The organism is Leptolyngbya sp. FACHB-321 (genome assembly GCF_014695975.1).
Lineage (GTDB): Bacteria > Cyanobacteriota > Cyanobacteriia > Leptolyngbyales > Leptolyngbyaceae > Stenomitos.
This window is the reverse complement of the sequence record NZ_JACJPI010000014.1, coordinates 1-101,787: the sequence shown is the minus strand read 5'-3', so window position 1 is coordinate 101,787 and position 101,787 is coordinate 1. Positions and strand designations below refer to the sequence as shown.

Here is a 101,787-nt window from a genome sequence, read left to right as displayed (position 1 = left end):
GAAGCGAATTTTCAATTGGCTGTCTGGAATTCCTCATGCAACAACTCGGATCTCTCAGTACGCCAAGCTCATGGCTCAGCCTACAAGTTAAGCAATGTTTCGCCAGCAGTATCAGTTTTGGTGATCTGGGTTCTGCAACAGCTTGGAAACCTAGCCTTTTCGTAATTCAGGATCAGCGGCTACACCCTTTTTCACCAAAAGCTGAAAAGAGCCCATATTTTTTGCTCATTCACATTATGCTCTTGGGAATGGCACTGATCTGGTTCGGCCTGAGGTCAAGCATGTCCAGGTTAGTCAGTTGCGCCAGACTCTCAGGAATAACACTGATCTGGTTCTGATTGAGGTAAAGCTTCGTCAAGTTGGTCAGTTGCGCCAGACTCTCGAGAAGGGCGGACAGTTGATTACCCCACAGAGAAAGCTTTCTGAGCTTAGTCAAGTGCGTGATGGACGGCACCACCGTCGCCAATTGAGTCTGAGCCAAGTGCAAGCTTTCTAAGGTTGAAAGGCGTGTGACGCAGTCCGCTATTTTGGTCAAGGGGTTCCCTGAAAGGGTCAATTCCGTTATATTGACCAACTGCGACAACTCTTCTGGCAGCACTGTAAGTCCGATGCCAAGCCACTGCTCTTGCTTCTGATCCCACTTCCCTAAGATCAACCGCTTGAGTTGCTTCAATTGACCAATCTCTGGCGGCAATGCCGTCAACTCCCAGCCCGACAAATCCAGCACTTCCCACTGCTCCTCTGCTGCCTGGTCCATCAGTTGGTGTAGGGATTGGCGATCCACGTGGTACCTCTCAGCAATAGATAACTACATCTTGGCTGCAAAGAAGCGCCTTGAGTCGTCCGTAGTCCAACGAAGCCACACCGATGCCTTCGCTCGTTTCAGCCTTCCCACAGCTTTTGAACTGGAACCAACTTTAAACCTGAAAGTGCTTCTGGAATTGGTCACGCTGTTTAACAGCTCGATTCAATCAACGTCAGAAACAGAGCAACTAATAACTTGACTCAAACCCTTGCTGAGGCTCGGTCCGTTGCAGAACCCGCAACTAACCAGATTCCACAAGATACCTAGTAGCAGTGAACAATTACTCTGCTCCTCACGCTTGCGTCACTGCTGCTGTGCATCAAGATGGAGTAAAAGCAGCAAAATCACAGTCTAAAAGCTAAGCCAAGAAGAACTTTCAGGCGATGTGGTACTTAATTGCCAGGAACGGTGTCATACCCCTATATTTAGCAGCCTTATGAGGGTGAAATTTATAATCCGCTCATAGCATCCCCAAGTCTGAAGAACAAACTGAACGATTTATTGCTGACAAACTGATTTATAGCGGCGCCATTAGCATTGCGGTATCGAAGCAGAGAACTTGGGCACTCTCAGTCAGGTGAGTTGATCAGTCCGTTCCATGCCGAAAGCTTACAGCCAAGATTTACGAGAAAAAGCCATTGCTGCGATTGAGCGTGGTGTGCCAAAGAGCAAGGTAATCACGATGTTGAACATCAGCCGCGATAGCTTTGACCGTTGGCTCAAACGCCGCTCAGAGACTGGTAGTGTTGCAGCCGTTCAAGGCTACCAACGTGGACACAGCCATCGCATTGTTGATTGGGAGGGGTTTCGTGCCTTTGTCAAACGGCACGGCGATAAGACCCAAGCGGAACTGGCAGAGTTGTGGTCTGAGGCAGTGAGCGCCCGCACCATCTCACGAGCCTTAGTGAAGATTGGGTTCACGCGCAAAAAAAGACTTACGGCTACCGTGAACGCGATCAAGTGAAACGAGGAGAATTTCTCGAACAGCTTGCAGAGATTGAGTCGGCGCGCCGCGTCTATGTGGATGAAGCCGGGATGGATCAACGCGATGATTACGGTTACGGTTGGTGTGAGGCAGGTCAACGATTTGAAGCAATCAAATCCGGGCGACGCGGTGGGCGCATCAACATGATTGCAGCATACTGTGAGCGACAATTACATGCCCCATTCACCGTCGAAGGCTCGTGTAATCGCACCGTCTTTGAAACTTGGCTCGAAACCTGCCTCGTGCCGCAACTTCAGCCGAACCAAGTCGTGATTCTCGATAACGCCACTTTTCATCACGGGGGACGAGTTGCTGAGATGATTAAAGCGGCAAGCTGCCACCTCCTCTATCTGCCGCCCTATTCTCCAGACTTCAATCGCATTGAACAGTGCTGGGCATGGCTCAAAAGTCGCATTCGCAAGCGTTTAGTCAAAGCTCCCTCGCTGCAGAATGCAATGGAAGCGGTACTCAAAGATGCAGCAGCTTGAACTCAATAGGATCCTTGCCGCTACCTTAAAGACGACCGCTATAGCTTCGGTCGTGAAGCGTCATAACAAAGCAATGGAGCCGACTACCGAAAGGATACTTGTTAAAATGTTCTGATTTACCTGCGGCGGCTCATCTCAACCGTTATGCGTCAATCGCCTCACATTGATGTGGGTGAAAGATGCAAGTCAGAGTGCTTGTTGATGAACTGAGCATAAAATTGACATTTAAGCTGATATGCATTCTCTTGAAGGTTAAGGCAGTAAACTAGAGCGTCTTCAGTCGAAATGAGTCTCTTTAGATGAATCGCCAGTTCTTGAGCATGGGTCAAGCCACCCAAAATGCTTTCTTGTCCAATGTCTGAATTTCTGCTGTCATGGATCATATGGAAATAGTAGAACTCCGATCTAATTTTGTGTGGTAATTGTCCGTTGGATAGGCGTTCAGACATTCGTTGCCAGAGACAGGAATACTCAACTGAGACCAGCACCTCTGCCCAAAAACGAAGAAAGGCAACCAACCCCACCTGGCAATGCTTTTCTCCCAGACAACTGATCAGTCGCTGATAGCTCTCATTTCTAACCTTTTGAGTGGTAGGTGTTTCCGATGTGATTAAGATCATTTCAGAAGTCGCACCGAGATTGAGCAGATCCTGGAAAAGTAACTCTCGATGAGAAGGTAGGGGCATCCCTTTCGTATTGCGTGGAAATTCCTCACTCAGAATCCCTCTAACTGTCCGTTTGATCGGCTCATCAGTCAGAGCATCAATCACAAATTCGTAAAAGTTGACGATCGAAAGTGACAGAAAGCGTCGCTGGATAAGAATCGCAAGCACATCTTGCCAAGCGATCGCATCAATCTGGTTAAACAATGGATGAGATCTAAACTTCGTAATTAAGGAAAGCTCATAATCGTTGAGGGTTTCAATCATAATCTTTAACTCGTGAATAAGATTTTCAGATCATTTCTCCAATTTTGATTTGGATCTGGGTGAAAGCGACGAGCGACTTGCCACATCAACTCAAAGTCCTTTTGTAAGGTTTGCGTGATCAGTTGATTGGCAGAGTTTAGCGTTAACTCTAACTGGAATGTATTAATAGCAAGCGATCCGTGTAGAAAAGGTGCTGCCAACATATAACGACCAGCTCGATAAATTGCGAGAGAAGGAAGCGTATCATAGAGCTTAATCTCAATAAAGTTAGAAGTGTCTGAAACTCTGATGATTTTTTCTAACGTTTCCAGATTGGCAATCACACAATCTTGAATATTAATCTCATCCCCGATGGTGCTATTGGCATACCTTCTCAAAACCTCTTCTCGCAGCTTTGCTGCTTCAGAATAAGGCCAAGCTAGTAATATTCTGACCTGAACACTATTTTGGAGGCATCGAATGAGATGCTCAAAATAGTCATTCAAATTGGGCGCAAAGGTTTGAAGGATATCTACTTGCTTATGTTCTGAATTGTCCGAATCGATCAAATTATCAATGGCTTTTCCAAAGCCATCTCTAGGAAAATTTGGATAAATGTAATTCAAACCGATCTCCGAAAAGAATATATCGTTATGCTGGTATTGAAGATACTGTTCAGTTAAACGTTTATGGAGTTGTGGGAGTTTATGCCCTTTGCCCACAATTTGAAATTTTTTATAGATATTTTTCAGCCTTTGGGTGAAAGCTTCTTCTTCAATTGTCGAATACAACTTAATATACGCTTCTAGCAGTTCACTTTTAGTTGGACATTGAGCTTCTTGAAGACATATCACAACTTCAGCTTCAAGAGCGGTCAATCCGTACTCTAGACGATTGGAAAGTGTTTCCAAAAAAGAATCCCAACTCATAAGCAGTCACTACTTAGCAAGGGAAAAAACGACAACAGCATTCTGTAGCTCCCTTACACCTAATTACACTTCACTACAGTTTCCTAATATTGACGCATCTATAAAGGCAGTCAATGATGATTATACCATTTAGAACCTTCAGTGCCTACACGAGCACGCTTCCACTGGATTACTCATCTCGAATTGCTGTAACCCCTCGCTAGTGAAGAAAAATAACTATGATGGCAACTGATACCGTTCTTATCGATCGTTATCAAATTGAAGAATTATTGAGTCAAAAAGCTGGACGACGAACTTTTTTAGCGAAAGATCTCCAATCTCAAGTGCCAGTCATCATTAAACTGCTGCGATTTGGAGATGGCTTTGAGTGGGACGATCTAAAATTATTCGAGCGCGAAGCCGCCACACTTAAAAATCTCGATCATCCTGAAATCCCTAAATACCTTGACTACTTTGAGGTTAATGAAATCGATACTCCTGGTTTTGCTTTGGTACAATCTTATATCGAAGCACCTTCACTCGCAACTCTTATCACTAGAGGGCACAAATTTTCTGAGGCTGAAATTATCGAACTAGCTGATCGCTTGTTAGATCTCCTGACCTATCTTCACCAGCAACACCCCCCTGTAATTCATCGAGATATTAAGCCTAGTAATATTCTGCTTAGAAATCGCTCTGGCAATAGTATTGGTGATGTCTATCTCGTTGATTTTGGGTCAGTGCAAACGGTTACAAAAAAAGAAGAAGGAACCATTACGATCGTTGGCAGCTATGGCTATATGCCTCTTGAACAATTTGGCGGACAAACGACAACCGCCTCAGATTTATATAGTTTGGGGATGACGTTAATTTATCTACTTACGGGCATGCATCCCGCAGAGTTACCCCAAGTAGATGGACGGGTGAAAATTAATGCCGAAATTAGCAAGCGGTTCGAGCGATGGCTAGAAAAAATGGTCCATTCCCATCTTGACAAACGATTCGATAGTGCCAAAGCGGCGCAAGTTGCGCTGAAATATGAAGATGGCAGCTATGGGAATTTCGATCGATTAAAACCTGCCCATACTCAAATTCGTCTATACCGCGATCGAAATCGATTACAAATCACCTGGCATCAAGCAGATGAAGATTATTCCTCTTTCCTGGTGATTTTGGGAGTGTTATTTTGTTTGTTGATTATGACTTGCATCCCATCACTTTGGCTTGTGTGGTTTTTCTTTTTTCTATCTTCTCTGGCAGGAGCCGTAAGTAAGTTAACTGTTTTTCTCCGAAAAACAAATTATTGGCCCAAAACAAAATATCATCTAATTATTGATAATCGCAACATTTACAAATTGAAAGATCACAAACAGGGGCGCGAGTCTCTCAAATTATCAGTGGATCTGCGAGCGCAAATCGAAATCTTGGCGTACAATCCTGGCTATACATTCAACGAATGTTTAGATACAAAGGGCAACCTTGTTCAAGGTAGTGCTATTACCATCCCACCAAAATTGTATTTATATTGCGGAAATTTTGAGTATTCTTTTCCTGAATTTTCCCAGGCAGAATTATGGTGGTTGGGCCAGGAATTAAGTGACTTTCTCAATCTCGAACTCCAAGTCATTTATCCCACTCCTAAAGTACCTCCCGCACCCTCTTGTGGAGGTGGTTGCTGATGAATGAAGCAGAAGCCGAACTCTACGCTAAACTTCGTGAATTTAAGCTAGATGATCCCATTGCTCCCTATCCCATGTCGGCTAAATTAGCATGGGAATATCATTGGAGTGAAATTTATACCTTGCGAGCGATGTACGAATATAAAAAGTACATTTTCTTAGCCGCGATTGCTGAAGGCATGGTATCGCCATCGAGTGTGATCGATTGCGTCTGGCACTATCATTTACTCTATACCTGTTCCTATTGGGAAGAGTTGTGCGGCAAGATTTTGAAAAAATCGCTCCATCATTATCCTGGCGATAGCGGAACCAGTCAACGATATGATTACACGATCGAACTCTATCAAAGTTATTTTGGATCGCCGCCAGCCGATATTTGGGATTTTCCCCCTTTCCATAGCAACCATCTCGATCGACACCAACGTTATTGGCAAATTCCCAATCCGATTTATTGGGTGAAAAAATATCTCTCTTTATCTCTCTTTCACCATTCAAGCGAAAGAAAAGAAGAGATCAAACGGTGAATTGCAACGCCGCCCTTATATAGCAATGAAGAAATTTTGGTCACCAAGGCTGGAAGGCTTGCTACTGAGAACTTCTAGCAATCACTCGGATTTAGCACTTAACAGTCTGAACTTTCCCATTTTCGACTGTTTCTAAGACAGCCGAGGTTGTAAAAGCTTAATTTTGCATTGTTTTAGTCTTTTTATTGCGACTAGACCGAACACGGTAAATGGGACAGTTGATCCTTCGCGACCTTTTTTCTCGGTTGCTATACAAAGGCGCACATTAAAAAATTCAACGATTTTTCTATCAAAGGGTAGATGCGGCTATCTTAGGGATGTCGCTTCTCTTCCAGCTAATCTTCTGTGGGCTCGGCTGCATGTTTCATTTTGCTAATTTGCCCTACTGGATTTTTCTAGGAATAGGCGTTCTATTATTTCTGCTGGTAATCGTGTCCGGTGGTGGCGATGACGACCTGGATCTGGATGCCGATTCAGATATGGACAATCCGCTTGATCTCGATACTGACTCAGATGCAGACTTTAGTGTCTCTCAATTAATGGCATGGCTGGGTTTTGGTCGAGCGCCTTTGATTCTGCTGCTGGCAACTGACCTCAGCCTATGGGGAGTGTTTGGCTGGATGTTGAATGTGCTGGTCTGGAGCACAATCGGGCAGTTTCCTGGATCGCTGCTGGCTGGCGTAATTCTGGTTGTCTCATTGGGAGTTGCCCTATTCTGCGGCAGCCTTGTGGCGCGACCTGTAGGCAAGGTGTTTGCCTCGTTTGGTGAAGATACTAGCCGCGATCGATTAATTGGCTGCATTGGCAGCGTAGGTTCTGCCGTGATTCCATCCGCTCAAGATGGTCGAATTGGGCAGGTCGATGTCTTAGACTCTGCCCGTAATCGAGTCACGATCAACGCTCAAATGCCGGAGTGGGCAACCGTGATGCCCCGATTTGGCGATCAGGTTTTAGTCATTGATCGTTCTGCTCATACCTACCTAGTTGTGCTCAAAGATAGCCTCGACCAGGACCAGTGGATGGATACATCTCGTAAACAAGACTTACATTAAGGAAGAATTTATGCTGTTCTGGTTGACGTTCATTCAATCCCTACCGACTGTTTCTATTCCCCACGATTCATCGTTTCTGCCACTACCGGCTCAATCAAAGAACCAGGAGCTTCAGATAGGCACTGAGCAACCTGTAGCGCTGTCGCCCCTATCAGTGACGCCACCTGTGCTCGGGCAATTAGGTCCTGGCTTATTGTTCTTTCCCGGTTTGATTGGTGGGTTAGTACTGCTGCTGTTGCTTAGCGTCTGGGCATACACTCGGGTCTACGTGATTACCCCAACCAACGAAGCATTCGTACGAACGGGTGGCGTCTTTGCCAAGCGCAAAACGGTGATTCTTAATGGTGGCTGTGTCATTCTGCCGGGGTTTCATGAGCTAACCCGTGTACCACTGCGAGAAATTTCCATTGATGTGGAGCGGACAGGTAAACTTGCTGTGCGGACGCAGGACTATCTACGGGCAGATATGCGGGTAACATTCTATGTCTGCATCAATGCTTCTGAAGAGGATGTCTTAACGGCTGCGGCTCGTTTGTCACAAAATAAACGCATCACCCCAGAAGACATTAAAAATGCTCTAGAAAAACGGGCAGACGATGCGATTCGGGCGGCAGCGAAAACTAAGAGTCTGGCAGAGATTGATTCTGACAAACTGGGATTCGCTCAAGAAGTTTTGAATCTGGTGCAACAAGACCTCGGTAAAGTGGGGTTAACTCTCAATAACATTGCCATTTCCGAAATTCAAGAAAGTGATACTTACGACGAAAACAATTTCTTTGATGCTCAGGGTGTACGTCTGCGAACCGAAACCATCCAGAAATCGATCCAACAAAAACGCGAGGTAGAGCTGTCTACCCGAGTGACAATCGAGCAAAAAGAATTGGATGCTGAGAAGCGATCGCTGCAAATTGAGCAAGAAAAAGAAAGCGCTCAACTAGAGCAACAGTTTCAGGTGGAAGCGCTCAAAGCGCAACGAGAGCGAGAAATTCAGGAAGCAAAAGAGCGGGAAACAGCGACTATTCAACGCAACAAAATCTTGCAGGCAAAGTCTGTTGAAGAAGAAGAAATCCGCAGACAGCTATCAGTGCAGCAGAGCCAGATTAGCGCTGACATTGCTTTGGAGGAGCGCAGTAAGCAGTTGAAGGTGACGAAAGCCTTACAGCAACAGGAAGCTGAAGTGGCAGAGATTACCCGTCAGCAAATGGTAGAATCTAGCCGTCTGCAAGCCCAGGTGCAAATTGCTGAGTCCGATCGACTAGCAAAACTGGCGCAGGAAGATGTATTGATCGCCGTTGCCAATAAGAAGAGGGAAAGCTTTGTTGCTGAAGCCCAACGAGCCAAAGCCGAAGCGGGCGTCACCACTGCTACCAAAATTGAAGAGGCAGAACGCTCCCAACGACTGGCTGTGATTGCGGCTGAAAAAGATGCCCAGGAAAAACGAGTCATCGAGCAAAACGTGGTCGAAATTGATGTGTTTCGCCGTAGACGGCAGGCAGAAATCGCTCAACAGGCGGCTGAACTGGAAGCTGAAGCCATTCGCACCCTGGCAGATGCAAACCGGGACAAAGCCCTGGCAGAAGCCGATGGCATCCGGGCACAAATGGAAGCTAAAAACGTGATCAGTGATGCTAACTTAACAGCCCAGATCATCACCAATCTCTTTCCCCAGGTTGCTGATCGCCTACCCGAAATGCTGCAAGCACTGGCTCCACAACCTGGAGTGTTGGGAGATGCTCGTATCTACGCTTTCCCTGGAGCCAATGGCAGTAACGGTAATGGCGCAACGGATATCAACAAACTCTTGCTCTCCACCAGTGGTTTATCCCTGATTAATACCCTGATGGATGAAGGCAAGCTAGGTTCGATCGCCACTCAAATCAGTCAATTATTGCGGAGCAATGGCAATAGCAACACTAGTGTTAAACCTTCCGCCGAAATTCACTCAGAACCATCCAGTGAGATTAGTGTCATTCTAGAGGATGGGAAATAAGTTCAACCCATTTCTACAGGAGACATGATGGATCAACGAGAAGTAACCGATCGTGAGGGCATTACCTGGACCTGTATTCAAGCCTTAAGCGGAATCTCGGATGAGGCGGCACAGGTTAAGGGAGAGGAGGATTGCTATTGGGTGGTCTGTACTCCCAGTGGTGGTGCCCAATCGGTGCGGGTAAAGCTACAGGGCGATTGGCAGACAACCGAATCGGATGAGGCCTTGCTGGATGAAATTGCCGCTGCTCAAGAAACTTGATGCAAACTGGTATGGCAAACGGCGATTGCTTCTAGCTAGAACTCCACACAGGAATGTGTTTAAGTGAACGCATTACACTTTATATCTTGGGTGGAGCGTTAGTTGTAGCGACCTCAAGCCGATATAAGAAGAACTAGGGCAGTACAGGCGGCACTATAGGAAGCTACTAACAGTCAGTCCAGTCGCTCTAAAGCTGGTTGCCCCCGCCCTCCAACTGCTCAATAAGTGTTGCCGTTTGCTCCCAATCCAGGTCATCTGCCATGAGTTCACCATCTGCTTCGCGTCGCAGAGCATAACTTTGAGAGCCATATTTGTAGAGTCGAAAGCCCAAAGCCTCAGTGCGATTGCTCCAGTCAAAGAAATCATCAAAGAGCTTCCGTGGTTGCCTCTGTTCCAGCGGCTCTGCTGGTTCTTCCTGATCTTGTCGATCTTGCAGTGAGGGCAGTACCTCTAAGACACCCTGACAGCGGAAATTCCCATCTCCAGCCGTTCGGCGAGCGCTCAGAAGTCCAGCACCCACCCTTCCAAGCCTCTGCCAAAGCACTCAAAGTGTGACGCTGTAGCGCGATCACACGGACGTTAATCAGGGTCATGTTCGCCTCTAGGCTGACATGAAGCCATCATACTTTGAAACTTTGTGCCTCTGCGGCTTGTCTGCCACCGTTCACTATAGGGTCTGAAGTTACTGATCGCGCAACGTAGAAAAAGAAGCCCTCAACATGATTAAAGGCTTTTATACGCGGGGGTACAGAACCCATTAGCCTTGCTCAGTCTACATGAGAGCAGCAAAAAGAACAAGCGTACTAAAGCGCTTTTGCACATCGGGCAGGCTATGTGATCGGGAAGCTGACTCTGCGTTGAGTGGCTTGCAGCTCAAGACTTGACCACAGAAGAAGGGAAGCGGCACTCAATTGAGCGATCGATCGCTGTGCTCTCAATAGATCGCTGGTGCTGCCATGCCAGAGTCAAAAACGCTTCAGGTGCTAGTGCCCTCTGATCTAGGCGGTGTTTCAGCCGATAGGTCTAGGGGAGCTGGGGGTTGCATGACTGATGTTGAAGGGGTCTCTGTTTGTAGGAGTTGCAGTTTTTTTGCCACCAGGTAGGGGTGATTGAAGGGTTGTTGTCATGAGATGCAATTAGAGCTAATCTGAAGCCCGAAACAACGCAAATTCGTTAACTAATAGAGGTAGATGTGGACTACGTCAGAATCTAAATGACGTTCTTTTCGCGGTACGAGTAAATATCTTCCCAGACTTTTTCAATCTGTTGCTTCACAGCCGTGTCTGCCCTCGCACCAAACCGTCTCAAGTTGCAGTGCCGATACCGAGGGCGATGATCCGGCGTGGTGTGATGTCAAAGAGTGCAGGATCTTTACCGGCACCAACGAACGACAGCAGCACTTCACTAACAAAAGCGATTTCAGCGTGATCTAAATTGTCGTAATCGGCTTTAGCCTCCAGAGCCGCATTAGAGAGTAGAAGACTGAGACCGAAGACAAGTAGCTTTTGCATGGCGAAGCGCTGCTAATAATCAACTGCGTCCTGACTGCAGGGTTGGCTCAGTGCGACCGCAATAACTTGCCTTGCTGAGCAACGAAACCCCGTATTGGGGCCTAGCTTAACCTGAGTTCGGGATAAGGATGGGGACAAGAAAGGGGCAAACCCGATAGGCTGAAAATGCTCAAATCTCACGCCTGGTTTGCCCTCATGTTTAGTCTAGAAGAACTCTTTTGCTCCGTTGATGATTTTTGCCGAGCCTTTAAGCCGCAGTGGAAGCAACAACTTTTGGGCTTCGGACTGAAGCAACGGAATCGACCTTGGAGCTTGAGTCTGAGCGAAATCATGACGGTCTTGATTGGGTTTCATCAGTCGTGTTACCGCCACTTCAAAACTTATTACCAAACGAGAGTACAGCGTGAGTGGGCGGTGGCATTTCCTGCATTAGTAAGTTACCAACGCTTCATCAACTGGGTTCCAAGTACCTTAGTGCCGCTGTGCGCCTACTTGCGCTCGTGTTTCGGTCAGTGTAGCGGCATTAGCTTTATGGACTCGACCTCACTCAAAGTCTGTCACAACCGCCGTATTCGGTAGCACAAGGTGTTTGAGCACTTAGCCACACGTGGCAAGACCTCGGTTGATTGGTTCTTTGGCTTCAAGTTGCATCTGGTCGTGATTGACCGAGGCGAACTGCGTAACGTGATCCTGACTTCGGGTAACATCGACGACCGCACACCTGTGCTGAAATTGTTGCAGCAGTTGTTTGGTAAAGTGTTCGCCGACAAGGGCTATGTCTCACAAAAGCTGACACAACAACTGCTGCAAACCGCAGGCATCCAGCTGATTACCAAACTCAAACGCAACATGAAACAGCACTTGCTGCCGCTGGGTGATCGTCTCCTGTTACGCAAGCGTGCCATTATCGAAACCATCATCGACCAGTTGAAGAACATCTCGCAAATTAAGCATTTGTGTCATCGTTCGCCAGTCAATTGCTTTGTCAATATCTTAGGCGGCTTGATTGCCTACTGCCATCAGCCAAAGAAGTCGTCTATCGCCCTTGACCTGGTTACAAGGCTTGCACAGTAACCGTTCTGTTCGATAGCACCAGCGCGAGTGTGGCGAGGAGACTCAGGGAGAGGATTTGCTCTGCATGGTTTTTGCCTGGGTTGCTGAAGGGGTTTGTGTTGCCGTCTTTAGGGCTTACAGACATCCTCAACCGCCAAGCTAAATTGACAGTGGAAGTAAGCTAGAAATTGAGGTCTGGTTGGCTGAGAACTTTCTTAGGAAGCGTGATTCTAGCTGAAGAGCCTTGAGTTTGGGCAGGCAGCAAATCCATCTGTATAGATTCAGCAACAAACGTCCATCATCTAAAGCATGAAGCCGTCGGTTTCCTATTCCTAAAAAGACGAATGGATTAACCATTAAGAGGCTCCATGAATGAACTGAAACTGGCACTGCTCTGCACACAGTAGCGATCGCGTCCTTCATCTTTAGCGCGGTAAAGTGCTGCATCGGATGCCGTGAAGAAAAGTTCAGAATTAAATTGTGGACGAGGAACCATCGTTGCTACCCCCAAACTTAAGGTGACGTACTCTGCGATGTTTGAACTGCTGTGAGCAATGTTTAAGGCTCTAATGTTGGTGCAAATTGCCTCGGCGATAATAGCAGCACCGACCTCATCCGTATTGGGTAGAATGACTGCAAATTCTTCGCCTCCATAACGGGCAGCGAGATCACTAGAACGTTTCACACTGCTACTAATGGCTTTTGCCACCGACATTAAGCAACGATCGCCTGCTTGATGTCCATAGGTATCGTTATAGTGCTTGAAGAAATCCACATCGCATAGAATGAGCGAGAGCGGCTGTTTCTCTCTTGCCATGCGTCGCCATTCTTGAGCAAAGTGTGCATCAAAGCAACGCCGATTTGCCAGACCTGTTAAGCTGTCTGTGTTTGCTAAGCGTTGTAAGGCAAGATTCGCTTCTTGTAATTGCTGCTGTAGCAACGCTTGTTGCTGTTGCAGTTGCGCTTGGGCAATCAGGCGGCGAACCCGTTGATTGAGAACCGCCCAGTGAATTGGTTTGGTGACATAATCTACGGCACCGGACTCAAACGCTCGCTCGACCGATTCTTCGGACTCTAATGCTGTAATCATTAAGACCGGAGCTGGATAAACCTGCTCAGTCGTCGGCAGGGTCTGTAGTTTTGTACAACAAGTAAAGCCATCCATCACAGGCATTAAGGCATCTAACAAGACCAGGTCTGGGTTTAGTTGCACATAAAGGTCTAAACACTCTGCTCCATTCGTTGCTTCGGCAACTTGATAACCCAGTTGCTTCATGGCACGCTTGAGCTGAAGCCGCATCAGTGGCTCATCATCGACAATTAGCACCAGCGGCATAGCCATTTCAGAATGATTGGTTTCTAGCATTGATATTGTTGACGCTCTACAACTAACGCTGCCTGCACTCGGTCAGACTCGACTTCGATTTTGGCAAGATACGTTTCTGCCTCTGCTGGAATTTGTGCGTTAGTCAAGTGTTCTAATGCTTGACAAAGTTGGGAAAGCAAGCTTGCTCCAACAGAAGCACTGGAGGCTTTGAGAGTGTGAGCAGCACGGTGCAGGGTTGCCGCATCTTCTTGAACTAGCGCCACTCGCATTGCCTGCAACTGTTTTGGAGTATGGTCGCAGTAACAATCAATCACCTCTAGCACAAATTCAGCTGCATCAGCCCCTGCCATTTCTTGTAAGTCTTGCAGCGCCTTTGGGTTGAGAACTGAGGACAAAACCTCTACTGTTGTTTCGTGTTTTTGAGCGTTTGAGGATTGTCGATCGATCGATCGACACTGATTTAAGGCTTGCACCAATTCAGCGCCGCGGATTGGTTTGGAGATGTAATCATCCATGCCAGCTTCTAGACACAGTTGGCGATCGCCCTGCATGGCGTTTGCAGTCATGGCAATAATGCGAGGACGCAGGTGAGCGGGGAGGCGATCGCAGATATAACGAGTTGCGGTTAAGCCATCCATTTCGGGCATTTGCACATCCATTAGTACTACATCATAGGGCTGCCGCTGTAAGGCATCCAGTACTTCTAGCCCATTGCTTGCCACATCAGCTCGGTAGCCCATTTGCTGCAAAAACATCAACGCGAGCTTTTGGTTTACCGGATGATCTTCAGCCAGGAGAATGTTCAAGGGCAAACGGTCTGCTAATCGCTCAATGTAAACGGTTGAATGATGAATGGGTTTACGACTGACTGGCTGACCACCAACAATATTGGTCAGCACATTGTAAAGCTGCGATTGCTTCACAGGTTTGTGCAGATAAGCCACAAACTTAGACTGAATTAGTTCAGGCAGGTCTCTTCCAAAGGGTGTGAGCGCGATCAATGCTGGTTTCTGACCGCTACATTGCTCACTAATGGTTGTTAGCAGCGTTTGGCTGTCGGCATCAGGCATCAGAGCCTCTAGAATTACAAAGTCAAAACACACTTCTTGAGCGAGCCAACTGAGTGCGGTTTGGCTAGAGCCAGTTGCTTGCACCACCATGCCCCAAGACTGCGCTTGCTGCACCAGGAGTTGTTGATTGGTCACATTATCTTCAACCACGAGTAACCGCTTGCCCACTAGTTGAGGCTGCGGATCAGCAAAACTGTCTGAAGTGCCCACGACCGACTGAGCGACGATCGTAAACGAAAAGGTTGAACCCACTCCAACCTGACTCTCGACCTGGATGCTGCCGCCCATCATTTCACTCAAGCGCTTACTGATGGCTAACCCCAGCCCTGTACCCCCATATTGGCGAGTGGTGGAGGCATCTACCTGGCTAAAGGACTTAAACAGGCGGTGCAGTCGATCGTTAGGAATGCCAATCCCGGTGTCCTTGATCGCAAATTGCAATTCATACTCAGACGGAGTGGCTTGAGTATCCGCCGTTTGCCGTTGCTCAGCGTCGACTGAAACGGTCACTTCTCCGACTTGGGTAAACTTGATGGCATTGCTGAGCAGATTTAGCAGAATTTGACTGAGGCGGGCAGCATCACCGACGATCGTCGTTGGCACCGATGGGTCAACAAGATAAGCTAACTCCACTCCTTTGTCGGCTACCTGGGTACTCAATAGATCGAGCGATCGTTCCACACAAGCCCGCAAGTTAAAGGGCTGTTGTTCTAAACTAAGTTTGCCAGACTCAATCTTGGAGAAGTCTAGGATGTCGTTAATGAGTGCGAGCAGGGCTTCTCCACTGCTGCGAATGGTTTGAGCAAAATCGTGCTGCTGAGAAGACAGAGGCGTGTTGAACAGCAGACTGGTCATGCCAATCACCCCATTGAGCGGTGTGCGGATTTCGTGACTCATCATTGCCAGAAATTCACTTTTCGCTTGAGTGGCTTTGTCAGCCTCTCGCTTGGCTTGCTCCAGGGCAAAGTTTTTCAGCGTCAACTCTTCTCGCTGTTGCGTTTCCTGGTCTAGTAGCTGTGCCTGCGCCAAGGCAATGCCCATTTGGGCGGCAACAGACTCTAGAAGCTCAATTTCAGCGTCAGTCCATTGGCGGAAGCGATCGCACTGGTGTAGCCCAATCACCCCATTCGTTTCTCCCTGGTAGGAAGTTCGCACTGCCAGCATCGATTTGAGTTGAATCTGGTGACAAATCGGTACGGCTGCCTCAAGCAATGGATCGGCAAAGACGTTGGCAGAGGCGATCGCGCTATCTTGAGCGATCAGGCGTTGAGCATGGGCATTACCAGCAATCGGAATGTTGATTCCCATTACGGATGAACATTCAGGGGTTAAATATTCAGCAACTAAAGGCTTTTTGGGCACTGGAGCAGCAATATAAGTGTGAATCAGGCAACGGTTGACACCAAACGCTTTACCAATTTGAATCGCAGCTGTTTGGAAGATTTGCTCAGTATCTAAACTCTGACGAATCTCATTCGTAATATGCTTGAGCAGTGCTGCCCGCTCTAGCTGACGCTGCAACGCCTTGGTTGCTTGTTGACGCTCTAGTTCTCCCCCTACCCATTGCGTCATCAGTTTTAAAATCTGCTGATCGACAGGTTTGAAGGGTTGTTGAGCTGGTTTATGGCTGCAAAAACACAGCACTCCATATAGCTCACCTGATAACTTAATCTTCATACCGATATAGCTTTCCATACCAAAGGCAGCATAGCCTGGATGTTGGCACCACTCCGATTGAGTCGCGTTTTCAATGCAGACCGGATCATCAGATTTCAGTGTTTCCAGGCAGTAGGTCTGCTGAGTATTAAAGACATCGCCTGCTTTAGCAGATTGATCAGGAGTTTGGACACTTATAACTTCGTAGCGATCGCCTTGAGTATGAGCGAGAAAACCGAAATCGAGATTGAAATGCTGACACCCCATTGCCAATAAGCGCTGGAACCGCTCCTCAAAACTCAGCTCATAGGCAGCGGTAATCTCATAAAGTGCCCGAATCGCAGCTTCGCTCTCTTGTAACTCGACCTCACTTTGCTTACGATTCGTAATGTCATGCATCACGACAACTGCGCCTAGCTTGTGCCCTTGAGAGTCTAAAATCGCTTGTCCACTTCCCAGTAACATCCGGGCTTGCCCTTGCTGAGGCACAATTTTCATCTCGACATCTTGAACAGACCCTTCCTGCCAGGCTCGAAATAGCGGAATCTCTTCCATCCTCATCAGGGTCTTGCCGTCCCCATGATAGAGGTTGTAGTGCTGTGCCCATTGCTCAGCCGGAAGCGGTTGTTCGGGTAAGCCATGCCACTCGCGGGTCGCTCGATTAAACAGGGTCAGGGTGCCTGCCGCATCACACGCCACGATGCCAGCTTCAATCGTATTAAGTATGACCTGCAAAAATTCCTGTTCTTGTTGCAGGGTGGATTCAACGCGCTGGCGGTCACGCATCTCCTGTTCTAGTGCTGAGTTAGTCGCGATCGCGTGACGGGTTGTTTGTCTTGCCCGGTTTGCCAAATGTACCGCCAAGGCGAGCAGCCAAGACAGCGTCAAACTACCTACCAAGGTGATCGTGGGTAGGGGCGATCGCATCTGGTTAAACAGAGCCGCCGTGGGCGAGACCTGGATGCGCCAGTTCAAACCATGCAATTCAACCCTGCTCTCCTTCTGCCACTGCTTGTGATGCAGGGGATGGGAGCCGTGTCGAGTATAAATTTGCTCTGCTCCATCAAAAATGGCAACTTCATAGCCATTCGTATCCTTATCTGACAGAATGCTATCAATCAGTGCTTGAGTTCGGTAGGTGGCAACGATAAAGCCATCAAATCGCTGCTTGGTAAAAATAGGAACATAGACTTGAAATCCCTTTCCCCCTTGCACCAGATCAATAGCATGGCTGACGGTGACCCTGCGCTGTTGATAAGCCACATCAAGTGCGGTTTTGCGTCGTTGCTCAAAGTCCAGCTCAAGGTTCAGCGCTGCTTCATTTCCTTGTAGCGGTACAAGCCAGCGGACGTGGTGAGACGGATCAACCCAAGCGATCGCCTGATAGCTCTTAAAGTCCCTGACATTGAGTAAGGCATTAAACTCCCACTCTTCCTGGGACGGTTTGCCTTGGTATTTCCACTGCTCAGCGATGCGAGCCACTGCCTGAATTTGTGGCTGGATCTTTTCCGTAATTTCTAGCTCTAAATTTCCTGCCTCAACAGCTAAAGCCTGCTGAATCTGAGCCTGTTCTTGCTGCACTAAACCATGCCAGAGCAATATGCTGGCAGCGGATGTACTCACTCCTAGTAGGAGTGGCAGAGTACGAAGTAGCGGGACGGCTCTCTTTTGAATTGCCAGGAAGGAAATCAGCATACGGGGGGTACCGCTTCATCTCAGACTCATTCTTCCCAAGAATCACAATTCGTTATCTTGAAAGAAGGCGTCCCCGTAGCTTTTGAACCAAAACCAATGTGAGGGACTTCAAGCAAAACAACGCATCGGTTTTGCTTCAGTACCTTTTTGCCCGTACTACAAAACTGGGCTACTTTGGGACGGTGACAGCACGCGACAACGTGCTCAAGACCGGCTGCGCCCGTAGGTTCTCATAGCTAGAACCCGTATGCTGCATAGCTAGAACCCGTATGCTAACGTCGTACTGATGCGGAAGCAAGGGACGAGCCTCAACAAGAGATTGAGAACGGTAATGAGTGGCTTTGTTTCTGACTTCGATTAAGCTGAGAGACCTTGCAACATTCTCAACCAGCCCTGGACAAGTGTTTACTGTTCGCGCCTTTTCTAACAGTCTGCGCCTTCGATCAGGTATTATTTCTGCTCGAAGACTTTCTTGGCTACGGAAATTGCGGTCACCGCGTTGGGCCAGCCCGCGTAAAATGCCAAGTGGGTAATAGTCTCAATCAACTCCTCCTGCATGACGCCGTTTTGCCGTGCGAGGGCGAGGTGAGAACGAAGCTGGTTGGGGTGGTTCAAGACAATCAGCGCGCCGACGGTCGCCAAGCTGCGATCGCGCTTTGATAGCTCAGGACGTTTCCAGACATCACCAAAGAGCACGTTGTCAGTTAGCTCGACCACCTTGGGAGCAATATCGCCGATCGCTCTTTGGGCTGCTGTCGGTTGTGCTCTTTGGGCTGCTGTTGGCTGCACACTGCTTATGGCACGTGCTGATGGATTCACCCCCACTGCACGGACTGGCGCACTGTACCGCGCGTCGCTGACCTGTTCCATCCAGTCCACAGGCTTGCCATTGAGTACTTCTTGAATGGCAATGTGCGTCATTAGCGTGTTTGGCGAGGCTCCGTGCCAGTGCTTTACACCTGGCGGAATCCGGACGATATCTCCCTGTCGGATTTCCTTGATCGATCCGCCCCACTGCTGTGCGCGACCTGTGCCCGCTGTGACGATTAGGATCTGCCCCAGTGGATGGGTGTGCCATGCCGAGCGAGCACCGGACTCAAACGTGGTTCAACCTCATGCGGACCATAAGCCTCGGCTGCATCGTAAAAGGTGACGCCCTGGTCGAAGGCTGTCCGAATGAGGTTGAACATCTCCGACCAGGTGGGGATAGTCTGTTGATAGGTACGGCTCATGTTTTGAACGCCAAGTCCGACAGCAGAGACTTCCAGGGTGCCGAGTCTGCGGCGATTGCTCACCATCGGTTGTGTTGTCTGAGCACTGACACTACTGCGCGGAAACATCGTTGTCGCGGCGATCGCTAGTCCTGCCAGGATAAACTCGCGGCGGTCAAATCCAAAACCACCGTTCCTTCCCTTTCGATTAAGCGGTGCGTTGTTCCTACAGAATTTCCTTTCAATGAGTTTTCGTTTTGCATAGAGAAGATTGTTTTCATCGTTTAGAAATGGGAATTAAATTAAGTTGGATATTTAGTAGGGGCGGGTTATGCCGTTAAATCCATTGCAAGGTGCAGATTGGTCTGCTAAACCCTCCCCTACAGATTGCAGATTTATTCAATCCACAATCCTTCACACCCCGTCATCGGCTCCAGCTTTTTGGGGTATCTCGCCCCTTGCACCGTAATTTTGGCTCCGCGCTATCAATGTCACGTAGATCATCAGGTGCAAGTTCAACGGAGATAGCCCCAATGTTTTTCTCCAGTTATTCAGCTTTCAGAGATGCCATATCAATCACAAAGCGGTATTTCACATCGGACTTAAGCAGTTGATCGTACGCTTCGTTGACTTTTTGGATAGGGATGACTTCCACATCAGCAGTGATGTTATGTTCACCGCAAAAGTCGAGCATCTCCTGAGTTTCGGCAATGCCACCGATGCTTGAGCCAGAGAGACTGCGGCGACCCATGAGCAGGCTAAATGCGGCAACCTCCAGGGGCTTTTCGGGTGCACCGACCAGGGTAATGTTGCCATCCAGGCTGAGCAAGTTGAGATAGGCGTTAATATCATGTTTGGCAGAGACGGTGTCGAGGATGAAATCGAAGCTACCAGCGTGCTTTTGCATCTCGTCATCATTGCGAGAGACAACGACCTCATCGGCACCCAAGCGCAGCGCGTCTTCCGTCTTGCCGAGGGACGTAGTAAAGACAACAACGTGTGCTCCCATTGCATGAGCAAGCTTCACGCCCATGTGACCCAACCCACCAAGACCAACTACGCCTACTTTCTTACCCGCTGTGACGCCCCAGTGACGGAGTGGCGAGTAGGTTGTAATTCCAGCACAAAGGAGCGGCGCAACTCCAGCTAACTCAAGGTTTTGGGGAACGCGCAGGACGAAGCGTTGATCGACGACGATGCTATCTGAGTAGCCACCGTAGGTAACCGGAGCAGTCTGGTGTTTGTCTGGGGAGTTGTAGGTGAAGATCACAGTTTGGCAAAACTGCTCAAGACCTGCTTGGCAACGGGGACAGACCCCATCGGAATCGACCATGCAGCCGACTCCCACTAGATCGCCGGACTTGAACTTAGTGACTGCCAAACCAACCTCAGTGACCCGTCCCACAATCTCATGACCGGGCACAATCGGGTAGGTTGTAGACATGAATTCGCTCCACTCATCACGCACCGAATGGAGGTCCGAATGGCAGATGCCGCAGAAGAGGATTTCGATCTGCACGTCGTGTTCGGTTGGATTGCGCCGTACGATCGTGTCGGATGCCAGTGGCGATGTTGCACTGGTAGCGGAGTAAGCTTTAGCGTTGTACATGAATGCTCCTATTGATTTACGTTGGATGTCTGGTACGGTTCGTCACTGTTTTTTTTCATCCAGTCCACGATGCTATCGCCCAGCCTTTTGGCAGTAGGCTGTGTTTGATAGCTATTTTCTAAATTCCTTTACTTGATGCCATGCCAATTGCTGACCCAATCGTAGAGATTGAGCACTAATCGTTTCCTCTATTAGTAGGAATGGAAATTGTGAAGCATCAAGGCTAACCTTGCTGCCTTTTGGGTTGTCAGGGGACAAACCCCTTACTTAATAAAACCTAAGTTGTCGCTTGAATAAAAATCCAGACGCTTGCAAGCAGCTAGAATCACGTTTCATTGCGTTAACCATTGCCAGACCCGTCGATCGCCTACGGAAAGACTTTAACCGACCGCTGCGGATTGAAGACATTGCACGAGAACTGGGCATGAGTGTACCGGGCTTTCATCACCACTTCAAATTAGTTACTGCCATGAGTCCATTGCAGTTTCAGAAGCAGCTGCGGCTCCAGGAGGCTCGCCGTCTGATGCTGGGGCAAAACCTGGATGCAACCAGTGCAGCTTATCAAGTGGGATACGATGATGCCTCGCACTTCAACCGGGAGTACAAGCGGCATTTTGGTGCACCACCGATGCGCGATGTGGAACGCTGAGAGCAACTGCCCAACTGGGACCAACATAGCTTTTCTTAGACCAAAAACTGAGTATTGCGATCGCCCTCTCCTTGTCCTTCTCTGTTACATCAATGTAACGCTATAGCAAAGCAGCAACAGCTTGAGCGCAGACTAGAACGAAAGACCTAGAGCTAAACAAGCCTTACCTTTCATCGCACTGACCTTGTAAAACTGAGGTTCCACCGTTTTTGTAATCACCCATATGTTCTGACCAAAGGGTGGGCGATCGATAGTGCAACTGCCCTTAAGTACAAGCCAATAGTTCCCACTGTCCTTGTAGTTAGCAGATGAGGTGATTTTGATGAACTCGGAATTCATGCCGCCCTTAGGATTGAGGAGAAGGCTATAGACCGAGACACCCGATTTCACTGGCTTTACAGCCAGATCTTTCAGACCAAGCGTGGTCAATTGGCTGAGATCCGCTTCGGTTTTCTGCTGAGCGAAGATGGCACTTCTACCTGATAGCAGCTTAGATCAAGTGGCTCGATAGCAAGCCGTGCTTCTGACCAAAAGATTTGTTGGGAAAGGGTTTCAAACTACAAGTCAACCCTTTGGGATTCGTCTTAAAGCAAGATTTAGCTCGAGACTAAAGTGTGGATGACAAGGGCGCGATTTAACGTGTGATAACTTGTTTGCGTTACGCTCTGACTGATAGATGACTGTATTAGCAGTCTTCAAAGAGTTTGAACATTGTTTTGTAGCAAATCTGTCCTGTTAATGGTTCGGTTAACTACACTGATCAACTGTCTTACCCAAAGATTACTTGGAAGGGGCTGAAGGAGACAACGTTCTCAAAGCCCCTTATGAATCTCGTTTAGTTGCGGGGTTGCAAACAGTTACCTTGTTGCATTGAGAGGTTTCCTGCTGCACGCTGCTTTTTCGCAAGATTGTTCATCTGGTGAACCTGTTGAGCACGATCGCGCCCACGGACGCGCCCACCTTTATTCGAGCGGCTTGGCTTCGCGTTTGATGCACCGAATGACTGAGAGCCAAATTGTGGTTGCACATTTGAGCTTTGCATTTGGCATGGTAAATAGCGCCCTTGCTCCGTTTGTTGCCCATCTAGCTGCGGCTGGTTGTATGGCTGTGTATTGCCTTGCTCGATTTGTTGCCCTGTACTCTGCGATGTCTGTTGTTGCTGTGGTTTTCCTTTTGCTATGGCAGTTGTTGACATACCGATAAGACAAAGAAGTGTTAGACCTAGGTAAAGTGTGCGTTGCATAATGCCCTCTTCAGTTTGCTTCTTGCCTTGCTACCAGGTCTTGCAGCCGTATAAGCCGTCAACAGATACAGTGTGATCAAACGGTAGCCAGTCGCAATTAATACCAAGTATGCCCATAAGGCTAGCGACTCCTATCCATTTAGATCACACCAGCTGATCCTGTTTTGAACTAAAGCAAATGAGAACGTTATCAAGTCTTTGGGGCTGAAAAGGCTTGAGGGTCTGAATGAGTACTTGTTCGCTACAGGTGTAAGACAACATGATTCCTGGTGCGTTAACTCTAGTGCGCTAAGTCGGCACAAACAGGTTCTTGGGGACAGCAGCGTGGCAACCTTGGCGGATGTCTACAACCTGCGTCACACCAAAGTCAACGCCAACGGAAATCATGGAGTACGCTTCATCGGCACTCATCTTGCGTTTGGTTGTGAGAAAGTCCAGCATTTGGTCAGCGGCTTGACGCATTGCTTTGTTTAAATCCTGGTTGAAGCCGTGGGTAATCCAATGCGAATCGGTTTCTAGGATGGGATTGGTGATGGGGAAATCTTTGAGCACAAAGATTTGGATGTAGGAGTTCATGGAGGCTTCGATCGCCGTTCCCGCTAATTCTGCATCACCCTGTGCCATGTGGCTATCACCCACAAAGAAGTTCGCGCCTTTGTTGAAGACAGGGTAATACATCGTTGCGCCTGCCCCAATGCGCCAGTTGTCGATATTGCCGCCAAAGGGACCGGGTGGAATGCTGTTGATGCGTCCACTTTCCTGGGGTGCCACGCCCATGACACCAAAGTGGGGGCGCAGCGGAATCGACACCTTCATCTTGATTTTTTCCCGTGCTGCCGCGTTGGGAGGCGTGATGAAACCAGGCGTGTCGTACTTGGGTCGACCTTTGAAGTCGTAAGCAAAGGCAGGATATGCCAGCGCGGCTTCCATATCAATTTTGTAAATGGTGATGCGCTCTTTTTTGAACGTATCGTATAGATAGCCCCAGTTTGCTGCAATGTTGCTGCCGTAGGGCAGTCGCGGTTCGGTCTTAAGAATCCGTACCATGAGAGTATCGCCGGGTTCTGCACCGTTGACTGCGATCGGTCCCGTCATGATATGCACACCAGGACCACGATCGGTCACTTTGTCGTAAACCGCCTTCACACCTGCATCCATCAGCAAATCGGGAGCATCGCCCGCATGGTGTGTCAGCGCTTCAATGTACACAATGTCACCCGGATTCACTGTGAGAACGGGCGGTTGCGTTTTGTCAAAGTAGCCCCAAAAGCACGTCTCTGGTGTTGCTTTCAGGACGTGAATGTTTTTGGCATCCCGAATCATATCGGCAGCCATGAGAGTTTCGTTTTTTGCCTCGGCTTTGTCACCCCGCAAAAAGCTGACCGCAAAGTTTGACCCTAGTGCGGCGGCGGCTCCAGCAGATGCCAAAAACGCCCGTCGGGATTGCTGCGAAAGGTAGGTGGGATGTTTCTTTAAGAATTCTGCTTCTGTCGCATCAGCAAGTGATTTTTTATCCTTAGTGTCGCTAATAACATTAGGGTCGTGGTGATGCTCGCTATGCCCATGATTAGTATGATCGTGCTCGTGATGATGCTGTGCCATTGATTGCCTACCCTATGCCATTTTGCGGTGACAGGCAAAATCCTAATGATTGCTCAGACGCTCAATTGTGTAATTTGTCACATCGTTACGTTACTTAACAGAAATTTGACGGCTAGAACCAACGTTAGTGTTACTTGATCGCTCGCGCCACAATAGTGGATTCCGCTAACAGTTTGATCGAAACTAAAATTTAGGCAATCAATGGAATGTTGAGCAACGGTTTCCACTGAGCGAAGAACAATACTATCACCAGCCGTTTCAAGCTTTGAGAAGCTAGGCTTAACTTAGAGCCTACCCCTGTGCTCTAGCTTCTACTTTCTACTTCTGTCGCTAACCATGCCCGTAGCACTTCGGCGATCGTCCATGCCTGGGCAATACAGCCTTGGGGCTTCATAGGTGCGTCGCCATCAAAAATTTCACTCAAGCTGCCAACGCCATGAATCGAGAACTGATTTGCCATTGGTTCTAGAAAGGCGCGGGCTTTCGCTGGTTCACCATAAACCCGCAAATGTGCCAGGACAAAGGAACCCATCAACCAGCCCCAAACCGTACCCTGGTGATAGGCTCCGTCGCGCTGAAGCTGATCACCCCCATAGGTGCCCTGATACTGCGGATGATTGGGATCGAGCGATCGTAGCCCGTGTGAAGTCAGCAGCGTGCGTCCACAAACATCCACAACACTCTTCTGCTGCATGATCGTCAACGGGCTTTCGGGTAGTGAGACAGCAAAAAGCTGGTTGGGACGGAGGGATGCATCATCTCCATCAGGACCATCAAGGACATCGTAACAATACCCTAGTTCGGGATGCCAGAAGCGCGAAAAGCGTGCCAGCACTCGATCTGCCATTGCTTCGTATTCCTGGTGGGGTTTGCCGACGATGCGGGCAAGTTTGGCGATCGTCCGTAGCGCGTTGTACCACAAAGCATTGACTTCAATCGGCTTGCCAATACGGGGCGTTACCACCCAATCATCCACTTTGGCATCCATCCAGGTAAGCTGCATCCCTGTTTCACCGGCATAGAGTAACCCATCGGCAGAATCAAGATGGATATTGTAGCGAGTGCCGCGACAGTGCCAATCCACAATGTCTGCTAGCACAGGAAAGAGTTCTTGCACCAGATCTTCATCTTCGGTGACGCCATAGTAGGCGCGGACGGCTTCAAAAAACCAGAGCGTTGCGTCTACGGTGTTATATTCGGGCTGCTCGCCAGCATCGGGGAAGCGGTTGGGAATCATGCCCTGATTCACATGACGGGCATAGGTTCGCAGGATGGAACGGGCAACGTCAGGACGACCCGTTGCAAGGGTGAGTCCTGGCAGGCTGATCATCGTGTCGCGTCCCCAATCGCTGAACCAGGGGTAGCCTGCAATGATGGTTTTGCCGTGCGGTTCTTCTGGGGTCGATCGCTGCACAATAAACTGATCGGCAGCTAGCACTAAGCGGTTGGCAAAGGCGGGAATGTCTTTGGTGTCAACGGGTCGGTTACTGTGCCATAGCCCCAATAGCTTTTGCTCGTAAGCGCGACGCACTCTGAGTGCTGTTTCGCCGTCTCGCTCCGGTTTGCGCTCGGTGCTAGCAATGAGTGTGAGTGTTTCGCCCGGTTGTAGAGTCGCTTGAAAGGTGGCTGCATGGAGATGGTCGTCGCGATCGTTCAAGCCTCGATCGCGCTCGGCTGACAGGTCAAAGCCGTAGTACCAATCATGAGCAGCTGTTACTTCTGCCCGATCGCTGGTGAGATAAAGCTGTGTTGCCTCTGGATACGCAGACACATAGACTCCGTTTTCGGCTGGTACGATCGTCATCCGCCAGCCATTACCCTGTGTGTTGCTGTGATAGTCGCGATAATTCACCATCGCTTTGAGGGTTAGGGTCAACGGTTGGGTCGAGCGCACTAGTTGATAATGCACATAGGTTGTATTTGCGCCGGGGTGCATCCAGATCCGCTTTTGCAGCAACGCATCGGCACAAGCATAGTGCCAGGTAGGAATGCTCGCATCCAGTACAAACTGCTCAAGATGGCGATAACCATGGGGACCAATAGTGCCATCTGCCCATTGATTGGTATGCAACGGATAAAAGCGATCGCCATACAGCGCCGTATCATCTAGCTTTGCCAGCATCAGCGTCCGTCCTAGCGGTGGCTTCAGAGCCGCGACCAGTAGCCCGTGATAGCGTCGGGTTAACAGCCCGGCGATCGTTCCTGACGCATAGCCGCCCGTGCCGTTTGTGACAAGCCACTCCCGCATTGCTGCCTGGTCGAGGTCACCACAAACTTCGCGCCCGAACTTAATCCCCATGAAAACGCCTCTTCGTTCAAGTCTCCATCGCCCATTCTGCCTTATGCGTTCCCCTTTGCGGGGCTGTAGAAAAGTTTAAGTCCCAGTGTGGCAGCGATCGACATGAACGTTTAATACGGCTGAGTAAAGGGTACAGTAGGGCTTATTCAAGTTTGAGAGCCTTAGACATGACGAGAATCCCTTTGAGAGAGTATTTCGTTCTGGCTGGTTTAGCATTTGCGTTAGCCTTCTGCATACATTTTCTTCAGGCAACGCCAGCCCTTTCTGCAACTGAACTAGCTGCGCCTATGACCGCAACCGTGGCTGCGCCTGAACTGACCCGTCAGCCAGAAGCGCTCGTCAAGCTTGGTCCTGAAGCGATCGCCACCGCACCTCAGGCACCTCAGTTAGTCCCAGCAATTCTGGGCGGCAAACCTGTCCACGTGCTGTACAACACTCGCGGTGATGTTATTCTTGTGCGCTGCTACCCCACCTATCAACCATCTCTAACGGTGAAGCCGATGGGCGGACAGCCAAACCAGAGGGAAGGAACACTGACTTGTAAGGCGAATGAGACGATGTAAGGAAGGCAAAAGGCTGAAGGCTAAAGGTTAAAGGCTGAAGGCTAAATTTACGCAAAACTCAAAATGCTCTCTGGTGCTTAACCCATTTCTGTCTCCATGTTCTGTACCCGTTCTGACATGAATCGGTCACAATTCACTGCATAATGATTGCTCAGTTCTTTTATCCAACCGAGGCAGTCATGGGTCGCGCCAAAAAAGTTGTACTGGCATACTCAGGCGGAGTTGATACTTCCGTCTGCATTCCCTACCTGATGCACGAATGGGGAGTCGAAGAAGTTATTACGCTCGCGGCTGACTTGGGGCAGGGCGATGAGCTAGAACCCGTCCGTGAGAAGGCACTGAAGTCTGGTGCCAGCGTTTCTTTGGTCGTTGATGCGACCGAAAATTTTGTGAAAGATTATGCGTTTCCTGCCATTCAGGCAAATGCGCTGTACGAAAATCAGTATCCACTTTCGACGGCACTGGCGCGACCGCTCATTGCGAAGTTGCTAGTCGATGCGGCAGCAGAATATGGTGCTGATGCCGTCGCGCACGGTTGTACTGGGAAGGGGAATGACCAGGTGCGCTTTGATGTGGCGATCGCTGCCCTCAACCCAGACATTAAAGTGCTGACTCCGGCACGGGAATGGGGCATGAGCCGTGAACAGACGATCGCCTATGGTGAACGCTTTGGCGTTGAATCACCAGTGAAAAAATCGTCGCCTTACAGTATTGATAAAAACTTGCTGGGTCGTGCGATCGAAGCTGGACCGCTCGAAGATCCCTGGACGGAGCCACCAGAGGACGTTTACACGATGACAGCAGCGCTTGCTGATGCGCCCGATCAGCCCGAATATGTCGAAATTGGTTTTGAGCAAGGCTTTCCCGTTAGTTTAAATGGCAAACCTGTTGATCCAGTGGCGCTTGTGACCCAGCTTAACGAGATTGTCGGTGCTCACAGCGTCGGGCGCATCGACATGATCGAAAACCGTCTGGTCGGCATCAAGTCGCGGGAAGTGTACGAAACACCGGCACTAACGGTCTTGATACAGGCGCATCGGGATTTAGAAAGCCTTACTTTGACTCCTGACCTGATCCACTACAAGCGTGGCATCGAAGATACCTACTCCAAGCTGGTTTACAACGGTTTGTGGTATAGTCCGCTGCGCGATTCGCTGGATGCTTTCGTCAAGAAGAGCCAGGAACGGGTGACAGGCGTTGTACGAGTCAAGCTATTTAAGGGGCACTCGATCGTCGTTGGGCGCAAATCTACTTACTCCATCTACAGCCCTGGTTTGGCAACCTACGGCGCAGAAGATACGTTTGATCATCGAGCGGCTGAGGGCTTTATCTATGTTTGGGGCTTGCCAACTCGCGTCTGGTCGCAGACAGGAAGACGATAGGTAATTAGCAGTCAGGCTCAATGTAACGGGGCAGTTGCACTTGAAACGTTGAGCCGACGCCAAGTTCACTTTCAACAGTAATGGTGCCGTTCATCTTACGAACAATGAGGTCAGAGATGGCTAACCCTAGCCCTGTGCCGGAGAACTTTTTGGCAAGCGTTTGATCAATCTGGTGAAACGCTTCAAAAATCTTGTCTAGATGCGCTTCAGGAATGCCAACGCCCGTATCTTGCACAGTGATAACGATCGCGTCTGCCCCTGCTTCAGTGACAGTGACGCGCACGCTACCCGCTTCGGTAAATTTGATGGCGTTAGAGATCAAGTTCACTAACACCTGTCGTAAGCGGTTGCTATCAGTCGTCACTAGCGGGTTTTGGAGGTCTAGCTGTACGTCTAGCATCAATCGTTTTTGGTCAACGAGCGATCGCAATTCTTCGACCGTTGCGGTTACTAGCTGTTTCAAATTAACGACTTCTAGCGCTAGCTCCAACCGCCCTGCTTCAATTTTAGACAGATCCAAAATGTCGTTAATGAGCGCCAGCAAATTTCTACCGTTGCTAAGAATACGATCGATCATGTCTCGCTGCTGGGGTACGAGGTGCTGACGCAGCAGCAGTTGAGAGAAGCCAATTACCGCATTCATTGGAGTTCGCAGCTCATGCGACATGGTTGCGACAAACTGCGATTTGAGCTTGGCAGTTTCTTGCAAGCGTACATTTTGGGATTGAATGTGCTGGCGCTGTTTCTCTAGCTCCTGGTTTTGTTCGCCCAGAATGCGGTTTTGGACTTCTAAGCGGTCTTCTCGCTCTTCCAGTGCGTTAATGAGCTGGGCATTTGTGAGGGCGATCGCGGCTTGTTCGCCAAACGCCCCTAGCAGATGTAGATTATCCATGTTAAACGCCGCTGAGTGAGTCCAGTTGCCGATCGCCAATACGCCTAACCTACCTGCTCGTGCAGACTCGATCGCGACAATGCAAAGAGAGCGCGGCAGTGGGGGCAAGGCAGCCGGAGCGATCACAACGGGAGCATCATCAGTGCCCTGCATCTCTGGATCGTCCGCTGCTTGAATGAGGCGTGAACCACCTGTGAGAAAGATCTCGCCCAGCAGCCCTTCACCTGGCGCAAACGCTTCTTCAAGCTGGAAGCGATCGGTCGCCGTTCCAGTAGAAGCGGTCAGTTCCAGCAGTCCAGTATAGGGATTTTGCAGCACGATCAAGCCAAAGGCTGCGTTAGGAATCGCATCACAGATCGCATCAACCATGACCTGCAAGAGTTCAGGTAGATTGGTCAAGCGCTGGTTGAGCAGATCAGTCAACTGTTGGAGGGTTCGCAGTTGCTGCTGGTGCTGACCCAGAATAATGAGTGCATCCCGCAGGTTTTGCTCTGCTTCCTGAGTGGATTGGTAAAGCTGTGCATTGTCGATCGCCAACACTGCTCGCTGCGCCAGATCGGCTGCCAGTTGGCGATCAGTGTCAGTATAGCTGCGCCCAGACGAGCGAGACAGGCACAATGTTAAGGCACCGAGCTTACGGTCATGCACAATCAGGGGTAAGGTCATCAACGAGCCGATATCGAGGGCGCGCAGAAACTCAAGATGCTCCTCATTGTCGGCGATCGACTCAAGCCATGCATCCGTCACCTCTGGCAGAAACACGGTCTGCCCAGTGCTCAAACTCTGTACAACTGGGTGCTGCTTCTGTTTAGTTGTAGGCGTGTGGCAGTGGGCGCGCTGCATCCACCCTTGCTTGTCGGGGTCTACGTGCTGCCAGGTCAAAAGCTCAAACGTGTCTTGCCCGGTCAGGATGTCAAAAAAGCAGCAATCTGCCAACACGGGCACGGCGAGCTGAGCAATGTTATGCAGAATAGTTTGATAGTCAAGCGAAGCCCCCAGTACCGAGCTAGCATCTGCTAGAAAGCGCTGCATTGCTTCTGCCTGCTTGAGTGCGGTGATGTCTAAAAAAGCACCAACGCAGCCTCTCGGCTGATTCTGCTCGTCAAAGAGAGGTGTTGTATAGCTGATGGCATGGATGACCCTACCATCGTCTCTAAGAATGTCAACCTCAGCATCCAGCACTGAACGTCCTGAAGTAGCGGCTGCTTGCATCGGAAGGGCATCCGCCGTGAGCTCTTGTCCCTGACGCAGCAGTCTGTAAGGGGGATCGCCGTCTGCCTGAACGGTCAAAGAAGCGTTTGCATCAGGGGCAATGCCCAGCATCTCAGCATAGGTAGGGTTGACGCGAATCGTTTGGCATTCTGAATCTTCTGCAATCGCAATGCCGATCGGGATCACGTCAAAAAGGGTTTGCAGTTCCGCCACACGCCGCTCCAAATCGCGGTTTAGCTTGACGACCTCATCTTCTGCCTGCTTTCGAGCCGTAATATCGCTCACGATGCCCGACATCCGAAAAAGTGTATTCTGCCCATCGAATTGGGCTTTGCCCCGTGACGTGCAATAGCGGTAGTCACCAGAAGCGTGTCGCAGCCGAAATTCGACATCAAACACCGTACCGTGCTTCAGATGAGCTGTGAGTGCCTTTAAGACACGTACCTGGTCATCAGGATGAATAAGGTGGTAAAACGCATCATAGGCAGTGCTCATCTCCTCACGTGGAATACCAACAATTTCGAGGAGGCGATCGTTACAAAAAACTTCGTTGCGGCAGATATACCAGTCCCAAATGCCATCATGCGAACCTTCTACCACCAGTCGATAGCGCTCTTCACTGATGCGTAGCTGTTGCATTGCTTCTGCCGCTTGCAGTTCGGCTCGATGAATGCGTACGGCATTAGACAAGCTACGCACTAAGGCTTCAGGTACTAGCCTACTTTTCGACAAGTAATCAGCCGCACCCGCCTTCATCAACTCAACTGCAACCTGATCATCCCCCTGCTCAGTGAGAACAACAAGCGGCACTGTGAGGCTTAACTGCTGCATTTGTTGTAGTAGCCACAGCCCATTACCATCTGGCAGGTTGTAGTCTAGCAGCACTGCATCAAACGCTTGTTCTTGCAGAAGCGCGATCGCGCTTCGACAGGTTTCAGTTTCAGTTATCTCTACTACTGCTTTTGCATAGGTAAACGCTTGACGCACTGCTAGTCGCGCCGTAGCGTTACCGTCCACTAACAGAATTCTCAAGGGTTCTTGCATCACTCGTAACCAACCACTAGATCTCAGGAAGCAGCGGCAATCCTGCTTTTACTCCTAATTGCTAGTCCTCCGTTTAAAGGCGCTAATCCTTAAGTACGATTTATGCACTTAGCTACACCTGTTAGTACATTCATCATTAAAGAATGTCCCGCTTTTGTCCTCAATCTATCGACAGGTTAACAGCGCTTTTCAAGGCGTAGCTAGGCTTAGGCAGCTCTAAGGTCGTCATCCTTAAGGTATGAAGCATGGGGATCGTGTCCCGCTTTTCAACCTCAAAGGGTAACTACAGACGTAGCTTTAAGGCTGGCTGCAAAGCGCTTTACAGCAGTAACTCTGACTTCAGATAGATGTATCAGTATTATCTGCCTGCAATTCTCTAAACAGCTAAAAAACAACCCTGATAAACTAATGGTGCGGCTTAAGCGACGAAGGCAGTATAGGAACGCTACGCTGCACAGCAGTCGGCGATTGCCTTTCGATAGTAGGTGCAATAATTGAACAGAATGCTTGCTTTTGCGTGCTTTTTGAGCAGTTAGCCATTTGCTTTTGCGTCGCTATTCTATATGGTGAAATGCCAGAACAACTAGCTAAGATTGGTATATCAGAGCGGGCTTGTTGTCTGCAAGCAAATGATCTACAAACCAACCATTTAGGATTATGATGCAGTCACTAATCCCTTACCCCGCTATTTTTTGGAATTGAGGCAACTGAAGTATGGAAAACATTCGGATCACCCTCATCGAAGATCATGATCTGACACGAGTTGGTATGCGTACAGCGCTACAGCAGCGGGGGTTTAATGTCATTGGCGAAGCAGCGAATGCAACAGACGGGCTAAAACTTTTAGAATCAACTGCACCTGATGTCGCGATCGTGGATATTGGCTTGCCTGACATGGATGGGATTGAGCTGACCCGTCGCTTTAAGCAAACGCAGACAGATTCTGAAGGCGCGGCGATCACAGAAACCAAAGTCCTAATTTTAACTTTGCAGGATAATGAAGAGGTTGTTTTGGCAGCGTTTGGGGCTGGAGCAGACTCTTACTGTATGAAAGACGTGAGTCTGGATAGTCTTGCCGAAGCGCTGCGAGTAACTCATGGCGGTAACTCATGGATTGATCCCGCGATTGCTCGGGTTGTTCTTCATCAGGCGGGTCAAAATGCGCCTAATGGTGAATCGCCGGAGGCAAAAACGGTGGCGATTAATGCCGCTGCCCCAGAGTATAACCAGATCATTGAGGCGTATCCTTTAACCGAGCGCGAACTCGAAGTACTGCAATTGATTGTGGATGGATGCAGCAATGCCTCGATCGCTGAAAAGCTCTACATTACTGTCGGCACTGTCAAAACCCACGTTCGCAACATTCTCAACAAGCTTTGTGCAGACGATCGCACACAAGCAGCAGTACGGGCACTGCGATCAGGCTTAGTGGGGTAAGACTAAAGGCTGAAGGCTAAAAGGATAAAGGCTGAACAACAGTCAATTAGGCTGATTGATCCCCCTCAATTTCCCTTGTAAAGAGGGAAGTTACAGGGGGATCTCGCTTTTTAGCGTCTAAACAATTAGTGAGCCAGGTAAACAGCACGATCGCTTCCCTAAGGAGATTTCTGAGAAAGTACCGCTTGTAGGGGCAGGTTTTGCCAGAATCCATGCTAACAGGCGATTACGTTGGTATCAAACCTGCCCCCTACGGATATTTTGTTTGCTAGAAATCTCCTAAGCACTCAGACATACAGTAGAACGAATTATTTAGCTAGCGATCGCTTTATCTAGCTAAAAAATATTTTTTCGGTTGCTTTAGGCATGACTAAAGCATTACTAGCAATCAAAACGTCAACTAACTGCAAGGGCAAGCTGCAAAATCCTCCTTAAGACGAAGGGAAGGTGTTGTGAAGCGCCTTAGAGTTGAGTTGAGATTTGTTAAGCGATGCCTTGTGAAATGCTCTCGAAATCGCTATCAGATCCTCCATAGCAATAAGAGCTTGCACGAAACTTTAATGTTTGCGATCCCCCATACGTTTGTGGCAAAGCAGCTAAGTCTGTTTGTCTAAACGATTTCTAAAATTGTCCCTGCTAGGACGATACAACTAGAGAATTAGCTACTCTATTGCTGTGAAAAGCGATCGTCCTAATTTAATCCAAAAGTTGAAACAATTACAGGAGAAAAGCAATGTCTAAAGTTAACCCGATTCAATTGCAGAAGCATCTTAAGGGGATGGATTATCCCGCTAGTAAGCAAGACTTACTCGATCATGCCAAAAAAGAAGGTGCTGACGAAAACATCCTCTCAACTTTAGAACAATTAGCTGATGAAGAGTTTGAAACTCCAGCAGATGTTAGTAAAGCCGTTGGCAATATTGAGTAAAGCTATCTCTATGCTGCATTGATCTAGGCATTGATCTAGCATCTTTCAGTTTTGTACTTTATCACCTGCAAGGCTTTATTTATTGGCAATTTTACGCTGAAACAGATTGCTTTAAAAGCGTCGCAATCATATCAACAATGATCCAGGGATCTAGGAGTTTAACTAATCATGAATAGCACATCAACCCGACCGCTAGCAGTTGTAACAGGTGCCTCTAGTGGCATTGGTTATGAACTTGCCAAACAGTTTGCTAAAAACGGCTTTGACCTTGTGGTCACAGCAACCGGATCTAGTATCAATGAGGCGGCTCAAGCATTTGAGACGTTAGGCGCTCATGTGAAACCTGTACAAGCTGATTTGGCAACCTATGAGGGGGTTGAAACCCTCTACAATCAGGTTCAAGCGACTGGGCGACCTGTAGAGGCGATCGCGATTAACGCTGGAGTGGGTGTTGGCGGCAAATTTATCGAAACTGACCTGCAAGAAGAGTTGAACCTCATCAACCTGAATGTGGTATCAACAGTGCATCTGGCGAAGCGAGTTGTGAAGGATATGGTCGCTCGCGGTAATGGCAAGGTTCTTTTTACCTCGTCGATCGCAGCGCTGATGCCCGGACCATTTGAAGCCGTATACGCTGCTTCTAAGGCCTTTACGCACTGGTTTGCTGAAGGACTCCGCAATGAATTAAAAGACACAGGCGTTACCGTCACGTCGCTGATGCCGGGACCAACGGATACCAACTTCTTCCACCGGGCAGACATGGATGAAACCAGAGTTGGTGCAGGTAAGAAAGATGATCCGGCTGTCGTTGCAAGACAAGGGTTTGAAGCGTTGATGCAAGGCAAGGATAGCCTTGTTGCAGGTTCGCTAAAGACGCAAATTCAGGGCAATATCAGTAAAGTCTTGCCAGATACCACTAATGCCGAGTTGCATCGCCAATTGACTGAACCAGGAGCAGCAAATAAGTCTAAGTAAGGTGCGCTTCAAGTGAGTCGAGGCTACAGCCTTACAGTCAGAAGCGTCTATACGCTATGTGGCTAATGCTCTAGTTCGTGTCCGTAAGCGCTGCTAGCGATCGATAAAGGTGTTTTCTATAAAATGCCCTTACCGATCGCTCTTTGATGAAGACCACTTTAGGTAGAGCGGGTTAAACCCCCTACCTAGGGGCTTTGCCCTTAGATTTTCTTCTCCCTAAGACTTAGAGCTACCGACTGGAGCCGGATGACGTTTTTGATGCCAGCTCCAGGCATGAGAAAGCAACGTGTGTAGATCAGCGTATTGCGGATTCCACCCCAGAATGCTGCGAGCGCGATCAGCGCTACCAACTAGTGCTGGCGGATCGCCTGGACGACGCTCGTGTTCGATCGCTTTAATTTCTCGTCCAGTTACCTGACGCGCTGTCTCAATCACTTCGCGTACCGAAAAGCCATTGCCATTACCCAGGTTAAAGATAGTGGTATCACCACCATCTAGTAGGTATGACAGCCCCAGCACATGAGCCTGCGCCAGATCAGTGACATGGATATAGTCACGGACGCAAGTGCCATCAGGAGTAGGGTAATCGGTGCCAAAAATGGCGATCGAATCGCGTAGCCCCAGCGCTGTCTGCAAAACCAACGGAATCAGATGCGTTTCAGGATTATGGTCTTCGCCTAAGCGTCCTTCCGGATCAGCACCGGCTGCATTGAAGTAGCGAAAGCTAACCGATTTAAAGTCATAGGCATGAGAAAAATCAGCAAGCACCCGCTCTACCATGAGCTTAGTTGCACCATAGGGATTGATCGGATTTTGAGGATGGTGTTCAGGTATGGGAATGATCTCTGGTACACCGTAGGTTGCACAGGTCGAGGAAAAGACAAAGTGCTTTACTGAGGCTGCTAGCATTGCCTCTAGTAAGGTCAAGGTGCCCACAAAATTGTTTTGGTAGTATTTTGCGGGATCAGTGACCGATTCACCAACGTAGGCATACGCCGCAAAGTGCATCACAGCGCTGACGTTATGGGTAGCGAAGAGCTTATCTAATAGGGGACGATCGTTCGTGTCTCCCTGGATTAGCTCAACCTTTAATACTTTTTCGGCAATGTCTTGATGCCCATACACCAAGTTATCTAACACAATGACGTGATAGCCCGCCTGCTGAAGCGCCAGGACGGCATGGGAGCCAATGTAGCCTGCACCGCCAGTTACCAGGATGGTTGCTTGACTCTGTGACATATCAAATAGCCTGCTGTGTAATTTTCATTCTATCCAACCTGGTTTAGTCTAATCCAGGTTTTATAAGAACCCTGTAAAGTCCACAGATGTCAGGCAACAGCAGCATGAGGCGATGGTCTAGTTTTGGCATTTGGTTTGAGTTTTCTACGAGCAGCAGTTAGCGGTCAGCGGTCAGCAGTCAGCGTTTAGTCTTGCGTCTCGTAGCCAAACCCTTTACTCCACCATTACCCAACGCCCACTTTGATTTGACTCGTGTGCCAAATCCATGAGTCGCTGCGAATACAGACCTTCTTGTAACGAGGGGGCGATCGCTCTGCCCTCGTCGATCCCCTGCACCCAGCGATCAATAATTCGTACAAAGGGCGCAATCCGACCATCCTGAAACGTTTCGGGAAACTCCAGCCGTTTGGGAATTTCTAGCTCCTGCAATGGTTCGCCCTGCTGGCTGCCCCAGAGCTTAAAGCCGTGAACGTAGTCCTTCTGGTTGCTGCTGCCAAGAACAAGCGTACCGTGATCGCCATACACCTCTACCCAATGCCCCCGTCCTTGATAGGTGGCTGCACTCAGGCACAGTTGGCAGGGCGTGCCATCCGCTAGTTCCAGCAGTATTGTGCAGACATCATCCGCATCAACGGTTTTCAGTTGACCGTTTTCGGGATCGGGGCGCTCTGGCACAGAGACACTTAGACGAGCGCAAAGCTGTTTGACATTACCGAACAACCAGGCAATGTAATCAAAGGCATGAGAGCCGATCGCGCCCAACGCACCTCCGCCCTGCTCTTTTTGTGCATACCAGTTCCAGGGGCGGGAGGCATCGGCACGGCTCGACACTAACCAGTCCACTTTAATCAGCCGTGGCTTGCCGACGTAGCCTTCTGCCAGCAGTTCTGCCAACCGCAGCCAGGTAGGAATGCAACGAAACTCAAAATTAAGGTTGGCGACCGCGCCATTTGCCGCTGCCAATTGCTGCAACTCCAGTGCTTCTCTAGCGGATAACGTTGTTGGTTTTTCGAGTAATAGGTGTTTGCCTGCCTTCAGGACAATTTTTGCCTGTTCATAGTGCAGAAAGGGTGGTGTAGAGAGGCTTACACCTTGCACCAAAGGAAGTGCCACAATCGCTTCGATCGTCTCACAGGCAGATGGAATCTGGTACTGCTGGGCAATCGCTTCTGCTTTCGCTCGATCGCGGTGATAGACCGCTACAATTTGCGTCCGAGGGTGCGCCTGAAAGCCTGGAATATGTACTTTTTGCCCAAAACCTGTACCGACGATCGCGATGCCAATAGTGGACTGAGTAGAAGAAACCATAGCAATTGAAGATTGAATTTTAGATAGCGGAGTTTAAAGACTCAGGGTAACAGGGAGTGGGAAGACGGGCAAAGGATGAGGGCTGAAGGCAAGACTCAAAACTTACCTCACTCCTAACGCTTCAGTCTTACAACTCAAAAGCTTCCCTGGCGCTAATTCCATGTGATGGGAAGAAATCTAGAGGCAAACACTTTGCTGCATGGTAGAGCGGCGTGTCAGGAGCAGCAGCACAGTGTTGAACCGGACACACTATGTACGTTCTTTTCAGATTCATACAACAACTTAACTTTGGGATGACGCGAGCAATTTTTCGTGATAACGTATCGTTGAATTGATCTGTCTGTGACTGAAGCAGATAGCCTTTTGCTAGATGTGCCATGTCAATCTAGGATGCCACCTCTAGAGGCTCAGCTTACGGTTGAAAGGGCAATCAATGCTTGATTGGAGTTGCCATAAGGCAATGTGTTTGCTCTGCATCCGTTCGGCAGTTCGTTCACACAATCATGTTCTAGAGAGATTAAAAAGTAATGACTCAGATAGTTCTTGGTGAAAACGAAGGCATTGATTCTGCGTTACGGCGCTTTAAGCGTCAGGTCTCTAAAGCAGGAATCTTGGCTGACCTACGCTCTCATCGGCACTTTGAAACCCCAATCGAGAAGAAAAAGCGCAAAGCGATCGTGGCTCAACGCAAACGCCGCTACAGTTAAATCGCTGCTAGTTTTTCCTGCTTGCAAATCTCATTGCTGTAGAAAAGCTACATAGCTTATGGCTAAGGTCTGGGCGGCTTCAGCTTGCGATCATCCTCTCAATAAGGAGCGTGATTTAAATTACCTGTCAACCTTATAAGTATGTAGGGGCACTAGCCTTCAGCATGACACTGCTAGGCAACGTCGCTTCTTGCACGCGATCATCCAGCTTTACTTTAAAAAACTGAGAGCAGCCGATGCTTGATCGACTGCTCTCACGGTTAAGAAAACGGTTTGCTCAGCTTAAACCTGACTAACCACCAAACTTCTCTTGAACTTTCTCAATAATATTCTTCACATCTTTTTCGACCGACGGTGTTCCTGCGGCATTAGAAGGTCGTTTCATTTCATCGAGACCCGCTTTACCCTGTACCTCGTTGATACCACCACCTTTTGTTTTTGCTTGCGTTTCGCCTAGGTTGGGGGGGTGATCAGTAGCGATCGCATCCCGTGACTCCTGCTCGTATTCCTTAGCAGCTTGGTTGGCTTCGGGATTAGGCTCGTTTTTTGCTGGCACAGCGAAAGCTGGAGCAACAGAAGAAAACAGCATGACAGCACAGAGACAAAGCATTACAAGGAAACGTAGCGGACGTAACGCGGTTAAAACATCTTTCATAGCAGGCTCCTCCAAGCTATAGCAATTAGAAATCATCGAAACGGTTGTTGAAGTAAGCACAACAAACCCTACCCCATATACTCAGATTCATATCCCTGTTCACATCTACACGCCGATGGATTTGCGCCCTGATCTGTGTTAAGGTTTCTCTCTCTCAAGGAGGAGTAATAGCTGGTCGCAGTTGTGGCTTTAGCGGCTCTAATTTTGAAGACAATCAAGCTCTCTTCTTTGCAGTAAAACAAACTATTGAACGGTCTTAGCAAGCTACCCTATAAGCTTAATAAGTAGGCATAGCAAGCTTATGGCTACTCTCTAGCGCTACCAAGCTAGTGATTTCTCTACCTTCCCAAGCTGTCCTAACAAAGAGCAAATAACACTTACTGAATCAGCCCATGCTCTAGCGCATAGCGTACTAATTCTGTACGGCTACTGGTGCCTGTTTTATTGAACAAACGGCTAACGTATTTTTCAACGTTGCGGACGCTAGTTTCAAGGCGACGAGCAATCTCTTTGTTCATCAGACCGTCTACTACTAGATTAAGGACGCTTTGTTCTCTAGGGGTGAAATCAATCTGGACCGTGTTTGGCAATTGAGCGATCGAGCCTCCCTTCGTCAGAAGCCGTTTGATTTCTTCAATTTCTCGAATTACGTCATCAATATTACGCGGTTCGTCTTCTCCGGCAGCGCGTACCGCGTCACGTTTTTGCAGCAAATTAGTGACGATCGCTACCAGTTCATCGGGGTCGAACGGTTTCGATAAATATGCATCTGCACCAGCGTTGTAGCCCTGAATGCGATCGGAGGTCATCCCTCTGGCAGTGAGAAACACCACTGGCAACGTTTTGAACTTAGGATCCTCGCGTAACTGTTTGAGAAACTGATAGCCATCAACCTGCGGCATCATGATATCCGTAATAACCAGATCAGGCAGCGATTGTCGCGCTAGTAGCAACCCATCCCCCGCATTGCTGGCAGCCGCAACGGTAAAGCCACTGTCCTCCAGATACGCCTGCACGGCTTCACGCAAACCTGGTTCATCATCCACTAACAAGAGTTGACCTGGCATGAAGACCGCACGCTCCTATAGACTTTGGCAACAATTCTCATTGTAGCGATCGGCGTTACGATTCGATGCCGCTTCCAGCCTTCGATCGCTGAAGATTACCTGAAGCCTGCTTGCGGCTTTAAGCCATCGAAAGCTTAGTACTCACGCCACTCCTTGCCGCCTCGGTCAGCCTTTGGTGCTTAAAGTCTACGCCGCTGAATTGTTCATAGGCGCTGAGGCTACGGTGGGTTCCTAGCCCATAGCGATCGAAGTCAAGAGTGTTAGTTTCCATGCCCAATAACTGTCGCAGTCGCTGATGAGCAAGCTGGTCTTGCTGCCACCAGTGTTGGTGATCGTCCCAATGTCGAGGTTTACCAGGGCGTATATATTCGTGATAGCAGACGATTTGGTTGGGGTGGTAAATATCCCACCCATGAGTCCAGGCTCTTACCGTCAAGTTAGTTTCTTCACCCTGAAAGTACAGCAGTGGATCGTAAGGAAGCTCGCACAGCAATTGCGATCGTGCAAACCAGAAACCTGCTGCCATAAACAGACCTAACTGCGGTGTTGTGAAGTATTCCAGGCTGGTGCCACTGACCAAGCTTAAAAGACCCTGCTCTGTAAAATGAGAGGCAGCTAGCGTTGTAGGTGCACCAGGATGAAGGATATCCGGCGGCGTATAGGCGGGCGGATAGGCAGTTAGCAAGGGCTTTGGGCTGGGACAATTTGCTAGCATTCGCAGGAGCAACTCATCCCAACCTGGCACAAACCGCATATGGCTATCGATTTGCAGCGTGTAAGGCTCGCCTTCCCAGAGCAACTGGGTTTTTGATCGCGCCCAGCATACCCCACGACTGCGATCAGCATCAATCAAAAGCAGCCGACAGCAATGTAAAGACTCAATTGGTAATGGATCGTTGCCCGCTTTGCCCTGCCAGACAATGCCAAACGACAGATTTTGTGGCGCTGCGGCTTTCTGAATGGCATCTTGCACCGTTGCCACAAGTTCAGGGTCGCGGTAGCTGGCAATTTGGACAAAGATTTGAGACACGACAGGGGCTAAGTTTTGAGTTGCGAGCAGATGTCTTAAAAGTCTAGCGGTTGTGTAGTGATACAAGAAAGAGGCGTTGATGGATCTGTCAAGAACAACAAGCATCAACAAGGAACGCCACGGCGCGATCATCAACGAGTAGCATGATGGATAATGAGCGATCGACGCTTTTAGAAAGAAGCCGTTCTACTCACAATGTCTCAGAGCCTCGATATCTGCCGCTACAATCGTCTCCAAATTGCGTGTAATCTTCTCAATGTCCCAATGCCACCAAGCAATTTCAAGTAGCGATCGGATCACCTGATCATCAAAACGCTGACGGATACATTTAGCTGGGTTGCCTCCAAAAATTGTATAAGGTGGCACATCACTCACCACGACTGATTTTGCTGCAACGATCGCTCCGTCTCCCACTTGCACCCCTGGCATAATCACTGTTTCATACCCTAACCAAACATCATTGCCAATGACTGTGTTGCCCTTATACGGTAGTGCTTCAGGCTGAGGGGTAGCTTTTTCCCAGCCATTACCAAAAATCTGAAACGGATAGGTTGAGAATCCATCTAACTTATGATTCGCACCATTCATGATAAACGTTACGCCTCTTGCCAACGCGCAAAACTTCCCAATAATGAGCTGATCACCAATAAAGGGAAAGTGGTAAAGAACGTTACGTTCAAAGTCTTCTGAGTCTTCCGGATCGTCATAATAGGTGTAATCGCCAATAATGATATTAGGCTTTGACACAGTGTTTTTAATGAAGCAGATTTGCGGAAACCCCTTCATTGGATGCTTATCTTTTGGATCGGCTCCGTACAAAATAACCTCCTGCGTTTAGAAATATCCTACTTTTGCATCCTAGCCAAACATCAAAGCAACGGCTTTATCTTGTAAACCAAGCAGCATAGAGGCAGAGGGTAGCTTTCAGGTAGCCCGCAAGTTGCTAACTTGAGTTGAGACGCTAACAAGGAAAATGAGGGAAGTTTTGTAGCTGTTACCTCTCAGTTACACTTACTGTTGGCTCTAAAAGTAGACATTAATTATTTAACTTCCCATTGCAGTTCCTTGGCAATGAATACTTTACTCAAGCAACTCTTTTTGTCTTTAATTTCATTGCCCTTTCGCTTGCTAGTGTAGGGGCGATCGACACACAGTGAATCGCCTCTAGCCAACATTCAAGTCAGTGATACGGTCGGATCTAGACGCTTACTAGCGGCACCAATGTCAGCTAGCCCAACAGCATCCACATCGATTAAAAAGCATTAGAAACTAGAAAAAGATCGCTTAGAACTAGCCGCTCACAGACGTTTTTTGGTGTTTCTCTATAGTTCGCTTGTCGTGAGCTTCGCCCGTAACGCTGGCTGACGATTGTCCCCTCTACCAACTAGACTGATCAAAAGGAGAGTAAGCGCAGGCGGTTGCGGGCTGTTGCAAGAGCCTTGTGTGCTTGACGACAGCCCGAGGAAAGTCCGGGCTTCCGAAAGACCAAACTTGCTGGGTAACGCCCAGTGCGAGCGATCGTGAGGATAGTGCCACAGAAACATACCGCCGATTGAAGGGCTGAAGGCTATAGGTTGCTTCTGCGAAGCAGCAGGATAAAAGCTAAATCACGTTTTTATCCTTCATACCTTAGCCTTTAGACTTTCAAGGTAAGGGTGCAAAGGTGCGGTAAGAGCGCACCAGCAGCATTGAGAGGTGCTGGCTCGGTAAACCCCGGTTGGAAGCAAGGCTGCGGAACACTGGTTGGTCTTTTCCCAGTTCCATGCAGAGGTAGGAGCGATCCTATTTTTGCCCGTCCGCTTGAGGTACCTGGTAACAGGTATCCCAGATAGATAACTGCCCTCCTGGGTGCTATGCATTTGGGAGAACAGAACCCGGCTTATGTCTTGCTCTCCTTCTTCCCAACCCTTTTTTCTGTGAAAGGTCTAGTCAGCTAGTTTCATTAAACTTTACTGATTTAGCGGATGAATGTATAGATTCAGCAAAGCAACGTCGGTACGCTGTACGACATTTTGAACCTGCACTAGGATGAGGGCATCGGCAAGTAGTGTTGCCGAATGTTGTTGGTCAATGCGCTACTTAGAGGGGCACACTGGGTAACAGCATGATAGGGTTCACGTAGCGCGTTCGCAGGGTAAAGGTGTGATTAACCAGACCTCCCAGGTTCTAATGACAGATAAACTAGACACTGCATTGAATGTGCATCAACTGTTAGCAGTAAGTGAGCACAAGCGGAGCGGCTTAATTATCTGCAAAGCTCATCATGCCGAATTCGCTGGTCCTGGTGCAGCGGTAGGAACGTTGGTCGAGCAAGCTTGCGTGAGTGTGATTGCGATCGGTGCTCCCGAAATTGTTTCAGTCGTGACGCATCAGCAGCGTCAAACTGCCTACAGCCGCAGAATTCAATGGATGCGCTGGTTACAAAAGATTACAGATCAGCCGGATGCGATCGAAAGAGCTGAGAAACTGTTTGCTAGCTTTGAAGAATTCTTTGGTGCCCAAGCGCTGAACGGACTGCCAGATGAGGTGCTGGCACTACTGATTGGTGTTCTGCCGATGACGATCGCGGCAGTACGCTCGCAACGCCCCACAACCGACGCGATCAACGCAACAGATCTACCACCAGCCTATGCGTCAGTTAACTTCAATTCCCTCTTGATGAACTTTAATCCGCGATCATCCCGTACTGTTGCAAACCAACACGGGTCTTCCACGAACTGCACCAAAGTCTTTAAAGCCCTCTATCATTCGCCTTCTGGCATTAAAAGTTCATCTACCTTTCTTTAACGGGTCGGTCAGCGATCAGTCGATGATCAACTGTAGGTGACAGGAGAGGCTTGATCACTGATTACTAAAGAGACCTGATAAACTGGCAGGCATGACACTCCAGTATCCCCATCGCCAGAAGCAATTACAAACTCTGGTGCGAAAGCTAGGTCTGCCTGGGCAATCGTCACTTCAGTGGACTTTGCTCGATCTGGCGCTGACACATCCCTCTATTTCAGCGACCGCAAATTATGAGCAGCTTGAGTTCGTTGGTGATGCCGTGGTGCGTTTGGCAACGGCTGTTTTTTTGCTGGAAACTTATCCTCAACTGCCAGTCGGAGAGTTTGCAGCCATTCGCTCGATACTGGTGAGCGATCGCATTTTGGCACAGCTAGCGGATTACTACGGGCTAGAGCCATATTTACTTGTGTCCGAAAGCGCCTTGAAAGATAAGCTTGGTCGAGAATCACGCTTGGCAGATGCGTTTGAGGCAGTGCTAGCGGCTTTGTATTTGAGCACGCACACCCTAGACCTGGTACGCCCCTGTCTAGATCATTACTTCCGACAGTTGGTTACAGAGATTCTCAGCGATCCGGCTCGCCAAAATTACAAAGCGGCACTGCAAGAATGGAGCCAGGGACATTATAAACTCTTGCCAGAGTATCGTGTGGTGCAAGGCGAACAGGCTGAGGATAATTCCCAGCGCTTTAAAGCTGAAGTCTGGGTACGAGGTGAGTGCCTGGGAGAAGGGAGTGGTCGATCTATTAAAGCGGCAGAGCAAGCCGCCGCTCAAGCTGCGTTTGCGGTAGTAAGTGATCGCAGTTCCCAACAGTGACTAGCAGTCTAACCTGTGGTGGCACAACATAACGACCGCAGCTTACTTAGCTGATCGAAGAAACAGAGTGATCGGGAACATCAGGATGTAACACTGAATTTGCCGCATCCCGTGTTGTCTCTCGACTGTGGGTGCCAGGGCCCGAGCGATCGCCCCCACTGCTGGTCTCTACCGGAGTAGGTTCTCGGGATGGTAGCCAGATCCGAAACGTACTGCCTTTACCGATCGTGGATTGAAACGAAACAGTGCCGCCGTGCAGTTCAGCAAACCGTTTCGTTAGCGCTAAGCCCAAACCCGTACCTTCGTGTCGGCGCGTTAATGACGAATCAACCTGCTGAAAGGGACGGAATAAAAGATGCCAGCGTTCAGGGGGAATGCCAATCCCTGAATCGATAACCTCCAGACAGAGGTAAGGCGTACTGGCGTTTACCGGGCTGTGATCAGGTCGAGCATCTTGCTCTAGCTGATGCCCATAGCCAATGCGGCTGCTCAACTTGACCTGCCCGCCCTCTGGCGTAAACTTTACTGCATTTGACAGGAGATTAATCACCATCTGACGTACCCGTAGCTGATCAAGTACGACATGACTGAGGTGCTTATCGACATCAATGATCAGCGACAGACGTTTCTTCTCTGCCGCTGGCTGCACCATTTTGAGGCATTCCCGACATAGATCCTGAATCACAACGGGTTGCAGACTAAGTTCAAGCTGCCCTGCTTCAATTTTGGCAATGTTAAGCAGATCATCAATGATCTTGAGCAGATGCCTGGCTGACTGATCGGCTTGCTGCAAAAGCTCCATTTCTTCTTCGCGACTGTCACAACAGTCGTCTTTTACCAGACCAATGCAGCCAAAAATAGCATTTAGCGGCGTTCTTAGCTCATGAGATGTGGTTGCCAAAAATTCGCTCTTCATCTGGTTTGCCGCTTGGGCTTCTTGCCAGGCAGCTTCCAGTTCTTCTGCCCGCTCTTCCAGGCGCTCAACCATGTTGTCGAGTGCTTCGGCAAGCTGATTGATTTCTTTAATCTTGAAGTTTTTCGGTGCCTGATCAGACGGTCGTCGCTGGTAGATATGGAATGCATAATTGACGAGTTTCTCCATCGGTCGTGCCAGTTCACGAGCAATATAGAGCGTTGCCAACAAATTTGCGCCCACCAGTCCGATCGTGAGGACGAGAAGCACTTGCTTAAGGTCTTCTAGCCCAGAGAGAGCATTATTCAGTGGGGCGACAGCAAGCACAACCCAGGTGCGATTTTCACTGGCGTTAAAGGAAATTTCAGTGCGGTTGGAGCCTGCTAACCATTTGCCGCTGCTGTCCTCAAAGAAGAGCGGGTTGATGGGGTCTTCTTTGCCCGCGAGCGTACTGTTCACAATATCTTGCAACCGTGTAGCATCCGCTTCTTGCCGAATATTGCGACCAATGCGATCGTCCTTAGGGTGAGCCAGAATTGTGCCGTCTTCGTCAATCACAACCGTGTAGCCAGACAGCGAGCCGGGCTGGCTAGTTTCTTGACGATGTACCGCCCACTGGATGCTTAACGCATAACGTAACCGTCCTAAGGAATCGTAGACGGGCGCGCTAAACACAAGGTCAAGCTGTCGTAGCGGCGTTGATTGTTTAGCGACCTTTGTATGGTTAACCGGCGCAATGCGAACACTAGACAGGGGGGGCAGAACCTGACTTTGCGTTGACCAGAGGTTATCAAGTACCTGGCTGATGGCACGATTGCCGCAGGTGCTACCGTCAATTTGACCCGTTTGAACATTGATAAGCTGCACACATTGAACCCCTTTTGGTAGCCAGCGATTCATCCGTGCGACAAATTCTTGTGCTTCTTGCGGTCGATCGATTTGGGTCGAAAACGCTTCGCTGGCAGTAACAAGATTCGATCGCATCACTTCGACCAAATCGCGAATGTTTTCTCCCTTGCGAACCGCGCTCTCAGTCAAATTTTGGCGAGCGGTCGCTAACAAACCGCTACGAACTTTATTGTAAGTAACCAGTTCACCGGTCAGCAAAACGGGGATACTCAACAGCAGAATGCGCGACAGGAGGAGACGACGAAAAGAAGACTGACCTGGTTTAGCCATAGGACGTTTAGACGGAAGTGCAATACCCAACAGCCACCACGATCAACTCCAAAAGATATTGCCCTTACATACCCCATCCGTATGCGCGACGATCGCCAATGCTACAGCTAAACTGCTCTTAAGGAAGGACTAACCACAATTATTACAACGGTTGCGCCGATTATTCCAGTTGGAAGCAGATTTAAACATCAAAGTTGCGGGTAACCGTGAGCAAGAAACCCGCCCTACAACCACTGTGATTCTAGCGATGAGTGCGGATGGCAAAATTGCTGATGCTAGCCGTACCGCTGCACGCTTTGGCTCCGCTCAAGATAAGGCTCATTTAGAACGGCAGGTGGCGTTAGTTGATGGTGTTTTGTTAGGGGCAGGCACCTTAAGAGCGTATGGCACAACACTGCGAGTAGTGCGACCTGAGCTGTTAGAGCAACGCCAGCAGCAGGGCAAGCCGCTACAGCCTGTACAGATTGTTTGTTCGCGATCGGCAGCGCTTGATCCTCAACTGCCGTTTTTTCGTCAACCTGTGCCTCGTTGGTTGCTCACCACCCCAGCAGGGGCACGACTATGGCAAGAAAGCGAAGCCTTTGAGCGCCTTCTAGTAACAGAAACCCCGATCGAAACCATTGATTGGCAGGCAGCCTTTGGACAATTGTGGGGATCAGGACTGAAAACCCTTGCAGTGTTGGGTGGTGGAGCCTTAGTCGCGTCCTTGCTAGAGGCAAATCTGCTCGATGAACTGTGGCTGACAGTCTGCCCTTTGCTCTTGGGTGGAGTCGCTGCGCCTACACCTGTAGACGGTAAAGGGATAATGGCAGCGTTAGCACCCCGTCTACAGCTTCTAGAGGTAAAAACAATTGACGATGAAGTGTTTCTACACTATCGCGTGAAGAAAGTTTAAGCTGATTTAGCGCTCAGCCGTCAGCTTTTACCTTTTGCCTTCTGCCCTCTGCCTTCTGCCTTCCCACTCTCCTCTGCCAATGTATTACGCTATATGAAGTCCTTCAAGCCCTTGTATGGTGGAATCACTGAAGCCTCGCTACTCGATCGCCTGGATCAACAGCCTTGACGATGTGCCTCAAGCGGCATGGGATGCTCTCGCGCTGCCCCTGCAAACGCCGTTCTTTGAGTGGGAGTGGCTGCATAATATGGAAACATCTGGCAGCACCACGGCTGAGGCAGGCTGGTTGCCCAACCACTTAACCATCTGGCGAGACCGCAACTTGATTGCCGTTGCACCGTTGTATGTGAAAGGACACAGCTATGGTGAATTTGTGTTTGATCACCAGTGGGCAGATGTAGCAAGTCGTTTGGGCATTGAGTATTATCCCAAGCTGCTGGGGATGTCTCCCTTTACGCCTGCGGAAGGCTATCGCTTTTTGATTGCACCGGGAGAGGATGAAGACGAACTGACGGGGCTTATGGTCAATGCGATCGACCAGTTTTGCGTTCGCAACAATATTTCCGGCTGCAATTTTCTGTATGCTGACCCAGAATGGCGATCGACGATGGAACGACACGGCTTTCTTAGCTGGCTGCACCACAGCTTTATCTGGCAGAATCAGGACTACCAATCCTTTGACGATTACTTGGGCGCGTTTAATGCGAACCAACGCCGCAACATTAAGCGAGAACGCAAAGCCGTCGAAAAAGCAGGGCTGACGATTCGCACACTGACGGGCGATGACATTCCACCAACTCTCTTCCCGTTGATGTACAGCTTTTACAGCGATACCTGCGACAAGTTTGGCTGGTGGGGTAGTAAATACCTGACCCCTACTTTTTTTGAGCAACTCTATCCCAACTACCGCGATCGCGTGGTGTTTGTTGCCGCTTATGAAGACAAGAGCCCACAGCCGATCGGGATGTCCTTCTGCCTCACGAAGGGCACTAAGCTCTACGGTCGCTACTGGGGATCATTTCAGGATATTGACTGCCTCCACTTTGACGCTTGCTACTACACACCGATCGAGTGGGCGATTGCAAACGGTATTAAAACCTTTGATCCGGGTGCGGGTGGACGGCATAAAAAACGACGCGGCTTTCCAGCAACTTCTAATCACTCGCTGCATCGCTTTTATAATCCCCGCTTGATGCAACTGTTTCGTTCTTACATTGGTCAGGTGAATGACATGGAACAGCGCGAAATGGACGCTATCAACCAGGGATTGCCCTTTAAACAAGAGGATGCAGCACTGAACTGCGAGTAGAGCGATTTTAAGGAAGGATGACAATGTCACTACTTGCTGCGATCGTCCTTGCTGGCGGGCAGAGCAAGCGCATGGGGCAGGATAAAGCGCTGGTTGCGATCCAGGGCGTGCCCTTACTCCAGCGAGTGTGTGATATTGCATTGCAATGCACACCGATCGTCTATGTCATTACCTTTCGCCCAGAACGGTATCGAGCGATCGTGCCACCGGCCTGCCATCTAATCCAGGAATATTCGCTACCAGGCGAAAACACGCCGCATGGACCGTTGATCGGCTTTGCTCAAGCGCTAGAGACGCTACAACCAGAAGCGAAGACAGAATGGGTGCTGCTGCTAGCGTGCGATTTACCCTACTTGTCGGGTGAACAACTGCAACAGTGGGCTAACGCTTTAGAACACGTAGGAGACTCAGTCGCCCTTCTTCCTCGTTCAACAAAAGGCTGGGAGCCTCTCTGTGGCTTCTACCGGACGAGCTGTTTAGCAAGTTTACGAGCGGCGATCGAGCGCGGCGATCGTTCCTTTCAGTCCTGGCTTGCCCAGGAATTTGTCCAAGAACTGCCACTTCATGATGCTCAAATGCTATTTAACTGCAACACGCCGCAAGACTTGGAGCAAGTGAGGAGAGAGGGGTGAGTGGCAAGCAGGGGGAGCAGAGGGGGCAGGAGGAATCTCAACTCGACGCACTGGTATAGAAGCGGAGTGCAAACCGCCAGAAGGCAGCAGAAGCAAAGAGTAGTGCGATCGCTAGTAGTCCTGCTGCCAGAGTCCAGCCGATTTCGCCACGACCAAGGATGACTTCTGCTGGAACGGTGGTCAGGAAAGCAACGGGAACAACAAACGTAAAGAAAAAACGGTAGGCAGTGGGATATGCCACCATCGGGTAGCGCCCCGCTTCTAGTAAACCCCGTAACACTTCCGTCACGTTATAGATTTTGACGAACCAAATGCTCATTGCGCCCAGAATGAACCAGAGGCTGTAGAGAGTCAGAAAACCAAAGGCGATCGGCACCAGGCTGAGCAAATAATAACTCGCTTGTAGTCCCAATTTTGACCCCGCATAACCGACAACAGCAAGCCCAAACACCAGATCCGGCACGCCCCACGGCGAGAGTGTATGCGTTGAAAGCCAGAACTGTGAGCTAATTGGCTTCAGCAGCACAAAATCGAGCGTACCCTGCTGAATATGGCGCACAATGCGGTTTAAATTGGGTGCCAGAAAGGTACTAGAAAACCCTTGGAGGATGGTAAAGATGCCCAGCACCACCAGTGCTTGCTCCCAACTCCAGTTCTGAAAGGAATAACCTGTGCGGTAAAACAAAAACAGCCCAAAGAGGCTTCCTGCCAGCCCACCTAAACTACTAAGTGCTGCCAACAAAAAGTTCAGCCGATACTCCAACTCAGCCGCGATCGCCGTTGCCCAAAACAACTGCAAGACCTTCCAATAGCGTTTCATGCGTTTTGCTTCACTGCTCCTGCTCAGACTAACAAACATTGGACAACGGCAACTGATTCGCTCGTATAGCAAAAGGCTAAAGGATTAAGTAAAACCCTTACTAGAAGCAGAACTAGGAACCCCAATCTGTCCTAGCTCTCTTCAACTGCTATAAGCTAAACAGCAGACTCCATCCTCAAAGCCCATCGTCGCTCCATAGTCTGCGTCATAAGCGCTCGCTCTCAGATAAAGGAAAAGCTAGCAATTATGTTTGGCTGCCTATCAACTTAATTACTTTTGTCTTCGTTGAGTGATCTAAGGCATAACGCTAGCCTTCAGATTGACCAACAATACTGCAAGCCCCGAAACTCGCTCAGCTACAATACTGTTTGTGCATAAGCTTGGTTTACTTGTGAGCGCAGGATCAATCGCCTGATAGCATGAGCGTTTGCTTTGAGTGCGTGCGTTAATGCCATGCTAGTAGCTGCGCGGTCTGTGTTATAAGTTTGTGTCGTCTTTCTGGGACAACGTTGCGCTATCCACCGTTTTTTCCTCTGCCTCGTTTTGATGGGAAAGCGCCCTTGCTAGCTGTGCTGGTGGTGCCATTTGTGTTGCAGGTTATAGCAGCAGTGGGGCTGACTGGCTATCTTTCTTACTGCAATGGGCAGCAGGTGATTAGTAATCTTGCTGGGCAGTTAGCCTCAGGGGTTGGCGATCGCGTTGAGCAACGTCTATCGCAGCACCTGCAAACGCCTGCGGAAGTGACTCGTAACAACGCGGCAATTATGCAGTTTGAGCTTTTGGATGTGAACGATCGCCCCATCCTTGAACGCTACTTCAAGCATCAGCTAAAAATCTTTGCTGATGTAAATTCAGTGGCACTGGTAGATGCGCGCAACAATTTTCTGGCAGTGGTGAAGCGAAGTGGTGACTTAATTGCGCTTCCCGCCTCAAAGACAGCCAGTCATGACGAGCTGAACCGCCCCTCAATCGAAAGTGCTGAAACATTCCTATTACCGGGACTTGGCAGCTTTAATGATCTTGAACGTCAGGCTACAGAGTCCTGGTTTCTGGCAGCAAAGTCGGCGAAAAAACCACTTTGGCGCTTGTCAGTTCGGCTGACAGCAGCAGAGGAACCAAGTCTGACAGCTATGCATTTACAGCCGCTTTATGATCGCGCTAATCGCTTTCAGGGCGTTTTGGCAGCGTCGGCTTCGCTATCAGACTTGAGTCGTGCGCTCCAGCACCTAAAAATTGCTGAAACCGATCGAGTGTTTATCGTTGAGTCAAATGGCTTGATGGTGGCAAACTCGGATGACAACCAACCCTTCCGTCGCTTCTTGCGTGAGAAAAAACGCTCGGAGTTAACGCCAGTCGACGTATTGCCAGCCACAGTAGCGCCACCTTCAGTCGTTGCGTATCGGCGGCTCAATGCTGTCAGCAGCCATGACTTTTTGACCCAGCAGGCGGCTTCATCGGTTGTTGAGCGCTTCAAGTCGTTCGATCGCATTCAGAGCCGCCAGCAGTTTCGTCTTGACGTCGATCGCCAGCGTTATTTTGTATATGTCGAACCGATAGGACGTGACCAAAACCTTAACTGGCTAGCAGTTGTAGTTCTGTCGGAAGCCGACTTTGCAGAGGCAATCAGCGCTAATAATCGCCTCACACTTTGGCTTTGCATCGGCACCTTAATCACTGCAACCCTCCTGGGCTGGTTAACCTCTTCCTGGATTGCTCGACCCATTTTGCGGCTGAGTCGAGCCAGCCGCGAACTGGCACTGGGAGAATGGCACTACCCCGTAGAGGATGACAGTAGGGTTGCCGAATTAGAGGTATTGGTACACTCGTTTAACCAAATGGCGGTGCATCTGCAAAAATCGCTTGACCAGGTGAAGATTGCACTGCAAGAGTCAGAAGCAAAGTTTACGAAAGTCTTTCGTGCTAGTCCCGATGCCATTACCATTGCCTTGCTATTCGCCCGTCGCTACATTGATGTCAATGACCGTTTTTTGGAGTTTACTGGCTATACCCGTGAGGAAGTGATCGGACAAAGCGCGGTCAGCTTAAACTTGCCAGCCAACCCAGCACAGGTCGATCGCTTTGAGCAACTGCTGCGTACTCACCATCGTGTTCGTGATGTCGAGATTGACTATCGCAACAAGCAGGGGCAATTAAGAACGGTATTGGTATCTTCCGACATCATTGAGTTAGAAGGACAGACGTGCCTTCTAAGCATTTATCGAGACATTACCGAACGCAAACAGGCAGAAGCCGCACTCTTTGAAAGCGAACAGCGTTTTCGGAGTGCGTTTGATACAACGGCTGTTGCAATGAGCCTTGCCGCTCCAGACGGACGCTTTTTACAGGTGAATGCGTCATTTTGTAAAATGCTTGGCTATTCTGAGGCAGAACTACTGACATTAACCTTTCAGGAAATCACCGATCCTGACGATCTCGACGCAACAATGGCATCTGTCCAGAGACTCCTGGCTGGCGAAATTTCTTACCACCATCTTAAAAAGCGCTACCTGCACAAGGATGGACGCAGAATCTGGTGTCTTCTGAGTGTGTCACTGGTACGTGGTAGAAAGCAGCAACCGCTCTATCTGGTGGCTCAAATGCAAGTGATGACCTATCCCTACTATTAGACAGCATTAAATAACCGCAAACACTCCGATGCAGCGCTGTTAAAAAGCTCTTTCCCCAAAAGGTACTCAAGTTTGCTCACGCTGGGTGGGTCTGAGGTTGCGTTGCGGTTTTATGATGGAGAAGACAGCGTTACCCAATGCGCGACGTGTTTGTGCAGCGATCGTCGGCGTAACGATTGAACTATTGTGCCTGGAGTTAAATTGCTACCTATGAATGTCATGGAGTTTTTTCAACTGAGTACAGGACGCTGGCAATCGCAGCGCACCACCCATCACCTTGCCTTTAAACGTGCTGAGGCAGGTGGCTCTGAGATTCAAGTTGAGGCGCTTGCCGCTGATCATCCTAAAATTGTTGAGATCTGCCAACTTCATGAGGTTGACCCTAAGCGAGCGATCGGCGGTGCCTTTGTCTCCTGGCATGGAGCGATGGGTTGGGATAAAGATGATGAAAACCATGAAGGGACTACCGTTTTTGCCCTGATTCCAGATACTGAACAACCCCAACAGGGCACATTGTTGCGCGAACGGGGCTACGCCGAAATTGTCCCCGTGGCTGGGCAGTACCACATGGATGATGAAGATGCGTTAGTGCTGACGACCGAGTATGAAACGATGAGTTCGATCGAGCGCTTCTGGTTTCCCAGCCCCAATCTCAGGATGAGAACCAGCACAGTGAAACGCTTTGGTGGTTTTGCTACAGCAACCTTCTGTACTGAATCCCGCCTTCAAGATGCGCCAGAGGGTGCCGCTAGCCAAGAAAACGCTAACTCATCTAATCTACCGACCGACACCCTTAAGACTGCCGCGCAACCCGCCAAATACGTTTCCTTTTTCGGTTGGTAAGGGTTGATGGCTTCACTGATCATGACAACCAGCCGTGATCCCTTTACTCGTGGGCTGGATTACTTGTATGGCGTTCGTAGTCTTGCGCTGAAGCCTGAGATGGTCGATCGGGTGCATGATATGGAGCACCGTGATCGCATCTGCACCTGGATCAGTGAACATATTGAAGCGGTCAATGCTCAGCTTAATGTCTGCCTTGAGGCTTGCCACGCTTGCTTTCACTCCTGGGAGCAGCCATTGGTTCAAATTTTTGCGGCACCCCTGGCTCAAGCCTTTGGACTGGATGCACTCTGTAATTTACAGACCACGCCCATCTCAATTCTGATTGATGTGGGGCGGGTCATGCCGGAAGACTGGCTGCTAGTTGTGGCTCACGAATATGCCCATGCTCATGCAGGCACTCCCGGACATCATCCGCAATTTGCTCGATCGCTGGCTCATCTCTGTCTGGGTTTGGCAATCGCCCTTCCACCCTATCAGGCTGGAAGGGAAGACAGTCTGCGCTTTTATCCAAGCTATCTGCCAACCAAAGACCCGCTAGCGTTTTGGCAAGGAGGCGGTGAAATTGGCGATCGAGTGTGAGAAAATCACAGAATGATGTCCGACAAGGCAGTAGTCGGAGGTCGATCGCAGGTCCTTGAGTCATCGTTTTGTTAAAACGATCAACTAGGTGATCAACTGGCAGCACGCGGTAGAGCGAAAAGCGTTCAAGCCTTACACCACGCCAGTTTAAGTTATGTAATGTTTATCAGACTAAAGCGAATAATGCTGACCACCGCCCTATATGATTGAGGATGTCTTTGTAAGATTTCGTAAGAAAAAGGGAGATTTACAGGCGTGACAATTCCTCTTTTAGAATATTCCCCCGTTAGCCAAAATCAGCGCGTGGCAAGCTACGAGGTTCCTGGAGAAGAGCAGCCCAGGATCTTCTCTACAGATAACCTGCTTTCTTCTACAGATTTAGATGCGTTGATTGAAGCTGCATACCGTCAGCTTTTTTTCCATGCGTTTGCTGTCGATCGTGAGAGCGCTTTAGAATCGCAACTCCGCAACGGTAATATTTCCGTTCGCGATTTTGTTCGCGGTTTGCTGCTTTCCGATACCTATCGACGCAGTTTCTATGAACTTAACAACAATTACCGCTTTGTTGAGCAAACTGTGCAACGGGTTCTCGGTCGTGATGTCTATGGTGATAAGGAAAAGATTGCCTGGTCGATCGTGGTAGCAACCAAAGGTATCGTCGGCTTTGTAGACGAGCTTCTTAATAGTGAAGAGTACCTTTCAGCCTTTGGGTACGATACGCTTCCCTATCAGCGTCGTCGTGTCTTGCCCAGTCGCACTGAGGGTGAACGACCCTTCAATATCAAGTCTCCTCGCTATGATGCCTACCATCGCGCTAAACTTGGTTTCCCACAAATCATCTGGCAAACAACGGTTCGCAGCTATGTCCCTCAAGACAAAAAGCCCAAAGCCGGCAGCCCAGCACTGTTCCTTGACATGGCACGGGGTATCAATCCAAAAGGCAACCCGCCGCAGCAAATTTCATCCAGCAATATCGACATCGAGAAAGCAGTGCCTTATCGTCGTCGATAAACACTGAATTATCGTCTGATCAGTACTAAAAAGAGTGTGAGCCATCCCTAATCTGACATGGCACACGCTCTTTTTTATTTGCTTTAACCCTACTAAATGGCTAAGTAGGCGATGAGGGTTTAACTAAGCACTACTGAGAGACTGGGTTTTGACTGCAATCAACCCGCCGATACACAGAACTGAGAGCATTTCGACTTCGCGTTCAACTGAGCGCCCTTCAGCTTGAGCGCTCAGGTCGAAAGCTTACGCCGAAGTCTCAATGCATCTTATAAAAATTACGCCTAGCTAATATAAGTAGCTAGCCTGCCTCAAATTGGCTTGTGGTAGCAGTAGGTTCTGCACGAAACCCTAGTTCTAAGAGTGCTTTACGGATTTTGGCTTTAGAAGGGCGAACGATCGGTGCTGTTAAGTCTAATTCTCTAGCTGTCTCGAACAGTTCTCGCATCAATAAATCCAGGGAGATATCCGCTGCATCCTCTGGGAGAGGCTCAATTCTGCCTTCGTACGCCAGGGTGTACAGCTCTAAATGATGTTTTCCCATCACTCTAGCCAATTTTCTCAAAGTTTCAGGCGTGGGACAGGTGCCCTTAAAGCAAGCCCCTCGCAAACGCGGTTGCGGAATACCAGACAGTTCCGCCAGACGGTTCATGCTGATCCCCTGCTCTTCCAGATATTGAAGAATGGCTTGCCCTAAGGGTGAACAGTCTTCTGCTTTGATTTGCAACCGTGCTGGCATTGGTTTGTCGTCAGTAAGCTGATGCTAACTTGGAGTGAGAATTTTTTAAGTGAAGAGAACGCTTCAACCTCAGACACATTGTAGTGCCTGAAAGAACGGAAGTCGAATCGATGAGGAATGCCTACATCTTCACCACGCAAAAACTTTATAGAAGACCAATTCTGTCGCCATCAGTAGTTGGTTGAATGCCCTTCCCCCTGGAGTGATCGTCTCTACTGCAACGAGAAAGGTGCTGAGTGGATGACGATCGCGCAACTGAATCACGTATTGTGGATGCTCTGGACATGATTGAATAGCATCATGAAATCTCGACATTACCTGCTTTTGGTAGGGATCATCCTTCTGGGAGCCATACTGCGCTTCTGGAATCTGGATCTAAAACCTGTCTGGTTAGATGAGGTGATTACGGCTCTGTTTAGTTTGGGACGCAACTATTATGAGGTGCCTCTAAACGAAGCGTTTTCGCTATCAGTATTAGAACGAGTGTTTACGCTGAATCCAGAGACAAGCTGCGCTCAAATTGCTCAAACGATCTCTAGCCAATCGGTGCATCCACCGCTATTTTTTTGCTGGATGCATGACTGGCTACGGTGGACGCAGACGCTGCCACTGTCATGGGTCTGGAAGCTGCGAGCTTTACCGGCGTTGATTGGAGTAGTGTCGATCGCCGCTGTTTATCAACTCAACCGCATTGCCTTTTCGCCCGCAGCAGGGTTAACAGGGGCAATGGTTATGGCTGTTTCTCCGTTCGCGGTGTACCTGTCGCAAGAAGCCCGCCACTACACCTTACCCATGCTGCTAGTCATTCTGGCGCTTTTGGGGCTGTATCAGATGCAGACTGACTTGTATCACCGTCGTATTCGCCTTGGTGTTTGGGTCGGCTGGATGGTTGTCAACAGCATCGGCTTCTACGTCCACTATTTCTTTTTGCTGGCGTTTGTTGCTCAGGTTGCAACCCTGCTCATTAATATTCTGACCTTTAAAGCGCTTCCCACGCTTCATCGCTCCCCGGATGCCCCACACACCACAGCTCGTACGCTCTATCTCCATCCACGTCGTGCGTTCCTTGCTGTGGCGCTTGCCGCGACGGGCATCTGTCTCACCTATCTACCCTGGTTGCCAACCTTTCTCAGCCACATCAGTCGTCCTGAAACCAACTGGATGAAGCCCTTTGAGCCAGATTGGATGGACACGATCGCACCGCTCTATCAGTTACCCATCGGCTGGATTTTGATGGCGATCGCGCTCCCGGTGGAAAAGCAACCCGGTTGGCTAGCTACCTTGATGGTGGTATTGATGGTGCTGTTTAGTGTCTGGCTATTATGGCAAGTGTCGGGACGCTTCGCACAACTCTGGAGTACCCCCGACACACATCTGGCAACGCGATTGCTGGCTGTCTTCGTCCTGTGTGTATTGCTGGAATTTTTGGCGATCGTCTACATTCTCGGCAAAGATATTACGTCGGTGCCACGTTATAACTTCTTGTACTTTCCAGCCATCTGTGCGTTGCTGGGAGCCTGTCTGGCTCAACCCAGTCGAGGCAGGCAGAAAGGCAGTGTGAAGAGTAACCACCACAGCGATATAGCAGGACAGAGCGACCCATCTGACACGCTCGCAGAACGGCATGCAGCACGTTTACCGCGCCATACTCTAACATGGGCAGTGCTACTAGTGGGCGTACTCAGCAGCACGTTGGTAGTTTCAAATCTGGTGTTTTTGAAACCGTATCAGCCTGATCAGGTTGCCAAAAACGTTCAGACTACAGCCGAGACACCGCTTTTAATGGGCATGGCATACGGCGATTTGCAGGAGGTAGCACTGGGTCTAAGTTTTGCGCTTGCTCTCAAGGGGCAGACTGGCGATCGCCCTGGCACAGACTCACGCCACTACTTCACTTTTCTACCGAAAGTGCGTCCCGCAGAGACAACGGGTACACAAGTAGACGATCGTCTACAGCAACCCAGCTACACCTATGTCTGGGAAAATCTGGCAAGACTCAAACAGCCTCTGCAGTCTCCCTTTGCTTTCTGGATGGTTGCACCCGGTCTCAAGCGAAACGAGTTTCCACCCACACTTTCCATGCTGCATTCAGCAGGAAGTTCAATCGGCTGCGTGCTTGATCGCGATCGCTTTTACCGATTAGGTATTCCGTATCAACTCTATCGCTGCAAACAGTGAGTCATTCGAGACGCATAATTACTTATTCATCCGTTTGCCAACCGTCATAACCTGGTCTGCGTCCAAAGTAGTCCTTTGTATAATTCTCATCCAGAATCTTTTTCGGTCGCATGATGAGAATGACTTCGCCTAATAAAGGCTCATCGGGCGGCAGCTCAGACCATTTGATCTGGATCTGGTCTGCTTCTTCAACAATGAAGTAGCGATCGTTCCGCCACTCCCGCTGTGCCCGATCCACTATAACCAGCACATCCCCTTGCTTACCAGGCAGCGGCACCGGAAACATTTGGCTGTCGCACAAAAGTACAACCGGGTCAGTTGCCATCAAAATTACCTGCCAACCGGGTACAGGTACCCAAGCCGCAGCCCCCTCAAACTTCACAATGCCAAACGGTTGAATAGCATCAACCATAGGCACTGCCTGAAGATCGGCTTTTGTAAGCGGCAGCTTGCCAACCACCGGAAGGACTCGCGGCAAATCTTCATCCGCTTCTAAACGGTACACCGGGAGCAATGGTGCTGTTGCAGTCGGCACAACGCTGAAATCGGTCAACAGGCGCTCAATCTGTTTACGCGCCTCATCGCTATGGACAAATCGCAGCCCTCTAGCAATAAAGCGAGAGCGTTCTTGTAAATCTGCCTTTTGGCGTGCTAGCTTCCAGCATTGATAGGCGATCGCGTCGCCTACATGAGTCGTAAAACCTTCTGGCACAGTACCAAGCCGCGAAAAATCTTTAATGGCTTTGGCAACATCCCGTGCCTCATCCACATCAATCCCCTTTTCGGCTGCTAAGGTTGCTGCTGCTGCCCGCTCTGGCTGCGTCAAGATTCGGAACTCGTACAGCAGATCGCTGCCTTTTCGCTCAAAATGAGTCCTAACAGCATCAGTTATCCCAGCACTGACGGCACTAGTAAACACCTGACCACCAACGATAATCTGGTTCTGCTGAACCGGCTCAAACCCAGTCGCTTCAAAAATTGCCTGAGGACTGTAGCCTGCTTTTTGCAAAGTCTGACACGCCTGCCCCCACTCGACCCACGTGCCTTCCTTACGCCGTAGCGACTGTAGTAGACTCTCTACGTCTACATCAGATTGAGAGTGAGGCTGGGAAAAATTTTGAGGAGTATCAGTCATAAAAGCACATAGCGAACTTACACAAACTCTAGCGCGATCAGGCGTACAATGAAAAAGATGGTTTGAAGTTAAACGTTTGCTTGACGAATGCTAACTCTCAAGGCATCATAAGGAACACATCGGGGGGTATAGCTCAGTTGGTAGAGCGCTTGCATGGCATGCAAGAAGTCAGCGGTTCGAATCCGCTTATCTCCATACCTCGTAATTTTTAATGAGAAATTCAATGTGTCACTTTGAGTCCAGTCTTGCCAGTACGGCAGGAGAATGCCTGAATTCCTAAGCGGCAGGTGGATGGCTTATTATTACCTGCCATGAGTCAAGTAATTTTAGGAGGTTAGAGAACGGTGATCGTCCGCTCTAGCTGTGGCTGCTACTCATCCACCTCTAGTCAGAATGCGCTCAGTGCCACTAGCTAAAAGACCGATTGATCTCACGAGGTTCAAGGTTCCGTGTTTGATCTTAGAGCGGAACTCACCAGAATCAAAGGCTTAGAAAGACATCGTGTCATTGTCTATACCTTGCTCCTGTAAATAAGCTTTATGCTTTTGCTACAAATTTATCAAGGATCGAGAGTAACTGTAAGCGTCTTTTTTTGAGGTAGATACGTAACGCTTAGATCAACCTTTAAGTTGAGACCTCTAAAACTTGGATCAAGAACGAACTTATAGTCATTCGTATTTGAGATGCCATATTGATCCAGAAACCTAATCAACTTACAAACCTCGTTGGGACTTATAGTGATAGCCATCATTGCTCTTAATATTTGAATGGTTAACCCTACGGAGAGACGTGTTATGCTTTGCTGCTTATAAATATCAACCACTTGCAAAATGCTAAACGCATAGACACAGTCCTCAAATTGTCAGTAACTTTTGGAATGGAGAGTGAGGGTGAGATCGCGCCCCGCCTACTAATGAGGGTGAGCGCTACTGTTTCATTAGCGATTCTCAGTCCATAAATAATTGCCAGCGTTATGCTGACTTCTCAGCAACTTCTAGAAGAGTACCGACTATGATCTTCCAGTCACTCTTGACCTTACGTAGGGTGTAATTCAAGTCGAAGCGTTCCAGTTCGGAGTTATCTTTTTTGTACCGGATTACTGTTCCAGTGATGATCGCGAGATTATCTCTCACTTGTCTGACTTCCAGAGATTCAGTCTTGCTATGATCGTAGCCGCGCCGTTTTAGCCTAGTCATGGCGATTTTGAATGCTGCCCAGCCAATGATTTTATTTGTGATTTTGACTGGCTTTTGTTCAGAGATCAGAATGGCGGGATACTGATAAAACGGCAGAATGACTGAAGGATCGAGGGTTTCAAAGGCTTCAGCGTAATCCTGAAAGGTTTCCAGAATGAGCGGGTCAGAAGCAATGGTTTTGGAGTTGGTGAAGGCATCATTCATATGTCTGTCCCTCTAAGGGTGTTGGAGAAAGTTAATGAGAGCACTAGCGGTATCATTGGGATGGCTGAAGCAAAAGCCGTGACTCGCATTTTTGATTGTTGCTTGCTGGGCACCCGGAATTTTTTGAGCGAGAAAACCGCTGTTTTGTGGGGGTATGACAGGATCGCGATCGCCAGTGATAACTAGTGTGGGTGCGGTGATCTTGCTCAGCAGATTACAGGTATCGTGGGTATGCATTGCCTGAAGCTGCCGTTGTAAGGTACCCCCTTGACTATGGAATGGCGTGGTCATTTGAAGCAGTTTTGTCAAATCGGTTTGATGATCGCGGGTGAACTCCGGGGTGAAGAGCAACGGGAGGATGTTGCCCGTCAATAATCCACTGGCATCGCCAAATTCGCTACAAGTGCCACCCGCTGCTGTACAACCAAGTATCAGTTTATTGAGTTTGTCAGCATGGTTAAGGGCAAAGTGTTGGGCAATCATGCCACCCATGCTGACACCGAAAACGTGAGCTTTGGGTTCGCCTAGGGCAATGAGGAGACTGGCGGCATCATCTGCCATTTGAGCGATCGTGTAGGGATAGGTAGATTGGCTGGTCTCTCCTGCATCGCGGTTGTCAAACAGAATCACTTTGTAGTGTTGAGCGAGAAGCTCAGGGAAGGCTGTGCCCCAGTCGAGGAGGCTGAAACTGAGACCAATGACAAGTAATAGAGGGTCGCCTGCGCCTTTGATTTGATAGTTAACCTCGAGTTCACCAGCAGAGATTTTGGGCATACTTTTAGCCTATGAAGGGGATGAAAATGGGCGTGGGATCTACTGAAATGAGAACTCAGATCCTTAAAACGCAAACTCAGATCCTTGGAATTAACACACAAAACATTGAAACGATAGGGCAAATCATTAAAACTTGAAAATGAGATGAGTTTTTTCTTAACTAAAATCTTCCGATGAGTGAATGAATTTTTCCACCACTGCTTTCTCTAAAATCTTGAGTCAAGTCGCAGGGGAGCTTGAGCAAGTGCGATCGCCAAAGCTAAGTAGCTCGGTGTAATTAAACCAGAGATGCTTTTGGGGATGTAGGGGTTGCCCCCCTTGCATGAGGACAAAGCCCCCACCCCCCCTTCTTACAATTAATTAAGGCTACCTACTTAATATGTTTTCTAGAAATACGATCACGCCTTTTAAGGAACTGGAGGAACGACCAAGGCAGATGGGCAAGTTCCCGTAGGTTAATGACAGAGCTACGTAAGCTTAACCTAGACGAGCGCCAGCAAACTATACGGATGATTAAGAGGATGCAGGCTGAAAGGTGGGTTTTGTTGGTGTTTTAGCCGTCAAGGAAATTAGTTCATCTTCAGCTATGGCGTTAACCTCGCCTTTGGCTTCATTTAAGTGCTTCTTCACTTGATTGAGAACTTCGAGATCAAGCTTCTTACCTTTACCAATTGTGATGGTAACTTCACCCTCTGTGGATGTAGACAAGCTATTTATCGTCTGCTCTAGCACTTTGAAAGGCTTAGTAATTTTATCTCCTATTTGTGTATCGACCCCTTTAACTTCATTCAATAAGCTCCATACTTCTTTGAAGTCATTTGGGTTTAAACCAGCCTCATTCTGAAACATTAAGATGTTGCAATTTTCTGATTTGGTTTCTGACTGTCGTCTCAGTTCTTCCTCGATTTTTTCTAGCTTTGTTGCAGCTTCGTTTAATTTAATCAAGAGCAGCTGAGCGCTCTGTTTCAACTTCTCCTGCCTAGCTGGTTCTTGTGCATGTTCTTTCTCTTTCTCAGCTACAGCTACAGCCACAGCTTTTTGTTGCTCAGCAATGACTGTTTTAATTCGCTCTTGTAAAGCAATAAAGATGGCAGCACCTGCTGAACCAGCAACTACCGACGTGCCAAATAGAGCAAAGACACTGACAGGTTTCAAGAAGACCATTGCTGCAGGAGCAGCTAGACCACCAATACTCAATCTTGCAAAGATGCCTAAATCAATTACATTTTTATAATTGGCATCGCGACCGCTAGTATCAGCAGCTCTCGCAGCCCACTCATCATCACTCGGTTTATGAGGTCGCTCAATGTTGCCGTTTAGATTAATTAATTCTGCAACAAACCCTCCTAAAATCCCAGCAGCGACGGTTATACCCAGTGCCAGCCAAAATTCTTGATCACCAATGTATGGTGTATCTAAACCCTTAAGTACACCTCCTTTACGTTTGATAGGTATAACTTTTCCTGTACCATCGTTTCTGTAATCAATGACATCCCCTTCGTTGAAACCAGAACTTGATGTAGAAGAGGGAATAGAACTTGGGGGATTTTGGCAATATGCGGCTGTAACAGTCAGACTTGTAGACAGAACCAATCCTAAAAAGGTGCCTATCTTGTATTTCATGGTCTAAAAAGCCTCCTTGTTTTGCTTATAGTGTCAATCCGTCATAAGGCTCAGGATTTGCGCCTTGCTGTGATAGCGGTTCTTAACTTAAGACAAGTTTGGCCCGCTCTAGGATCGCAATGCGTTCTGCCAATCCATTAAAGCCACCATTGACTCTTCGCGTTACTTCACGCACATTATCTTGATCTGCTGGATCATTAATACTTTTACCCTTCCAAAACCATCCTGCTGCTAAGACAGCGTGTGGAAAGTTCTCCACTAATTCAGGCTTACTGACAACATCAACTCCGAGTTCATCAAAGAACTTTTGGTAGTTAGCTCGACCAGTCAACTGAATTATTCCTCGACCTCTGAAACGGAAACCATCACCGGGATGATTGTTACCTAAATCGCGTCTACCCTCATACCATTCCTGAGCTTCTGTTGGTCCCCAAAGCTCTCGCAACCATCGAAAGCCACCGCTCTCGTGGATGACCTGTGCCAGAAAGTGAGCGATACGCAACTTTGAGTTGATCTGATAACGCTTAAGTGTTGCGTTCATTCCTGGTGTCATCATCTTGATCCGACTAACAAGTTCATTACTGCCAACAATTTGAAGCAGCATATCCGTAGTAACAAACTCTTCATTAGATTCAATATCAAGAGACTGTAGTGCCCTATCATCTGGATCAGGTGCTGCTGAACGTAGGTTGAATAGGCGCACATAAGGAGCAACACCAGCAGCTTTGGGGGGTAGATTGGAAAGTAACCGAATTTGTTGATCTACCCCCTCGTCAATGTCTTTGAAGCCGGATAGAGATATCAGCAATTCTTCCAAGCGATCGGTCGCAATATCTCGGTAGTCATCAAAAGCTTTACCTGCACCATAAAGACCTTCATAAGGTAAAGCTCCATCTGGGCGAGTAGGCAAATTGGACAAGGCGCGGATTGAGCTATCAACAAAGAAATCAGCTGCAAAGGCTCGTTCTGGAAGTTGCATTAGCAATTGTTCTAAACGATCCAAGCCAAGCTGCCGATAAGCTCTCTGTTCATCAGAATTCATTGAGAATCTCCAGTATTTATTTGGGCTTAATCAGAAAACTGATTCGTATTTTCAAGAAATCTATAAACCGTTCAAGCCTTTATGGCTTGTAAACGTAATGAACCCAGAGGTCTCCACTGGGATGGCAAATTCGTTCCATCATTCCATAGGAGTAGGTTAAACCAGCACCGCTAGCGTTGGTATCGTATCCATCCGAGAACCATTCGCCGTAGGGGTCGTTAACAATCCAGCCTCTAGCGTTGTAGCCAATAATGACAACAATGTGTCCCCTGGCAGTAAAGTCTCCATGAACAATCACTGGATTGCCTTTATTCAACCAAGGTTTGATGTCTTTCCAGTGACCATTCATTTGCAAATCATCTGCATACCCGTATCGCTGAATTAAGGTTGCTAGATCTGTCGGTGCCTCCCGGTTCAAGCTGTGGTTTTCACAGTACTGATACAATTCATCTTCCAACTGTTCTCCGGTTGGATTTGGATGTCCCAGGTAACCAAGGCACATGGCAACTTAAGTGACATTACAGGTAATACTAGGATTGAATCGGTTGTCTAACTGACTGCGCCAGCCGACATTAAGCTTCTTCTCTTCAGATTGCCCTTGAGGTAGAACAACTCCATCCCTTGCTATCTCTACATGCTCCTCAAAAGCCCACCAGGTATTCCTTCCCTGGAAAGAATCTGTGAGAAAGGCAACTTTGTAGTGCCTATTTTGCTCATTGTAAATATAGCTATGCAAGGTGAGCACTGTTCCTGAATCAAGAGGCTGAACGTCAGACTGATCTAACTGGTCGCTTGGAATCGGCTGTAATTTGATACCAGTGTCTTTCAAGGCTCTTAAAGTATATGTGGGCATTCTCCACTCCTTAATTTTCTGGAAATACTTTCTGATTTAGCTACCGTAAAGACTAGGTAGTCAGCTTTGAACCCTCTGCTCATTGGAGTTCTAGCTTCTGTTAGTGTCATTCACACGTAGCCCTACTGCGGAATTAATGGAAAATCAGGGCTTAATGATGTGTAGCCATGCATTTTCTTCAGTGGACAGCAATCTCTTCTTGCTGTAAATTTCAAGAGCATGATCGTAGTCAGCAGAATTGACACAAGTAGCGTACATGCCATAGCTGGAGTATCGAACACTTTCGCCTATTTTCGAGTCGTCGTGGTCACCCTTTGGAAAGTTATACTCTGCCCACGGATCGTGAACGATAAAGCGATAAGACATTGTGTTTGGGTCAGGCTCATACCCAACGAGTGTAATGACATGACCTATACGGGTAAACCAACCGTGAGTAATCACGACACACTCGTCATCAAGAGCTTTTTTTGCGTCGTTCAAAGAGCCATCTATAAGGAATTTGTAAGACTTGACACGAGGACGGAGATAGTCCGCCATTACTGCTGGATCGCCTGCTATACCTTGCGATACTAAAGCATTGCGAATCCCGTGAATGTCGTCGGTGCCTAGTGCCATTGCAATACAAGCACTCTGGCAAAAATCCGAATTGGGTTGTGGGACGTACTTGATTTTTAATGTCATGGAGGGAGTCCTTTGAAATGGAAGGTTGTTGAAAGGAACTAACTGAGTTGGCAAGGATTCAAACTGTTCCATTCAACCTAGCTACCGCTCATAAACTTTGGCAGTCGGGAGAAGGTCGGATAAAAGTCGGATTAGAGGTCAGAGGAATTACTGAGAAGTTTAGTTAAATTTGGATACAAACCGGAAATAACCCTGATAGATTTCCTGAGAGTCAGATTGCAGCGTGGTATTTCTCTGAAGAGCAATATAAAATTCACAAAAGCTCGCTTAATAAAAAGCAATCAGGTGTGCAATGACCCTAACGATTTAGGGTGTGTCAGGAAAACTTACCGCAGAGTAGTGTTGTTATGTCACCTGTGCGTCAGGACGTTGGAACCGTGACAGCCAAAGAAGGACTGGAATTTTTAGAACAGGTTTTAGCACCAGAAAGTTTAAATAAGATTCAACAAACTGTTTTTGAGCAAGCCTGGGAAGGTCGATCGTACAAAGAAATTGCTGATGAATCTGGCTATACACTGGGTTATATCAAGGACACTGGCTCCGAGCTATGGCAACTGTTGTCAGAAGCACTGGGGCAGAGGGTCACACGACGCAATTTTCAGACAATTCTGAAGCGATCGATACAGCTGGGGAAGCAGGAACAGAAAATAGGAACTAGCGAAGCAATCCAAAATCCAGAAGCTAAAATCCAAAATCGCGTTGATTGGGGAGAGGCGATCGACGTTTCCATTTTCTACAATCGCACTAATGAATTAGCGCAACTTGTCCAGTGGGTTCAGCACGATCGCTGCCATGTAGTCACTATTTTGGGCATGGGTGGCATGGGCAAAACAGCGCTGTCCGTCAAATTAGGGGAACAGGTAAAGGACGAATTTGACTATCTCATTTGGCGCAGTTTGCGTCATGCTCCCTCGCTGCAAGAGCTGCTGGCAGACTTAATTTCGGTTCTTTCAGATCAAGCGGTGATGAAATTACCGGAAGCAGCTGACGCCCAGATCTCGTGCTTGATGAAATACCTGCGCCAGCAGCGCTGTCTGTTGATCTTGGACAACGTGGAAGCAATCTTCCAAAGTGGTCAACATACCGGGCGGTATCGGCAGGGTTATGAAGCTTACAGTCGTCTGCTCGAGCGAGTGAGTGATGAACGGCACCAAAGCTGTTTGGTTTTGACCAGTCGAGAGAGACCAGCAGAAGTCAGCCTACGAGAAGGGGACACGCTACCGGTACGATCGCTGCAATTAGTCGGACTATCTACTTTTGAAGGACAAAAGATTCTGACTGAGAAAGGTTTGCTGGAGTCCGATGCCGACTGCCACCAATTGGTTGAACACTACAGCGGGAACCCGCTAGCACTGAAGATTGCCGCCGCAACGATCCGATCGCTGTTTCACGGCAAGATTGAGACCTTCTTAACCCAGGGAAGCATTGTCTTTGGCGACATTAGCGAGCTTCTGGATCAACAACTCAACCGTCTGTCTGATCTAGAGCAACAGGTGATGTACTGGCTAGCCATCTGTCGTGAATGGGTTTCCCTGGAATCATTACAAGAAGATATTGTCCCCCAAGCCACACCACGAAATGTGTTGGAAGCCGTAGCCTCCTTACAAGCCCGCTCATTGATTGAAACGAATGCCGTGGGCTTTTCGCAACAGCCCGTTGTCATGGAGTACATGACCGAGCAATTAGTGAAACGTTTCTACTACGACCTTTCGACTCACGCATGGATCTTCTTCGATCGTTATGCCCTGATCAAAGCGCAAGCCAAAGATTACATTCGCGAAGCCCAAATTCGTTTAATTCTGCAACCCGTTAAAGAGAAGCTCCTAGCAGCCTTTGGCAATCAACAGAACCTCAAGAACCACCTTCATCATCTGCTAGCGGCTGTACGCGTCAAACCGATAGATGGCGGTTATGCCGCAGGGAATTTGCTGAATTTATTCTGGCAGTTGCATAGTGATTTGAACGATTGCAACTTTTCCAATCTAACGATTCGCCAGGCCTACCTACCCAACGTCAGCTTACATCGAGCTAACTTTTCCCACTGCAAAATGGCACAATCGGTGTTCGCGGAGACGTTTGGAGGAGTAGCTTGTGTTGCTTTTAGTCCAGATGGCAAGCGTTTAGCTACCAGTGATACTAGTGGTGCAATTCAGCTTTGGGACATACCCAGTGGACGGCAGCTTGTCATCTGTAAAGGACACAAACACTGGACCTGGGCCGTTGCCTTCAGCCCTAATGGACAATTTCTGGTCAGTGCCAGTGATGATTATCTGGTCAAACTTTGGGATGTCCACACAGGCGACTGCCTAAAAACCTTTGTCGGACACACCTACTCTGTTAATGCGATCGCCGTCAGTTCCGATGGGCAGCACATCGCCACCAGTTCTCAAGACGCCACAATTCGGTTATGGCACCTCCAAGCCCCTGGAGATTTAGCCCAAGCCATTGCCTACAAAAGTCGCCTGGGCGTAGTAAGTGACTGCCTTCAACTGTTGGGACATCAAGGACGAGTCTGGTCTGTGGTCTTTAGCCCGGATGGTCAAACGCTGGCAAGTTGTTCTGAAGATCAGACCATCAAGCTGTGGGACTGGAGAACAGGACAATGTATGAAAACCTTGACTGGGCATCAAGGCTGGGTGAAAGCGCTCGCCTATAGTCCTGACGGTAAGCATCTGGCAAGTGGCAGTTTCGACCATACCGTCAAAATCTGGGATAGAGAGACAGGGGACTGCCTGAAAACGTTGTCTGGCCATACCAGCACCATTACCACGGTCACTTATAGTCCAGACGGGCAGTGTCTTGCTAGCAGTAGTTACGATCAAACTCTGAAGCTTTGGGAAGCCGAAACTGGGCAATGTACTAGAACACTGCACGGGCATGGCAATCGCGTCTGGTCTGTGGCGTTTAGTCCAACCAGGCAATGGTTAGCAAGCGGCGGTGATGATCATGCTGCCAAACTGTGGGATGTGAAAACTGGGCAGTGTATCAAGACGATTAAGGGACATACCAATGCGGTACTGGCGCTCGCTCTGAGTTCTGATGGTCATCACTTAGCCAGTGGCTATGAAGACCAGACTATCCGGTTGTGGGATACGGTGACTGAAGCATGTGTGCAAACCTTGCATGGGCATCGCGATCGGGTTTGGTCGGTTGCTTTCAATCCCCAAGCCAGTGATGATGGTAGCTGTGCCGATGAGCTTACTCTGGCGAGTGGTAGCGCTGATCGCACCATCAAGCTATGGCACTGGCAAACCGGACACTGCCTAAATACCCTCGAGGGTCATAGCAGCTGGGTCTGGGCAATGGCCTTTCATCCACAAAGACCGCTCTTAGCCAGTGGCAGTTACGATCGTACAGTCAAACTTTGGGATTTAGATGCAGGAAAATGTGTCCAAACGTTGGAGGAACACACGGCTCCTGTTATCTCGGTTGCCTTTAGCCCCAACGGTGCATGGTTAGCCAGCAGTAGCTTTGATACCACCATTAAGCTCTGGGATGTTCAAACCGGGCAATGTCTCCAAACGTTACTGGGGCATAGCAATAGTGTTTGGCAGGTGCGCTTCAGTGCCGATGGACAGTCTTTAGTGAGTTGCAGCTTTGACCAAACGATCAAGCGTTGGGATGTCTCAACTGGAAAATGTCTGCAAACCTTGGAAGGGCACACTGAGCCAGTCATGACGGTCACTTACGACAGCGATGAGCAGCACTTAATCAGTGGTGGATTGGATCAGACGGTGCGCTACTGGGAAGTTGCAACTGGCAAGTGTATCCAGGTGCTGAAAGGGCATACAGGTTTAGTTTCAACAATGGTGTGCCAACCGATCGCGCTTGCACGCGATACTGGCAATCAAGTGGGTACAGATTCCCCAGAAACCGTCTTACCCCAAGCCACAGCATCCCTTTTCAGCGGCAGCTTTGATGAGACAATCAAACGTTGGAGCCTGGAAACGCGCTCGTGCACATCAACTTTAAGAGTGCCACGCCCTTATGAAGGCATGAACATCAGCCAGACGCTCGGACTCAACGAAGCTCAAAGAATTACTCTAAGGGCTTTAGGAGCCGTTAGCGATAAAAGATAAGCTCCTCTTATAAGGGGGATTTGAACTTTCGGCAATGGGTTGCTCTAGATTTGGACTTTCGGCAAATAGATGGCTGAATTGGGTAGAAAACAGCTACGATCACTCAACGAGAGAATCAGTATTTCAGGTTGCACTTTGGCAAAAGGATGCTTTATTCAGCGGCAAAGGCTTGGCTTATGGTGCAGCAGATTGACAGCCTCATCTCGTCTGGTGTCCTTGCCGTTTGGGAGCATCGTTGCTGACGTTCGCTCCCCAGTTGCAGGCTCTTCCCAAGTTTTGGTGATCTGGATTCTGCAACAGCTTAGAAACCTAGCAGCTTCGTAATCAAGCTCAGCGGCTACGCCCTTTTTCACCAAAAGCTGGGAAGAGCCCAGTTGCATTGTCATCTAATAATAGTGGCAAGTAGATATTAGTGAGGAAACAGAACGTTTGTCTACGATCGCAGCACTGATTTAGTTCAGTTGTGTGGCAAAAACCTTTTATAGCTGTAACCAGTGAGGTTAGGACATAGCAGCCGACAGTGAGCCATACTACGGTTGCTTTATGTGTGATCCAGACGGGCACAAAGTGGAAGCAACCTTTTGGGATGAGCAGCTTGAACAAACACTGAGTCAGGGCACGTCTGCCTGAACTGGGCGAGCGCCACATTGGTATAGGTAGCTGCTGCGATCGCAGCATAAACTTGAACGTGCGCTCTGTTGTGCTACGCGCTAAGTGCAAACGGAACGCCACGACAGAGTGACTTTAGTTTGAGACTTTACGGGCAACGGCGGATCTAGGGGATGGCATTATGAAAGGCTTGGGTACTCTGTCTGATTGCCCTCAAACCCTATGAACAGCTCTATTTTCAGCTTGGCTTCTTTGCGCTATCTCTCATGCAGCAGGCTTCCTAGATTGGTTGTCACCCGTTACGCCTTCTCAGTAAACGGTTACTCTCCATCCTAGACTTCAGCCCACTTCACTCAGCGTTTCTACAAGCTTCTAGCGCTGATTTTCTCGTATTGATTCACTAACAGTATCGTATCTGGACTGAGTCCCTACGGAACTGTATAGTCGCACAATCTATCTCACCGAGAAAGCTCGATCCCAGCTGGCAGTGATGGGGTCTAACAAGAAGCTCATCACGGTTTTCTGACGGGTCACAATTTCGGCACTAGCTGCCATACCTGGAGAGAGTAGCACTTCGCGATCGCTGGCTTTCACCGATCGCTGCTTGAGTTGCACCTGCACCGGAAACGCTAATTCACCACTTTGTTCATTCACCGCATTGGGACTGATCCGATTGACGATGCCTTCCACCATGCCAAATTCTTGATAAGGAAAGGTTGCTAGCTTGACTTTGACTCTCATCCCCGATCGCACAAAGCCAATGTCTTGGTTCTTCACTTTGGCTTCGAGAATCAACGTTTCACCATCGGGCACGATCGACAGCACTTCATCGCCCGGTTGCACTGTAGATCCCGTCTTGCTGACTTTGATGTTGTAGACGGTGCCCGTCACCCCAGCGCGAACCGTACTGTGCTTGTGTTGGGCTTGGGCTTGAGTCAGTTTTGCGTCGAGGTCGGTCAGTTCTTGCTGTTGTTTGTCAATTTGGGTCAGAATTTCGCTTTGCCGTTCCGATGCTAAGCGAGTTGCATTCTTGATCGCGGCTTGATGTGCCTGTTTTGCCTGTTCGATCGCCTGTTCCTGTGCCGAGATCTCTTTTTGCAACGAATCCACTTTGTTCTGGGCATCGAGATAGTCAAACCGGGGTACGGCTCCTTGCTGTTGCAATGAGCGGTAAGCCTGAGTTTTGGTGCTGGTATGTGCCAGGTCGGATTCTAGCCGCGTCTTTTGCACTTGTGCTGTTTTGATTAGGCTTAACTGACGGCTAGCCTCGGCAGCAGCAGCAGCTTGGCGATCGCGAAACTCTCGCAGGCGGGCGGCTAATAGTTGGTTTTGCAGCAAGCTTCCAGCTTGCGTGTTGCCGGTGCGTTCAGCTTGCAACCGGGCTAGGGTGTCGCGGCTTTGGTGGGAGAGTTTTTCAAGCCGATCGACTTCAGACTGAGAAATGGTCGGGTCAAGCTGCACTAAGACATCGCCTTTTTGCACATGCTTACCTTCTGTGACGTTGATTTCGCGCAGTAGACCACTGGCGAGCGATCTCATCGGCTGCACTTGGGAGGCAGGAATCACCTGTCCGGGAGCCGTTGCCACTTCATCAACTTTGCTGAAGGTTGCCCAGGCGATCGTGCCACCTACAAGGGCACAAATACTAAAGCCGAGCAGCCGAACATATACGGGCGGCAATCGACGTTGAGCATTGCCTAATTCATAGTTGAGGTAGTCTTGAGCATTAGCAAATTGAACTTTGGTTTGCTGTCGTTGCACAGCTATTGATGGAGTTTTCATGATGCCTTTCTCCTAAAGTGGCTTGATCGGCAGCTTGAACTCAATGGTTTGAAATCCGAGTCTGGAAGCTGAGGTTATGAATGCGATCGTTGAGGTTCTGAACTTGAGAAATAGAGCTTTGAACTCGATCGTTGAGATTTCAAGCTTTAAATCTGTTAATCTGAACTCAATTAATGGGGTTTTGAATGCAAATAATGCATTGCTGAACTGGAATCCTGGGGGTTTGAGGATGATCGTCGAAGCTTAGAAACTAACTCCTGGATATCAGAAATTCATGAATCAGATCAACCACAGCGTTGGTTTCTGGATGTGCTGTATGGCGAATTGGTATGAGATGGATCTTACCATTTTGCTTTCTGCGAATGAGTTGCAACAACTGAATGTTTACCATTGTCAGTCCTCCTGCATAAACTGACTGCGAAACCCACTGGATCTGAATCTCATCAAGTGAATACTCAGAATCTTGAGCCAGCAAGCAAGTAGATTTGATTGTTAAAAGATGGATCTTGCGATTGAAGGTAAACATTCTTGTTGGAAGCCAAGAACCAAAAGTCAGCATGGAGACAAGGGCGGCTGGAAATAGCAGTAGACCTATGACAGCAAGATATATCAATGGAGGATGAGTTGCTAAATGGTATACAGAGTCTAAAAGAGACTCATTTACGCCGAGATTCGTCCATATTTTCAAGGTTGAAATTAACAAGAAGTAGACAGTAACGTAGAGAAAAACGACTAGCATCGCAACGTCACAAGTACTTCTTTTTTCCTTGATAACCAGGCGATCGGGTGTTGTTTCTAGAACTTTCAGCATCAGGTCAAAACCAGTTGGTGAAGAATTTAGGACTGTAGCTTTGAATGTTGCAAATCCCATCGATCCGCTTAAGTCTCTACGTTTGTTCTCGGTTGTAGTTGTAGAGTGGGCATTGCCCACCCTACTAGCTGGTCTGACACTAATGCTGATTGACGCTGCTGGTTATTCGGGGCGAAAAAACAATGTTCTCTCTTTGCCATCCTTGTCATAGTCAGCAATCACGATCGACTTTCCAGTTACATTTGCTGCATCTTGGAAGAAGTCTTCACATGAGGCAGCAGCTGGACCTTTCTTCCCTCCATCACCAGGTTTGCACAGAGCGCGATTCACACCAATTGCCATAACTGGCTCGTCAGGATTTCGGAGCCACTCTTCAATGAATGCCATCCGTTCAGCGTGTGCAGCTTTGTATTTGCCACCTTCGCCCTGATCAAACGCTCCTGAATCTTGAAACTCTATCTCATACTTGTTCATAAAGCTTTCTACTTGTCCCACTAAATGCTGCCGTCGTGGATCTTTTGCCCAACCACTCAAGATTTCTTCATTGTCTTCAGCTTTGGCAAGGGTTTTTTTGGTTTTCTCCAAACCGTCGCGAGCAGTCTTAGCTCTTTCGGCAGCATCTGACTCAAGTTCGTTAGATGGATGATAAGGCGAGTTTTCAATTTCATCAAAGTTGCTTGGTTGCCCCAAAGGTCTGTTCGTATTTGGATCGTTTGGTTTGGAGCCAGAGAGTGAAGGAAATCCGCCCCCGCCAGCGGGTGAGGTTTGAGGGGATGGGTTGCCAGAACCACCTGACTGAGGCGTAGGTGCTGAGTCAGCACGTCTAGGTTGGTTGGGGGACGATCTACTGTTGCCGGAATTACCACTGTTCCCTGCTGGTAATCCATTGTTATCAGAGTCATCGTATCCGCCAGTAGGGCGACCACCACCGCCAGTAGGGGGTTTCCGAGGGGGTTGGTTGCTATTGCCAGAACCGCCTGACCGAGGTGCAGGGGCTGAGTCAGCACGAGAGTTCCGATCGTGCGTAGTGACACCCGGTGTTGTTCCGGTGGTAGATGGGCTAGAAGGACGAGTCCTACCATTGCCTCCTCCAACCGCAACGGGTTGGCGATCGCGGTTGCCTGCTGTTGAACGATCAGTGGAGGGGCGAGTACGATCGCGTGCTCCAACAGTAACGATCTCGCGACGAGAGTTCCGATCGCGCGTGGTGCCACTCGATGTTGCTACAGCAGTAGATGGGCGGGATTGATCACCTCTCCGTCCTCCAACCACAATGGGTTGGCGATCGCGGATATTTCCTTCTGAACGACCGCGATCGTCGCGTCTTCCACGAGCATCCAGTTCTGAGCCAGACCGTGAGGGAGAACCACTATTCCTGGGAGGGTTCTGAGGTGGTGGATTACCTGCGACACCGACATTGAGTTCTCCATTGCGGTCATTTCCTGCTGAAGGACCAGTCGGGCGATCTCTTCTTCCACGGCTGGAGAAAACCGTTTCAGCTAGTGTAAACGCAGCGTCACCAGAGTTAAAGTTGCCGTTGGCAACCTCAGACACTCCTTCTACAATCCCTCTGGTTTCTTCTACCGCACCATACACTTCAGAAGCCCGGTTAGCCAGCTCAGAAGCCCGTCTACCCAGCCTCGCACCCGTTGCAAACTCACCTCCGGGAAGAACCCCCAATGCGGATACAGCAGCATTTTCGTAATCCCCTTCTGCGGCGTACCAAACTGCATTAAGTCCATCAGCAAGAAAACCGACTGGGGTCAACCCTACCACGTCTAGAACGGCATGCCCAACCTCTGAGACTACTGCATATCCATTGGTATCAGGAACAGGTGGAGTAGGGCGAGGGGGGTTGAGAGGTGCTCGTTCCTCTCGTGGGTGAAGTGCAACGTCTCGTTGTGCAGCGGTTGGTTGAGGCGGGAGCGGGGTTCGTTCCCCTCGTCGGTGAAGTTCATTAGCTCGTTGTCCAACGGCTCGTTGTCCAGCAGCTCGTTGTGCAGGGGTTGGTGTGGATTGAGCCGGGCGAGGGGGAAGCGGGGCTCGTTCCCCTTGTCGGTGAAGTGTAAAAGCATGTTGTGCAGGGGTTGGTGGAGCCGGAGGACGGGGAGGAAGCGGGGTTCGTCCCCCTTGTTGGCGAAGTGCAACGGCTCGTTGTCCAGCGGCTCGTTGTGCAGGGGTTGGTGTGGATTGAGCCGGGCGAGGGGGGAGCGGGGTTCGTTCCCCTTGTCGGTGAAGTGCAAAAGCTCGTTGTCCAGCGGCTCGCTGTGCAGGGGTTGGTGGAACCGGGCGGGGGGAGGTGAGAGGGTCTCGTCGGCGAGGTGCAACGGCTCGTTGTGCAGGAGTTGATCGAGCAGGGCTTCGTGGTCCATCACCTTCAATCGGGAAATTGGTTCGTTCACTTGCCACAGAACCATCTCGACTTTCCCAGGTTGCGCCACCTAAAGACTCAGACACTGGCTGAACCAGCTGAGCGCCAGAAAACACGATCGCTTCAGGAGTGGTGTGTTTTGCCAGATTGATCGCGCCTGTTGAGTTGAGCAATCCCGCACCTGTTTCGGCATCTCTGCCAGGAGCTTTTAAGTCGGTGGCAGTGGTAGTGAGCATTTGATTCACTTGCTGACTGCTCAACTCTGGATTGGCGCTCCAGATACTGGCGATCGCACCCGTCACTTTTGCGGCGGCGAGTGATGTTCCCGCAGAACCCACTTCTGCAACCAGATCTAAGCCATTGCCATAGCTGGAATAGGAAGCGCGATCGCTCCCATTTGCTGCGCCCACCACAATCAAATTGTCAGAGGGTTGAGAGGCTTGCCCTAAAGCAGACATAGCACCACCTTGATTTCCCGATGATGCAACAACCAGCACATCATTGTCATGAGCATAGGCTAAAGCAGATTGTTCATCCGCCGTAAGTCGCGATCGATTGGAGGTACTGCCGTCTGGATGCACTTCGGTTAGATCAAAGCTGAGGTTAGCAACGGCACGAGAATGTCCGCCTGCTTTAGCGGTATCGACAAATTCAACGAGCGATTCTGACCAATTGCCGGTGCCGACCCCCTTCCCCTGCCAAATTTGCGCTTGCGGATTCTCCTTTTGAATGGCTTCGGCCATTTTGCTACCATGCTCATTCGCGCCAAACCCCGAATCAATCACACCGACTAACGGTTGATTGGGTGATGCGGTTCCTTTAAGAGCGGGAAGGATTTGATTGGGGGCGATCGCGTCTCCCGAACCATTCACAAAATCTTGTGCCGACTGAAACTTGTTAGCCACCCAGCCACTCGCTTTGTTCAGCCAGTTAGAACCCAAATCGGTTGTAGAACTGCTGTGATGGACTGGCTGACTGAGTTGAGTTGGGTCGATCGCAGCTTGGGTCGATCGGGGTTGAAAACTGGCATGAGCTTGTTGGTCAGAGTAAGAATCGCGGTTCATGATTGTTCTCCGATGATTGTGTGAATTGTGAGCGGTGATTAAACGGCTGCTTGCTGCTGTTGGTGCAGCACAGAGTAAGCGCCTTTTTGCTGCAAGAGTTCTTCGTGAGAACCTTGCTCGATCAGAACTCCTTTTTCGAGTACGAGAACCTGGTCGGCGTGTTTGAGCGGTGCAAAGCGGTGCGTGATCATTAACACTGTCCGCCCGTTGCGAACTCGCTGCAAATTCTGCAAGACCTGGCGTTCAGTTTCGCTATCCAAGGCGCTGGTGGCTTCGTCAAGAATCAAAAGCGGTGCCGTTGAGAGGAAGACTCGTGCCAGGGCTAAGCGTTGCCGTTGTCCACCCGATAGCCCAGTGCCGCGTTCGCCGATCGAGGTTTCATAACCTTGTGGTAGTGCCGAAATAAAGTCGTGAGCCGCCGCCATCTTTGCCGCCTCAACCACTTGCTCGGGTGAGATGTCAGGATTGTTGAACGAAATGTTCTCGAAGACGCTACCGCTAAAAAGGAAATCGTCTTGTAGCACCACGCCAATTTGTTGACGCAACGACACTAAGTTCGCACCTTTAATATCAAACCCATCGAGTAAGACTCGCCCCGATCGCGGGTGATATAAGCGTTGAATTAGCTTCGACAAGGTACTTTTACCAGAGCCACTGCGCCCCACAATGCCGACAAACATTCCTGGCTCTATATCAAACGAAACGCCTTTCAGCACATCTTCGAGGCCGGGCTGATAGCGGAAAAATAGTTTATCGAAGCTAATTTGACCCCGGACAGGTGGCAGCACTAACCCGGTGTCTGACGCTGCTTCCGGCGCTTCATTGAGAATGTCACCAATGCGGTCAACTGACAACAACACTTGCTGAAAACTTTGCCACAGCTGAGCTAGATGTAATAAAGGCGCGATCGCTTTGCCTGATAGCATCTGGAACGCGACTAGCTGCCCGATCGTTAAATGATGTTCAATCACTAACATCGCTCCAAACCAGAGAATCATCAGTTCAGAAAGGTTGGTCAACCACTCGCCGACATGACCATCGACGTTAGACAAGGTAGAGGCGCGAAAATTAGTCCGCACATAGCGAGCAAACAAGCCCTCCCAGCGTTCGCGTGTTGCCAACTGTGCCGAATGAGCCTTGATGGCATGAATGCCAGACACCGTTTCGACCAAAAAGGATTGGCTATCCGCATGACGATTAAAGGACTCATTCAGCCAGCTTCGCAACAGGGGCGTGGTAAACAACATCAGTCCGACCAAGGCTGGAATCACGGCCAAACTGACTAAGGTTAATTTGGGGCTGTAGAACAGCATTAAGCCTAAGTAAACCACCATGAATACGGCATCAATCACCACCGTCAAAGCCGTTCCCGTGAGAAACTGGCGAATATTCTCTAATTCCTGTGCCCGTGCCACTGTATCCCCGACCCTTCGCGCTTCAAAGTAAGCCAACGGAAGTTCCAGCAAATGGCGAAAGAGTTGCGACGACAAACTGAGATCGAGGCGGCGTGCCGTATGCGTGAACACGAACAGGCGAATCACACCCAGAATGGCTTCAAAAATGCCCACACCGAGAAGCGCGATCGCGACGACATGCAGCGTTGACAAACTCTCATGCACAATCACCTTGTCAATGATGACCTGGGTCAGCATTGGCGTGGCTAGCCCCAACACTTGCAGCACCAGCGAGGCTAACAGCACTTCCCCTAGCAGTTTGCGGTAGCGCCAAACGGCGGGGATAAACCAACGCAGATTAAACGCTTCCGCTTTAGGTATGGGTTCTACCAACCACAGTTGTCCATCCCAAGCCGCTTCGACCAGCTCACGCGGCATACTCTCACATCGCTGCTGCCGATGGAGCGGGTCAGCTACCACCATGCGGTTTCCGTTTACCTCATAGACCACAACCCAGTGTTCTTGCCGCCAGTGCAGCAAAGCTGGAAACGAGAGTCGATCGAGTCCAGCCCAGCTAACTTGTTGAATGTGATGCAACTGAAGACCGATTGTTTCAGCCCCTGCCGCCAAATTTTGAGCGGTTTGTCCCTGAATTTGCCGCTGCACTTGTTTGAGCGACATGGGCGCTTGCAAGTGTTGCGTCGTCATCGTTAGGCAAGCGGCGGCGCTGCTGAGACTAAACACATAGGGATAGCCCACTGCTGGATGCGGCAGTTGTGGATCGAACGGTTGATAGCGCCAGCGCAGGTCTGCCCAAACATCATGCAGCCTGGGAGAGTCGGCTGCTTGCCAGAGCTCCGACTGCCAAAACGCAACGACCACTTCTTGGCTGGCGGCTCTCGCTTTCCAATCTCCGACCAGTGTTAAAGTATCGCCAAACCAGTCTCCTGGCTTGAGCAACACTGATTTTCCCGGTTCCAAGGCGGAGGTTCCTTGCGCTTGTACCAGCCGCACCTTTCCAGCCAGCAGCAGCAGTTGGCTACCGGGTGTTTGACTCGACCAAAGCACTTCGCCAGTCGTATGACGGCTGATTTGCGCGTGTTGTCGGAAGTGTAATTTCTGTTCGTCTTCAAGCAGACTCAACGGGAGTTCATCCCAGGGTAAATTGAGCGTGTAAACGTCTGTTTGGGCAACCATGTAGTTCACCTGTGATGCGATAGTCGAGGATGCTTGCGACGGATTGAAGATGGCTACAGAAGTTTGAATTTTTGGCTAGTGACTCTGATGAGGAATTCCGGCGATCTCAACTGGGCGATCGCCCGCTACTGAGCGCTGATCAACGTGAGCTGATCAAGGGCAGCGCGATAACGGTCTGCATTGCCAATCTGTTGATAAAACTTGGCGGCTTGTTTGAAATCTGAGAGGGCAGACTTGGTGTTACCGAGTTTGACCTGAAGTTCACCGCGGCTGTAGAACGCCGCGCCAAGATTGCTGCCGCCCCAACCCTGATTGAGTCTGATGGCTTCAGTGAAATCTTCAAGGGCTTGCTGCTGCTGCTTTAAAGCGGTATAAACCTTAGCTCGATTACTATAAGCGAGTGAGGTCGGTTGCAGCTGAATGGAACGTGAATAGTCACTTTTCGCGCCCTGGTAATCGCGTAGAGCGCTTTTAGCAGCACCTCGATTCAAATACAGCGTTGCATTATTGGGATAGCGGCGAATCCCTTCGTCCAATATCTTTAACCCCTTCTGATAGTTACCTTGTCTAATCTGAAGACTACTTGCCAGGGTATAATTGCCAATTTGTTGAACTACAATGCTTCGCTGTCCTGGCAAATTGTTGATTGCTGCGGCAGCAGGAATGGCAAAGTTGAGATTGGTGCCCGGATTGCCGCTTCTAACAATCCCAATCACCTGACCATCCTCATCCAACAATGGTCCACCAGAGCTTCCAAAGCTAGCGGTCGCGGTAAATTGAATCAAACCACTGCTGTCGATGCGGCTGATGATGCCATCACTGAGGCTTCTCTCTAAACCCTTTGGATCACCGATCGCATAGGCTTTTTGCCCAATTCTGGGAGGCACTGTTTGCATTCTCAAACTTGGCAGCGGCTTTTTAGGGCGGATCTGAACGAGGGCTAAGTCAACTTGAGCATTGCGAGACACTACGATGCCTGAGTAGATGGAGCCGTCGGTTAACTTAACCGCCACTTGTTTGTTCTTGCCGACCACGTGGTGATTGGTCAGAATGAAGCCTTTAGAATCGGCAATAAATCCACTGCCATAATTAAACGCTTTGCCGTTTTGGGCAGCGATCGAAACCACCGCAGGACTAGATCGCTGATAGAGAGTTGCCGGATCAAGGGCAAAGGCGGCATGAGTGACCAGCGCGAGCGCAAGGGTGTTGAGCGCTGTAAAAGTCTTGGCTACCAATTTCATCAGAGGTTCTCCCGTGTAAGCGTAAAAGGGTTTAGCTTGAAAATTGGGATGAGGTTGCCTAACTGAAGCAACTCAGCGATCACGTGTCATGAGACGATCGAGATCGCGGAGACGAAACAAGAGCAAATTAGTGTAGATAACCGCAGACTAGGAATGATGCAGGAAGGGTTGCGGTGAGTAAGAATTTTGAGTTCTTGATTTAAAGCTTAAGTAAAGCGGACTGAGAAAGCATTCGTTCTACCCACAAATTGCGTGGTAGGAAGTGCGTAAGCATGCTTGCGGGAAAGTGCAACTTGAAGGGTTAATACTACTTTCTAGAGGATTGTCTGCCGGAGTCATTAGTATCTGTAGTCTCAGTTGATCGCAAATTCAGTAGCTAGCTGTGCTGCCATGAGTGAAAAGCGAACTGAGGTTTGTATTAATCAGCAGTTGTGGCAATGATGTTAACCTGCGATCGCTGGAATGGCAGCGTAGGCTGGTCCTATGGCATCGCCCGGACAACCCTACCCAATTGCGATCGTTATTCAGAGCAGCGTTACTCTGCTTCTCCAATGAGCGTGAATGCTGCCCAATCTCGCGGCTGGGGATGGGATGTCATTGTGGTTAACATTGCCTGTCGGAGTGCCTGAGCTTTATCGGGTTGTTTCTGCAAGTTCAGGTAAAACGTCTGCATCAACTCTGCTGTTGGGGCATCGGGAACTGCCCAGAGGGAAACAATCACACTCGGTACACCTGCTGCAATCAGCGATCGTGACAAGCCCACGATGCCATCGCTTGTCACATCACCTTGGGCAGTATCACAGGCACTTAACACCACTAGCTCTGCCTTGAGCTTCATATTCAAGATTTCAGTTGGGGTGAGTAAACCATCATCAACCTGGTTGGGGGAGTTGGGGGCAAGCACGATCGCGCCCGGTGCATTGCCACTGTTGGTGGTCAATAAACCATGCGTTGCGAGATGAATAAACCGTGCTTGCGGCATCTGGTTGAGTACTGCTGCTTTAGTTGCAGCAGCCCCAATCAGCGGTGTGGTCTTGAGCAACTGCGCGACAGTGCGGGCTTCTTGTTCGGCTGCGGGTAAAGGGACAAGGCCACCCTCCGACAGTTTGGGCAGTGTAGGATTGCCAACCACCAAAGCAGTGCGGTTTGGAGTACGGTTAAGTTGTTGTTGGTTCTGGTCAGTAAAACTCAAGACCTGAATTGAAGGTGCTGTCAGCAGGGTGTGCTGTTCAATCAGATAAGTGCCTTTTTCATTCAGTAAGGCGGGAAAAGGCACCAATAACAGTTCGTTTTGTGGAATGAAGATGACGCGATCGCTGGGATTCTTGGGTAATAAGTCAGCGATCGGTTCAATCAGCATTTGATGTAAGGTTCTGAGTTGATACGCTCCAAACTGATCGAGGCGAACATTCGTTGGCTGGGAAGTTGAAGTGGGTGTTGTTCCAGAGCGACGAACGCCTCGCCGTAGAACATCATGAGTGACGGACACTAACTCTTGCAGTTCTGTGGTTGAGAATTTGTACCGAGTTTTGCGGAACTCGATCTGTCCGGTAGGACGAATCACCCAAATATATAACGCTCCCCCAACCACCGAATATTCAACTAATGTAGCGTTTTGCTGGCGGGCAACTTGTTGGATTTGAGGGAGCGAGAGCGGTTGACCCAGGCGCTGAAGGGTTTGAGGTGGCATGGAATCCCCTGCTAATCGCGTTGCCAGTAACTCGACAAAAGCGCGGGTACGACCGCGCTCGGCAACTTCGAGCGCTGCCGTGGTTTTGTTTTGAACAACCAGTGTGAGTTGCAACCAAAGGTAAGGATTGACGAGCCGATTTGCCAGGAAAACTTTGTCTCGATCTTTTAGCCCCCCCCGCAGGGATTCGACAATCTCGATCGCTTCATACAACGCTTTTTCTGCAGCATTGATGCTGCCAGAGTAAGCAAGCGATTGCCCCAGTCCTGTGAGAATTAGACTCTTAGTCAAGCGATCGTCAGTTTGTTGGGCAATCTTTAATGCTTGCTGAAAAGATTCCTGTGCCTGACTGTATTGCCTTAGTTTGTTGTAAACCATACCCACGTTAGCAAGTGCGACCTTTTCGCTTTCGCGATTACCAATCTGCTGAGCGATTTTCAAAGCGGATTGAAAATGCTTCATGGCATTGGTATGTTGTTCTAACTCATAGGAAATCGTGCCAATATTGATAAGCGTTCTACTTTCACCTGCCAAATTGCTACTCTGCTGAAGAATCTTCAGGGCTTGTTCAAACACGGTCAATGCTTTATCTCGTTGTCCTAGACTCATGTAAGCATTACCCATATTATTAAGGGTCATACTCTCGCCCTCACGATTGCTAATCTGCTGTGCAATCCTCAGCGATCGTTCATAAAACTCCAGTGCCCTGGTGGATTGTCCTAATTCCTGGTAAACATCGCCAATATTACTGAGAATCGCTCCTTCTCCAGTGCGATAACCGCTTTGTTGAATTATCTGTAAGGCTTGTTGATGCGTGGTTATTGCCTTAGCGTATTGAGATTGTTTTGTATAAATCAGACCCATCAGAGTTAGCGACATTCCTGCTTGTACAGGAGCGTCGATGCGCTGAAAACCCTCTAATGCTTGTTGATAGAACTCTAATGCTTTGGGATATTGACCTAAATTCTCGTAGACACTCCCCAGATTCAGCAGAATTACTCCTCCCGCATTCGGATCGATTTGTCGAGCCACTTTCAATGAGGCTTCCAAAAACTCTGCCGCCTTCGCATACTGTCCCCAGCGAGTGTAAATTCCTCCAATGTTGCTGAGATTCGTTGCTTCAAGCATTCGATCGCCAGTTTGTCGGGTAATCACTAACGCAGCTTGAGCCGTTTCTAGCGCTTTAGCAAGTTGCCCCAAGTCAGCATAAGCCCGACCCGCAAAAGTCAGAGCCATACCTTCTGCCTTGCGATCGTCAACTTGTCGGAAGACCTCTGCGGCTTGTTGGTAAGACCCTAATGCTTTGGCGAATTGCTCTAAACTGTCATATGCGTACCCAAGAATGACAAGCACTGCCCCTTCCTGTGCGCGATCGTCGATTGATTGATACAGTTTCAAGGCAGCTTCAAACGCAGCGATCGCCTCCTTTACACGACCTGCATCCAATAATTGCTGACCTTGTTTCGAGAGGCGATTGGCTTCAGCTTTCCGAGCATCGATCGTCTGAGCGACAGCGGGAGGTGGGGCGTGGGGAGGCAGGCAAACAGTAACAGGCAAAAAGCAAAGGGCGAGAGGCAAAAGGAAACGCAATCGCACATTACGTTTGCTTGCTTTGATCCGTTGGGGCGAAGGTTGCATGGGTTCTAAGGTTTGGGTTGCAGGGGTTAGCGACGTAGGGACACAGGAACGGCGGGGCATGGAGATTTCTATGCCATTTCATACTCTCCGCGTCATAACGGTGCCCCTTCAAGGTCTCGTAACATTTGCTCCACCTGCTTCGTTAGGCTCACCTTGCCTTGTGCTTTAGAGAGTTCTTTTGCCTGCTTTAGATGCTCAAGCCCTTTCGGCTCCTGTTGATCGACAGACAAAGCAACTCCTAAGAGAAAGTGAGCCTCAGCATTGTGGTAGCTCAGTGCAACGGCTTGCTTCAGTTCTAGGATTGCCTCGGATCGCTTATCTTGGGCTAACAGCACTGCCCCTAGAGCGTAGCGGGACTTGGGCGATTTGGCATCAAGTTCTACTGCCTTCTCAGCCTCAGTCAGAGCTTCAGTTTGCTTTCCTTGTTTAGATAAGACCAATCCCAAGTTGCTGTGGGCGATCGCCAACTTCGGGTCTAGCTCAATTGCTTTCTGGTATTCAGCGATCGCTTTGTCTGCTTGCTTTTGCTGATTCAAAGCTGCCCCTAAGTTGTTGTGAGCCATCGCATTATTTGGCTTAAGCTCGATTGTCCGCTTTAGCTTGGTGCTGGCTTGTTCCAGATGTCCTTGATCCAATAAAGCTGCTCCAAGAGTCACCAAAGCTTCTGCGTTACGGGGCTTCAGCTCAACGGCTTTGCGAGCGGCTGTAATCGCTCCGTCAACATCGCCTCGCTGATACAGTAGAGCAGCCAAATTAGTGTAGGCACGGGCACTATGCGAATTCAGTGCAATCGTCTCTTGATAAGCCGCGATCGCTTCATCATGCCTGCCACGGTCTTGCAAGGCGTCACCGAGGCTGAGATGAATATCTTCGACGTTTGTAGGTGTCAATTCAAGGGATTTTCGATAAGCGGCGATCGCTTGATCGAGTTCCCCTTCCTGACTGAGCGCCAAGCCTAAATTGTAATAAGCATCGGCATTAGCTGCATCGTGCTGAATGACCTGACGAAAGGCTAACGCAGACTCTTGATAATCTCCTTTGTCATATGACGTGAGTCCTTGTTGAAACTGATATGAAGCGATGAGACGAGGAGCTTGAAGTAAACCAGCGAGTGCCAACGCTAGGAGAATGAATATACCTGGAATCGGGCGATTTGCTTGATGTCGCATACTAGAGCCTCCTGATACCTCTACTTGTGGACTTCAACAGTGGAATAAAACTCCGTGATGATTTTGGATCGAGAGATGGGTTTTAGGTGGAGAGGTTTAGGTAGATACGGCAGGGGTAGTCTTAATCTGTCTGAGTCGATCGTCTTTCAGAGCAAGGTTACTCTGCTTCTCCAATCAGCGTAAATGCTGCCCAATCTTTCGGTTCGGGATGGGTTTTCATGGTGGTTAACATGGCCTGCCGCAGTGCCTGCGCCTTATTTGGGTTCTTTTTCAAGTTTGTATAAAACGTCTGCATCAATGCTGCGGTCGGCGCATCAGGAACTGCCCAGAGGGAAACAATTACACTGGGTACACCTGCCGAAATCAAAGAGCGCGACAACCCAATCACGCCATCTCCAGTGATCCGTCCTTCTCCCGTGTTGCAGGCGCTCAAGACAACTAGGCTGGCTTGCAGTTTCATCTCGAAGATTTCTGCTGCGGTCAATAAGCCATCATCGTTGCCAGAGGGAGCCAGGGCGATCGCACTACCCAATCCCTGCACGTTATCCAGCAATCCATGCGTGGCGAGGTGAATGATCGATGCTTGAGGCATTTTTTGAGTGATGGCAGCTTTGGTGCCTTGATCGCCGAGGATGGCTTGAGTGTTGAGCATTCTGGCGACCGCTATGGCTTCAGTTTCGGCTTCGGGAAGGGGCGACAAGGCTTGTTTCGGCTCTCCAGGTGACAGGGAGACCTGAGGCATGGTGGGATTGCCCAGCACGAGAGCGTTGCCATGACGATTGGCTGGCTCGTTGGCTAACTTCTGCTGTTGTTGTCGGGTGAGTGCCAAAACTTGAATCGAGGGTGCGGTAAGGATGGTGTGTTTTTGGATTAAGTAAGTGCCGTCGGCATCTTGCAGGGCGGGAAAGGGCACCTGGAAGAGCGAATCTTGGGGAATGAAAATGACGTGGGCGTTGGGGTCTTTGGGTAGAAGTGTTTGAATTGGGTCAATCAGCAGTTGATGTAGCCTCTGCAAGTTGAAGTTGGGTTCGGATTTTGTGGAGCGATTGTTACTGCGACTACGACTACGAAGACCCTCGGATTCTTGATAGTCAATGATGAAGCTGACTAGAGAGGCGTTGTGCTGTTGCCAGAGAGGTTTGAGGTCAACTTGACGAAAGGTGATTTCGCCAGTAGGTTGAATCACCCAGATGTAGAGCAAAGATTCCCTCGGTTCGCTTTTTCCTTGAATCTGGAAGGCGTCGTAGATAATGGAATACTGCACCAACGTTGCATTCTGTGCTTTGGCGATTTGGCGGATCTGGGCTTGGTTAGGAGCAGAAGCAACGACCGAATCAGCAGCATCTGACGATAAACGCTGGGTCAGCAGATCGACAAAGGCGCGGGCACGTCCCCGTTCGGCAATTTCTAATGCGGCGATTGGGTCATTTTGAGCTACCTGGACTTGTTGTAACGTCCGATAAGTGCGAGCTTGTCCTTCAAAGATGGAGACTTTATTCGCATCGTTGGAACCGAGCAGTTGCCGCATCGATTCCCACAATTGAATCCCCTTCACAAGCACGGTTTCAGCTTCTGTCATGTTGCCAGCTTTCAAAAACGTCCATCCGAGGTTATTGAGCGCTATACCTTCCCTAGTGCGGTCTTTAATTTCGCGGGCAATAGCTAAGCTCTGCTGAATGTACTCGATTGCTTGGATACCGTTGCCCAAATAGCCGTTAGCAAGTCCCAAATTGGTTAATGCTATACCCTCCCCTTGACGATCTTTAATTTCGCGGGCAATAGCTAAGCTCTGCTGAATATACTCAATTGCTTTAGTGTAGTTGCCCAGATAGCCGTTAGCGGCTGCCAAATTTCCTAGGAGCCGACCTTCCATTTGGCGGTCTTTAACTTCGCGGGCGATCGCTAAACTCTGTTCTCCATACTCAATCGCTTTGGGGTAATCGCCTAGAGAACTGTAAGGGTTACCCAAATTGCCCAATACTCGACCTTCCATTGGACGGTCTTTGACTTCGCGGGCGATGGCTAAACTCTGTTCTCCATACTCAATCGCTTGGGTGTAGTTACCTAAAGAACTGTAAGCAGAGCCCAAATTGCTCAGTGCCCGACCTTCCATTGGACGGTCTTTGACTTCGCGAGCGATGGCTAAACTCTGTTCTTCATACTCAATCGCTTTGAGGTAATCGCCTAGAGAACTGTAAGGGTTACCCAAATTGCTTAGTGCCCGACCTTCCATTTGGCGGTCTTTTACTTCGCGGGCGATCGCTAAACTCTGTTCTCCATACTCAATCGCTTTGGGGTAATCGCCTAGAGAACTGTAAAAGTTACCTAAATTGCCCAATACTCGACCTTCCATTGGACGGTCTTTTACTTCGCGGGTGATGGCTAAACTCTGTTCTCCATACTCAATCGCTTTGGGGTAGTTACCTAAAGAACTGTAAGCAGAGCCCAAATTGCTCAGTGCCCGACCTTCCATTGGACGGTCTTTGACTTCGCGGGCGATGGCTAAACTCTGTTCTTCATACTCAATCGCTTTAGGGTAGTTACCTAGAGAACTGTAAGCAGAACCCAAATTGCTAAGTACAATACCTTCCATTGGACGGTCTTTGACTTCGCTGGCGATGGCTAAACTCTGTTCTCCATACTCAATCGCTTTGGGGTAATCGCCTAAAGAGCGGTAAGCAGAACCCAAGTCGCCTAGTGCCTGACTTTCCATCTGGCGGTTTTTAAGGGCGCGATAAAGCTGGAGTGCCTGTTGCCAGGAAGTTAGCGCTGCTGAGACTTGTCCAGTCTGGTATTGCTGGTAGCCCTGCTGCAACAGTTGCTCGGCTTCTGCTTCACGAGAATCAGTGGTCTGAGCGACAGCGGGAGGTGGAGAGAAGGGAAGAAGGTAAACGGTAACAGGCAAAAAGCAAAAGGCAAGGGGCAGGAGGAAACGCGATCGCACCTTGCGTTTGCTTAATTTGATCTGTTTGGGGGCAGATTTCATCGGTTCTAGGGTTTAGGGAGCGGGGTTTGCGGAGCTTGACGCTGGCGTTCGATTGCTTCAATTTGTTTGAGCCGATCGCTCCAGTCTTTCAATTGTTGGGCTTCCGATTGGGCTTCCAAACTGGCAAGAGAACCGAGTAAATCCAGCACGGTTGACCGATTTTGAGCCGTCTCAGAAGCTTTGAGTGCGGCGGCGATCGCGTCATACCATAGCCCAGACTCTGCATACAGGTCGCTCTGCTGTTGGGGTGTTGGCGCAGCAGCCTGCTGCGTCGTTGCAGACGCAACTGGCTTGACCACTTCGATTTCTGCCGCCACCACCACATTCTTCGCAGGAACCCGCGGATCACAAACCAACACTACCTGCCAGCGATACACCTGTCCGATCGCCAGTTCAGGCTGATTTTGGGGCAGGGAAAACTGCATCATTCCCGGCTGACTTTGCATCTCGGTTCTGTAGAGCGGTTGTCCCGTGCGAGTAAACAGCCGGAATTGCAAGGGATGGGGAGCGCGATCGGGCACAAACCAGACGAAGGTTGGACGCGAGGACCTTGTCTGCCCGACATGGCTAAACGGCACCAAGGGAGCCAATCCTACCGATGTATTCGAGTCGCATCCCCCGCGAGATGTCGAGGGTTTCGTTACTCTGGGTGCTGAAGGATTCTTTGGCGGACGATATGCCCGCTTCGTCTTGGTTGCTGTCTTTCCGGGTGCCGAGTCATTCTTCGACGGATAGTATCCTGCGAGCACCATAGGCGCGATGCCGATCAATAGCGTAAGGACCAAACTAGTGATGAGTGCGTGCTGCTGGCGAGGCTTTAATAGGTGAGGCATAGCGTAAATCACCCCTACGAATTTCTTCTACGATAGGCAGCCATTTGCAGAATCAACAGGGGATCACCTGTAAAGCTCACTTGCGGGAAAGCGCAATCGCGAGTTATCGACGTTGCCAGAACCAGCTTCGAGTCGCTGACCACGTTAACTCGCAGACGGTTCCTTTCGGTTGATTGGGATAGCGCCGAAACGTGCCGCCTAGCTGCTTGGCTAGATTTTTAGCCAACTGCGTTCCCAATCCCTTGCCTGGCTCTACTGAAGGCGCATCCAGCGGTTCACTTATCCCGTTATCGATCACCCGAATCACTTGCTGCTGGTCTTCCTGGGTGCAAATCACCGTCAGTTTCGTCGCCCCCAATGCATGTTTGCCCACGTTGCACAGCGCCTCCTCTAGAAAGCGGCAGAGTCCGCGCTTGTGTTCTAGCCGCAAATGGCGAGTATTCAGCGGGTCAAACTGAACAATTTTGACCTTGAGCGCTTGCAAGTGCGGCAGATCCCGCTCCAGCGTGTTGCAATACACCGTGTAGAGCAAGTCGTGCAGCGGCGCTTGAAGTGCCAGGTCGATCGCGTCGCCCATCTGTAAATGCGCCTCATCCGCGATCGCCTCTCGCTGGACAGATCCATAAATCGCCCGCAATTCCTGGCTCAGGCGTTGCAGATCGGGCAAAAGTGGCGACAGGTTTTGCTCTGCTTGAGCCTTTCTCAGCGTGCCAACCAAAGTTTGCAACGGGCCACTGTGAATGGCGTTGAAGGTTTGTTCGATCACAAACTGACGCTCCTCTAAACGCAGCCGTAAGTTCTTGCGTTCTTGCTCATGGCGGTAGAACAGGACGGCTGTCAACCCAAATCCATTCGGGACGAGTCCGAGCAAGGCTGGGACGAGCGGCACCCACCAGCCGAGCAGAATCAACCCGTAAACGATGCCAACCAAGCTGATAACCGCAACTCCCAGCCCCAATAAAATCCTCCAGGGAGACTGCAAAAATCGTCCCAGGCTGATGCCCAGTACCCCCCAGGCGACAATCCACCCGTACTCCCAACCGTCGTGCCAAACCCGCAGCAATGGACGCTGATCCAGCACCGCGCTCAGGATTTGACTGATGGCATGTGCTTGCATTTCGACTCCATACACCAGTCCCGGATTGATGCCTGTGATCGCGCCCGAACTTGCCAGATCTTTGGCGCTGAGCGACATCACCCCAATCAGCACGATGCGTCCTCGGAGCCAAGCAGGATTCACCTTTCCCGCTTGAATCTGAGCAAGCGAAAGGACTCGAAACGGCCTTGCCCCGCTGCGAACATTGAGTAGAATCTGGTTGCCGCCAGCATCCGCTCTGGTGTAGCCGCCGGAGTTGGGCTGCACTCTGGTCAACTCGGTATTGCCAAAGCGCATCGCATCGGCATCACGAATTCCATTTTCTAACCCGATACCCTGCGTTGCCAGATAGCGTTCCGCCACCTGCAGCGTGAACGAAAACCGATACTCCTGCTGAGGATTGTGAGCACCCAGTAAGCTGCGTCGCTGATAGCCATCCTCATCCAAAACACTATCCGCAAAACCCACGTGCTCTGGCGGCAGAGCCGGAGGCGGCGCAACGGTATAGCCACTGCGATCGGGGAAGGCAACCTCGACTCCAATCACATTCTGAATGGTGCGAAAGAGCGATGCTAGCGTCGCGTGACCCGGTTCAACCGGGATATCGCGCACAATATCGAGCCCGATCGCGCCAGGTTGGTAGGTCTGCAACCGCTGGAGCAAAGCAGCAATATCGCGATCGGGAATTGGATAGGTGCGGGCGCGTTGAATATCGGCTTCCGTAATGCCCACAATCACAATCCGTTCATCCATTGGCTCCGGTGGACGCAGCCGCAGAAAATTGTCCAACGTCACCAATTCCAAAAACTCAAACGAACCCGTCAAACGAGCGACGATCACGCCGATCAGCACAACGAACCCTGGCAGCGATCCCCGTCGCCAAATTGCGATCTCTGTTTTGATGGCACTAAATGCTCCCATAGCGAATCCTACGCTTAATTTAAGCGGTTCATTAAGATCCAAATCGTCAATCCAAGAGACCTGCCTCCCGTGCCCGCACTTCCGTTTGAATCCGGAGATTCTTGTCCTCGTCAGGATACACCTCTAACACATCCCGGATCTTGGTCCAGTAGTACTGCACCGTGCGCTCCGAAACGTTCAGGCGCTTAGCGATCGCCGTGTCCTGTAAGCTCTCCTGAAAGGCAAGTTGCAGCACCTGCATCCAGGCCGGTTTGAGTTGCAACCCATTGCGAATTTCTTTCGGCGTGTAAGTCCGCTCCCGCAACGCCCAATCGACCATGGTCAGCAAATCCTTCACGGGCTGGCTCTTATCCACAACGGTGAAACCGCCCATGTGGTTGTCGATCGTCGGTTTGAGCCAGACTAACGTGCGGACGTGGGCACTCTGCACCACCAGATTCAGCCTCGGATATTGCTCCATCAGCGCTTTGAGTAATTGCAGTCCAGAGTTAGCTTGAGCCGTTTCGCCACTCGCTCCTGGCATCACCAGATCCACCAGCACCAAATCGGGATGAGTGTGCTCCATCTGCTTAAGCGCTTCCTGGGCCGTCTGAGCTGTCAGAATAAGCGCCTCTGGATATGCCTGCTTTAAGACACCGAGCGTGCCGTCTAAAACTAAGGCGTGGTCATCCACGACCAAAAAGGCTTGTTTCTCCGGTTGAGCGTTTTGGGACATGGCAACTCGCTACAGCAAACAGCGGCTAGCGTCACTAGCTCTCTTCTTACAATAGAGGCATCGCCTGGATCAAACACTACACCTGTTTACTAATCTCGCGTGTAGACATCAGCAATCAGCACTGTGGCAAAGCGCAATCGGACTCAATGCTTCCATCAAATCTGTCGGAACTGAGTCTGATGATCTGAACAGAAATAGTTGTTTGGTCATCTGGTACCCGTCTGAAACGTATATCTCTGATAGGCTTTGTTGGTGCTGCACAGAGCTTCAGCTTCCTGCTTTTTAGGTTTCCCTAAAGCTTCTGGTTGGGCTGAGGGAGTTCTTTAGCTAGTTCAAGCACGAGGTGAGCAACTATCTGCCATTATGGTTGCAGTTGGCGTTCCAGATTAAGCTGCAGCTTGGTTTCATGCCCCTAACAACAGAAGACCAACGAGACAATGGGGCTTTCAGCCGCTGCAAACGAGCAAACGGGCTTCTGTACTACCCCCTTCTGAGCGACTTGTGTCCAATTTGAGTCCAGAGCTACTAATACACCCTCTGTACATACCCTCTATACATTGTCTTCTGCGGGACAGCGTACGTTACCTTCTTAGCTGCACCCCTTGCAGCACCAGAAACAGCATCGTCAAGGCAATTACTCCGCACAACTGAGAGAGTGCAAATTTGTCCCGCAACCTAGAAGCTTCGAGATTGAAGCCGTTCGACTTAAGATCCAAAAATGATTCCTCCACACAAAACCTGAGTCGGTATTGAGCAAAGGTTTGCAAGTTCGTCGGCTCATCGCTCACAAGCGTCCAAGCTTCGCTACTTTGCTTGTCATGGGCAAACGCCAAGTAACCGTTAGGGTAGGGTTTGGTTCTACCTACTGACACTGATAGGGTGAAATAAGCTTGTCCCGACTGTAACTGAACTGACGGCACTTTGCGCCATTGTCCTTGGTGCTGACACTGAAACGAACGTTTAATCCGAATCCGAAAATGTCAATCCGGATTGTCTCTGAGGTACTTCATCAACTTGCTATCGGCAAAGCCTCGGTCTGCCAGTAGGACAATTGCCAAACCATTGGGCAGAAACTTTTGCGGCTTGCCGCAGTACGCTCTGAATCGTCCCTAACCTGACGGCGCTGCTGGACTGTGCCACCACTCGCCAAGCCACGGAAACGGTTCTGCCCCGATAGACAGCTCCTACCCAAACGATGCAAAAGCAATTCCACACCATTGTCGTATCCAGGCTCAGATACAGCCGTTCTCTGCTCCACTCGGACAGGGCTTGTCCAACCAGAGCATGATGAGCGGAAACGACAGCAATCCGTCGATTCGACAACCAACGCCGAAACTGTCTCTGATGGGACTGCGCGAGTTGAGCACGGCTTTTCACGTACAAGCCAAACCCATTGAGATGCACGTTCTGGCTTTGGATCATGCCAATCATCATCCAGCAGAGTGTTTGTAAGTGACACCTATCTTGCCATTAAATGTCACATTGACTCAGATAGCGCGACAACGCAGCATAAAGACGGGAAGTAGGAGTCGTTGATTTTGCTGTTAGGTGTGGTAATTTTCCAGCTTAAATCAGACTCTGCTTCCCTTCTAACTTTTCTTTCAGCCTGTTCCTGTTTTGTCAGTCAAGCAGGTTCTAGGACTATGATCCTCTTCAATTATTGCCGTAGGAGATTTTACTGTATGTGTGGGAACTCTAATGAGAGTATCCTGCCTAAATTCTTCTACGTTAATTCAGCATGTCTGAACCAGCAATTCCAAGCAACGCTTTATTAAATTATCCATTTCTGCTCCTGACCTACATGGTTTGTGCCGATCAGCAGATCCATTCAGAAGAAGCGAAGGGATTGCATGGATTAGCACGACAGACGCGAATGAGCAGCTGCACCCTCGAGGAGATGGAAAAAATTCTATCTCAGCACGATGATCGGCTCTCGATTGAAGCAATTGCTCAAAAAATTCCCGTGCATGAACAGATTGAAGTCATGCGACAAATTCTTGCAGTTGCTTATGTAGATGGCTTTTGTGCTCCAGTTGAACGAGAGCTTGTCGAACGAATTGCAGGACTTTGGAGGATTTCATCTACGGAAATAGAGTTACTGCTTGAAGCTGCAGAAGGTTTTGCCCATCAACACAAACTAGTCAGTCATGAACAGGAGACTTGCTTTGGAACTCGGTTTTTGAAGGATTCAGAAACCGTTCTCTCCCATGAACTCTTGAACCAGTTAGCTACTATTGCGCCTCATGACTCTAGATTTCACCAGGAGCAGCTACAGCATGAGACGCTGTTCGCAGGTGCAGAGTACGATCGTGCAATTGAGATGTGTTCCCGTATTGCCAAAGAGGATTACCAGTTTGCAGAAACCACATTCAAGTCCACCTCAGCTACTTTGAAGATACTGGGACAAAACCTTGTACAAATGAGTAAGAGTACAAGGAATAAATCTCAGCATAAAGGACAAGCTTCGTCTGCAAATGAAGTAGCTCAACAACTTGATGCAACTATCAAAGCTTTAACTTCGGAAATCATCGCAAATCTTGAAGAAATTCGCCAAACACTTCATGCCAAACAACGAGCATTGGGCGACTTCAGCATCGCTTTTATGGGCAAGACAAAGGCAGGGAAAAGTACGCTTCATGCCATTATTGCAGGTGAAGGTTGGGATGCAATCGGCGTTGGGAAACAGCGTACAACACGGTGCAATCGAGTTTACACTTGGAAGAAAATCCGTATTATTGATACGCCTGGAATTGGTGCGCCTGGTGGTCAAACTGATGAGGAGATTGCAAAAACCGTCATTGATGAAGCCGATGTCATTTGTTATGTAGTGACAAACGATAGCATTCAGGAAACAGAATTCGGCTTTCTCAAAGTTCTCAAAGACAAAACTAAACCTCTCATGGTTCTGTTGAACCTCAAGCAAAATCTACGAGATACGAAACGGTTGGAGTATTTTTTGAAGAATCCCGATAAGCTGTTTGCCATGGAAGGCAACAGTGGGATTGGGGGACATATTGAACGAATTCGTCGCTATGCAAAAGAACATTACGCCAACGATTATTTCAGTATTATTCCTGTCATGCTACTAGCGGCTCAAATGTCTCGTGAGTCTGAACATCAGAACCGTAAAGATGAATTATTCCAAGTCAGCCGACTACAGCCCTTTTTGGATATTATTCGGCTCTCACTGGTTGAACATGGAACCATTCGACGATCGCAAACGCTTTTAGGTTCTACAGTAGGTGCCATTGATCTTCCCCATAAGTGGATAACGCATCAATTGCAGATCTATAAAACCTTGAACGAAACACTCAAAAGTAAGCGTAAAAGTCTTCAGGACGATATCCAAAAAGTCCGAAAGGATACTTCAAACAGCTTGAGGCAGAAAATAAAGCAGGTATTTCAATCAGTCTTACAGGCAATTCCTAGTTTTGCTGAAGAACACTGGGAATCGAACGAAATTATTATGCGGCTAGGTTGGGAACGAAAACTACAATCCATTCAGTTTGAGGAGCATTTGAAGACTGCATATCAAGAAGTAATGCAGGATTTTGATAAAGAGGTTCAAAGCGCTCTTGAAGAGATTGGTAGAGAATTGCAGTTTATTGCTCAGTTAGCTGGTGGTGATTTTACTTTTAAGCAGCAAGACTCTTTTCATGAGCGTCTTCTATTTCGCATCGGTGGTGGCATTTTAAGTGTTGCTGCCGTATTTTTGATGTTTACGCCCCTTGCTCCCATTGGTATTGTTCTTGGTGTGCTTGGAGGCATAGCTTCACTCGTTACTGGTTTCTTTAAATCCAGAGATCAAAAGCGTCGTGAAGCTGTTCAGAAAATTTCTGTAGCACTCTCTAGCCAAATTGAGAAATACCAACAAACTACCCTACAGAATGCAGAAGCCGCTTTAAGTCAACATTGCCGAGATGTTACCGTAGCCGTTGATCAATATTTTGAGGAATTGATTCAAGGCTTAAGTGGCATGACCAATCAATTAGAAAAAGCCGAGAAGCAGTTGCAGCAATCAAGTGACTACCTGAATCGAGCTTACGCCAAACGAATCTTAGATTGGTGTCTGGAGCAAACAGAACCGTTAACTGAAACAGTTATTGATCGAGCGATCGTACAGGTGGAGCGAGATTTCGGACGAAGCATGGTGATCCATGCCAAAACAGATTTGCCCCTAAAGAAATCCCAAGACCAGATTCGAGCCGTCTTGCAAGAAGATATTGCTATTTACCTCACTCAACTAGTGAGCAAGTCTTGAACCCACAAACCTTGGTATAAATCTATGACTCAACCGAATCAAACCTTCAAAGCAGCTGAAATTGGTCGAAGATTTGAAATTGCCTGTTCAGCATTTAAGCAATTGCTAGAAAAAGAGGACAGTGAAAACTCAAAGTCTATTCAACATAAACTCTCTACCGAGTTAGCAAAGCACAAAGAACAAGGTATCCTAAATGTTGCTTTAATTGGACAATATAGTGCAGGCAAGTCAACTATTATCTCTGCTCTCACCGGACGACGGGATATTCGTATTGACGCTGATATCGCAACTGATAAAACTGCTCCCTATGATTGGAACCAAATTCGCTTAATCGACACACCTGGACTGTTTACTGATCGTCAGGATCATGACGCAATCACCTATGAAGCGATTTCTAAGGCTGATCTGCTAGTATTCTGCCTCACCTATATGCTATTTGACTCAACCACAGTCGAAAACTTCAAAAAGTTAGCCTATGAGAAGGGCTACCGTTGGAAAATGATGCTGGTTATCAATAAGATGTCCGATGAGGCGGGGGAAGAAGACCAGAAAATTGCTAGCTATCGACAGAGTTTGGCGGAGGCATTGAAGCCCTATAGTCTTGATGAATTCCCGATCTCCTTCATTGATGCGAAAGACTGCTGTGATAGCATTGATGGAGAAGATGATTTCCTGCTGGAAATTAGTCGCTTTCAGACATTCATTGATGAGTTGAATCACTTTGTCAAACGTCGAGCCACCTTAGCTCGATTTGATACTCCTGTTCGGATCGCCCTCAGCTATTTGGATGAAGCCCAAGTTTGTTTTACCCGTAACTCCAACGGCGATGCAGCATTCCTTGAACTACTAAACCGTCTGTCGCGCATGGTGCTTAAAGAACGCGATCGACTCAGAACTAAAGTCAAAGGAATCACACTGAACATGACTTCAGAAGTGGTCAAGGAAGGAGTTCGGTTAGCAACGGCAGTGGGCACAGAGGTTAACTTTGAAACCTTAAACAAGCAGGCAGAAATTAATGTACGGATTCACTACGAACAGGCAGGTGAGCAACTGCAAGTAACAGCAGAGGAGGCGTTTGAGTCTATTCGGCTTGAAGTTGGGAAAATTCTTCAAAGCGATCTGACCCAGGCTTTCGTTACAAGGCTAGAATTTGACCAGCAGATTGCCGCTCAAAATGTTAAGCCAGGTATCAATGCAGAGCACTTGAGAACACAAGTTGATTGGCTGCAGAAGATTGGGAATGAGGTTGGGGCAAAGCTGCAGGTCTCAGCAACTAGGCAACTTTTATCGACAGGTGGGTCAGGATTTCTGCGGTCAATTGACGTGGCAGGAAGTCAACTACACCAAGCTGTTTACGGAGTCGGTAAATTCATTGGTTTCAAGTTCAAACCTTGGCAGGCTGTCGGCATGGCTAAAAATATTGGAAATGCGGCGATGTTCCTTGGACCTGCTTTAGCGGTAGTTTCTGTTGGTCTAGATGCCTATACTACCCACCAGGAATATGAGCAGGAGCGAAAAATGGCAGAGGTTCGTCAAGACATTACCAGCCAGTTCCAGTCTGTTGCTAAAGATCTAGAACGCCAGATTGAAACTAACTTACGAGAGTTTGAAGCCAAAGTTTATGGCAAGATTGAGCAGGACATTGCCGCAGCGCGTCAGCAAGAGGAGAATTCGATCTCTACTTCAAATCAATGGGTGAAGCAACTTGTTGAGATTCGTAAGGAATTGGAAGCAATTATTGCTGATATTACCGTTTCCTCAAAAATTGAAAATAGTTAGCAATCCACCCACTGAAGCACTCTCAGGGTGGAAAAAATCCGATTTGGCCGTTGAATATCTGTGCTTACTCAAAATCTAATTTCTTAGGAGCGCTTGATTTGAAGCTGTTCCAGGCTGACCTTCAAACAACGATCTGAAAACAGCTCACGAGGCGTAGAGCTATTGATTGACCTTGCGGTTTCCTGTACTAGTGGGTTCCAAGCAAAGGATAAGCTATCTTTATGAAACGACGGATTAGCCGCTTTTGCCCAGTAAACTATCCAACCTATAGGTGAAAGGCAAACCTCTATTACAGTGATGATAAGGCTTTCAGCTTTTGCCCAGGGCGGTTCGAGACTTTATGCCGCATTAATGCTTGTAAGTGGAACTTTTGGACACTAATAGCTTGTCGAAGGGGCCATAGGGTGCGATTGCCCTAACGACAGAATCGGTATTTGAGTGATCAGGCTGGACATTAATAGCTTGTTAAAATTGCCACTTAAAGGTTTTTGTCCCAAACAGAAGTTAGCAGGACTGTGAGACGAATATATCGAGCCACTTATGCAAGCGTTGGTGGTGCCATAGAAACTCCTTCGACACCAGTAGGCTAGAAACGTTCACTTTTTGTTCAATGGTGCTTCCTTCATGCAAAAGACCTATGCCTTCGCGATCCTTGCCCCCGTTCCAGAGGAGCATTTACTTTCAGGACTGGAAACGATCACGGCTCAACTCGATGCCGATGATCTGCCACCGAATCATGTGCCCAAAGTTGCCTTTGGCAGCATGGACTTTGAAGTTTTTGGAGCAGCCGAAAAGCTGAGAAGTGGTCAGGCGGTCGAGGTCTTGATCTATGCCTCTCACGCCAAAGGCGACCAACCCTTGAACCCACAGGTGACTTGGCGCGGGCTTTACGTGGGGTCTGTGGGATCTCGTCGCGGTCGCTATCCCGGTAAAGCGATGTATCGACCCAAATCGACTGCCACTGATAGTCCTACTTGGGCTGTGTTTTGGGAAGTTCAAGGGTTAGAACCGCTGAAAATGCCGCTGTCGATCGGCAGCTTGCGAGGGAAAGATAAGAAGACGAACTATCAGGCTCGGTTCCTTCCAGAAGGCCCCGTCTTGATTGCATTTCCCTGATCGCGTTAGTGAGCCGATCGCAAGCACAACGATAAAGAACCATGAAAATCGCGACCTACAATCTTCGATGTAGTGGCAAAGCCAACCAGCGTGTCCACTGGACTCAGCTTTTTGAGGTGGCAAACCCAGACATCCTTCTGGTGTAAAAAACCTGCTCCCCTGAACAATAAGTGACCAGCCGCTTTTGAGAAGTGTACCAGCAGCAGTTGGTGTCGGATGAGGTGCGTTGGCGTAGTCACTCGGAACGAGAATCGTACTTATCCGAAGAAAGGCGATCGCCCTCTCATCCCCCATAGAAATAGCGAACCGTTGAACTGGGGTGAGTCTCTTAGTGCCTTTCCAAGGCAGATGAATAGGGCGATCGCCCCTTTCGAGTCAGCCACCTCTCTACCGTAAATCCAATCGCCGACAATCGTTCCAGCAAATGGGTCATGTTGCCATTGAGAGCGATCACACACAGGAGCGGTATCGAGGTGGGGTTGTAGCCAGATTGTTTTTGTTGTGGTTGCAGCTTGATGATGACAAATGATGGAAGGATGCTCCAACTCTCCAATTAGGTGTGGCACGAATCCAACGGTTGCTAAGTTTTTCGGAAATGCAGGTGGCGATCGCTTGTTCGGATTCAACTGATGGAATCGAAACAAGCTGCTGAATGGGTGCAGTGATTTCTTGAATGGAAACTAGAGGAGGAATTAGAGTCGCACTGTGACCACCAATACGTTACTCCAATCGTTCTATCGATTAAATACGGCTATGTTTTACCTAACCAATGGAACTCCGCGTTTAGAGGTCAAAGTTTGCGAATCTGAACTTGAACAATGCAGTAGACACTGGTCTCTTAAAGAGTGATGTGTAGAATGGTTGCAATAGGTGGATTACAGTCTATACACTGCCCAGAATGTGAGAGTCAGCAAATCGTCAAAAACGGCAAGATCACTATTCAAGACGGTACCATTGTTCAAAAACATCTGTGTAAAACCTGCCACAAGCAATTCAATGAGCGCACAGTACACCAATGACACGCCTTCGGACTCCATTGACGCTTGTGATATTAGCGATGGCTGTACGCAGCGAAGGTATAGGTGTGCAAGCTACAGGGCGCTCTTTTGGCAAATCTCACTCCACCATCTTACGCTGGGAGAACGTTTGTCCAAGCAGGTAAGCCATTGGTTGTTGAAAAGCTTCAAACCCCCACCCTATAGTGCTTTGAGACGAAGAGCGATTGTGATATTCAATCCTTCGCTACGGACACTTATTCCTTCACTCTACACCAAACAGTTGGCAGCAAGGACTACGATAGCTTGGCGATCGCGCTAGTTGTTGCTAATTGATTGAGTTAACGCTGAACAGCGTTAACTGACACTCGTGCTGTGGTTGTAATCCCGGCTTTTCTCTACTCTTTGTCCAAAAGGAGTACTGTTTTGCAAAACAGAAGTGTAGTCATTTCGAGCAAGAGATCTCGAAATGACTACACTCTCAACGCTTTTATTTGCCGCTCAACGACTACTAAGCTTGGTCGGCAGGATCGCCATATGGGTCTTCACTTGCTGGGCGTAGATTGCCATACTGTCCGACATTCGCTATCTGGTCTGCAGGGTCACCATACGGGTCTTGACTGGCTGGGCTTATATCACCATACTGTCCGGCATTCGCCATCTGGTCTGCAGGGTCACCATATGGGTCTTGACTGGCTGGGCTTATATCACCATACTGTCCGGCATTCGCCATCTGGTCTGCAGGGTCACCATACGGGTCTTCACTCGCTGGGCGCGGTGATTGATTGTCAGTTCCTGCTGACTGATCATTTAGTAAAGCATCAGCCGCTTTGCGTAGGAAATCACCAACCATAAGAATCCTCCAATAGGAATGTAATTAACTTGGTCATCAGATGCATACTGCGCTAATCAGAGACTTAATAAGTCGCTGACTGTGCCTCTGGTACTGATGTGAGGTCCCGTCCCGTCGATCGGTTGTTATACCCCTGATAGTCACGGTATTGTTGCGCTTCTTCTGCGGGTACTTGGATGCCATTGGGCGGTGGTGTCACCCAATGCACTTGGCGATTTGCATCCCGGTAGTACACACGACCGTTCTTGGAGAGGTAGTACTTGCTATTCGCGCCAGCGTCAGCCTTAGCGTTCTTTTGTCGATTGTAGAGATAGTAGAGAGCCGCAGCACCGGCTAGGACAATTGCCCCTTTCTGAACCTTATTTAATCCCTTCTTTGGCGCTGCTGGGGTAGCATTAGGAGCAGTCGCTGTTGTACGTGTATTATCCACTGGTGGTGGCACTGATGCTTGCGGCTGACCACACCCTACAAAGAGAGGCATGGTCAAAAGCGCCGAAAGAATGATTGCGGTTGGTCTGTTACCACGTTGGTCTAAAAGTTTTTTCATGTCTTGCTGTCTTAGTCCTCTGCACCAAAGCTCTAATGCCACCTTCGCCTCAGACAATAGATAGGGCTGTACTGAAGCGACGTGGCTTGGATCACATTTTAATGAGCTGACAGTACGTGCCATAGAGAGAGAAGCGCTGGTTTACCTTAAAGCTGGTTGAGTAGCGATCGCACCAGCAACTTCCAAAGGACACGTACTGAACAGTGCTATTAACGAGAGCGCATGCTTGGATTTACTGTCTCATGATGGGACTCATGCGTTTCTTGCTTTTTGCGGAGTCCGGCTAATCCAGCTAGACCGAGTAACCCTAACAATCCCCAATCGAAATCCTGATCTTCCTCAGTTGTTCGAGTGGCTGAATCGGTTGTCGTACCACTGGTGCTACCAGTTTGTGCTGCTGCTGGCAACGTGAAGGGTACAGTAGCGAGGCTAAGCGTAACGGCGCTGAGTAAAGCAAGTTGAGGCAAGTTTACACGTTTCATAATGTTGGTTCCTTTAAGTTTAGTTAGGTGCAAAGACGTGAGCCAACCACAGAGCAAGCTAGGTTAAAGAAAACTCTTTGAGAAGTAATCACGCCGCTGATTGGTGCCCTTAGTTTAGTAAGTGGCACGGACCTTGTACTCAGACTATAGAAGCAGCTTTGTATAGTTAAAAGGTAGAGAACCGTGAGTAGCACTAAAAGGACGCAGTTCTATCAGTTGTCTGTAGCTTCAATGTGGTTAGAGGACGTTTGAGCAGTAGCGGATGATACCCAATTATTAGAATGGGAATATGAATCGAAAAGCTTACGAGACTGATAGCACGGATGTTGAATGAGCAATCGTTAAACCATTGATTCCAGT

The 101,787-nt window shown here is 49.1% G+C and carries 75 protein-coding genes, 1 tRNA gene, 1 other RNA gene and 4 pseudogenes; 31 read left to right on the top strand and 50 right to left on the bottom strand.

Going from position 1 to position 101,787, the window contains the following annotated elements:
* Positions 1-229: 229 nt before the first annotated feature.
* A complete protein-coding gene (locus tag H6F76_RS01925; RefSeq protein ID WP_190505431.1) occupies positions 230-784 on the bottom strand; it encodes a leucine-rich repeat domain-containing protein in 555 nt (184 codons plus the stop codon).
* Positions 785-1,403: 619 nt separating this feature from the next.
* On the opposite strand from H6F76_RS01925, the gene H6F76_RS01920 reads away from it, so the two are divergent.
* Positions 1,404-2,278 (top strand): IS630 family transposase gene (locus tag H6F76_RS01920; protein WP_190505429.1). Its coding sequence is split into 2 segments (ribosomal slippage): positions 1,404-1,730 and positions 1,733-2,278, totalling 873 coding nucleotides; the frame shifts between segments, so codons are not numbered across the junction.
* Positions 2,279-2,436: 158 nt separating this feature from the next.
* Here H6F76_RS01920 and H6F76_RS01915 read toward each other — a convergent pair.
* Together H6F76_RS01915 and H6F76_RS01910 are read right to left on the bottom strand one after the other, a co-directional pair.
* The gene (locus H6F76_RS01915) at positions 2,437-3,207 is read right to left on the bottom strand and encodes a hypothetical protein (RefSeq protein WP_190505427.1); all 771 of its coding nucleotides are present in this window, start codon (positions 3,205-3,207) and stop codon (positions 2,437-2,439) included.
* Positions 3,208-3,212: 5 nt separating this feature from the next.
* Positions 3,213-4,115 (bottom strand): hypothetical protein, encoded by a 903-nt coding sequence (locus tag H6F76_RS01910; RefSeq protein ID WP_190505425.1) that lies wholly within the window; start codon positions 4,113-4,115, stop codon positions 3,213-3,215.
* A 218-nt stretch (positions 4,116-4,333) separates the two neighbouring features.
* Between H6F76_RS01910 and H6F76_RS01905 the strand changes: the two genes are divergently transcribed.
* The 5 genes from H6F76_RS01905 to H6F76_RS01885 all read left to right on the top strand — a co-directional run bounded on the left by H6F76_RS01905 (position 4,334) and on the right by H6F76_RS01885 (position 9,600).
* Positions 4,334-5,773, top strand: a complete 1,440-nt coding sequence (locus H6F76_RS01905; RefSeq protein WP_190505423.1) for a serine/threonine-protein kinase — start codon at positions 4,334-4,336, stop codon at positions 5,771-5,773.
* The gene (locus H6F76_RS01900) at positions 5,755-6,297 is read left to right on the top strand and encodes a hypothetical protein (protein WP_242036473.1); all 543 of its coding nucleotides are present in this window, start codon (positions 5,755-5,757) and stop codon (positions 6,295-6,297) included. The genes H6F76_RS01905 and H6F76_RS01900 overlap by 19 nt, the downstream gene beginning before the upstream one ends.
* A 359-nt stretch (positions 6,298-6,656) precedes the next feature.
* Positions 6,657-7,349, top strand: coding sequence for an OB-fold-containig protein (locus H6F76_RS01895; RefSeq protein WP_190448492.1), 693 nt, complete (start codon positions 6,657-6,659; stop codon positions 7,347-7,349).
* A gap of 10 nt (positions 7,350-7,359) precedes the next feature.
* Positions 7,360-9,339: a flotillin family protein gene (locus H6F76_RS01890; protein WP_190505421.1), complete on the top strand. Its 1,980-nt coding sequence runs from the start codon at positions 7,360-7,362 to the stop codon at positions 9,337-9,339.
* A 24-nt stretch (positions 9,340-9,363) separates the two neighbouring features.
* Complete coding sequence (locus H6F76_RS01885) at positions 9,364-9,600, top strand: hypothetical protein (RefSeq protein WP_199321858.1); 237 nt, start codon at positions 9,364-9,366, stop codon at positions 9,598-9,600.
* A 187-nt stretch (positions 9,601-9,787) separates the two neighbouring features.
* On the opposite strand, the gene H6F76_RS01880 is transcribed toward H6F76_RS01885, so the two are convergent.
* Both H6F76_RS01880 and H6F76_RS01875 read right to left on the bottom strand, forming a co-directional pair.
* A complete protein-coding gene (locus H6F76_RS01880; protein WP_190505419.1) occupies positions 9,788-10,120 on the bottom strand; it encodes a hypothetical protein in 333 nt (110 codons plus the stop codon).
* 784 nt (positions 10,121-10,904) lie between these two features.
* A complete protein-coding gene (locus tag H6F76_RS01875; RefSeq protein WP_190505417.1) occupies positions 10,905-11,111 on the bottom strand; it encodes a hypothetical protein in 207 nt (68 codons plus the stop codon).
* Positions 11,112-11,306: 195 nt separating this feature from the next.
* On the opposite strand from H6F76_RS01875, the pseudogene H6F76_RS01870 reads away from it, so the two are divergent.
* A pseudogene (locus H6F76_RS01870) lies at positions 11,307-12,185 on the top strand (IS982 family transposase).
* Between the two features lie 328 nt (positions 12,186-12,513).
* On the opposite strand, the gene H6F76_RS01865 reads toward H6F76_RS01870, so the two are convergent.
* The 6 genes and pseudogenes from H6F76_RS01865 to H6F76_RS01845 form a co-directional block, all read right to left on the bottom strand.
* Positions 12,514-13,530, bottom strand: a complete 1,017-nt coding sequence (locus H6F76_RS01865) for a PleD family two-component system response regulator (RefSeq protein ID WP_190505415.1) — start codon at positions 13,528-13,530, stop codon at positions 12,514-12,516.
* A complete protein-coding gene (locus H6F76_RS01860) occupies positions 13,524-17,912 on the bottom strand; it encodes a response regulator (RefSeq protein WP_190505413.1) in 4,389 nt (1,462 codons plus the stop codon). Before H6F76_RS01860 ends, H6F76_RS01865 begins: the two co-directional genes overlap by 7 nt.
* A gap of 450 nt (positions 17,913-18,362) precedes the next feature.
* Complete coding sequence (locus H6F76_RS30165; protein ID WP_242036472.1) at positions 18,363-18,833, bottom strand: carboxymuconolactone decarboxylase family protein; 471 nt, start codon at positions 18,831-18,833, stop codon at positions 18,363-18,365.
* Positions 18,834-18,902: 69 nt separating this feature from the next.
* Positions 18,903-18,959: pseudogene (locus tag H6F76_RS30160) on the bottom strand (cupin domain-containing protein); the annotation flags it as partial.
* Positions 18,959-19,252, bottom strand: a complete 294-nt coding sequence (locus H6F76_RS29485; RefSeq protein WP_199321857.1) for a hypothetical protein — start codon at positions 19,250-19,252, stop codon at positions 18,959-18,961. The gene H6F76_RS29485 and the pseudogene H6F76_RS30160, both read right to left, overlap by 1 nt.
* A 418-nt stretch (positions 19,253-19,670) precedes the next feature.
* Positions 19,671-20,732 (bottom strand): NAD(P)-dependent alcohol dehydrogenase, encoded by a 1,062-nt coding sequence (locus H6F76_RS01845; protein WP_190505411.1) that lies wholly within the window; start codon positions 20,730-20,732, stop codon positions 19,671-19,673.
* 346 nt (positions 20,733-21,078) lie between these two features.
* On the opposite strand from H6F76_RS01845, the pseudogene H6F76_RS01840 reads away from it, so the two are divergent.
* Positions 21,079-21,381, top strand: a pseudogene (locus H6F76_RS01840) (AraC family transcriptional regulator); the annotation flags it as partial.
* A 132-nt stretch (positions 21,382-21,513) separates the two neighbouring features.
* Here the strand turns inward: H6F76_RS01840 and H6F76_RS01835 are convergent.
* From H6F76_RS01835 to H6F76_RS01820, 4 genes are all read right to left on the bottom strand, one after another.
* The gene (locus H6F76_RS01835) at positions 21,514-21,810 is read right to left on the bottom strand and encodes a hypothetical protein (RefSeq protein ID WP_190505409.1); all 297 of its coding nucleotides are present in this window, start codon (positions 21,808-21,810) and stop codon (positions 21,514-21,516) included.
* A 406-nt stretch (positions 21,811-22,216) separates the two neighbouring features.
* Positions 22,217-22,576, bottom strand: a complete 360-nt coding sequence (locus H6F76_RS01830; RefSeq protein WP_190505408.1) for a hypothetical protein — start codon at positions 22,574-22,576, stop codon at positions 22,217-22,219.
* Positions 22,577-22,912: 336 nt separating this feature from the next.
* Positions 22,913-24,226 (bottom strand): acetamidase/formamidase family protein, encoded by a 1,314-nt coding sequence (locus H6F76_RS01825; protein ID WP_199321856.1) that lies wholly within the window; start codon positions 24,224-24,226, stop codon positions 22,913-22,915.
* 304 nt (positions 24,227-24,530) lie between these two features.
* Positions 24,531-26,525, bottom strand: a complete 1,995-nt coding sequence (locus H6F76_RS01820; protein WP_190505406.1) for an amylo-alpha-1,6-glucosidase — start codon at positions 26,523-26,525, stop codon at positions 24,531-24,533.
* A 167-nt stretch (positions 26,526-26,692) separates the two neighbouring features.
* On the opposite strand from H6F76_RS01820, the gene H6F76_RS01815 reads away from it, so the two are divergent.
* Positions 26,693-27,088: a hypothetical protein gene (locus tag H6F76_RS01815; protein WP_190505404.1), complete on the top strand. Its 396-nt coding sequence runs from the start codon at positions 26,693-26,695 to the stop codon at positions 27,086-27,088.
* 179 nt (positions 27,089-27,267) lie between these two features.
* The gene (locus H6F76_RS01810; RefSeq protein WP_190505440.1) at positions 27,268-28,470 is read left to right on the top strand and encodes an argininosuccinate synthase; all 1,203 of its coding nucleotides are present in this window, start codon (positions 27,268-27,270) and stop codon (positions 28,468-28,470) included.
* Between the two features lie 4 nt (positions 28,471-28,474).
* On the opposite strand, the gene H6F76_RS01805 is transcribed toward H6F76_RS01810, so the two are convergent.
* Complete coding sequence (locus H6F76_RS01805; protein ID WP_190505401.1) at positions 28,475-31,618, bottom strand: ATP-binding protein; 3,144 nt, start codon at positions 31,616-31,618, stop codon at positions 28,475-28,477.
* Positions 31,619-32,332: 714 nt separating this feature from the next.
* Between H6F76_RS01805 and H6F76_RS01800 the strand changes: the two genes are divergently transcribed.
* The 3 genes from H6F76_RS01800 (at position 32,333) to H6F76_RS01790 (ending at position 34,958) form a co-directional block, all read left to right on the top strand.
* Complete coding sequence (locus H6F76_RS01800) at positions 32,333-33,055, top strand: response regulator transcription factor (RefSeq protein ID WP_190449190.1); 723 nt, start codon at positions 32,333-32,335, stop codon at positions 33,053-33,055.
* Positions 33,056-33,788: 733 nt separating this feature from the next.
* Complete coding sequence (locus H6F76_RS01795) at positions 33,789-33,983, top strand: DUF2795 domain-containing protein (protein WP_190449189.1); 195 nt, start codon at positions 33,789-33,791, stop codon at positions 33,981-33,983.
* 168 nt (positions 33,984-34,151) lie between these two features.
* Positions 34,152-34,958 (top strand): SDR family NAD(P)-dependent oxidoreductase, encoded by an 807-nt coding sequence (locus H6F76_RS01790; protein WP_190505399.1) that lies wholly within the window; start codon positions 34,152-34,154, stop codon positions 34,956-34,958.
* Positions 34,959-35,174: 216 nt separating this feature from the next.
* On the opposite strand, the gene galE is transcribed toward H6F76_RS01790, so the two are convergent.
* Both galE and H6F76_RS01780 read right to left on the bottom strand, forming a co-directional pair.
* Positions 35,175-36,197, bottom strand: coding sequence for a UDP-glucose 4-epimerase GalE (gene galE / locus H6F76_RS01785; RefSeq protein ID WP_190505398.1), 1,023 nt, complete (start codon positions 36,195-36,197; stop codon positions 35,175-35,177).
* A gap of 213 nt (positions 36,198-36,410) precedes the next feature.
* A complete protein-coding gene (locus H6F76_RS01780) occupies positions 36,411-37,505 on the bottom strand; it encodes a Gfo/Idh/MocA family oxidoreductase (protein ID WP_190505396.1) in 1,095 nt (364 codons plus the stop codon).
* A gap of 527 nt (positions 37,506-38,032) precedes the next feature.
* Between H6F76_RS01780 and rpsU the strand changes: the two genes are divergently transcribed.
* Complete coding sequence (gene rpsU / locus H6F76_RS01775) at positions 38,033-38,212, top strand: 30S ribosomal protein S21 (protein WP_190449185.1); 180 nt, start codon at positions 38,033-38,035, stop codon at positions 38,210-38,212.
* A gap of 292 nt (positions 38,213-38,504) precedes the next feature.
* Here rpsU and H6F76_RS01770 read toward each other — a convergent pair whose 3' ends face one another.
* The 4 genes from H6F76_RS01770 to H6F76_RS01755 all read right to left on the bottom strand — a co-directional run bounded on the left by H6F76_RS01770 (position 38,505) and on the right by H6F76_RS01755 (position 41,783).
* Positions 38,505-38,867, bottom strand: a complete 363-nt coding sequence (locus tag H6F76_RS01770; RefSeq protein ID WP_190505394.1) for a hypothetical protein — start codon at positions 38,865-38,867, stop codon at positions 38,505-38,507.
* Positions 38,868-39,244: 377 nt separating this feature from the next.
* Positions 39,245-39,934: a response regulator transcription factor gene (locus tag H6F76_RS01765; protein ID WP_190449183.1), complete on the bottom strand. Its 690-nt coding sequence runs from the start codon at positions 39,932-39,934 to the stop codon at positions 39,245-39,247.
* A gap of 118 nt (positions 39,935-40,052) precedes the next feature.
* Positions 40,053-40,964 (bottom strand): GlcNAc-transferase family protein, encoded by a 912-nt coding sequence (locus H6F76_RS01760; RefSeq protein WP_190505392.1) that lies wholly within the window; start codon positions 40,962-40,964, stop codon positions 40,053-40,055.
* Between the two features lie 186 nt (positions 40,965-41,150).
* Positions 41,151-41,783, bottom strand: coding sequence for a Vat family streptogramin A O-acetyltransferase (locus tag H6F76_RS01755; protein WP_190505390.1), 633 nt, complete (start codon positions 41,781-41,783; stop codon positions 41,151-41,153).
* 582 nt (positions 41,784-42,365) lie between these two features.
* Here H6F76_RS01755 and rnpB point away from each other — a divergent pair.
* The 3 genes from rnpB (at position 42,366) to rnc (ending at position 44,565) form a co-directional block, all read left to right on the top strand.
* An RNA gene (gene rnpB / locus H6F76_RS01750) (RNase P RNA component class A) lies at positions 42,366-42,861 on the top strand.
* 272 nt (positions 42,862-43,133) lie between these two features.
* On the top strand, positions 43,134-43,751 hold the full coding sequence (locus H6F76_RS01745; RefSeq protein ID WP_190505388.1) for a hypothetical protein: 618 nt from the start codon (positions 43,134-43,136) through the stop codon (positions 43,749-43,751).
* A 91-nt stretch (positions 43,752-43,842) separates the two neighbouring features.
* The gene (gene rnc / locus H6F76_RS01740; protein WP_190449179.1) at positions 43,843-44,565 is read left to right on the top strand and encodes a ribonuclease III; all 723 of its coding nucleotides are present in this window, start codon (positions 43,843-43,845) and stop codon (positions 44,563-44,565) included.
* Between the two features lie 46 nt (positions 44,566-44,611).
* Here rnc and H6F76_RS01735 read toward each other — a convergent pair whose 3' ends face one another.
* Positions 44,612-46,657, bottom strand: a complete 2,046-nt coding sequence (locus H6F76_RS01735; RefSeq protein ID WP_190505386.1) for an ATP-binding protein — start codon at positions 46,655-46,657, stop codon at positions 44,612-44,614.
* A 169-nt stretch (positions 46,658-46,826) separates the two neighbouring features.
* Here H6F76_RS01735 and H6F76_RS01730 point away from each other — a divergent pair, with 169 nt between their 5' ends.
* The 3 genes from H6F76_RS01730 to H6F76_RS01720 all read left to right on the top strand — a co-directional run bounded on the left by H6F76_RS01730 (position 46,827) and on the right by H6F76_RS01720 (position 49,493).
* Complete coding sequence (locus H6F76_RS01730) at positions 46,827-47,552, top strand: RibD family protein (protein WP_242036469.1); 726 nt, start codon at positions 46,827-46,829, stop codon at positions 47,550-47,552.
* Positions 47,553-47,667: 115 nt separating this feature from the next.
* Positions 47,668-48,861, top strand: coding sequence for a GNAT family N-acetyltransferase (locus H6F76_RS01725; protein WP_190505384.1), 1,194 nt, complete (start codon positions 47,668-47,670; stop codon positions 48,859-48,861).
* 23 nt (positions 48,862-48,884) lie between these two features.
* On the top strand, positions 48,885-49,493 hold the full coding sequence (locus H6F76_RS01720) for a molybdenum cofactor guanylyltransferase (protein WP_199321855.1): 609 nt from the start codon (positions 48,885-48,887) through the stop codon (positions 49,491-49,493).
* Positions 49,494-49,530: 37 nt separating this feature from the next.
* Here the strand turns inward: H6F76_RS01720 and H6F76_RS01715 are convergent, their stop codons facing one another.
* Positions 49,531-50,313, bottom strand: coding sequence for an ABC transporter permease (locus H6F76_RS01715; RefSeq protein ID WP_190505380.1), 783 nt, complete (start codon positions 50,311-50,313; stop codon positions 49,531-49,533).
* Positions 50,314-50,798: 485 nt separating this feature from the next.
* Between H6F76_RS01715 and H6F76_RS01710 the strand changes: the two genes are divergently transcribed.
* From H6F76_RS01710 to H6F76_RS01695, 4 genes are all read left to right on the top strand, one after another.
* Positions 50,799-52,940, top strand: a complete 2,142-nt coding sequence (locus H6F76_RS01710; RefSeq protein WP_190505378.1) for a PAS domain S-box protein — start codon at positions 50,799-50,801, stop codon at positions 52,938-52,940.
* A 210-nt stretch (positions 52,941-53,150) separates the two neighbouring features.
* Positions 53,151-53,783, top strand: a complete 633-nt coding sequence (locus tag H6F76_RS01705; RefSeq protein WP_190505376.1) for a phycobiliprotein lyase — start codon at positions 53,151-53,153, stop codon at positions 53,781-53,783.
* 6 nt (positions 53,784-53,789) lie between these two features.
* Positions 53,790-54,365, top strand: a complete 576-nt coding sequence (locus H6F76_RS01700) for a hypothetical protein (RefSeq protein ID WP_190449173.1) — start codon at positions 53,790-53,792, stop codon at positions 54,363-54,365.
* A 255-nt stretch (positions 54,366-54,620) separates the two neighbouring features.
* On the top strand, positions 54,621-55,376 hold the full coding sequence (locus H6F76_RS01695) for a phycobilisome rod-core linker polypeptide (RefSeq protein WP_190449172.1): 756 nt from the start codon (positions 54,621-54,623) through the stop codon (positions 55,374-55,376).
* Between the two features lie 298 nt (positions 55,377-55,674).
* On the opposite strand, the gene H6F76_RS01690 is transcribed toward H6F76_RS01695, so the two are convergent.
* Both H6F76_RS01690 and H6F76_RS01685 read right to left on the bottom strand, forming a co-directional pair.
* Complete coding sequence (locus H6F76_RS01690) at positions 55,675-56,112, bottom strand: helix-turn-helix transcriptional regulator (RefSeq protein WP_190505374.1); 438 nt, start codon at positions 56,110-56,112, stop codon at positions 55,675-55,677.
* A gap of 129 nt (positions 56,113-56,241) precedes the next feature.
* Positions 56,242-56,427: a hypothetical protein gene (locus tag H6F76_RS01685; protein WP_190505372.1), complete on the bottom strand. Its 186-nt coding sequence runs from the start codon at positions 56,425-56,427 to the stop codon at positions 56,242-56,244.
* Here H6F76_RS01685 and H6F76_RS01680 point away from each other — a divergent pair.
* Positions 56,413-58,290, top strand: coding sequence for a glycosyltransferase family 39 protein (locus H6F76_RS01680; protein ID WP_190505370.1), 1,878 nt, complete (start codon positions 56,413-56,415; stop codon positions 58,288-58,290). The genes H6F76_RS01685 and H6F76_RS01680 overlap by 15 nt on opposite strands.
* A gap of 22 nt (positions 58,291-58,312) precedes the next feature.
* Here the strand turns inward: H6F76_RS01680 and H6F76_RS01675 are convergent, their stop codons facing one another.
* The gene (locus tag H6F76_RS01675) at positions 58,313-59,425 is read right to left on the bottom strand and encodes a RuBisCO accumulation factor 1 (RefSeq protein ID WP_190505368.1); all 1,113 of its coding nucleotides are present in this window, start codon (positions 59,423-59,425) and stop codon (positions 58,313-58,315) included.
* A 122-nt stretch (positions 59,426-59,547) separates the two neighbouring features.
* Here H6F76_RS01675 and H6F76_RS01670 point away from each other — a divergent pair.
* Positions 59,548-59,620 (top strand) — tRNA-Ala (locus tag H6F76_RS01670).
* A 776-nt stretch (positions 59,621-60,396) separates the two neighbouring features.
* On the opposite strand, the gene H6F76_RS01665 is transcribed toward H6F76_RS01670, so the two are convergent.
* The 7 genes from H6F76_RS01665 to H6F76_RS01640 form a co-directional block, all read right to left on the bottom strand.
* Entirely contained in the window at positions 60,397-60,825 is a 429-nt protein-coding gene (locus tag H6F76_RS01665) for a hypothetical protein (RefSeq protein WP_190505366.1), read from the bottom strand.
* Positions 60,826-60,837: 12 nt separating this feature from the next.
* A complete protein-coding gene (locus H6F76_RS01660; RefSeq protein ID WP_190505364.1) occupies positions 60,838-61,599 on the bottom strand; it encodes an alpha/beta fold hydrolase in 762 nt (253 codons plus the stop codon).
* 513 nt (positions 61,600-62,112) lie between these two features.
* Positions 62,113-63,222 carry a hypothetical protein gene (locus tag H6F76_RS01655; RefSeq protein WP_190505362.1) on the bottom strand — a complete coding sequence of 370 codons (1,110 nt, stop codon included), beginning with the start codon at positions 63,220-63,222 and terminating at the stop codon, positions 62,113-62,115.
* Between the two features lie 82 nt (positions 63,223-63,304).
* A complete protein-coding gene (locus H6F76_RS01650; RefSeq protein ID WP_190505360.1) occupies positions 63,305-64,264 on the bottom strand; it encodes a glycoside hydrolase family 19 protein in 960 nt (319 codons plus the stop codon).
* Positions 64,265-64,343: 79 nt separating this feature from the next.
* Positions 64,344-64,766, bottom strand: a complete 423-nt coding sequence (locus H6F76_RS29480) for a C39 family peptidase (protein WP_199321853.1) — start codon at positions 64,764-64,766, stop codon at positions 64,344-64,346.
* A 6-nt stretch (positions 64,767-64,772) separates the two neighbouring features.
* Positions 64,773-65,117 (bottom strand): hypothetical protein, encoded by a 345-nt coding sequence (locus H6F76_RS29475; protein ID WP_199321852.1) that lies wholly within the window; start codon positions 65,115-65,117, stop codon positions 64,773-64,775.
* A 144-nt stretch (positions 65,118-65,261) separates the two neighbouring features.
* Positions 65,262-65,798: a C39 family peptidase gene (locus H6F76_RS01640; protein ID WP_190505358.1), complete on the bottom strand. Its 537-nt coding sequence runs from the start codon at positions 65,796-65,798 to the stop codon at positions 65,262-65,264.
* 347 nt (positions 65,799-66,145) lie between these two features.
* On the opposite strand from H6F76_RS01640, the gene H6F76_RS01635 reads away from it, so the two are divergent.
* Together H6F76_RS01635 and H6F76_RS30155 are read left to right on the top strand one after the other, a co-directional pair.
* A complete protein-coding gene (locus H6F76_RS01635; RefSeq protein WP_199321851.1) occupies positions 66,146-69,877 on the top strand; it encodes an NB-ARC domain-containing protein in 3,732 nt (1,243 codons plus the stop codon).
* Between the two features lie 725 nt (positions 69,878-70,602).
* Positions 70,603-70,770, top strand: a pseudogene (locus H6F76_RS30155) (IS4 family transposase); the annotation flags it as partial.
* A 169-nt stretch (positions 70,771-70,939) separates the two neighbouring features.
* On the opposite strand, the gene H6F76_RS01630 reads toward H6F76_RS30155, so the two are convergent.
* From H6F76_RS01630 to H6F76_RS01575, 12 genes are all read right to left on the bottom strand, one after another.
* Entirely contained in the window at positions 70,940-72,268 is a 1,329-nt protein-coding gene (locus H6F76_RS01630; protein WP_190505356.1) for an HlyD family type I secretion periplasmic adaptor subunit, read from the bottom strand.
* A gap of 250 nt (positions 72,269-72,518) precedes the next feature.
* Positions 72,519-73,139, bottom strand: a complete 621-nt coding sequence (locus H6F76_RS01625; protein WP_190505354.1) for a hypothetical protein — start codon at positions 73,137-73,139, stop codon at positions 72,519-72,521.
* A 102-nt stretch (positions 73,140-73,241) separates the two neighbouring features.
* The gene (locus H6F76_RS01620; protein WP_190505352.1) at positions 73,242-76,514 is read right to left on the bottom strand and encodes a S8 family serine peptidase; all 3,273 of its coding nucleotides are present in this window, start codon (positions 76,512-76,514) and stop codon (positions 73,242-73,244) included.
* A 38-nt stretch (positions 76,515-76,552) separates the two neighbouring features.
* Positions 76,553-79,105 (bottom strand): type I secretion system permease/ATPase, encoded by a 2,553-nt coding sequence (locus H6F76_RS01615; protein ID WP_190505349.1) that lies wholly within the window; start codon positions 79,103-79,105, stop codon positions 76,553-76,555.
* 125 nt (positions 79,106-79,230) lie between these two features.
* A complete protein-coding gene (locus tag H6F76_RS01610; protein WP_190505347.1) occupies positions 79,231-80,346 on the bottom strand; it encodes a trypsin-like peptidase domain-containing protein in 1,116 nt (371 codons plus the stop codon).
* Between the two features lie 535 nt (positions 80,347-80,881).
* Positions 80,882-83,674 carry a CHAT domain-containing protein gene (locus H6F76_RS01605; protein WP_190505345.1) on the bottom strand — a complete coding sequence of 931 codons (2,793 nt, stop codon included), beginning with the start codon at positions 83,672-83,674 and terminating at the stop codon, positions 80,882-80,884.
* A 92-nt stretch (positions 83,675-83,766) separates the two neighbouring features.
* Positions 83,767-84,843 (bottom strand): tetratricopeptide repeat protein, encoded by a 1,077-nt coding sequence (locus H6F76_RS01600; RefSeq protein ID WP_190505343.1) that lies wholly within the window; start codon positions 84,841-84,843, stop codon positions 83,767-83,769.
* Between the two features lie 157 nt (positions 84,844-85,000).
* Positions 85,001-87,829, bottom strand: coding sequence for a CHAT domain-containing tetratricopeptide repeat protein (locus tag H6F76_RS01595; RefSeq protein WP_190505342.1), 2,829 nt, complete (start codon positions 87,827-87,829; stop codon positions 85,001-85,003).
* Between the two features lie 5 nt (positions 87,830-87,834).
* Complete coding sequence (locus H6F76_RS01590; RefSeq protein WP_190505340.1) at positions 87,835-88,662, bottom strand: DUF928 domain-containing protein; 828 nt, start codon at positions 88,660-88,662, stop codon at positions 87,835-87,837.
* Positions 88,663-88,765: 103 nt separating this feature from the next.
* On the bottom strand, positions 88,766-90,679 hold the full coding sequence (locus H6F76_RS01585) for a CHASE2 domain-containing protein (RefSeq protein ID WP_190505338.1): 1,914 nt from the start codon (positions 90,677-90,679) through the stop codon (positions 88,766-88,768).
* Positions 90,680-90,725: 46 nt separating this feature from the next.
* Entirely contained in the window at positions 90,726-91,394 is a 669-nt protein-coding gene (locus tag H6F76_RS01580) for a response regulator transcription factor (protein WP_190505336.1), read from the bottom strand.
* A gap of 1,017 nt (positions 91,395-92,411) precedes the next feature.
* On the bottom strand, positions 92,412-92,828 hold the full coding sequence (locus tag H6F76_RS01575) for a hypothetical protein (protein WP_190505334.1): 417 nt from the start codon (positions 92,826-92,828) through the stop codon (positions 92,412-92,414).
* 304 nt (positions 92,829-93,132) lie between these two features.
* On the opposite strand from H6F76_RS01575, the gene H6F76_RS01570 reads away from it, so the two are divergent.
* The 3 genes from H6F76_RS01570 (at position 93,133) to H6F76_RS01560 (ending at position 98,550) form a co-directional block, all read left to right on the top strand.
* Positions 93,133-95,655, top strand: a complete 2,523-nt coding sequence (locus tag H6F76_RS01570) for a GTPase (RefSeq protein WP_190505332.1) — start codon at positions 93,133-93,135, stop codon at positions 95,653-95,655.
* 24 nt (positions 95,656-95,679) lie between these two features.
* Entirely contained in the window at positions 95,680-97,434 is a 1,755-nt protein-coding gene (locus H6F76_RS01565) for a GTPase (protein ID WP_190505330.1), read from the top strand.
* Between the two features lie 624 nt (positions 97,435-98,058).
* On the top strand, positions 98,059-98,550 hold the full coding sequence (locus H6F76_RS01560; RefSeq protein WP_190505328.1) for a hypothetical protein: 492 nt from the start codon (positions 98,059-98,061) through the stop codon (positions 98,548-98,550).
* Between the two features lie 257 nt (positions 98,551-98,807).
* Here H6F76_RS01560 and H6F76_RS01555 read toward each other — a convergent pair whose 3' ends face one another.
* From H6F76_RS01555 to H6F76_RS01535, 4 genes are all read right to left on the bottom strand, one after another.
* Positions 98,808-99,194 carry a M20/M25/M40 family metallo-hydrolase gene (locus H6F76_RS01555; RefSeq protein ID WP_199321850.1) on the bottom strand — a complete coding sequence of 129 codons (387 nt, stop codon included), beginning with the start codon at positions 99,192-99,194 and terminating at the stop codon, positions 98,808-98,810.
* Between the two features lie 862 nt (positions 99,195-100,056).
* Positions 100,057-100,398 carry a translation initiation factor gene (locus H6F76_RS01545; protein WP_190505323.1) on the bottom strand — a complete coding sequence of 114 codons (342 nt, stop codon included), beginning with the start codon at positions 100,396-100,398 and terminating at the stop codon, positions 100,057-100,059.
* Between the two features lie 64 nt (positions 100,399-100,462).
* The gene (locus H6F76_RS01540; RefSeq protein WP_190505321.1) at positions 100,463-100,945 is read right to left on the bottom strand and encodes a hypothetical protein; all 483 of its coding nucleotides are present in this window, start codon (positions 100,943-100,945) and stop codon (positions 100,463-100,465) included.
* 209 nt (positions 100,946-101,154) lie between these two features.
* Positions 101,155-101,427: a WGxxGxxG family protein gene (locus H6F76_RS01535; protein ID WP_190451991.1), complete on the bottom strand. Its 273-nt coding sequence runs from the start codon at positions 101,425-101,427 to the stop codon at positions 101,155-101,157.
* Positions 101,428-101,787: the final 360 nt, after the last annotated feature.

What these genes read in the sequence shown, in the direction of transcription:
- H6F76_RS01915 (WP_190505427.1), bottom strand. Translation starts at nt 3,207, where the DNA reads ATGATTGAAACCCTCAACGATTATGAGCTTTCCTTAATTACGAAGTTT.
- H6F76_RS01910 (WP_190505425.1), bottom strand. Translation starts at nt 4,115, where the DNA reads ATGAGTTGGGATTCTTTTTTGGAAACACTTTCCAATCGTCTAGAGTAC.
- H6F76_RS01905 (WP_190505423.1), top strand. Translation starts at nt 4,334, where the DNA reads ATGATGGCAACTGATACCGTTCTTATCGATCGTTATCAAATTGAAGAA.
- H6F76_RS01895 (WP_190448492.1), top strand. Translation starts at nt 6,657, where the DNA reads ATGTTTCATTTTGCTAATTTGCCCTACTGGATTTTTCTAGGAATAGGC.
- H6F76_RS01890 (WP_190505421.1), top strand. Translation starts at nt 7,360, where the DNA reads ATGCTGTTCTGGTTGACGTTCATTCAATCCCTACCGACTGTTTCTATT.
- H6F76_RS01885 (WP_199321858.1), top strand. Translation starts at nt 9,364, where the DNA reads ATGATGGATCAACGAGAAGTAACCGATCGTGAGGGCATTACCTGGACC.
- H6F76_RS01875 (WP_190505417.1), bottom strand. Translation starts at nt 11,111, where the DNA reads ATGCAAAAGCTACTTGTCTTCGGTCTCAGTCTTCTACTCTCTAATGCG.
- H6F76_RS01865 (WP_190505415.1), bottom strand. Translation starts at nt 13,530, where the DNA reads ATGCTAGAAACCAATCATTCTGAAATGGCTATGCCGCTGGTGCTAATT.
- H6F76_RS01860 (WP_190505413.1), bottom strand. Translation starts at nt 17,912, where the DNA reads ATGCTGATTTCCTTCCTGGCAATTCAAAAGAGAGCCGTCCCGCTACTT.
- H6F76_RS30165 (WP_242036472.1), bottom strand. Translation starts at nt 18,833, where the DNA reads ATGACGCACATTGCCATTCAAGAAGTACTCAATGGCAAGCCTGTGGAC.
- H6F76_RS29485 (WP_199321857.1), bottom strand. Translation starts at nt 19,252, where the DNA reads ATGTTTCCGCGCAGTAGTGTCAGTGCTCAGACAACACAACCGATGGTG.
- H6F76_RS01845 (WP_190505411.1), bottom strand. Translation starts at nt 20,732, where the DNA reads ATGTACAACGCTAAAGCTTACTCCGCTACCAGTGCAACATCGCCACTG.
- H6F76_RS01830 (WP_190505408.1), bottom strand. Translation starts at nt 22,576, where the DNA reads ATGTCAACAACTGCCATAGCAAAAGGAAAACCACAGCAACAACAGACA.
- H6F76_RS01825 (WP_199321856.1), bottom strand. Translation starts at nt 24,226, where the DNA reads ATGGCACAGCATCATCACGAGCACGATCATACTAATCATGGGCATAGC.
- H6F76_RS01820 (WP_190505406.1), bottom strand. Translation starts at nt 26,525, where the DNA reads ATGGGGATTAAGTTCGGGCGCGAAGTTTGTGGTGACCTCGACCAGGCA.
- H6F76_RS01815 (WP_190505404.1), top strand. Translation starts at nt 26,693, where the DNA reads ATGACGAGAATCCCTTTGAGAGAGTATTTCGTTCTGGCTGGTTTAGCA.
- H6F76_RS01810 (WP_190505440.1), top strand. Translation starts at nt 27,268, where the DNA reads ATGGGTCGCGCCAAAAAAGTTGTACTGGCATACTCAGGCGGAGTTGAT.
- H6F76_RS01805 (WP_190505401.1), bottom strand. Translation starts at nt 31,618, where the DNA reads ATGCAAGAACCCTTGAGAATTCTGTTAGTGGACGGTAACGCTACGGCG.
- H6F76_RS01800 (WP_190449190.1), top strand. Translation starts at nt 32,333, where the DNA reads ATGGAAAACATTCGGATCACCCTCATCGAAGATCATGATCTGACACGA.
- H6F76_RS01795 (WP_190449189.1), top strand. Translation starts at nt 33,789, where the DNA reads ATGTCTAAAGTTAACCCGATTCAATTGCAGAAGCATCTTAAGGGGATG.
- H6F76_RS01790 (WP_190505399.1), top strand. Translation starts at nt 34,152, where the DNA reads ATGAATAGCACATCAACCCGACCGCTAGCAGTTGTAACAGGTGCCTCT.
- galE (WP_190505398.1), bottom strand. Translation starts at nt 36,197, where the DNA reads ATGTCACAGAGTCAAGCAACCATCCTGGTAACTGGCGGTGCAGGCTAC.
- H6F76_RS01780 (WP_190505396.1), bottom strand. Translation starts at nt 37,505, where the DNA reads ATGGTTTCTTCTACTCAGTCCACTATTGGCATCGCGATCGTCGGTACA.
- rpsU (WP_190449185.1), top strand. Translation starts at nt 38,033, where the DNA reads ATGACTCAGATAGTTCTTGGTGAAAACGAAGGCATTGATTCTGCGTTA.
- H6F76_RS01770 (WP_190505394.1), bottom strand. Translation starts at nt 38,867, where the DNA reads ATGAAAGATGTTTTAACCGCGTTACGTCCGCTACGTTTCCTTGTAATG.
- H6F76_RS01765 (WP_190449183.1), bottom strand. Translation starts at nt 39,934, where the DNA reads ATGCCAGGTCAACTCTTGTTAGTGGATGATGAACCAGGTTTGCGTGAA.
- H6F76_RS01745 (WP_190505388.1), top strand. Translation starts at nt 43,134, where the DNA reads ATGACAGATAAACTAGACACTGCATTGAATGTGCATCAACTGTTAGCA.
- rnc (WP_190449179.1), top strand. Translation starts at nt 43,843, where the DNA reads ATGACACTCCAGTATCCCCATCGCCAGAAGCAATTACAAACTCTGGTG.
- H6F76_RS01735 (WP_190505386.1), bottom strand. Translation starts at nt 46,657, where the DNA reads ATGGCTAAACCAGGTCAGTCTTCTTTTCGTCGTCTCCTCCTGTCGCGC.
- H6F76_RS01725 (WP_190505384.1), top strand. Translation starts at nt 47,668, where the DNA reads ATGGTGGAATCACTGAAGCCTCGCTACTCGATCGCCTGGATCAACAGC.
- H6F76_RS01720 (WP_199321855.1), top strand. Translation starts at nt 48,885, where the DNA reads ATGTCACTACTTGCTGCGATCGTCCTTGCTGGCGGGCAGAGCAAGCGC.
- H6F76_RS01715 (WP_190505380.1), bottom strand. Translation starts at nt 50,313, where the DNA reads ATGAAACGCTATTGGAAGGTCTTGCAGTTGTTTTGGGCAACGGCGATC.
- H6F76_RS01705 (WP_190505376.1), top strand. Translation starts at nt 53,151, where the DNA reads ATGAATGTCATGGAGTTTTTTCAACTGAGTACAGGACGCTGGCAATCG.
- H6F76_RS01700 (WP_190449173.1), top strand. Translation starts at nt 53,790, where the DNA reads ATGGCTTCACTGATCATGACAACCAGCCGTGATCCCTTTACTCGTGGG.
- H6F76_RS01690 (WP_190505374.1), bottom strand. Translation starts at nt 56,112, where the DNA reads ATGCCAGCACGGTTGCAAATCAAAGCAGAAGACTGTTCACCCTTAGGG.
- H6F76_RS01680 (WP_190505370.1), top strand. Translation starts at nt 56,413, where the DNA reads ATGAAATCTCGACATTACCTGCTTTTGGTAGGGATCATCCTTCTGGGA.
- H6F76_RS01685 (WP_190505372.1), bottom strand. Translation starts at nt 56,427, where the DNA reads ATGTCGAGATTTCATGATGCTATTCAATCATGTCCAGAGCATCCACAA.
- H6F76_RS01675 (WP_190505368.1), bottom strand. Translation starts at nt 59,425, where the DNA reads ATGACTGATACTCCTCAAAATTTTTCCCAGCCTCACTCTCAATCTGAT.
- H6F76_RS01665 (WP_190505366.1), bottom strand. Translation starts at nt 60,825, where the DNA reads ATGAATGATGCCTTCACCAACTCCAAAACCATTGCTTCTGACCCGCTC.
- H6F76_RS01660 (WP_190505364.1), bottom strand. Translation starts at nt 61,599, where the DNA reads ATGCCCAAAATCTCTGCTGGTGAACTCGAGGTTAACTATCAAATCAAA.
- H6F76_RS01655 (WP_190505362.1), bottom strand. Translation starts at nt 63,222, where the DNA reads ATGAAATACAAGATAGGCACCTTTTTAGGATTGGTTCTGTCTACAAGT.
- H6F76_RS01650 (WP_190505360.1), bottom strand. Translation starts at nt 64,264, where the DNA reads ATGAATTCTGATGAACAGAGAGCTTATCGGCAGCTTGGCTTGGATCGT.
- H6F76_RS29480 (WP_199321853.1), bottom strand. Translation starts at nt 64,766, where the DNA reads ATGTGCCTTGGTTACCTGGGACATCCAAATCCAACCGGAGAACAGTTG.
- H6F76_RS29475 (WP_199321852.1), bottom strand. Translation starts at nt 65,117, where the DNA reads ATGCCCACATATACTTTAAGAGCCTTGAAAGACACTGGTATCAAATTA.
- H6F76_RS01640 (WP_190505358.1), bottom strand. Translation starts at nt 65,798, where the DNA reads ATGACATTAAAAATCAAGTACGTCCCACAACCCAATTCGGATTTTTGC.
- H6F76_RS01635 (WP_199321851.1), top strand. Translation starts at nt 66,146, where the DNA reads ATGTCACCTGTGCGTCAGGACGTTGGAACCGTGACAGCCAAAGAAGGA.
- H6F76_RS01630 (WP_190505356.1), bottom strand. Translation starts at nt 72,268, where the DNA reads ATGAAAACTCCATCAATAGCTGTGCAACGACAGCAAACCAAAGTTCAA.
- H6F76_RS01625 (WP_190505354.1), bottom strand. Translation starts at nt 73,139, where the DNA reads ATGGGATTTGCAACATTCAAAGCTACAGTCCTAAATTCTTCACCAACT.
- H6F76_RS01620 (WP_190505352.1), bottom strand. Translation starts at nt 76,514, where the DNA reads ATGAACCGCGATTCTTACTCTGACCAACAAGCTCATGCCAGTTTTCAA.
- H6F76_RS01615 (WP_190505349.1), bottom strand. Translation starts at nt 79,105, where the DNA reads ATGGTTGCCCAAACAGACGTTTACACGCTCAATTTACCCTGGGATGAA.
- H6F76_RS01610 (WP_190505347.1), bottom strand. Translation starts at nt 80,346, where the DNA reads ATGAAATTGGTAGCCAAGACTTTTACAGCGCTCAACACCCTTGCGCTC.
- H6F76_RS01605 (WP_190505345.1), bottom strand. Translation starts at nt 83,674, where the DNA reads ATGCAACCTTCGCCCCAACGGATCAAAGCAAGCAAACGTAATGTGCGA.
- H6F76_RS01600 (WP_190505343.1), bottom strand. Translation starts at nt 84,843, where the DNA reads ATGCGACATCAAGCAAATCGCCCGATTCCAGGTATATTCATTCTCCTA.
- H6F76_RS01595 (WP_190505342.1), bottom strand. Translation starts at nt 87,829, where the DNA reads ATGAAATCTGCCCCCAAACAGATCAAATTAAGCAAACGCAAGGTGCGA.
- H6F76_RS01590 (WP_190505340.1), bottom strand. Translation starts at nt 88,662, where the DNA reads ATGCCTCACCTATTAAAGCCTCGCCAGCAGCACGCACTCATCACTAGT.
- H6F76_RS01585 (WP_190505338.1), bottom strand. Translation starts at nt 90,679, where the DNA reads ATGGGAGCATTTAGTGCCATCAAAACAGAGATCGCAATTTGGCGACGG.
- H6F76_RS01580 (WP_190505336.1), bottom strand. Translation starts at nt 91,394, where the DNA reads ATGTCCCAAAACGCTCAACCGGAGAAACAAGCCTTTTTGGTCGTGGAT.
- H6F76_RS01575 (WP_190505334.1), bottom strand. Translation starts at nt 92,828, where the DNA reads ATGATGATTGGCATGATCCAAAGCCAGAACGTGCATCTCAATGGGTTT.
- H6F76_RS01570 (WP_190505332.1), top strand. Translation starts at nt 93,133, where the DNA reads ATGTCTGAACCAGCAATTCCAAGCAACGCTTTATTAAATTATCCATTT.
- H6F76_RS01565 (WP_190505330.1), top strand. Translation starts at nt 95,680, where the DNA reads ATGACTCAACCGAATCAAACCTTCAAAGCAGCTGAAATTGGTCGAAGA.
- H6F76_RS01560 (WP_190505328.1), top strand. Translation starts at nt 98,059, where the DNA reads ATGCAAAAGACCTATGCCTTCGCGATCCTTGCCCCCGTTCCAGAGGAG.
- H6F76_RS01545 (WP_190505323.1), bottom strand. Translation starts at nt 100,398, where the DNA reads ATGGTTGGTGATTTCCTACGCAAAGCGGCTGATGCTTTACTAAATGAT.
- H6F76_RS01540 (WP_190505321.1), bottom strand. Translation starts at nt 100,945, where the DNA reads ATGAAAAAACTTTTAGACCAACGTGGTAACAGACCAACCGCAATCATT.
- H6F76_RS01535 (WP_190451991.1), bottom strand. Translation starts at nt 101,427, where the DNA reads ATGAAACGTGTAAACTTGCCTCAACTTGCTTTACTCAGCGCCGTTACG.